This window comes from Granulicatella adiacens ATCC 49175, from assembly GCF_025150565.1.
In the GTDB taxonomy this organism is placed as follows: Bacteria; Bacillota; Bacilli; order Lactobacillales; family Aerococcaceae; genus Granulicatella; species Granulicatella adiacens.
Genome location: NZ_CP102283.1, coordinates 980,416 through 1,095,758, shown reverse-complemented (window position 1 = coordinate 1,095,758; position 115,343 = coordinate 980,416). Strand labels below are relative to the sequence as shown.

Annotated in this window: 106 protein-coding genes (2 of these 106 only partly in view); 76 read left to right on the top strand and 30 right to left on the bottom strand. The window is 36.1% G+C overall.

Annotated features, from left to right (window positions below; translation table 11 throughout):
- The 11 genes from era to NQ540_RS05355 all read left to right on the top strand — a co-directional run.
- Window positions 1-218 carry the 3' portion of a GTPase Era gene (gene era, locus NQ540_RS05405; RefSeq protein ID WP_005605640.1) on the top strand. Its footprint begins 691 nt before the window's first position, so the window shows 218 of its 909 coding nt (coding positions 692-909); the start codon falls outside the window, past its left edge; it ends in the stop codon at window positions 216-218.
- 11 nt (window positions 219-229) lie between these two features.
- Entirely contained in the window at window positions 230-1,012 is a 783-nt protein-coding gene (gene recO, locus NQ540_RS05400; RefSeq protein WP_005605639.1) for a DNA repair protein RecO, read from the top strand.
- A 286-nt stretch (window positions 1,013-1,298) separates the two neighbouring features.
- Window positions 1,299-1,541, top strand: coding sequence for a hypothetical protein (locus NQ540_RS05395; RefSeq protein ID WP_039848794.1), 243 nt, complete (start codon window positions 1,299-1,301; stop codon window positions 1,539-1,541).
- Between the two features lie 14 nt (window positions 1,542-1,555).
- Window positions 1,556-2,440 carry a glycine--tRNA ligase subunit alpha gene (gene glyQ / locus NQ540_RS05390; protein WP_005605637.1) on the top strand — a complete coding sequence of 295 codons (885 nt, stop codon included), beginning with the start codon at window positions 1,556-1,558 and terminating at the stop codon, window positions 2,438-2,440.
- A gap of 20 nt (window positions 2,441-2,460) precedes the next feature.
- A complete protein-coding gene (gene glyS, locus NQ540_RS05385; RefSeq protein WP_005605636.1) occupies window positions 2,461-4,530 on the top strand; it encodes a glycine--tRNA ligase subunit beta in 2,070 nt (689 codons plus the stop codon).
- A gap of 31 nt (window positions 4,531-4,561) precedes the next feature.
- Complete coding sequence (gene obgE / locus NQ540_RS05380) at window positions 4,562-5,869, top strand: GTPase ObgE (protein WP_039848793.1); 1,308 nt, start codon at window positions 4,562-4,564, stop codon at window positions 5,867-5,869.
- A gap of 12 nt (window positions 5,870-5,881) precedes the next feature.
- Window positions 5,882-7,705 (top strand): acyltransferase family protein, encoded by a 1,824-nt coding sequence (locus NQ540_RS05375; RefSeq protein ID WP_005605633.1) that lies wholly within the window; start codon window positions 5,882-5,884, stop codon window positions 7,703-7,705.
- A 1-nt stretch (window position 7,706) separates the two neighbouring features.
- Window positions 7,707-8,651: a ribonuclease Z gene (gene rnz / locus NQ540_RS05370; RefSeq protein WP_005605631.1), complete on the top strand. Its 945-nt coding sequence runs from the start codon at window positions 7,707-7,709 to the stop codon at window positions 8,649-8,651.
- A complete protein-coding gene (locus tag NQ540_RS05365; RefSeq protein ID WP_005605630.1) occupies window positions 8,638-9,435 on the top strand; it encodes an SDR family NAD(P)-dependent oxidoreductase in 798 nt (265 codons plus the stop codon). Before rnz ends, NQ540_RS05365 begins: the two co-directional genes overlap by 14 nt.
- Before the next feature lie 12 nt (window positions 9,436-9,447).
- On the top strand, window positions 9,448-11,763 hold the full coding sequence (recJ, locus tag NQ540_RS05360; protein ID WP_005605628.1) for a single-stranded-DNA-specific exonuclease RecJ: 2,316 nt from the start codon (window positions 9,448-9,450) through the stop codon (window positions 11,761-11,763).
- 24 nt (window positions 11,764-11,787) lie between these two features.
- Window positions 11,788-12,315: an adenine phosphoribosyltransferase gene (locus NQ540_RS05355; protein ID WP_005605626.1), complete on the top strand. Its 528-nt coding sequence runs from the start codon at window positions 11,788-11,790 to the stop codon at window positions 12,313-12,315.
- A 48-nt stretch (window positions 12,316-12,363) separates the two neighbouring features.
- On the opposite strand, the gene NQ540_RS05350 is transcribed toward NQ540_RS05355, so the two are convergent.
- Window positions 12,364-13,644 carry a hydroxymethylglutaryl-CoA reductase, degradative gene (locus NQ540_RS05350; RefSeq protein ID WP_005605624.1) on the bottom strand — a complete coding sequence of 427 codons (1,281 nt, stop codon included), beginning with the start codon at window positions 13,642-13,644 and terminating at the stop codon, window positions 12,364-12,366.
- A 116-nt stretch (window positions 13,645-13,760) separates the two neighbouring features.
- Here NQ540_RS05350 and NQ540_RS05345 point away from each other — a divergent pair, with 116 nt between their 5' ends.
- The 8 genes from NQ540_RS05345 to NQ540_RS05310 all read left to right on the top strand — a co-directional run bounded on the left by NQ540_RS05345 (window position 13,761) and on the right by NQ540_RS05310 (window position 18,752).
- Entirely contained in the window at window positions 13,761-14,351 is a 591-nt protein-coding gene (locus tag NQ540_RS05345; RefSeq protein WP_039848792.1) for an immunity protein Imm33 domain-containing protein, read from the top strand.
- 21 nt (window positions 14,352-14,372) lie between these two features.
- Window positions 14,373-15,116 carry an acyl-[acyl-carrier-protein] thioesterase gene (locus NQ540_RS05340; protein ID WP_156780415.1) on the top strand — a complete coding sequence of 248 codons (744 nt, stop codon included), beginning with the start codon at window positions 14,373-14,375 and terminating at the stop codon, window positions 15,114-15,116.
- A 206-nt stretch (window positions 15,117-15,322) separates the two neighbouring features.
- Complete coding sequence (rpsD, locus tag NQ540_RS05335) at window positions 15,323-15,934, top strand: 30S ribosomal protein S4 (protein WP_005605618.1); 612 nt, start codon at window positions 15,323-15,325, stop codon at window positions 15,932-15,934.
- Window positions 15,935-16,044: 110 nt separating this feature from the next.
- Entirely contained in the window at window positions 16,045-16,461 is a 417-nt protein-coding gene (locus NQ540_RS05330; protein ID WP_005605616.1) for a GNAT family N-acetyltransferase, read from the top strand.
- Window positions 16,462-16,531: 70 nt separating this feature from the next.
- Window positions 16,532-16,831: a HesB/YadR/YfhF family protein gene (locus NQ540_RS05325; RefSeq protein WP_005605614.1), complete on the top strand. Its 300-nt coding sequence runs from the start codon at window positions 16,532-16,534 to the stop codon at window positions 16,829-16,831.
- A gap of 111 nt (window positions 16,832-16,942) precedes the next feature.
- The gene (tgt, locus tag NQ540_RS05320; protein WP_005605612.1) at window positions 16,943-18,088 is read left to right on the top strand and encodes a tRNA guanosine(34) transglycosylase Tgt; all 1,146 of its coding nucleotides are present in this window, start codon (window positions 16,943-16,945) and stop codon (window positions 18,086-18,088) included.
- Between the two features lie 67 nt (window positions 18,089-18,155).
- Window positions 18,156-18,473, top strand: coding sequence for a preprotein translocase subunit YajC (gene yajC / locus NQ540_RS05315; RefSeq protein ID WP_005605610.1), 318 nt, complete (start codon window positions 18,156-18,158; stop codon window positions 18,471-18,473).
- 3 nt (window positions 18,474-18,476) lie between these two features.
- A complete protein-coding gene (locus tag NQ540_RS05310) occupies window positions 18,477-18,752 on the top strand; it encodes a post-transcriptional regulator (protein WP_005605609.1) in 276 nt (91 codons plus the stop codon).
- Window positions 18,753-18,807: 55 nt separating this feature from the next.
- On the opposite strand, the gene NQ540_RS05305 is transcribed toward NQ540_RS05310, so the two are convergent.
- A complete protein-coding gene (locus tag NQ540_RS05305) occupies window positions 18,808-19,659 on the bottom strand; it encodes an IS3 family transposase (protein WP_233420212.1) in 852 nt (283 codons plus the stop codon).
- Entirely contained in the window at window positions 19,638-20,192 is a 555-nt protein-coding gene (locus NQ540_RS05300) for a transposase (RefSeq protein ID WP_005608245.1), read from the bottom strand. Before NQ540_RS05300 ends, NQ540_RS05305 begins: the two co-directional genes overlap by 22 nt.
- A 295-nt stretch (window positions 20,193-20,487) precedes the next feature.
- Here NQ540_RS05300 and adhE point away from each other — a divergent pair, with 295 nt between their 5' ends.
- From adhE to rny, 6 genes are all read left to right on the top strand, one after another.
- Window positions 20,488-23,118 (top strand): bifunctional acetaldehyde-CoA/alcohol dehydrogenase, encoded by a 2,631-nt coding sequence (gene adhE, locus NQ540_RS05295; RefSeq protein WP_005605607.1) that lies wholly within the window; start codon window positions 20,488-20,490, stop codon window positions 23,116-23,118.
- Window positions 23,119-23,227: 109 nt separating this feature from the next.
- Window positions 23,228-23,632 carry a metal-dependent transcriptional regulator gene (locus tag NQ540_RS05290; protein ID WP_005605605.1) on the top strand — a complete coding sequence of 135 codons (405 nt, stop codon included), beginning with the start codon at window positions 23,228-23,230 and terminating at the stop codon, window positions 23,630-23,632.
- 129 nt (window positions 23,633-23,761) lie between these two features.
- Complete coding sequence (locus NQ540_RS05285) at window positions 23,762-25,078, top strand: DRTGG domain-containing protein (RefSeq protein ID WP_005605603.1); 1,317 nt, start codon at window positions 23,762-23,764, stop codon at window positions 25,076-25,078.
- Window positions 25,078-26,043: a DHH family phosphoesterase gene (locus tag NQ540_RS05280; RefSeq protein ID WP_005605602.1), complete on the top strand. Its 966-nt coding sequence runs from the start codon at window positions 25,078-25,080 to the stop codon at window positions 26,041-26,043. Before NQ540_RS05285 ends, NQ540_RS05280 begins: the two co-directional genes overlap by 1 nt.
- Before the next feature lie 84 nt (window positions 26,044-26,127).
- On the top strand, window positions 26,128-27,090 hold the full coding sequence (locus tag NQ540_RS05275; protein ID WP_005605599.1) for a DHH family phosphoesterase: 963 nt from the start codon (window positions 26,128-26,130) through the stop codon (window positions 27,088-27,090).
- A 186-nt stretch (window positions 27,091-27,276) separates the two neighbouring features.
- A complete protein-coding gene (rny, locus tag NQ540_RS05270) occupies window positions 27,277-28,839 on the top strand; it encodes a ribonuclease Y (protein ID WP_005605598.1) in 1,563 nt (520 codons plus the stop codon).
- A 125-nt stretch (window positions 28,840-28,964) separates the two neighbouring features.
- Here the strand turns inward: rny and NQ540_RS05265 are convergent, their stop codons facing one another.
- Both NQ540_RS05265 and recU read right to left on the bottom strand, forming a co-directional pair.
- Window positions 28,965-31,448, bottom strand: coding sequence for a transglycosylase domain-containing protein (locus NQ540_RS05265; RefSeq protein WP_005605597.1), 2,484 nt, complete (start codon window positions 31,446-31,448; stop codon window positions 28,965-28,967).
- 12 nt (window positions 31,449-31,460) lie between these two features.
- Window positions 31,461-32,045 (bottom strand): Holliday junction resolvase RecU, encoded by a 585-nt coding sequence (gene recU, locus NQ540_RS05260; protein WP_005605595.1) that lies wholly within the window; start codon window positions 32,043-32,045, stop codon window positions 31,461-31,463.
- A gap of 219 nt (window positions 32,046-32,264) precedes the next feature.
- Here recU and tig point away from each other — a divergent pair, with 219 nt between their 5' ends.
- The 10 genes from tig (at window position 32,265) to NQ540_RS05210 (ending at window position 43,858) form a co-directional block, all read left to right on the top strand.
- A complete protein-coding gene (gene tig, locus NQ540_RS05255) occupies window positions 32,265-33,545 on the top strand; it encodes a trigger factor (protein WP_039848789.1) in 1,281 nt (426 codons plus the stop codon).
- A gap of 131 nt (window positions 33,546-33,676) precedes the next feature.
- Window positions 33,677-34,918 (top strand): ATP-dependent Clp protease ATP-binding subunit ClpX, encoded by a 1,242-nt coding sequence (clpX, locus tag NQ540_RS05250; RefSeq protein WP_005605591.1) that lies wholly within the window; start codon window positions 33,677-33,679, stop codon window positions 34,916-34,918.
- A gap of 100 nt (window positions 34,919-35,018) precedes the next feature.
- Entirely contained in the window at window positions 35,019-36,296 is a 1,278-nt protein-coding gene (locus NQ540_RS05245) for an MFS transporter (RefSeq protein WP_005605590.1), read from the top strand.
- On the top strand, window positions 36,286-36,885 hold the full coding sequence (gene yihA / locus NQ540_RS05240) for a ribosome biogenesis GTP-binding protein YihA/YsxC (protein ID WP_005605589.1): 600 nt from the start codon (window positions 36,286-36,288) through the stop codon (window positions 36,883-36,885). The genes NQ540_RS05245 and yihA overlap by 11 nt, the downstream gene beginning before the upstream one ends.
- Window positions 36,886-37,072: 187 nt before the next feature.
- Entirely contained in the window at window positions 37,073-38,938 is a 1,866-nt protein-coding gene (dnaG, locus tag NQ540_RS05235) for a DNA primase (RefSeq protein WP_005605588.1), read from the top strand.
- Window positions 38,939-38,969: 31 nt separating this feature from the next.
- A complete protein-coding gene (gene rpoD, locus NQ540_RS05230; RefSeq protein WP_050755092.1) occupies window positions 38,970-40,043 on the top strand; it encodes an RNA polymerase sigma factor RpoD in 1,074 nt (357 codons plus the stop codon).
- A gap of 159 nt (window positions 40,044-40,202) precedes the next feature.
- Window positions 40,203-41,165 (top strand): ABC transporter permease, encoded by a 963-nt coding sequence (locus NQ540_RS05225; RefSeq protein ID WP_005605585.1) that lies wholly within the window; start codon window positions 40,203-40,205, stop codon window positions 41,163-41,165.
- Window positions 41,162-42,139, top strand: coding sequence for an iron chelate uptake ABC transporter family permease subunit (locus tag NQ540_RS05220; RefSeq protein ID WP_005605583.1), 978 nt, complete (start codon window positions 41,162-41,164; stop codon window positions 42,137-42,139). Before NQ540_RS05225 ends, NQ540_RS05220 begins: the two co-directional genes overlap by 4 nt.
- Window positions 42,126-42,893 carry an ATP-binding cassette domain-containing protein gene (locus tag NQ540_RS05215; protein WP_039848788.1) on the top strand — a complete coding sequence of 256 codons (768 nt, stop codon included), beginning with the start codon at window positions 42,126-42,128 and terminating at the stop codon, window positions 42,891-42,893. The genes NQ540_RS05220 and NQ540_RS05215 overlap by 14 nt, the downstream gene beginning before the upstream one ends.
- The gene (locus tag NQ540_RS05210) at window positions 42,890-43,858 is read left to right on the top strand and encodes a siderophore ABC transporter substrate-binding protein (RefSeq protein ID WP_005605577.1); all 969 of its coding nucleotides are present in this window, start codon (window positions 42,890-42,892) and stop codon (window positions 43,856-43,858) included. Before NQ540_RS05215 ends, NQ540_RS05210 begins: the two co-directional genes overlap by 4 nt.
- A 77-nt stretch (window positions 43,859-43,935) precedes the next feature.
- On the opposite strand, the gene rnjA is transcribed toward NQ540_RS05210, so the two are convergent.
- From rnjA to def, 4 genes are all read right to left on the bottom strand, one after another.
- Window positions 43,936-45,633 (bottom strand): ribonuclease J1, encoded by a 1,698-nt coding sequence (gene rnjA / locus NQ540_RS05205; protein ID WP_005605575.1) that lies wholly within the window; start codon window positions 45,631-45,633, stop codon window positions 43,936-43,938.
- A 1-nt stretch (window position 45,634) separates the two neighbouring features.
- Complete coding sequence (locus NQ540_RS05200; RefSeq protein ID WP_005605573.1) at window positions 45,635-45,850, bottom strand: DNA-directed RNA polymerase subunit epsilon; 216 nt, start codon at window positions 45,848-45,850, stop codon at window positions 45,635-45,637.
- Window positions 45,851-45,923: 73 nt separating this feature from the next.
- A complete protein-coding gene (locus NQ540_RS05195; RefSeq protein ID WP_005605572.1) occupies window positions 45,924-46,631 on the bottom strand; it encodes an HAD family hydrolase in 708 nt (235 codons plus the stop codon).
- The gene (gene def, locus NQ540_RS05190; protein ID WP_005605570.1) at window positions 46,621-47,181 is read right to left on the bottom strand and encodes a peptide deformylase; all 561 of its coding nucleotides are present in this window, start codon (window positions 47,179-47,181) and stop codon (window positions 46,621-46,623) included. The genes NQ540_RS05195 and def overlap by 11 nt, the downstream gene beginning before the upstream one ends.
- Window positions 47,182-47,345: 164 nt before the next feature.
- Here def and NQ540_RS05185 point away from each other — a divergent pair, with 164 nt between their 5' ends.
- The 11 genes from NQ540_RS05185 (at window position 47,346) to NQ540_RS05135 (ending at window position 61,284) form a co-directional block, all read left to right on the top strand.
- A complete protein-coding gene (locus tag NQ540_RS05185) occupies window positions 47,346-48,128 on the top strand; it encodes an isoprenyl transferase (protein WP_005605568.1) in 783 nt (260 codons plus the stop codon).
- Entirely contained in the window at window positions 48,129-48,929 is an 801-nt protein-coding gene (locus NQ540_RS05180) for a phosphatidate cytidylyltransferase (protein ID WP_005605566.1), read from the top strand. It abuts the gene before it with no gap.
- A gap of 14 nt (window positions 48,930-48,943) precedes the next feature.
- Entirely contained in the window at window positions 48,944-50,209 is a 1,266-nt protein-coding gene (rseP, locus tag NQ540_RS05175; protein ID WP_039848787.1) for an RIP metalloprotease RseP, read from the top strand.
- Window positions 50,210-50,268: 59 nt separating this feature from the next.
- Entirely contained in the window at window positions 50,269-54,603 is a 4,335-nt protein-coding gene (locus tag NQ540_RS05170) for a PolC-type DNA polymerase III (protein ID WP_005605563.1), read from the top strand.
- Between the two features lie 131 nt (window positions 54,604-54,734).
- Window positions 54,735-55,208 carry a ribosome maturation factor RimP gene (gene rimP / locus NQ540_RS05165; protein ID WP_039848786.1) on the top strand — a complete coding sequence of 158 codons (474 nt, stop codon included), beginning with the start codon at window positions 54,735-54,737 and terminating at the stop codon, window positions 55,206-55,208.
- Between the two features lie 19 nt (window positions 55,209-55,227).
- Window positions 55,228-56,328 carry a transcription termination factor NusA gene (nusA, locus tag NQ540_RS05160; protein WP_005605559.1) on the top strand — a complete coding sequence of 367 codons (1,101 nt, stop codon included), beginning with the start codon at window positions 55,228-55,230 and terminating at the stop codon, window positions 56,326-56,328.
- Window positions 56,329-56,345: 17 nt separating this feature from the next.
- Window positions 56,346-56,651 (top strand): RNase P modulator RnpM, encoded by a 306-nt coding sequence (rnpM, locus tag NQ540_RS05155; protein ID WP_005605557.1) that lies wholly within the window; start codon window positions 56,346-56,348, stop codon window positions 56,649-56,651.
- Complete coding sequence (locus NQ540_RS05150; protein WP_005605555.1) at window positions 56,635-56,961, top strand: L7Ae/L30e/S12e/Gadd45 family ribosomal protein; 327 nt, start codon at window positions 56,635-56,637, stop codon at window positions 56,959-56,961. The genes rnpM and NQ540_RS05150 overlap by 17 nt, the downstream gene beginning before the upstream one ends.
- Before the next feature lie 12 nt (window positions 56,962-56,973).
- Complete coding sequence (infB, locus tag NQ540_RS05145) at window positions 56,974-59,427, top strand: translation initiation factor IF-2 (protein WP_005605554.1); 2,454 nt, start codon at window positions 56,974-56,976, stop codon at window positions 59,425-59,427.
- Between the two features lie 229 nt (window positions 59,428-59,656).
- On the top strand, window positions 59,657-60,016 hold the full coding sequence (gene rbfA / locus NQ540_RS05140; RefSeq protein ID WP_005605552.1) for a 30S ribosome-binding factor RbfA: 360 nt from the start codon (window positions 59,657-59,659) through the stop codon (window positions 60,014-60,016).
- 113 nt (window positions 60,017-60,129) lie between these two features.
- A complete protein-coding gene (locus NQ540_RS05135; protein WP_005605550.1) occupies window positions 60,130-61,284 on the top strand; it encodes a DUF819 family protein in 1,155 nt (384 codons plus the stop codon).
- Between the two features lie 45 nt (window positions 61,285-61,329).
- Here the strand turns inward: NQ540_RS05135 and NQ540_RS05130 are convergent, their stop codons facing one another.
- The gene (locus NQ540_RS05130; protein ID WP_005605548.1) at window positions 61,330-62,178 is read right to left on the bottom strand and encodes a DegV family protein; all 849 of its coding nucleotides are present in this window, start codon (window positions 62,176-62,178) and stop codon (window positions 61,330-61,332) included.
- Window positions 62,179-62,316: 138 nt separating this feature from the next.
- Between NQ540_RS05130 and truB the strand changes: the two genes are divergently transcribed.
- From truB to NQ540_RS05095, 7 genes are all read left to right on the top strand, one after another.
- Window positions 62,317-63,219, top strand: a complete 903-nt coding sequence (gene truB / locus NQ540_RS05125; protein WP_039848783.1) for a tRNA pseudouridine(55) synthase TruB — start codon at window positions 62,317-62,319, stop codon at window positions 63,217-63,219.
- Between the two features lie 13 nt (window positions 63,220-63,232).
- Window positions 63,233-64,183 carry a riboflavin biosynthesis protein RibF gene (gene ribF / locus NQ540_RS05120; RefSeq protein WP_005605545.1) on the top strand — a complete coding sequence of 317 codons (951 nt, stop codon included), beginning with the start codon at window positions 63,233-63,235 and terminating at the stop codon, window positions 64,181-64,183.
- A gap of 6 nt (window positions 64,184-64,189) precedes the next feature.
- Window positions 64,190-64,621: a GNAT family N-acetyltransferase gene (locus tag NQ540_RS05115; RefSeq protein WP_005605543.1), complete on the top strand. Its 432-nt coding sequence runs from the start codon at window positions 64,190-64,192 to the stop codon at window positions 64,619-64,621.
- A gap of 9 nt (window positions 64,622-64,630) precedes the next feature.
- Window positions 64,631-65,926, top strand: a complete 1,296-nt coding sequence (gene purB / locus NQ540_RS05110; protein WP_039848782.1) for an adenylosuccinate lyase — start codon at window positions 64,631-64,633, stop codon at window positions 65,924-65,926.
- Between the two features lie 84 nt (window positions 65,927-66,010).
- Entirely contained in the window at window positions 66,011-66,574 is a 564-nt protein-coding gene (gene efp / locus NQ540_RS05105) for an elongation factor P (RefSeq protein ID WP_005605540.1), read from the top strand.
- Between the two features lie 64 nt (window positions 66,575-66,638).
- On the top strand, window positions 66,639-67,310 hold the full coding sequence (locus tag NQ540_RS05100) for a glutamate racemase (RefSeq protein WP_005605538.1): 672 nt from the start codon (window positions 66,639-66,641) through the stop codon (window positions 67,308-67,310).
- Window positions 67,297-67,938, top strand: a complete 642-nt coding sequence (locus NQ540_RS05095; RefSeq protein ID WP_204703012.1) for a ribonuclease P — start codon at window positions 67,297-67,299, stop codon at window positions 67,936-67,938. The genes NQ540_RS05100 and NQ540_RS05095 overlap by 14 nt, the downstream gene beginning before the upstream one ends.
- A 46-nt stretch (window positions 67,939-67,984) precedes the next feature.
- On the opposite strand, the gene NQ540_RS05090 is transcribed toward NQ540_RS05095, so the two are convergent.
- Both NQ540_RS05090 and NQ540_RS05085 read right to left on the bottom strand, forming a co-directional pair.
- Entirely contained in the window at window positions 67,985-68,356 is a 372-nt protein-coding gene (locus NQ540_RS05090) for a hypothetical protein (RefSeq protein WP_005605532.1), read from the bottom strand.
- A gap of 18 nt (window positions 68,357-68,374) precedes the next feature.
- Window positions 68,375-68,530 carry a hypothetical protein gene (locus NQ540_RS05085; RefSeq protein ID WP_156780413.1) on the bottom strand — a complete coding sequence of 52 codons (156 nt, stop codon included), beginning with the start codon at window positions 68,528-68,530 and terminating at the stop codon, window positions 68,375-68,377.
- 348 nt (window positions 68,531-68,878) lie between these two features.
- On the opposite strand from NQ540_RS05085, the gene hrcA reads away from it, so the two are divergent.
- The 4 genes from hrcA (at window position 68,879) to dnaJ (ending at window position 73,644) form a co-directional block, all read left to right on the top strand.
- Entirely contained in the window at window positions 68,879-69,922 is a 1,044-nt protein-coding gene (gene hrcA, locus NQ540_RS05080; protein ID WP_005605529.1) for a heat-inducible transcriptional repressor HrcA, read from the top strand.
- A gap of 17 nt (window positions 69,923-69,939) precedes the next feature.
- A complete protein-coding gene (grpE, locus tag NQ540_RS05075; RefSeq protein ID WP_005605527.1) occupies window positions 69,940-70,494 on the top strand; it encodes a nucleotide exchange factor GrpE in 555 nt (184 codons plus the stop codon).
- Window positions 70,495-70,547: 53 nt separating this feature from the next.
- Window positions 70,548-72,383, top strand: coding sequence for a molecular chaperone DnaK (gene dnaK, locus NQ540_RS05070; protein WP_005605525.1), 1,836 nt, complete (start codon window positions 70,548-70,550; stop codon window positions 72,381-72,383).
- Window positions 72,384-72,471: 88 nt separating this feature from the next.
- A complete protein-coding gene (dnaJ, locus tag NQ540_RS05065) occupies window positions 72,472-73,644 on the top strand; it encodes a molecular chaperone DnaJ (RefSeq protein ID WP_005605523.1) in 1,173 nt (390 codons plus the stop codon).
- Window positions 73,645-73,694: 50 nt separating this feature from the next.
- On the opposite strand, the gene NQ540_RS05060 is transcribed toward dnaJ, so the two are convergent.
- Window positions 73,695-74,183 carry a cupin domain-containing protein gene (locus NQ540_RS05060; RefSeq protein WP_005605522.1) on the bottom strand — a complete coding sequence of 163 codons (489 nt, stop codon included), beginning with the start codon at window positions 74,181-74,183 and terminating at the stop codon, window positions 73,695-73,697.
- 116 nt (window positions 74,184-74,299) lie between these two features.
- Between NQ540_RS05060 and mgtE the strand changes: the two genes are divergently transcribed.
- The 3 genes from mgtE to NQ540_RS05045 are packed head-to-tail and all read left to right on the top strand — an operon-like array spanning window position 74,300 to window position 78,925.
- Complete coding sequence (gene mgtE / locus NQ540_RS05055; protein ID WP_005605520.1) at window positions 74,300-75,631, top strand: magnesium transporter; 1,332 nt, start codon at window positions 74,300-74,302, stop codon at window positions 75,629-75,631.
- A gap of 49 nt (window positions 75,632-75,680) precedes the next feature.
- Window positions 75,681-77,510: a translation elongation factor 4 gene (gene lepA, locus NQ540_RS05050; protein ID WP_005605518.1), complete on the top strand. Its 1,830-nt coding sequence runs from the start codon at window positions 75,681-75,683 to the stop codon at window positions 77,508-77,510.
- Window positions 77,511-77,569: 59 nt separating this feature from the next.
- Complete coding sequence (locus tag NQ540_RS05045) at window positions 77,570-78,925, top strand: MATE family efflux transporter (RefSeq protein ID WP_005605516.1); 1,356 nt, start codon at window positions 77,570-77,572, stop codon at window positions 78,923-78,925.
- A 30-nt stretch (window positions 78,926-78,955) separates the two neighbouring features.
- Here the strand turns inward: NQ540_RS05045 and NQ540_RS05040 are convergent, their stop codons facing one another.
- Window positions 78,956-80,413, bottom strand: a complete 1,458-nt coding sequence (locus NQ540_RS05040) for a sucrose-6-phosphate hydrolase (protein ID WP_223429374.1) — start codon at window positions 80,411-80,413, stop codon at window positions 78,956-78,958.
- Between the two features lie 194 nt (window positions 80,414-80,607).
- Between NQ540_RS05040 and NQ540_RS05035 the strand changes: the two genes are divergently transcribed.
- From NQ540_RS05035 to NQ540_RS05025, 3 genes are all read left to right on the top strand, one after another.
- Window positions 80,608-82,503: a PTS beta-glucoside transporter subunit IIBCA gene (locus NQ540_RS05035; protein ID WP_005605512.1), complete on the top strand. Its 1,896-nt coding sequence runs from the start codon at window positions 80,608-80,610 to the stop codon at window positions 82,501-82,503.
- Window positions 82,504-82,600: 97 nt separating this feature from the next.
- Entirely contained in the window at window positions 82,601-83,488 is an 888-nt protein-coding gene (gene scrK, locus NQ540_RS05030) for a fructokinase ScrK (protein ID WP_005605510.1), read from the top strand.
- Window positions 83,489-83,610: 122 nt separating this feature from the next.
- On the top strand, window positions 83,611-83,844 hold the full coding sequence (locus NQ540_RS05025) for a YneF family protein (protein ID WP_005605509.1): 234 nt from the start codon (window positions 83,611-83,613) through the stop codon (window positions 83,842-83,844).
- A gap of 61 nt (window positions 83,845-83,905) precedes the next feature.
- Here the strand turns inward: NQ540_RS05025 and NQ540_RS05020 are convergent, their stop codons facing one another.
- Entirely contained in the window at window positions 83,906-84,529 is a 624-nt protein-coding gene (locus tag NQ540_RS05020) for a lysophospholipid acyltransferase family protein (protein WP_005605507.1), read from the bottom strand.
- Window positions 84,530-84,666: 137 nt separating this feature from the next.
- On the opposite strand from NQ540_RS05020, the gene NQ540_RS05015 reads away from it, so the two are divergent.
- The 10 genes from NQ540_RS05015 to NQ540_RS04970 all read left to right on the top strand — a co-directional run bounded on the left by NQ540_RS05015 (window position 84,667) and on the right by NQ540_RS04970 (window position 98,562).
- A complete protein-coding gene (locus NQ540_RS05015; protein WP_050755086.1) occupies window positions 84,667-85,959 on the top strand; it encodes a hypothetical protein in 1,293 nt (430 codons plus the stop codon).
- A 187-nt stretch (window positions 85,960-86,146) separates the two neighbouring features.
- Window positions 86,147-86,917: a 30S ribosomal protein S2 gene (rpsB, locus tag NQ540_RS05010; RefSeq protein ID WP_039848780.1), complete on the top strand. Its 771-nt coding sequence runs from the start codon at window positions 86,147-86,149 to the stop codon at window positions 86,915-86,917.
- 115 nt (window positions 86,918-87,032) lie between these two features.
- The gene (gene tsf, locus NQ540_RS05005; protein WP_005605501.1) at window positions 87,033-87,914 is read left to right on the top strand and encodes a translation elongation factor Ts; all 882 of its coding nucleotides are present in this window, start codon (window positions 87,033-87,035) and stop codon (window positions 87,912-87,914) included.
- Between the two features lie 77 nt (window positions 87,915-87,991).
- Window positions 87,992-88,714, top strand: a complete 723-nt coding sequence (gene pyrH / locus NQ540_RS05000) for a UMP kinase (protein WP_005605500.1) — start codon at window positions 87,992-87,994, stop codon at window positions 88,712-88,714.
- A 3-nt stretch (window positions 88,715-88,717) separates the two neighbouring features.
- Window positions 88,718-89,278, top strand: a complete 561-nt coding sequence (frr, locus tag NQ540_RS04995) for a ribosome recycling factor (protein ID WP_005605498.1) — start codon at window positions 88,718-88,720, stop codon at window positions 89,276-89,278.
- A gap of 53 nt (window positions 89,279-89,331) precedes the next feature.
- Entirely contained in the window at window positions 89,332-89,976 is a 645-nt protein-coding gene (locus tag NQ540_RS04990) for a thermonuclease family protein (protein ID WP_005605496.1), read from the top strand.
- Between the two features lie 126 nt (window positions 89,977-90,102).
- Window positions 90,103-90,339, top strand: a complete 237-nt coding sequence (nrdH, locus tag NQ540_RS04985) for a glutaredoxin-like protein NrdH (protein WP_039848779.1) — start codon at window positions 90,103-90,105, stop codon at window positions 90,337-90,339.
- A gap of 127 nt (window positions 90,340-90,466) precedes the next feature.
- Window positions 90,467-94,039, top strand: coding sequence for a PD-(D/E)XK nuclease family protein (locus NQ540_RS04980; RefSeq protein WP_005605492.1), 3,573 nt, complete (start codon window positions 90,467-90,469; stop codon window positions 94,037-94,039).
- Window positions 94,036-97,731: a helicase-exonuclease AddAB subunit AddA gene (addA, locus tag NQ540_RS04975; protein ID WP_005605490.1), complete on the top strand. Its 3,696-nt coding sequence runs from the start codon at window positions 94,036-94,038 to the stop codon at window positions 97,729-97,731. Before NQ540_RS04980 ends, addA begins: the two co-directional genes overlap by 4 nt.
- 204 nt (window positions 97,732-97,935) lie before the next feature.
- A complete protein-coding gene (locus NQ540_RS04970) occupies window positions 97,936-98,562 on the top strand; it encodes a DUF624 domain-containing protein (protein WP_005605489.1) in 627 nt (208 codons plus the stop codon).
- Between the two features lie 70 nt (window positions 98,563-98,632).
- On the opposite strand, the gene phnE (NQ540_RS04965) is transcribed toward NQ540_RS04970, so the two are convergent.
- The 11 genes from phnE (NQ540_RS04965) to NQ540_RS04915 form a co-directional block, all read right to left on the bottom strand.
- A complete protein-coding gene (phnE, locus tag NQ540_RS04965; protein WP_005605487.1) occupies window positions 98,633-99,442 on the bottom strand; it encodes a phosphonate ABC transporter, permease protein PhnE in 810 nt (269 codons plus the stop codon).
- Between the two features lie 12 nt (window positions 99,443-99,454).
- Window positions 99,455-100,273, bottom strand: coding sequence for a phosphonate ABC transporter, permease protein PhnE (gene phnE / locus NQ540_RS04960; protein WP_005605485.1), 819 nt, complete (start codon window positions 100,271-100,273; stop codon window positions 99,455-99,457).
- A complete protein-coding gene (gene phnC, locus NQ540_RS04955) occupies window positions 100,260-101,024 on the bottom strand; it encodes a phosphonate ABC transporter ATP-binding protein (RefSeq protein WP_005605483.1) in 765 nt (254 codons plus the stop codon). Before phnC ends, phnE (NQ540_RS04960) begins: the two co-directional genes overlap by 14 nt.
- 73 nt (window positions 101,025-101,097) lie before the next feature.
- On the bottom strand, window positions 101,098-102,162 hold the full coding sequence (locus tag NQ540_RS04950) for a PhnD/SsuA/transferrin family substrate-binding protein (RefSeq protein WP_005605481.1): 1,065 nt from the start codon (window positions 102,160-102,162) through the stop codon (window positions 101,098-101,100).
- A 250-nt stretch (window positions 102,163-102,412) separates the two neighbouring features.
- The gene (locus NQ540_RS04945) at window positions 102,413-103,264 is read right to left on the bottom strand and encodes an L-ribulose-5-phosphate 3-epimerase (RefSeq protein ID WP_039848776.1); all 852 of its coding nucleotides are present in this window, start codon (window positions 103,262-103,264) and stop codon (window positions 102,413-102,415) included.
- Complete coding sequence (locus NQ540_RS04940; RefSeq protein WP_005605477.1) at window positions 103,254-103,943, bottom strand: L-ribulose-5-phosphate 4-epimerase; 690 nt, start codon at window positions 103,941-103,943, stop codon at window positions 103,254-103,256. The genes NQ540_RS04945 and NQ540_RS04940 overlap by 11 nt, the downstream gene beginning before the upstream one ends.
- Window positions 103,944-103,957: 14 nt before the next feature.
- A complete protein-coding gene (locus NQ540_RS04935) occupies window positions 103,958-104,242 on the bottom strand; it encodes a PTS sugar transporter subunit IIB (protein ID WP_005605475.1) in 285 nt (94 codons plus the stop codon).
- Between the two features lie 87 nt (window positions 104,243-104,329).
- Complete coding sequence (locus NQ540_RS04930; RefSeq protein WP_005605473.1) at window positions 104,330-105,826, bottom strand: PTS ascorbate transporter subunit IIC; 1,497 nt, start codon at window positions 105,824-105,826, stop codon at window positions 104,330-104,332.
- 2 nt (window positions 105,827-105,828) lie between these two features.
- Entirely contained in the window at window positions 105,829-106,278 is a 450-nt protein-coding gene (locus NQ540_RS04925) for a PTS sugar transporter subunit IIA (RefSeq protein ID WP_005605471.1), read from the bottom strand.
- Window positions 106,279-106,376: 98 nt separating this feature from the next.
- On the bottom strand, window positions 106,377-107,438 hold the full coding sequence (gene ulaG / locus NQ540_RS04920) for an L-ascorbate 6-phosphate lactonase (RefSeq protein ID WP_005605469.1): 1,062 nt from the start codon (window positions 107,436-107,438) through the stop codon (window positions 106,377-106,379).
- Window positions 107,439-107,456: 18 nt separating this feature from the next.
- Window positions 107,457-108,095: a 3-keto-L-gulonate-6-phosphate decarboxylase UlaD gene (locus NQ540_RS04915; protein WP_005605468.1), complete on the bottom strand. Its 639-nt coding sequence runs from the start codon at window positions 108,093-108,095 to the stop codon at window positions 107,457-107,459.
- 365 nt (window positions 108,096-108,460) lie between these two features.
- Here NQ540_RS04915 and NQ540_RS04910 point away from each other — a divergent pair.
- Window positions 108,461-109,809, top strand: a protein-coding gene (locus NQ540_RS04910; RefSeq protein WP_156780411.1) for an IS3 family transposase whose coding sequence is annotated in 2 segments (ribosomal slippage) — window positions 108,461-108,911 and window positions 108,911-109,809 — 1,350 coding nt in all. Because the reading frame shifts where the segments join, the coding sequence is not laid out codon by codon here.
- 50 nt (window positions 109,810-109,859) lie between these two features.
- On the opposite strand, the gene pyrR is transcribed toward NQ540_RS04910, so the two are convergent.
- From pyrR to lspA, 3 genes are read right to left on the bottom strand one after another with little or no spacing between them, the layout of a single operon-like run.
- A complete protein-coding gene (gene pyrR, locus NQ540_RS04905) occupies window positions 109,860-110,399 on the bottom strand; it encodes a bifunctional pyr operon transcriptional regulator/uracil phosphoribosyltransferase PyrR (RefSeq protein ID WP_005605462.1) in 540 nt (179 codons plus the stop codon).
- An 11-nt stretch (window positions 110,400-110,410) separates the two neighbouring features.
- On the bottom strand, window positions 110,411-111,337 hold the full coding sequence (locus NQ540_RS04900; RefSeq protein ID WP_005605460.1) for an RluA family pseudouridine synthase: 927 nt from the start codon (window positions 111,335-111,337) through the stop codon (window positions 110,411-110,413).
- A gap of 9 nt (window positions 111,338-111,346) precedes the next feature.
- On the bottom strand, window positions 111,347-111,796 hold the full coding sequence (gene lspA / locus NQ540_RS04895) for a signal peptidase II (RefSeq protein WP_039848773.1): 450 nt from the start codon (window positions 111,794-111,796) through the stop codon (window positions 111,347-111,349).
- Window positions 111,797-112,028: 232 nt separating this feature from the next.
- On the opposite strand from lspA, the gene NQ540_RS04890 reads away from it, so the two are divergent.
- Together NQ540_RS04890 and NQ540_RS04885 are read left to right on the top strand one after the other, a co-directional pair.
- Window positions 112,029-112,667: a YkyA family protein gene (locus NQ540_RS04890; RefSeq protein ID WP_005605456.1), complete on the top strand. Its 639-nt coding sequence runs from the start codon at window positions 112,029-112,031 to the stop codon at window positions 112,665-112,667.
- The gene (locus NQ540_RS04885; RefSeq protein ID WP_005605454.1) at window positions 112,667-113,875 is read left to right on the top strand and encodes a putative glycoside hydrolase; all 1,209 of its coding nucleotides are present in this window, start codon (window positions 112,667-112,669) and stop codon (window positions 113,873-113,875) included. The genes NQ540_RS04890 and NQ540_RS04885 overlap by 1 nt, the downstream gene beginning before the upstream one ends.
- A 46-nt stretch (window positions 113,876-113,921) precedes the next feature.
- Here NQ540_RS04885 and parC read toward each other — a convergent pair whose 3' ends face one another.
- Window positions 113,922-115,343: the 3' portion of a DNA topoisomerase IV subunit A gene (parC, locus tag NQ540_RS04880; RefSeq protein ID WP_005605452.1), read on the bottom strand. It continues 1,047 nt past the right edge of the window; 1,422 of the gene's 2,469 nt are visible here — the last part of the coding sequence; its start codon lies beyond the right edge, outside the window; the stop codon is at window positions 113,922-113,924.

The window sequence follows — 115,343 nt, the reverse complement described above, 5'->3', positions numbered from 1 at the left end:
CAAATATTATCGTGGAGCGAAAATCACAAAAAGGTATTATTATCGGTAAAGGTGGACGTCTCTTGAAAGAAATTGGGACGAGAGCTAGACGAGATATTCAACAATTACTCGGAAATAAGGTTTATCTTGAATTGTGGGTAAAAGTCGAAAAAGATTGGCGTAAACGTAAAAGTAATCTACAAGAATACGGATATAAAGAGACAGACTATAGAGATTAGGATGAAATCAAATGGATTATTACCACTATTTTGATGGGATTGTCATAATGAGACAGACGTACCGAGAAAAAGATATGCTCGTAAAAATTTTGACGAGAGACCACGGAAAGTTGATGTTCTTTTTACGAAATGCACAGCAAAGCAATCATCCATTAACGGCTGCAACACAGGTGTTTACAAGAGCGACTTTCCTGGGGCATATTCATCAAAATGGGTTTAGTTTCCTAAAGGATAGTCACGATATTAAGCCTGCAACGATTGTCTTACAAGATGTAAAGGCACAAGCAGTTTTAGCGTATTTAACACAATTAACAGATGCGGTGATGGATGACCATATAGTGAATAAGACGGTATTTCAACTGCTGTGGGACTCTATTGAAGCCATTAATAATGGAATCGATGCAGAAGTAATTTTGAGGTTCTTTGAAATCAAGATTCTACGTTACTTTGGAGTCGAAGTGGAGTGGCAACATTGTGTTATTTGTAATAGGGATACGGACTTAGTTGATTTTTCGATTCAAAAGCATGGATGCCTGTGTAAGAATCATTTAGACGAAGATGAGTATCGCATGCAACTGTCTAGAAAGGCATTGTACGTAGCAAGGCAATTAGCGCTTGTGAATACTCCAAAACAAATAGGGTCTATTCAGTTATCGGGTGAGACTACAAGTGAATTAAGACGGTTGTTTGACACCATTATGGATGAGTATGTGGGCATACGTTTGAAGAGCAAAAAATTCTTAGATCAGATGGTCGAATGGGAAACGTTAATGCAGAAAAGAGGACAAGATTAAGAGTAGCGCAAAACGCTGTCTTTACTTGACTTTTTAAGCAATTATCGGTACTATAGTGGAAGATTAATAGGACGTTGACAGTGAGATTTTTAATGATAAAATGTCAAAGAGAGTATGGGCTGGTGGAATCCATATCATGGGTCATTAAAAGTGGCGCACTTGAGTCTATCAACAATGAAGCTTGGTTTTAAACCAAGAAATTAGGGTGGAACCGCGATTAGTCGTCCCTATGTATGCTTTTTGTGTACATAGGGACTTTTTTTATTTAGCCAAAGGAGGAAATAATATGGATTTTACAATGGTCATTCCAGCTTCAGAATTCAAAGATTTTCAATTGAAGGTGGTTTCTTTAGCACCAATTAAAGTCAGTGTGATTGGCCATGAAGATGAAGTGTTGGAAGAATTCCAAACAAGTGCAAACTATTCAATGTACGGCTTTAAAACAAAGAATGAAGCGATTAAAGAAGTTAAATGTGAAGTGATTCCTGGAGTGATTTATGAATTCTATCCAGTAGTGAATGCACAATAGAAAGGAGAACAATTATGGCAAAAAAATTAAGTGTTCAAGAAATTATTTTAACATTACAAAATTATTGGTCTAACCAAGGATGCTTGCTTCTTCAAGCATACGATACTGAAAAAGGGGCGGGGACAATGAGTCCTTATACATTCCTTCGTGCGATTGGACCAGAACCATGGAATGCCGCGTACGTGGAACCTTCACGTCGTCCAGCAGATGGTCGTTACGGGGAAAACCCAAACCGTTTATTCCAACACCACCAATTCCAAGTGGTGATGAAACCATCTCCTGAAAATATTCAAGAATTATATTTAGGAAGCTTAGAAGCTCTTGGAATTAACCCGTTAGAACACGATATTCGTTTCGTAGAAGATAACTGGGAAAATCCATCTCTAGGCTGCGCTGGTTTAGGATGGGAAGTATGGCTTGACGGAATGGAAGTGACTCAATTTACGTACTTCCAACAAGTAGGTGGACTAGAATGTCACCCTGTAACAAGTGAGATCACTTATGGTTTAGAACGTCTTGCTTCATACATTCAAGAAGTAGAGAGTGTTTATGATTTAGTATGGACTGGAGATGTTAAATATGGGGATATCTTCACTCAACCAGAATATGAACATTCTAAATACGCTTTTGAAGAAAGCAATGCAGAATTATTAATGCAATTATTTACAGACTTTGAAAAAGAAGCGACTGTATTAATGGAAAAAGGTTTAGTGCACCCAGCATATGATTATGTATTGAAATGCTCTCATGCATTTAACTTAATGGATGCTCGCGGAATTATTTCTGCAACTGACCGTGCTGGATTCCTTGGCCGTATTCGTAAGATGGCTCGTACCATCGCGAAAACTTTCGTGGCTGAACGTGAAGCATTAGGATTCCCATTATTAAAAGAGAAATAAGAGAGTTTGGAGGAGAAAGAATGACACAATCATTATTATTAGAAATCGGTTTAGAAGAATTACCTGCTCAATATGTTCGAACAAGCTCTGAACAATTAGCAAAACGTGTAGAAGACTTCTTCAAAGATGAAAACTTAGAATTTGAATCCTTTGAAGCATTTGCAACTCCTAGAAGATTAGCGGTTCGAGTAAATGGCTTAGTCGAAGAACAAGCTGACCGAGAAGAAATCTTTAAAGGACCATCTCTTGCAATCGCTCAAAAAGATGGAGCTTGGACAAAAGCAGCTGAAGGATTTGTTCGTGGAAAAGGGTTAACAACAGATGATATTTACGTTGAAGAAGTGAATGGCGTTGAATACATTCATGTGAAACAACATATCGCTGGTAAATCAACAAAAGAAGTGGTTAAAAACTTATCTTCTGTGATTACAGATATGAAATTCCCAGTGACCATGCGTTGGGCAGCTCATACATTTGAATACTTACGTCCAATTCACTGGATTGTTGCGTTATACGGCAATGAAGTGATCGAAGAAATCGGCGTATTAGACGTAAAAGCTGGACGTACTTCAAGAGGACATCGTTTCTTAGGAAAAGAAGCAACGATTGAAAACCCAGAAAGCTATGAAAAAGCATTGGCTGAACAATTCGTTATCGTGAACCAAGATGAACGTAAAGCATTAGTTCGCAAGCAAATTGAAGAATTAGCTGCAGATAATAACTGGATTATTCCAATCGATGAAGACTTATTAGAAGAAGTAAGTTCAATCCTTGAATACCCAACAGCATTTGCGGGTACTTTTGATGAAAAATACTTAGTCGTTCCAGAACCAGTATTAGTGACATCAATGAAAGAACACCAACGTTATTTTGTTGTGTATAACCAGGAAAAACAATTATTACCATTCTTCGTTTCAGTACGTAACGGTAATGACTACATGATTGAAAATGTAGCTAAAGGAAATCAAAAAGTGTTAACAGCTCGTCTAGAAGATGCATTATTCTTCTACGAAGAAGACTTAAAGATTCCGATGACAACTTTCTTGAAGAAATTAGAAACATTAAACTTCCATGCCAAGATTGGTTCAATGACAGAGAAAATGGACCGTGTGCAATTACTTGTGGGACGTATTGCAAAAGAATTGAACTTACCAAGTGATGTCGTTGTCACAGCGCAACGTGCCGCTTCTATTTACAAATTCGATTTAGTAACAAACATGGTTGGTGAGTTCCCTGAATTACAAGGAATCATGGGTGAAATCTATGCCTTGAAACAAGGAGAAACTCCTGAAGTGGCTCAAGCAATCCGTGAACACTATATGCCAACAAGTGCAGATGGTGAATTGCCTTCTTCAGTACCAGGCGCTTTACTTGCAGTTGCCGATAAATTGGATACCTTCTTAAGCTTTACAGCTGCTGGAATGCTTCCAACAGGATCAAATGACCCATATGCGCTTCGTCGTCAAGTTATGGGACTTGTACAAATTCTTGCAGCCTTTGATTGGAACATCGAAATTGAAGACTTTACAAAACTATTGTTAGGTCTTGACTATGCTGAATTCCTATCAGGTAAAGAGGAAGAAGTTGAAGAGTTTATCTTAAGCTTTATTCGTGAACGTGTGGCACAACGTATTGCAACAATTACAAAACGTCATGATATTATCGATGCGATTGTAAACAGTCATACTTCATCAGTTCCTGAACAATTGAAAGCTGCAAAAGTTCTTTCAGCTGTTTCTGAATCAGAAGAATTTAAAGGAATTACAGAGGCATTAAACCGTGTTATTAATATTAGTGCGAAAGCTCAGGATGATGCGAGTGGCGAAATTTTAGAAGATCGCCTTGAAACAGAAAGTGAACGAACTTTAGTAAAAGCTATTAAAGAACTTCATTCAAAAGTACAAACATTAACTCCTGAAGAACTTTATAGTCATTTAGAAGCAATGGCACCAAAAATCAATGATTTCTTCAATGAAAATATGGTAATGGTGGACGATGAAGCGACTCGTCGTAACCGTCTAAGATTCTTAGGATTGCTATCTGAAATCATTTTAGATTTAGCAGATTTCACATCATTAATTGTTAAATAAGACCCCTCATACAGAAAGGAGAGTGAATGAAATGGCAGTATTTTATGATCGTGCCACGATTCAAGTCAAAGCCGGAAAAGGTGGAGACGGAATGGTTGCGTTTCGTCGTGAAAAATACGTACCAGACGGAGGCCCAGCTGGTGGAGACGGCGGTAAAGGCGGAAGTGTCATTTTTAAAGTCGATTCAGGACTTAGAACCTTATTAGATTTCCGTCACAAACGTCATTTCAAAGCAAAACCTGGTGAAAACGGCATGAGTAAGAGTATGTATGGCCGTGGAGCAGAAGACTTAATCGTTAAAGTTCCACCAGGAACAATCGTTAGAAATGCTGAAACAAAAGCGTTGATTGCTGACTTAGTAGAAGATGGGCAAGAAGTAGTGGTTGCAAAAGGAGGCCGTGGTGGTCGAGGAAATATCCGTTTTGCAACGCATAAAAACCCTGCTCCAGATATTGCGGAGAATGGTGAACCTGGGGAAGAGTTTGAACTCGATTTAGAATTAAAAGTTTTAGCAGATGTTGGGTTAGTTGGATTCCCATCTGTAGGGAAGTCCACTTTACTATCCGTGATTTCAAGCGCAAAACCAAAAATTGCAGACTATCACTTTACAACATTGAATCCTCAATTAGGTATGGCGCAGTCTCCAAATGGCGAACAATTCGTTGTTGCAGATTTACCAGGTTTAATTGAAGGAGCTCACACAGGTGTGGGGCTTGGTATTCATTTCTTAAAACATATCGAACGTACAAAAGTATTACTTCATGTGATTGATATGGCCGCAATGGAAGGCCGTGATCCTTTTGAAGATTACAAGATTATTCAAGAGGAATTAGGAAGTTATCACCTACGCTTATTGGAACGTCCAATGCTAATCGTAGCTAACAAAATGGACCAACCACAAGCGGAAGAAAACTTAGAGAAGTTCAAGAAAGATTTAGCGGATAGCTTGGCTGAAGGTGAAGAAATGCCAGAAATTTTCCCAATTTCTGCATATCGTCGTGAAGGCCTTCAAGCATTGCTTGCTAGAACTGCTGAAGTGTTAGAAGAAACAGAATTCTTCCCATTAAACGAAGAAGTAGTGGAAACACATATCGTTTATGGATTAGAAGAAGAGGAAGCACCATTCAAAGTGACAAGAGATCCAGATGGAACTTGGGTACTCTATGGTGACAAGATTGAAAAACTATTCAAGATGACTAATATGGAACATGATGAGTCTGTTATGCGATTCTCACGTCAATTACGTGGAATGGGTGTAGATAGCACTTTACGTGAAAAAGGCGCTGAAAATGGCGATTTAGTACGCATTCTAAACTTCTCATTCGAGTTCGTAGATTAAGGAGTTTTGAATATGATTGATAGAAGTGAGATGGAAAAACGTTTTTACGTATCTTCCTTTGACGGCCTAAGAGCGATAGGAATTCTTAGTATTATTATTTATCACTTGTATTCTTATCGCTTACCGGGTGGATTTCTTGGATTGGACATCTTCCTCATTTTAGCGGGATACTTTATGACAAACCGCTTAATGACAAGTTTGATGAACGATGGAAAGATTCCTTTGAAGCAGTTTTTACTAAAACGATTAGCGCGTATTGCACTGCCTTTAATCGCAATGCTCGTTTTAGTGTTCATTTATATTACGTTGTTTCAAAATGAGATGTTGGTGAACTTAAGAGGTTCATTTACTTCCAGTTTAGTGTTTTTAAATAACTGGTGGCAGATTCTTAGGGCTCAAACGTTTATTCCAAACTTATTAACGGAAAATCCATTTGAACACTTATGGTATATCTCATTGGCCTTTCAATTTTACTTATTGTGGCCGATTGTGTTTGCAGTCTTAAGTTTATTCGTTAAGAAGCATAATACATTGTTTGTGGCTATCGTTGTGTTAGCTACAGCTTCATTTGGATTAATGCTCTTTAGTTATAAAGGAGCAGACTCATTAACGTATGTCACGATGAGCACTTGGACCCGATTGTTTTCAATGCTTATTGGTTCATGTACGGCATTGTTATATCCTTTAGATCGTTTCCAAAAGGAACATAAATCTAGGTTGCCGTATGAGCAATATTTACGCTTAATCCCAATTGTGTTAATGTTCATTTTATTATTTACACTCGGACGAAATGAAGATATTACTTATCGTGGTGGAATGTTGCTTTTTGATTTAACAGTTGCAGCTGTTATTTTGATGAGCCTACATCCAAAAGTAGGAACTGGAATTTTATTCCGTTTCAAACCATTAACAGTGATTGGTCGTAGGAGTTTATCGTATTATTTATGGTTCTTACCGATTATTGTCTTATACCAAGCAAAAATGGGCATTATTGGTTCAAGTAGTTTAATTCACGGCATCATCCAATTAGTACTGATTCTCTTCTTTGGAGAAGTTTGGTATCAAGTGTTTGAGAAAAGACGTTATCTTCAAATGGCCCGTAAAATAATGGGGCTGTTGAATGAAAAAACAGCTTTTGGAAAACAAATTTTCTTTGGAATCTGTGCGGTGCCACTCATCATTTTAGCAGTTGGTTTAGTACAGTCTACAAGTAAACTGTCTGAACAAGAGGCCACTCTTACAGAATTAATCCATACAAACCAAACAATTGTGGATAATACACAACAAACGGATAAAAAATTACTGAAAACCATTAATAACGTAGTTGGTTTAACTCGTGAAGAAACCGTCTTTAGTAGTAATAGTTCAATTACCTTTATCGGAGACCAATCCCTTCTTGCAATTGCCAATGAACTCACGACCATTTACCCTAATGCCGTGATGCATGCAACAACGATTGCACAAGTAACAGACTTATCTTCAACGATTAACGAATTAAAATCGAAGAATCAATTAAATGACATCGTTGTATTAATGTTTGGTGCTAATAGTGCTTTTACAAAAGGACAATTGGAACGTGAATTAAAACGAATTGGTATGGAAAAACAAATCTTCCTTGTTACGACAACAACGTCTAAAACATGGAGAGAGGATGTCAATAACGTGTACGCTTCTGTAAGTGAGAAGTATTCGAATGTCCATGTTCTTGACTGGAATGAGTATTCCAAAGACCAAGATTGGTTCTATTCACATAAATCGTATGTAACGGAAGTTGGTGCTCATGAAGAAGCGCTATTCTTTGCGAAAAAAATATATGAAACATTGAGAGGAAATTAAAATGGAATTGCAATTTCTAGGAACAGGTGCTGGCGTACCTTCTAAAATGAGAAACGTCACTTCAATTGCATTAAAGCTTCTCGATGAGATTAATGAAGTGTGGTTATTCGATTGCGGAGAAGCTACACAGCAACAGATTTTAAATACAAATATTCGTCCAGGAAAAATCAAGAAGATTTTCATCACACATATGCATGGGGATCATATCTTTGGTTTACCAGGACTACTGACTAGTCGTTCTTTCCAAGGCGGAGAAGATGATTTAACCCTCTATGGTCCTAAAGGGATTAAAAACTTTATCGATACAACGATTCAGGCTTCTTGTTCAAAATTAGGATATCCTTTAAGAGTTGTTGAATTTGAAAAAGAAGGTCTTCTTTTCGAAGATAAACACTTTAAAGTAGAAATGAAGCGACTCGAACATGGGATTCCATCTTATGGATTTCGTGTCACTGAAAAAGATCAACCAGGCGAACTGCAAGCAGACCGTTTAAAAGAGTTAGGAATTCCCTTTGGTCCGCTTTACGGTAAGTTGAAAAAAGGCGAAACCATTACTCTAGAAGACGGAACAATCGTGAATGGACAAGATTATATTTCTCCGGATATTAAAGGACGCGTTGTGACCATATGCGGAGATACCCGTAAATGTGAAGCTAGTGAAATCTTGGCCTATCGTTCGGATGTTCTCGTCCACGAGGCGACATACGAAGGCGATAAAGGCCAACAAGCTTATCGTCATTTCCATTCAACAAGTCTTCAAGCAGCTGAAGTGGCTAAAAACGCTGAGGTTAAACGACTATTGTTAACGCATATCAGTGCTCGCTATCTTGGGAAACAATCCCAAGAGTTAGAAGACGAGGCTAAAAAGATTTTTGAAAATGTTCAAGTTGTCAAAGACTTCGACATTGTGACTGTTGAAAGGATTAAACATCATGAAGGACGCTAAATGGTTTACAAATCAAGTGGCTCTTGTCACTGGAGCAAGCGGTGGGCTCGGCGCACAAATCGCACTGGAATTAGCTAAAAGAAATGTACAACTCATACTGGTGGCTCGAAACACTGCTAAACTAGAGCAAGTAGCCTCGGAATGCAGATTGAACACGTCTAAACCTGTCGATATTTATTCGTGTGATTTAACCGATGATGCGTCTGTTCAAGACTTATTATCAACTCTTGATGAAAAATACAAAATTACGATGGTCATCAACAATGCTGGCCTTGGCTACCTTAAATATGCTAAAGACTTAAGTGAATCTGAGATTAATCAAATGCTTCAGTTAAACTTGAATACATTAATTAAAATCACTCAGCATTTTGTACCTAGGTTTATTGAAGATAAGAGCGGAGTAATTGTGAATATCGCTTCTCAAGCTGGAAAATCGGCAACAGTAAAATCATCCGTGTATTCAGCGACTAAATTTGGAGTCTTAGGGTATTCAAATGCACTTCGTTTGGAATTAAAACCTTATGGCGTCCATGTGATGACTGTGAATCCTGGTCCGATTGCGACAGACTTCTTTGATAAAGCCGAGCCAACTGGAAAATACTTAGAGCAATTAGGCGCTGTAGTATTAGATCCAGTGAAGGTTGCAGGAGAAGTTGTTAAAGGAATTGAGAAAGAAAAACGTGAAGTGAATTTGCCAAAAACAATGAACTTTGCGAGTAAATTAAATGTGTTATTCCCGAAAATAGGAGACAAACTATTAGGGAGTATTTTCAATAAAAAGTAGAGGAGGTGTACGATGAGTTTTGCAAATTATGCATGGAAGTTAAAAGAGAATGTGGATGAAGAACTCGTAACATCTCTTTCGAGTGAAAGTGGTGTATCCAGAAATCTCGTCCGCTTATGTGTGGAACGTGGAATTCAAACAGCAGAAGAGTTGCAAGAATTTCTTTCGCCAACACCACATCTAATCCACGATCCATTCCTTTTACACGATATGGATAAAGCGGTAGGGCGTATTCAAGAAGCCATTGAAAATGGAGAATTGATTCATATTTATGGTGACTACGATGCAGACGGGATTACGAGTACAACGATTCTCTACGAAACGCTTGAAATGCTAGGAGCTCAAGTATCGTACTATTTACCGAATCGCTTTACTGATGGCTATGGTCCTAATACTCCGGCATTCCAACGTGTGATAGAAGAAGGGCATACGCTTATTATTACGGTAGACTGTGGGATTGCAGCGCATGAACCAATTCGCTATGCGATGGAGAATGGCTGTGATGTCATCTTAACGGACCACCATGAAATTCCAAGTGAAATTCCAGAAGCTTATGCAGTTGTCCATCCACGTCATCCAGAGGCAAACTACCCATGTGGAGACTTATCTGGTGCTGGAGTAGCATTTAAGCTTGCTCACGCGCTTCTAGGAGAGTTTCCAGAAGAAATGGTAGAATTAGCAGCGATTGGAACAATTGCGGACTTAGTCAGTCTTACAGATGAAAATAGAACGATTGCTAAACTAGGAATCGCTCAAATGAAACAAACGCAACGAATTGGACTTGTTTCATTATTAGAAAAACTATCAGTTAAAATGGATAAATTAGATGAAAAGACGATTGGTTTCCAAATTGGACCGCGCTTAAATGCGCTAGGTCGCCTTGGAGATGCTACTCCAGGTGTTCAGTTGTTGACAACGTTTGACGATGAAGAAGCACAGAGTATTGTTGATTTCATGCAATCAGAAAACGAAAGACGTCAAGCTATCGTAAATCAAATCGTCGAAGAAGCCACTCCGATCATTCAAGAACAGATGAATCAACCAATCCTTGTGTTAGCGCAACCAGGTTGGCATGAAGGTGTTCTTGGAATTGTAGCGAGTCGAATCGTTGAACAGACTGGTAAACCGACTCTTGTGTTAGGCATTAGTGATGACGGATTAACTGCTAAAGGTAGTGGACGTTCATTTGGAGAGTTCAATCTCTATGATGCGTTAACCAGTGTAAAAGATCATCTTTTAAAATTCGGTGGACATCATATGGCTGCTGGTTTGACAGTTGAAACAATTATGCTTCCAACGATTATTGATGGGCTAGAACAATATGCTAAAGACCATCAAGACTTATTAGATGCGAAGGCTACGTTAACGATTGATGAAGTTCTTCCATTAAAAGATATTACGGTTGAATGGATTGAATCATTAGCCAGCTTAAAACCATTTGGAACGGATAATCCAGAGCCTATTGTTTCATTAGAAGGAATCCAAGTGGCGTCTACTCAATTGCTAGGAGCGGATAAAAAACATTTGAAGCTTCATTTGAAAGAAGATAATTCTACATATACGCTACAAGCAATGGCCTTTAGTAAAGGGGAATGGGCAGCTTCTCTTCAACCAGATACCAAGATTAGCATTGCTGGTACTTTAGAGATAAATGAATGGCAAAATAATCGTCTTCCTCAATTAATGGTGAAAGATATCGCTGTGAAAGGTAGAATCGTTATTGACTGGCGGACTTCGAAGATTACTAAAGATCATCTTGATGTTGAAAATGCCCTTTATTTAGCTTCAAACGAAGTGTATTTAAAAGAACTACAAACAAGAATTCCAAGTAATTCAAGCGTGATGGATTTTTCATCTTTTGTTTCATCAAATGAGATTCCAACCGCAAATGCGATCGTGTTATTTGATTTGCCTGAAAAAGTGGAGGAAGTGGAAACTTTCTTTAAAATGGAATTTCCTCAAAAGCTATATATCATCGCGTATACGAAGAACTCAGTTGTGACCACAGGAATTCCAGATAAGTCCAAGTTTGGTAGTGTGTATAAATATATCCAATCCCATGGACAACTTCCTTACAATGAAAAGTTAGTTTCAGTCGCAAATTTTCTGAAAATTCCCGTTGAACAATTCCGAGTGATATTAAAAGTGTTTTTTGAGTTAGAATTTGTTAAAATAGAAAACGGATATTTGTTTATTCATACAAATCCTAAAACGAATGACTTGGAAGAGTCAGTTTTATTAAAGAAGTTAAAAGAACAATTATTGCTTGAAAAAAAATTCAATTATAGTCAGTTTCAAGAATTGAAAAATTGGATTGAATCGCAATAGGATAAATAAAAGGAGGAGTTCTTGATGAACTTGAAAGAATATATTGCTAGCGTTCCAAATTATCCTAAAGAGGGTATTATTTTTCGTGATATTTCTCCATTAATGGCAAACGGAAAAGCTTACCAATACGCAACTCAACAAATTGTTGACTATGCACGTAAAATTGGTGCTGATATGATTGTTGGTCCTGAAGCGCGTGGATTTATCGTTGGATGTCCTGTAGCGTATGAATTAGGAATCGGATTTGCACCAGCGCGTAAAAAAGGAAAATTACCTCGTGAAACAGTAGCTGTTGAATATGATTTAGAATACGGATCAGCAGAATTACACTTACACAAAGATGCTGTAAAACCTGGTCAAAAAGTTCTTATCTGTGATGACTTATTAGCAACAGGTGGAACAATGGCTGCCGCAGCAAAATTAGTTGAAAAACTTGGCGGTGAAGTAGTTGGTTTAGCTTTCTTAGTAGAGTTAACAGACTTAAAAGGTCGCGAAAAAATTAGCGATTATGACATCTTCACGTTAATGGAATATACTGAAGACGAAAGATAATGAAAATAAAGAAGACTTCCTTAGCATTAAGCTAGGGAAGTCTATTTTTTATTCTCTCAATTCTTCTAATAGAGCTTTTGCAGTTTCTTGATTTAAGTGAGGTGCTTTAGCGAGTAAATTCATAAGAAGCGGAAGTTCATCTTCTGTTGCTCCAACTGCTAGTCCTAAGGATTTCGCTTGTAGTCTCATATGTCCTTTTTGAATGCCATCTGTTACAAGAGCTCTTACAGCAGCAAGGTTTTGCGCTAAACCAATCGATGCGATGATTTCCGCTAGTTCAACAGCACTTGGATGACCGAGTAACTCGTGTGCAAATTGTGCACCTGGATGAATTGCAATTGAACCTCCGACCGTTCCAACAGGAAGAGGAAGAGTGATAGTCCCCACTAAGTTCCCTACCTCATCTTTTGTCCAATTTGTCAGTGGTTGATATTGTCCACTTAAACTTGCATAAGCGTGAGCACCAGCTTCGATTGCTCGCCAGTCATTTCCAGTAGCGATGACAACAGAGTCAATACCGTTCATAATTCCTTTGTTATGAGTAGTTGCACGGTAAGGGTCCGCTTTAGAAAATTCACTTGCTAAAACGATTCGATCTATCACATCTTCACCTTTAGTAGTTCTCGTATCCAAGATTCTTGGAGAGATCACGCATTTAGCAGTGACAACGGAGTTTGTTGCAAGGTTTGATAGAATGGCCATAATGCTTTCGCCCTCAGTCAAGGCTTCAATTGGTGATACGAGCGCTTCTAGGATGGTATTTAGCATATTTGCTCCCATCGCTTCCTTTGTATCCAAAGAAATGTAGAAAATGTAGAATTGTTCTTTCTCAGTAGATTTTTCTTCGACCCATATTTCTCGAATTCCACCGCCACGCTTTACAATGGAAGGGTGCGCGTTATTAGCAATTGTAAATAATGATTCTTTTTGCTCCTCAAGTTTGGCTTTTACTTCTTCTAGTGTAAGAGGAGAGTTTACAATGGCAATTTCTCCAATCATTTCACGTTTTTCTTGAATAGTCGTTGTCCCGCCAGCTAAATTAAGTAGTTTTGAAGCATAGCTCGCTGCAGCAATAACAGAAGGCTCTTCCGTTACCATTGGAACGATATAACTTTTTCCGTTTACGATTAATTCAGGAACAATTCCATAGGGTAGGCCGTATATTTCAATTTGGTTTTCGACCATTTGGTTTGCGATGGATTCAGGTAGCGCTAGACCTTTGTTTAGTTGCTTTTTAGCTTTACTAGTCAAAGTAGGATGATTGAATAATATTTCTTTTCTTTCGTCAAGAGATTTTTGATAAAACTTGTAAAAAGGGTTATTTTGCATTGATGTGCTCCTTTCATGCTTTCATTCAGTATAACAAATTTTTAGAGTTTGCGGGTATGATACAGGTAAAATTTTTAAAAATGAGGTACACTAGTAAACGTGGAAGGAGAGATTTTATGGAATTTATTCGTGAAGTGAATGGTCGACGTCTGACTTTAGTGGCGGATGAAGACTATCAAAAGGAAGCAGAAGATATGCTTACTTTCGTAGAAGAATATTTTGAGGAGAATTGGGACGAGGTCGACACTTTAATTCCAATTCATTATGGGCAAGTGAAAGTGATTCCAAAAGGGGAAGATTTCCAAGTGGTCGTTCAAAATTACGAACATAAACTATTAGATGAATGGGTGGAAGATTTCTCTTATTTCCTAGACATTATTCGAAAAACGATTCAAACAGGAAAACGTACGAAAACTTTAGGCCGTCTGATTCCATTTCGTTTCGATGGACCATTAGTGATTGCTAACCATACTTTTGAAGTGGATGAGTGGTATGCACACCGTTTTGATGATGAAACTTGGTATATTGCTCCAATCGACCAAACGATGGATCCGCAACCGCTAGAAGGAAATCAAGCGTATGAAATCTTTCCAGATTACCCAGAATTATATGAAGTGATGCATTTACCAACAGATTATATTATCTTGTTTAAAGGGCATGAAATTGTGTCAGTATTGAATACAGATAGTGTAGATGTGTGGAACTAGTCAAATACGAAAGGATGTACTATGGTAGAATCAATTTGTCGCATGAATCATGTTGTGAAGGCGTATGAATGTAATTGGAAAGGAGAGTTATCTCTTAGCCATGTTGTCGGGATTATGATGCTAGCTTCGCGTAAACAAGAACGAGGTCTTGCGCATCCTGACTTGATTTATCAAAAAGGTCTTTCATGGATTGTGATTCAAAACCAATTAACGGTTAATCGTCTTCCGAAATTAGAAGAAGAAATTATTGTCGAAACGGAGCCTATTGGATATAACAAGTTCTTTACGTTCCGTCGTTATACCATCTTATCTCAAGAGGAAGAAGTTTTAGTCGATGCATTAACAACATTTTCGATGATTAATATCAAAGAGAGAAAACTTATCTCACTCGATGAAGAAGTACTTAGCGAATATCCAATCGAGAATAAAAAAGATAATCGTCGTAATCCAAGAGTTCCTAAAATCGACTTGGATAATGCAAGTGTCCAAACGTATCGCGTTCGCTTGAATGATATTGATTATAATCACCATGTGAATAATGCAAAGTATTTCGATTGGGTGATGGATAGCCTTGGCATGGACTTTATTAAGACTCATTCTTTAAAATCAGTTCTAGTAAAATATGATAAGGAAATTTTACCTGAAGCTACAGTTAAGAGTTTTTATGAAATTCGTGAAACTGGAAATGGGGTTCAAACATTGCACCAATTGGAATCCGATGATCAAAAATGTTGCCACTTATCTCTTGAATGGGAAGTGAAGTAAAATCCTTGTATTTTCATAGGAAATAGGGTACAATACTTTTTGTGTAAAATATGCAGCAGAAATATAGAAGCTCGTCAACAGTCCTAGCCTTTAGGGTAAGGTAGTAACCACGGCTGCAAAGGTGAACCCTTGTAGCGACTGCACGAATCGAAGATTTCGCGATTATTTTACTCCAAAAAAATAAACAATTATTGGAGGAATGTTCAATGTCACGTTACACTGGACCAAGCTGGAAGTTATCTCGTCGTTTAGGCATTTCACTTTCAGGAACAGGAAAAGAAATCGCTCGTCGTCCATACGCACCAGGTCAACACGGACCAAATAGCCGTAAAAAATTATCTGAGTATGGTCAACAATTACAAGAAAAACAAAAATTACGTCATATGTATGGTATGAACGAACGTCAATTTGCTACTTTATTCAAAAAAGCTGGCAAAATTAAAGAAGGTAAACATGGTGAAAACTTCATGGTTCTTCTTGAACAACGTTTAGATAACGTAGTATACCGTTTAGGTTTAGCAACTACTCGTCGTCAAGCACGTCAATTAGTGAACCACGGTCACATCACTGTGAACGGTAAACGCGTAGATATCCCTTCATTCCAAGTACAAGTTGGCGATGTTGTGGGTGTTCGTGAAAAATCACGTAACTTAACAATCATTAAAGAAGCTTTAGAAGCTTTATATGGTCGTCCAGAGTTCGTTACTTTCGACGAAGAAAAATTAGAAGGTTCATTAAACCGTCTACCATTACGTGACGAGTTAACTTCTGAAGTTGACGAATCACTAGTCGTTGAGTACTACAACAAACTTGGCTAATCTTATTAGACAATTTCAGAACTGGAATTCACTATTGTGGATTCCAGTTTTTTTATTTATAATTTTTATGAGAGTAAATAAATGAAATAGATTTAAAGGGGTTGAATCATATGATCCGTTATGTTGATAATCCAGAAATCGCTTTAGTAGATGTATTGCCTATTTATGAAGCAGTAGGATGGACAAATTACACGCAAAATCCAGGAATGCTTGAAGTTGCTTATAAAAGTTCACTTCATGTATTAGCGGCCTTTACTGAAGAAGGAATACTCGTTGGTGTATTGCGCGCTGTTGGAGATGGAGCGTCTATTCTGTTTATTCAAGATATTTTGGTAACTCCTGAGTATCAACACCAGGGAATCGGAACAAAATTGTTACAACAGACTCTAGAAAAGTACAAGAATGTGTATCAAATTCAATTAACTACTGATAATTCAATGAAGACGATTTCTTTTTATGAATCTAATGGGTTCACAAGTTTAACATCGCTAAACTGTGTTTCTTTCATGTATACAGGTAATCAGTGAGCAAACTTTACTAACTTTTTATAGTTTTATGTTAGAATGAGATTGTAAATTAAAGGAAAGAGTGGATACAATGCAACTAACAATTGATAAAAAAGCACAAGCATGGTTCGAAGAAGAAATGGGTGTATCTAAAGAACGCGGTGTTCGTTTCCTAGGTAAAGTATACGGATGCAGTCCAATTCATGAAGGGTTCTCTTTAGCTGTTGAAGTTGATGCTCCAAGTAAACCTTATGTGAGTGTTGAGGAAAATGGAATTACATACTTTGTTGAAACTGGAGATGAATGGTTTTTCCAAGGACATAATTTAGAAGTAGGCTTTGATGAGAAGTTGAAAGAGCCAAGCTACAATTATACAAAAATTGCTGACTAAGGTTGGTAGTAGAAAGGGAGTCATTAAGTACGTGACTCCCGTTTTTATTGGACATTTTTGTCTATGTAGAGTACAGTTAGATAGTTATGAAATGAAGAAAGGATTTATGAAATGACAGAACCTGCAGTAAAATATAGATTAATAAAAACTGAAAAACATACAGGCGCTCGTCTTGGAGAAATCATTACACCTCATGGTACTTTCCCAACACCGATGTTTATGCCGGTTGGAACACTAGCCACCGTAAAATCAATGTCTCCAGAAGAATTAGATGAAATGGGCGCTAATATCATTTTGAGTAACACCTATCATTTATGGTTACGTCCTGGTGCGGATATTGTAGATGAGGCTGGAAAACTGCATAACTTCATGAACTGGAAGAAAGGGATTCTTACCGATTCTGGCGGGTTCCAAGTATTTTCGCTAAGTGATATGCGTCGTATTGAAGAAGAGGGGGTTCATTTTAGAAATCACCTAAATGGATCTAAACTATTCATATCGCCTGAAATTTCAATTGATGTTCAAAATAAATTAGGTGCGGACATTATTATGAGTTTTGACGAGTGTCCTGATTTTCATCATACACATGATTATGTGAAAGATTCGATTGCTCGTACCACTCGTTGGGCAGAGCGTGGATTAAAAGCTCATAAGTCACCAGATAGTCAAGCGTTATTTGGTATCTTACAAGGAGCGGGGTATAAAGATTTACGTATCGCACATGCTAAAGACATGATTTCGTTAGATTTCCCAGGATATTCTATTGGTGGATTATCTGTTGGCGAAACAAAGCAAGAGATGAATGAAGTGTTGGATTACTTAACTCCACTGATTCCTTCTAATAAACCTCGCTATTTAATGGGAGTAGGTTCACCTGACTCATTAATTGATGGTGTCATTCGTGGAGTAGATATGTTTGACTGCGTATTACCAACACGTATTGCGCGTAACGGTACATGTATGACTAGTAGCGGACGTCTTGTAGTCAAAAATGCAAAGTACGAACGTGATTTCCGACCTTTAGATGAGAAATGTAACTGTTACACATGTCGTAACTATACACGTGCGTATATTCGTCATTTATTTAAGACAGACGAAACATTCGGATTGCGCTTAACAAGTTATCATAACTTGTACTTCTTATTAAACTTAATGAAACAAGTTCGACAAGCGATTATGGATGATAACTTATTAGAGTTTAGAGAAGCGTTCTTTGAAGAATATGGTTTCAACAAGGAAAATGCTAGAAATTTCTAAAGAATATAGAAATAGATTAATTTTTTTGATAAAGTAAAGACATATACATTGGAAATGAGGAAAGATTATGGATCAAACAACATTATTAATTTTATACGTAGTAGTAGCGGGTGGAGCGTTCTGGTTCTTTGGACGTAAACAACGTCAAAGAGTTAAAGAGATGCAGGAAAGAATGGATGCCATTAAACCAGGTGATAGCGTTGTTACCATCGGAGGTTTACATGGTGTCATTGAAAAAGTGAATAGTGAAGATCAAACGGTTGAATTAAACTGTGAAGACGTTATTTTAGTATTCGAAAAACGTGCTATTCATCATGTTATTCCTACAGCAGCTCCAACAAATATTGAAGTTCGTACGGAAGAAGTAGCAACTGAAGAAGAGTAGTCTATGAACAAGGAAAGTTTAAAAGATAGACATAAAACATGGTTCCATTATAAAGTAATGGAATTTAACGAACTTGGCTATGAGACTATTTCCAAGGAAGATCTTTCACATTATTTTTTGGATTATAAATGGAAGAAGAAAATTCCTGAAAATCTTTTTGAACAAATTTTTCAAATCAATCAACTAAGTATTAATGAATATTTTGATTTTGAGTCACTAGAGGCGCAGACAAATAAAGAAATAACATTAGAAGATATCAATCTTAGTGAATTGTTTTAAAGAAAGAAGCTGGCAAAAATTGATATGTACCCAGAATCCTGGACACATTTTTAAATTAAGCTGAACACATGGATGTTTCCCTGTATAGAACAGGGGGCATCCATTTTGTTTTTTCTTGAATTCTTTTGTTATTGTAATAATCTATATATTCTTCCACAGCCGTTTGAAATTCCTTAAAGGTAGAATATTCCATTTCAAAACCGTAGAACATTTCGTTCTTCATTCTGGCGAAAAACGTTTCTATAATGCAATTATCATAACAATTTCCTTTTCGGGACATTGATTGAATAATCCCTCGTTCATTTAATGATCTTTGGTAAAATGCGTGTTGATATTGCCAACCTTGATCAGAATGGAGAATCAATCCATTAACATCAGGGAATTTTTTGAAAGCTCTATTTAGCATCCTTTGAATCTGTTCTAAGTCGGGGCTTAGAGAAAGATCATAGGAGATTATTTCATTAGTAGACATATCTAAGATTGGAGAAAAGAAACATTTTCCCCAAGAAAAAGTGAATTGAGATACATCTGTACTCCATTTTTGAAGAGGCCTTTTGGCCACAAAATCTCTGTTAATAATATTATCAGCAACTTTTCCAACACTACCACGATAAGAATGGTATTTTTGTTTAGGGCGTTTTCCAAACAAATCATTTATATGCATCAGACGTTGAATTCTTTTATGATTAACAACGTAACCTCTACGACGAAGTTCTTGGTAAATTCTTCTAACACCATATCTACCTTTATTTTCATGAAAGATTGTTTGGATTTCCAATAATAAATCCCCATTCTTTTCAGCCACAGCATCTACTTTATTTAATTCAAAATAATAAGTAGATTTAGCCATTTTCATCGCTTTAAGAAGATATTTTAGTTGGTATCCTACTTCTCGAAGTTCCTTGATGATCGCTGCTTTCGCGCCTTGAGAAGCGCAGCTTCCTGTTCTTTTCTCAAGGCTCTCAGTTTTTTTATAACAGCAATTTCAGCTTCTAAATATGCATTTCGCTCACGTAATCGAACTAATTCTTCTCGTTCGGATTCTGAAAGGTTACCAGTCACAGCCTTTTTATTCATAATAAGCTCCTTAGATAATGCTTGTCTACGTTTCTCATTCTTTAGACCATTATATCCATAAGTTAGGTACTTGTGAACCCAAGAACTTAATAATCCGCGACTAATTCCTGCTGGAAAAGAAACCTCTGAAAGAGTCTTCCCGTTTAAAACCTGTAGAATAAATGTCAATTTTTCTTCTGCTGTCCATTTTCTTTGCCTTTTAACGCGCTCTAATCCTTTAGGTCCGTGAATTTTTTCAATTTTATCCCAATCCAGTATTTTTCTTTGGAAACTCCTTTTCATAACTTTTTCAGGCGTTTCGGCCCATATTCCTTGTCGATATAATTCTACACATTTCATTTTGAATTCAAATGAGTAACGCATAATAAATACCCCCTTTACTGGTTTGTCCAGTAAAGGGGGTACATATCAAAATGTCAGCTTTTTTCTTTTATAATTAAATGTAAAGGTTTGCAAAATATTTTAGAAATAGTATTGATATTTTCGGAATTATAGATAGAATAAAAGTATAGGTTAGGACATTAAAATGAAAGGAAGATGAAAACAAATGAATATGTTTTCATAAGGAAAATTTTTCTATGAAAACTATTTACAAACAATGTGAAATAGTGTACGATATAAATGTGATAAAAATAACAAGCACTGGGGGAAATCACAAGTGAGTGAACAAAAAAACAACCAAGTACAACAAGAAATCGACTTATTAGTTGAGAAAGGATTAAAAGCTCTAGATGAATTTCGCTTGTTAAATCAAGAACAAGTGGACTACATTGTAGCCAAAGCATCAGTAGCTGCGTTAGACCAACACGGTGTATTAGCTCAACATGCAATCGAAGAAACAGGGCGCGGAGTTTTCGAAGATAAAGCAACGAAAAACTTATTTGCCTGTGAACACGTGGTGCATAACATGCGTCATACTAAAACAGTTGGTGTTATTTCAGATGATGAGGTAACTGGATTAACTTTAATCGCTGAACCTGTAGGGGTTATTTGTGGGATTACACCTACAACAAACCCAACTTCAACAGCAATTTTCAAAGCGTTAATCGCATTAAAAACACGTAACCCAATCGTGTTTGCATTCCATCCATCAGCTCAGCAAAGTTCTGCTCATGCCGCTCAAATCGTTCGTGATGCAGCAGTTGCAGCAGGAGCTCCTGAAAACTGTGTCCAATGGATCGAACATCCATCAATTGAAGCAACAAACGCTTTAATGAACCACGACGGAATTGCTACAATTTTAGCAACAGGTGGTAACGCGATGGTTAAAGCTGCTTACTCTTGCGGTAAACCAGCTCTTGGGGTAGGTGCTGGTAACGTACCAGCTTATGTTGAAAAATCTGCTAACATTCGTCAAGCAGCTCACGATATCGTAATGAGTAAATCATTCGATAATGGAATGGTGTGTGCTTCTGAACAAGCAGCAATCATTGATAAAGAAATTTACGATGATTTTGTTGAAGAATTAAAGAGCTACCACACTTACTTCGTAAACAAAAAGGAAAAAGCATTATTAGAAGAATTCTGCTTCGGCGTAAAGGCAAACAGCAAAAACTGTGCTGGTGCTAAACTAAATGCGAACATCGTTGGTAAACCAGCTGCATGGATTGCTGAACAAGCAGGTTTCTCAGTTCCAGAAGGAACAAACATTCTTGCTGCAGAATGTAAAGAAGTTGGCGAAAAAGAACCTTTAACTCGCGAAAAACTTTCTCCTGTCATTGCAGTACTTAAATCAGAATCACGTGAAGACGGTGTTGAAAAAGCACGTCAAATGGTTGAATTCCATGGTTTAGGACACTCAGCAGCAATTCATACTGAAGATGCTGAATTAGCAAAAGAATTTGGACGTGTTGTTCGTGCAATTCGTGTCATTTGGAATGCTCCTTCTACTTTTGGTGGTATTGGGGACGTTTATAACGCATTTATCCCATCATTAACACTCGGTTGCGGTTCTTACGGACGTAACTCAGTTGGAGATAACGTAAGTGTTGTAAATCTATTAAATATCAAAAAAGTAGGGAGACGTAGAAATAACATGCAATGGTTTAAAGTTCCATCAAAAATCTATTTCGAACGCGATTCAATTCAATACTTACAAAAAATGAAAAATGTAAGCCGTGTAATGATCGTAACTGACCAAGCAATGGTTAAATTAGGATTCTTACAACGTGTTATTGAACAATTAGAATTACGTCCAAACAAAGTAATTTATGAAGTATTCTCAGATGTAGAACCAGATCCAGACATCACAACAGTAAACCGTGGTGCAGAAATCATGAAGAGCTTCGAGCCAGATACAATCGTTGCACTTGGTGGTGGTTCTGTAATGGATGCTGCAAAAGTAATGTGGATGTTCTACGAACAACCACAAGTGGACTTCCGTGACTTAGTACAAAAATTCATGGATATCCGTAAACGTGCATTTAAATTCCCAGAATTAGGGGAACGTGCAAAATATGTTGGTATTCCAACTACATCTGGTACAGGTTCTGAAGTTACACCATTCGCGGTAATTTCAGATAAAGCAAACAACCGTAAATATCCATTAGCTGACTACTCACTAACACCAACAATTGCGATTGTTGATCCTGCATTAGTGATGACAGTTCCAGACTTTGTAACAGCTGATACTGGTATGGATGTATTAACTCACGCAATTGAAGCGTACACTTCAACACTTGCAAATGACTATACAGATGGTTTAGCATTGCAAGCAATTAAATTAGTATTTGAAAACTTAGTAAGCAGTGTGAAAAATGCTGATTTCGTATCACGCGAAAAAATGCATAACGCTTCTACAATGGCTGGTATGGCATTTGCCAATGCGTTCTTAGGTATGAGCCACTCAATGGCGCATAAGATTGGTGGATTCTTCCACACAGTTCACGGACGTACAAATGCAATTCTATTACCATACGTAATCCGTTACAATGGTACTCGTCCTGCTAAAGCTGCTACATGGCCAAAATACAACTACTACCGTGCAGATGAAAAATTCCAAGACATTGCTCGTATGTTAGGATTACCATCTTCAACACCTGAAGAAGCAGTTGACGCTTTAGCTAAAGCTGTATACGAATTAGGGGAAGCTGTAGGTATCGAAATGAACTTCAAAGCTCAAGGTGTTAACCACAAAGAATGGTTAGCTACAATCCATGAGATTGCAATGCTTGCTTATGAAGATCAATGCTCACCTGCAAACCCTCGTTTACCAATGGTAGCTGATATGGAAGAAATTCTTGCGGATGCATATTTTGGATACAAAGAACGTCCAGGTCGTATCAAATAATTGATTTTTAAATCTAAAGAGTCTTAGGAGTTTCCTAAGGCTCTTTCTTAGCTCTGTTTTTCAATCGCAAACTATGCTATACTGAAAGGGAAATGAAAGGAGATGGCTTATGACACCAAATAAGGAAGATTACATTAAAACAATCTATAAATTAGGTGGTAAAGATGAATTTGTAACGAATAAAGCCATCAATCAAATGTTGGACCTTTCAGCAGCTTCCACAACAGAAATGTTAAACAAGCTAGTACATGATGGCACGGTCGAATACATTCGTTATAAAGGTGCAAAATTAACGCAAAAAGGGATTAAAGTTGCAGAACGTTTGATTCGTTCGCATAAAATCTGGGAAGTCTTTCTTGTTAATTCTCTTGGATTTAGTGGAGAGTCTGTTCATGATCAAGCAGAAATTCTCGAACATGCTTCAAGTGTTGAAATGACAGAGCGATTAGCGGAGTTCTTAGGGAATCCAACGCATTGTCCTCATGGAGAAGAAATACCTCCATATTCAGAATGAAATTGTTATAAAACTGGTCTTTTTTGACCAGTTTTTTTATTTTGTCTCTAGTATTAAAGAAGAAAATTTAGTACAATAATAGTACAGTTTAAGTTAGGTGTTTCATTTTTTTAATACAGAGGAGATATTATGACATCAAAACATCAACAAATCATTCGTTATATTGAATCACTGCCAGTTGGAGAAAAAATTTCAGTACGTTCGATTGCAAAGAATATGGAAATGAGCGAAGGCACTGCTTATCGTGCCATTAAGGAAGCAGAAAATATCGGGATTGTTTCGACCATTGAACGAGTTGGAACAATTCGTATTGAACGTAAAACAAAGGATAATCTAGAAAAACTTTCTTTTGGAGAAATTATTAAGATAATTGAAGGGGAAGTATTCGGTGGTCGTGAAGGATTAGATAAAATCTTAAACCGTTTCGTTATAGGTGCGATGACACTAGACGCTATGACACGTTATATTCAACCGGAATCGCTTGTAATTATCGGGAACCGTGAAGATGCGCAATTACTCGCTTTGAATCAAGGAGCCGCTGTTTTAATTACTGGGGGATTCCAAGCAACACCTGAATTAATTCAAAAAGCGGATGAGCTTAAAATTCCGCTGATGGGAACAACGTACGATACATTTACGGTTGCCAGCCTCATCAACCGTGCGATGACCGATCAATTGATTAAGAAGAAAATCATGATTGTTGCCGATATTTATAATGATATCGAAAATACGAATTATTTAAGAATGGATCAAACCGTTAAAGAGTATCGCGAGTTGAGTGAAAAGACAGGAAATTCCCGTTTTCCAGTTGTGAATCACTCTAATCGCTTAGTAGGGGTTGTTTCCGCTAAAGATATATTAGGAAAATCTGATAGTTTAATTATTGAAAGAATCATGACTAAAAATCCTTCTGTATCTAAGTTACATGCGAGTGTGGCAAGCGTTGCGCATTCGATGATATGGAATGGGTTGGAGATGCTACCTGTTGTTCAAGATAACATGGAACTCATTGGAATCATCTCAAGACGTGACGTTATGAAAGCTATGCAATTAACACAAAGACAACCACAAGTAGGAAATACTTTCGAAGATGATGTGAGTGAAAATCTAGAAGTCATAGAAGTTAACCCAACAAATGCGAGATTTAGTTTTACAGTCACTCCTCAGATGACCAATAATTTAGGAATGCTATCTTTTGGGGTTCTTTGTGAGGTGGTTTCAGTTGCTTCGAAAGAATTTATTCATCGCAGCCAACGTCGCAATACGGTTATTGAACAATTGGAAATGCATTATTTGAGGATGATTCCAATTGAAAGTAAAATTGCGATTCAAATTCAGACTTTAGATATAGGCAGAAAAGTATCTAAAATTGATATTTCTGTACTGCTTGAAAACTCGGTGGTTGCAAAAGCAATTATGTCAAATCAATTAATGGAAAGAAACTAATGATGAATTACAAGGAATTATTAAAAGAAATCATCACTGAGATTGAAAAAGCCAATTCAATCGTGATCTTAAGGCATAGAAAACCAGACCCAGATGCTTTGGGTTCTCAAATAGGACTTAGTAAGCTGATAAAAGGGGCATATCCTGAAAAGTCAGTTTATGTTATTGGAGATATGCCCGAAAACTTGAAGTATATCGGTGATATGGATGAAATCACTCAAAAGGTGTTCAACAAATCGCTGGTTATCGTTGTGGACTGTTCCACACCTCAACTCATTAATTGTCCGTTTGAAGTGAAGGTAGATGAGGTGATTAAGATTGATCACCATCCAAATGTGACACCTTACGGAAAGGTTTGTTATGTGGATACAACGGCCGCAAGTGCTAGTGAAATCATGGCAGAATTTGCTTTTGATACAACGACACCATTTCAAATGAACAGAGAAGCCGCTAATGTTATTTACGCTGGAATTATCGGAGATACAGGACGATTCTTATATCCGTCGACTACTTCGAAAACTTTTGCGCTTGTATCAAAATTGATACAACACGATGTAGATTTGTCTGGGATTGCCGATAGGATGATTACGAAACCGCTGAATGTGAATCGAATGACAGGGTATATTTATGAGCATTTAGAAGTATCTCCTGAAGGGATGGCAAGTGTTGTTTTAACGAAAGAAGTACTTCGTCGTTTCCAATCTAATGACCAGTTAGCCTCTCTTGTAGTTTCAGTTCCTGGAACTGTTGAAGGGATTTTGGCTTGGAGTCTGTATGTGGAACAAGAGGATGCTACCTTTAGAGTTCATTTACGTTCAAAAGGACCAATAGTAAATCACATTGCGCAAGAGTTCGGCGGCGGAGGACATACGCTCGCGTGCGGTATTCCTTCTGTTACGCAAGCCCAAATTTTAGAAGTGGATGCTAAGTTGAAAGAGGTAGTAAGAAACTTTAAGAAAGATTGAAATAACACTCAAATAAGAGTATTATAAAGTGTTGTGTTTACAATAAAATTAGTCCAATAATTGGATGAAAGGAATTATAAAATAATGAATTATACTGAGTTTTTTAAAAAGATTGATGCAGAAATTAAAAAAGCGGATTCGATTGTAATCTTACGTCATGAATCACCAGACCCAGACGCAATTGGGTCACAAGTAGGGTTAAGAGAAATTATTCGCGCGACTTATCCAGAGAAAACAGTGTATTTACTTGGTGAAATGCCTAGCTCATTAAATTATATTGGAGAAATGGACGAGATAACACAAGAGCAATTTGACGCTTCACTTGTTATTGTATTGGACTGTGCGAATACACCACGTATTGACTGCCCATTTGAAGTAGATCCATCGAAAGTGATTAAAATTGACCACCATCCAGATAGAGATGTGTATGGTGCTATTTCATTTGTTGATACTGATTCAAGCAGTACAAGTGAGATGTTGTGCCGTTTTACTTTTGATGCAGAAAGTACTTGGGTAATGTCAAAAGAAGCAGCTAATGCACTTTATGCTGGTATTGTTGGCGATACAGGACGTTTCTTATATCCTTCGACGACAACCATTACATTTTCAATGGTTTCTAAATTATTAGAGTTCGATGTAGATATTTCAGGAATTGCGTATCAAATGATTACAAATCCTGTTTCAGTTAGTCGTTTAGCAGGATATATTTATCAAAATATGGAAATTTCTGACAATGGAGTTGCAGCAACTGTATTGACTCAGGAACATTTAAAAACTTATGGTATTGAAGAAGACCAAACACACGGAGTAATCTCATTACCAAGTACAGTAGAGGGCATTCATTGTTGGGGTCTTTTTGTGGAACAACCAGATGGAACGTATAGAGTAAATCTTCGTTCTAAAGGTCCAATCGTGAATACAATTGCTCAAAATCATGGAGGCGGTGGGCACCCGCTAGCTTCTGGGGCAGTAGTGAGTACATTAGATGAAGTGCAACAAATTGTCTCTGAACTGAATGATTCAGCAAAAGAATTTTTGAATAAATAGCATTTGCTTTAGTCTTTTAGTATTTTAAGTACTAAAAGACTTTTTTGTTTTAAAATTCTTCTTAAATGAATTGACTTATAACGATTTCAAGAATACAATGATATTATGTGTTAAATCACATTTAACCATAAATTATATCAATGCAATTTATTTTGATTAAAATTAAATAGAGACGGAGGTGACTCAATGGACTCAGTAGTAATAGGTGGCCTCGCGATCTTAGCTTTAATAATTGGAATTGTTGCTGGATATGTTGGTTTCAAATCAAATTATGAGAAAAAGTTAATAGCAGCTCGCGAATCGGCTGATATGATTATCAAAGATGCTGAAAAAGATGCGGATCGATTAAAGAAGGAAGTTCTTTTAGAAGCAAAAGAGGAAAATCATAAGTATCGTGCTGAAGTTGAAAATGAGTTAAAAGAAAGACGAAATGAAGTACTTCTTCAAGAAAAGAGAATGATTCAACGTGAAAAGAATTTGGATCGTAAGGATGAAATTTTAGAGAAACGTGAACAATCCATTGAATCAAAGGAAACTAAAATCCAAGAGAAACTTGAAAGAGTGACAGAAAAAGAGCAAGAAGCGGAAGCTCTAGTTGCAAAACAACAAGAAGAATTGGAACGTATTTCTACAATTAGTAAAGAAGAAGCGCAAGAAATAATTATGAAAGACATGACCGAACAGTTAAGTAAGGAACGTGCCATCATGATTAAAGAGTCTGAGCAACTTGCAAAAGATGAAGCAGATAAAAATGCTAAGAATATCATTCTTCAAGCGATTCAAAGATCTGCAGCAGATTTAGTTTCTGAAAATACAGTAACAGTTATGACTTTACCAAGTGATGAAATGAAAGGACGAATTATTGGACGAGAAGGTCGCAATATTCGTACGCTTGAATCGTTAACGGGGATTGATGTTATTATTGATGAAACTCCAGAAGCGGTAGTTTTAAGTGGTTTCGATCCAATTCGTCGAGAAATCGCTAAGATGACCTTAGAGAAATTAATTTCTGATGGTCGAATTCATCCCGCTCGTATTGAAGAAATGGTAGAAAAATCTCGTAAAGAGATGGATGAGCGTATTCGTTCGATTGGTGAACAAGCGACATTTGAAGTCGGAATTCACTCATTACATCCAGATTTGATTAAGATTTTAGGTCGTTTATACTTTAGAGCTAGTTACGGTCAAAACGTATTGAACCATAGTATTGAAGTTGCTAAATTAGCTGGCGTGATGGCCGGTGAACTAGGGGAAGATGTAAATCTTGCTAAACGAGCAGGTTTACTTCATGACTTAGGGAAAGCACTAGACCATGAAATTGAAGGTTCGCACGTTGAGATTGGTGCTGAAATCGCTCAAAAATATAAAGAAAACAAAGTAGTTGTAAATGCCATTGCTTCACACCATGGAGATGTTGAAGCGACTTCAACGATTGCCGTTCTTGTGGCAGCAGCCGATGCTTTATCAGCAGCTCGCCCAGGAGCAAGACGTGAATCAGTTGAGAATTATATTCGTCGTCTAGAAAGACTTGAGGCGATTGCAACAGAACACGAAGGTGTAGAAAGAAGCTTTGCAATTCAAGCAGGTCGTGAAGTACGTGTAATGGTACAACCAGACAAAATTAGTGATGAAAAGGCAATAATTTTAGCTCATGACATCAAAAATCAAATTGAAGAAGAACTCCAATATCCAGGACATATTAAAGTTACAGTTATTCGTGAGACAAGAGCAGTTGAGTTTGCTAAATAATTGGTGTACTTTAATTTTAAAAGGACATTAGAAGAAGGCTCCCTATGATTATTTATAGGGAGCTTTTTATAAATAAAGACGTTATCCATTTCATGGATAACGTCTTTATTTTTTACGTCTTAATTCTAACGGTTTCGTCGTTCTTGAGTTGTTTGTTCATTATTTGAATCATTACGACGATTATTTTCTGTCGTGGTTTCAGATTGACGAGTTGTTTGTTCTTGAGTCGTTGTAGGTTGTTCGATTTGGAATTCGTTAGTAATAGGGTCTGAACTATTACGTCCTACGGTTACTACAATGGAGACAGAAACACTTGGTCCTGTAATATTCTGGAATTTAACGGAATTTCCAGTTACAGTCTGTGATTGACCATTTGCAGTCACTTTGAATTGTGGAGTTCCTTGTCCTGTATTATTATAACGATCCCATGTCACCGTTAACTCTTTCTTTTCCTTATTGTATGTTGCTTTTAACCCTGTTGGGCCTTCTATTGTAACACCGTAATTTGAAGATTGTTGAGTTGGAGTACTTCCTTTAACAAATAGCTCTGTAGCAATCATATTTGCTGGTGTTCTAGGTCCAGGCAGACTTAGTGGGATTGATCCTACTTCAATTTGTTGTTGAACAACACTATCTGGTTGAACCCAATCTTCTCCACTAGAGTATTGAGCCATATATTTCATTAAGTGATAATAAATTAGCTTAGCATATCCTTGTTCAGTGGTATCTACGCCACCACCTTTTTCGTACGGATTATCATAACCAGTCCATACTGAGATTGTATAATCAGGTGAATATCCGATAAACCATGAATCTGGGATAATGTCTTCATAATCAGAAGCTCCCATTGCACGTTTTTGTTCAATAGTGTAGTTTGATGACCCGGTTTTAGCAGCAGTTGAAAGTCCAGGAATTGCTACTTCAGTGGCAAAACCATATGTGAACGAATCTTTTAAGACATTCGTAATCATGTATGCAGTAGAATCTTTCATTGCTTGTTTTTGTTCTGGTTTAAACTCATAAACTTGACCATCACGAGTAGTGATTTTAGTCACCGTATATGGTTTTGAGTAAGTTCCAGCGTTAGAGAAAGTTGCGTAAGCGGCAGCCATTTTAATTGGTGAAATTTCTGCACCAATAGCGTTACTTTCTACTAAATAGTCTTGTCCATCATTTTTAATTTGAATATCTAAATTTTTCAGGAATGATTTAATATTGGTTTCACCAACAGCCTTGAAAGCTTCTAATGCCGTTGTATTTCTTGAATACACAAGAGCTCTACGTAATGTCATTGGTCCATTATGTCTAAAGTCCCAGTTATTTAGTTCAACACCATTTGAATATGTTGTCTTTTGATCCAATAGCGTTTGACCAGTTGAATAGTTTAAATATTCAATAGCAGGGCCGTAGTCAATAATTGGTTTGATAGTAGATCCTGTACTTCTTTGATTATCAGTTGCTCGGTTGTAAGCGAATAGAGTTGTTTGTTTACGACCACCGCTGACAGCTCGAACGGCACCTGTTTTAGAATCTAACATTACAGAAGCACTTTGAATTTTATCGTTAACATAATTGATATAGTCATTTGTGTTAACAATATCATTCAGTTTTTGTTGTGCTTTAGAATCAATGGTGGTTTCGATCACTAGACCGTCATTATAAGGATCAAGACCTGTTTTATCTTGAACTTCTTTTAAGACCATCGTTACGAAAGAATCGTAGACTAAAGCTTTATCTGAACTATCAACATTATTGTCATGAGCAATTAGTCCATCATTAATTGGAGTCGCTAAAGCTTGCTCGTATTGTTCGTTAGTAATTTTTCCATTTGTTTTCATTGTATATAAAACTGTATCTCGGCGTTCTTTTGCCTCTTCAGGATGAGCATATGGATCATAGGAATTAGGTGCTTGAGGCATTCCGGCAAGTAAAGCTACTTGAGGAAGAGATAACTCCGATAATTCTTTGTTAAAATAATAGTGTGAAGCTGTACCAAATCCGTAGACACTATTCGCCATATATACTTTATTTAAATAGAAAGTAAGGATTTGCTCTTTAGAAAACTCACGTTCGAGTTTAAGTGCTAGAATCGCTTCTTGAATTTTACGTTGATACGTTTGATCTTCTTTCTTTGTAGAAAAGACAGAAAGCTTAATCAATTGTTGAGTAATCGTACTACCACCTTGAGTTATTTGACCAGCTTTGGCATTTCTAAAGAAGGAGCCTAAAATACGAATGGGGTCAATTCCCATATGAGAGTAAAATCGTTTATCTTCAATTGAAGTTACAGCATCTTTAAGTAATTGAGGAACTTGATCACTAGTAATGACATCTCTTTTTTCTCCACCCAGAGAAGAGATTAGTTCGCCATCTTTATCATATATTTTTGTTTCAGTCGCTCCTTGAAGGTCGCTTGCTTTAATTTCAGGAGCAGTGGAACCATAATATGCAAAAATTGCAATGATTGATATCAGTGCAACTCCTATAAATGCTCCTAAACCAATAAGAACTTTTTTTAATATTTTTTTCTTATTAGAAGGAGATGAAGCTTTCTTTTTTGGTTGGCGGTGCTGCGATGAACGCGACTGTCCAGTATTGTTTTCAGTCATTTATTGACCTCCTTATAATAAATCATCCACTACATCCAAATAATTTAGAGTCATTTGTAGTGAAAGTTGAATTTGATATCCATTTTCTTGAATATAGGATAAAGGGATTGATTGTCTTTTAGAATGAACATCCTTTATATACTCATCAATTTTTGGGTATTCGAGCAAATAGTATTTTTTTAAAGTTGAAAAGTAAAAAATTACAAAGGAAATTCCACCTTGCTCTGTGCATTCTTTCATATGTGTTAACTGATGCTCATGGATATTCTTTAAAGGAAATGAAGTTTTATTTTTAGTTTCTTTCGCTTCAAAATCGATATATCTTCCTTTATATACTCCGTTATAGTCAGTAGTAGAAGCATGACGATAATATGCTTCAGTTATTTTGGCAGCACTTCTGACAGGATAGTCTACTTTAACGACTTGAATTGGAGTAGGCTTCTTATGAATGACGGCTCTTTTTTGAATACGATAGAGTTCATTGGTTTGATTCAATATATTTTCTAAACCCATTCCACGACTACTATAGTTAGTTTGCTTTTCAGCTTTTTTAGCAGTTCGTATTAAGTGATTTTGACCTTTTGGATATTGAATCATTTTATCCCTCCTTTGGCGACTATTATAACATTTTAATTGTAAAATGAAAAAAACAATTACTTTTGTTACCTTTTTTTAACATTGTAGAAAAATACTTATAAAATAAACATTCTATTCAGGTCAATTATGTTTTACAAAAGATGAAGAGTATTGTAAAATGAATGAGTATGTAAATCCATTCGTCTTTTTAGATGAATAATGAATTTATGGAGGAATAATATGACAGCAAAATTCGAAAAAGTTGAAACTAATAAAGTTGTTTTAACATTTGAAATCTCTCAAGAAGATATTAAAAAAGGTTTGGACCAAGCGTTTAACCGCGTTAAAAAGAACGTGAACGTTCCTGGTTTCCGTAAAGGTAAAGTAAGCCGTCAAGTATTTGAAAAAATGTACGGTGAAGAAGCATTATACCAAGATGCGTTAAACATTCTTTTACCAGATGCATACGATAACGCAGTTGAAGAAACTGGAATCTTCCCAGTAACTCAACCAAAAATCGATATCGAATCTATCGAAAAAGGTAAACCATGGGTGATCAAAGCAGAAGTAATTGTTAAACCTGAAGTTAAATTAGGTGAATACAAAGGCTTAACTGTTGAAAAACAAGATCGTACAGTATCTGAACAAGATGTTGAAGATCGCCTATTACAAGAACAAGCTCGTGCAGCTGAATTAGTTGTTAAAGAAGAAGCGGCTGAATTAGGTGACACAGTAGTTATCGACTTCGAAGGTTTCTTAGGTGAAGAAGCTTTTGAAGGCGGAAAAGGTGAAAACCACTCATTAGAATTAGGTTCAGGTTCATTCATCCCAGGTTTTGAGGACCAATTAGTTGGCGCTAAAGAAGGCGATGAAGTTGAAGTAAAAGTGACTTTCCCTGAAGAATACCATGCAGAAAACTTAAAGGGTCAAGATGCAGTTTTCAAAGTTAAAGTTCACGAAGTAAAAACTAAAGAATTACCTGAATTAACTGATGAATTCGCTAAAGATGTGGATGACTCAGTTGAAACATTAGCTGAATTAAAAGAAAATTTCCGCAAAGAATTAGAAGAAGCTAAAGCAGCAGCAGCCGACGAGGCAGTAGCTGATGAAGCTTTACGTAAAGCAGTAGAAAATGCTGAAATCGTTGAATTGCCACATGAAATGGTTCATGACGAAGTTCACCGTCAAATGGAGCATTACTTAAACGATATGCGTCGTAACGGAATCTCTCCTGAAATGTACTACCAAATCACTGGTACAACAGAAGCAGATTTACACAAAATGATGGAAAAAGACGCAGACGTTCGTACTAAGACTAATTTAGTATTAGAACAAATCGTTAAAGAAGAAGGCATCGAAGCAACTGATGAAGATGTAGCTAACGAAGTAAAAGAATTAGCTGCTCAATATGGTATGGAAGAAGATGCAGTTCGTGCAGCAGTTTCAGTAGATATGTTGAAAAACGATATCGCTATGAAGAAAGCATTAGCTGTAATTACAGAGTCTGCGAAAGAAGCTTAATAGATGAAAGTTTATCGCGCTGGTTTCAATATGAAATCAGCGCTTTTTTTTGAAACAACTTTTCTTGTTGAAAATTAAGACTTATGGTACTCTTAATAGAAGAAATCAGGAAATAGAATGGGGGTTTCAGATTGTATAAAGATGAAACAAAGCAAGTAAGATGTTCTTTTTGTGGAAAATCGCAAGAACAAGTAAAAAAAATTATCGCTGGTCCTGATGTATTTATTTGTAATGAATGTGTTGATTTATGTAAAGAAATCATTGATGAAGAATTTTCATCTATAAGTATGGATGAAATGATTGATGTCTTGAAACCGCAAGAAATTCGTAAAGTGTTAGATGAATATGTTGTTGGTCAAGAACATGCAAAGAAATCATTAGCGGTAGCAGTGTATAATCACTATAAACGGATTAATCATTTATTAAATGAAGATGAGGACGAAGTAGAATTACAAAAAAGTAATATTTGTTTAATTGGACCAACTGGTTCTGGAAAAACATACTTAGCCCAGTCTCTTGCGCGGATTCTAAATGTTCCATTTGCTATTGCAGATGCGACTACTTTAACAGAAGCGGGTTATGTAGGGGAAGATGTGGAAAACATTCTTCTAAAATTACTGCAAGCAACTGATTATGATATCGATCGTGCTGAAAAGGGAATCATTTATATTGATGAGATTGATAAAATTGCTAAAAAAAGTGAGAATGTTTCTATTACACGTGATGTCAGCGGTGAAGGAGTTCAACAAGCTTTATTAAAAATTCTTGAAGGAACTATTGCCTCAGTCCCACCTCAAGGAGGAAGAAAACATCCTCATCAAGAGTTGATTCAAATTGATACATCTAACATTTTATTCATTGTGGGTGGAGCTTTTGATGGTATAGAAACCATTGTAAAAGAACGATTAGGTGCTAAAGTTATTGGATTCGGATCTTCTAATAAAAATTTATCAAGCCATGAAAGTCTAATGCAACTTATTATTCCAGAAGATCTGCAGAAATTTGGGTTGATTCCTGAATTTATCGGTCGTCTTCCGATTACTGCTGCATTAGAACCATTATCTAAAGAGGATTTGGTTAATATTTTAACGAAACCAAGAAATGCTTTGGTGAAACAGTATCAAAAACTCTTTGCAATGGATGATGTTGAATTGGAATTTGAACCTAAAGCACTTGATGCTATTGCCTCAAAAGCAATTGAAAGAAGAACTGGGGCTCGTGGATTAAGAAGTATTATCGAATCTGTTATGATGGATTTAATGTTCGAGATTCCAAGTCGAAATGATATTACTAAAGTTGTAGTAACTGAATCAATAGTTACAGGAACAGGACAACCTGATTTGTACGATGAAGATAATCGCCTGATATCCTAGGGAATTTCACAAATATATTGTAGGATAGAATGAGATGCGGTATTATAAGCAGTATTTCATTCTATTTTATTATTGAGTATATGAATTGAGGGAGAGATATATGAGAGGGTTAAAATCCTTTATTAAAAAAAGATATTCAAAAGAAGAATTTGCTTGGATTATGCAAGACTGGGCTAATTCTGTTTATTCGTTAATGATTACAACAGCGATATTTCCTTTATTTTTCAAAACAGTAACTTCTAACGCCGGTGTTTCGGCAGCGGATTCTACTGCTTATTTGGGATATGCAAACTCGATTGCCACATTCATTGTTTCTATCATGGCACCTGTACTAGGTGCTTTGGCTGATTATAAAGGATATAGAAATCCAATGTTTACATGGAGTACATTGATAGGAGTATTTTCGGTAGTTGGTATGATGTTTGTAGAAAGCGATCAATGGATGATTTTACTTGTTCTATATACATTGTCTGCAATCGGATATTCTGCTTCAAATATTTTCTACGATAGTTCTATCATGGATGTAACTTCCTACGATAGAATGGACAGTATTTCTGCTGCAGGTTATGGCTACGGATATATAGGTAGTGTTTTTCCATTTATCTTATTTATGATGGTCATGCAGTTTAGTGGATTAAATTCCACTGCAGTCGTAATGGTAGGGTTCTTTATTACAGCGGCTTGGTGGTTTGTGTTTACAATCCCTTATTGGAGATATGTAAAACAAAAATCATTTATTGAGAAACCAAAAAATCCTGTAAAAGATAGTTTTATCCGTTTGTGGAAGACCATTAAACATATTGGAGAACACAAACAAGTATTTCTTTTCTTATTAGCTTATTTCTTCTATATTGATGGAGTAGGAACAATTATTAAAATGGCTACTGCAATTGGTGCAGATATGGGACTTGATGGGAATAGTTTAATTGTAATTCTGTTAATCGTTCAAATTGTGGCCTTTCCGTTTAGTTTGTTTTATGGATTTTTATCCAAAAAAATTGGCAACAAAATGACTTTATTCATTGGAATTGGTACTTATGTAGCTATTTGTATTTTAGCTTTAGGTCTTAAAACGTATAATGATTTCCTATTTCTTGCTATCTTAATTGGTACTGCTCAAGGTGGGGTACAGTCTTTAAGTCGATCATTATTTGGCCAACTGATTCCAGCCAATCAGTCTAATGAATTTTTCGGATTTTATAACATTTTTGGTAAATTCTCGTCTATTCTTGGAACTACATTGTTAGGAATTACTGCTCAACTGACAGGGAAATCATTAGATGGAGTATTCTCATTAGTTATTTTATTCTTAATCGGTTCAGTATTGTTATTCTTTGTTAAAATACCAGAAAAGAAAGGGTTAGAAAATGAAGGTTAATAAAGCGGAATTTACAATTAGCGCGGTTTCTCCAGCACAATATCCTGCAGGTGACCTTCCTGAAATTGCTTTGTCTGGTCGTTCGAATGTTGGAAAATCTTCCTTTATCAACAAGTTGATTCAAAGAAAGAGTCTTGCTAGAACTTCAAGTAAACCTGGTAAAACACAAACGTTAAATTTTTATCATATCAATGAGCTGTTTTACTTTGTGGATGTACCAGGATATGGTTATGCAAAGGTTTCAAAGAAAGAACGTGAAAAATGGGGAAAAATGATTGAGGAATATATTACTACTCGTCAATCATTAAGACTAGTTCTTATTTTGGTAGACTTTAGACATGAGCCGAGTCAAGAAGATGTTCAAATGAGAGAGTTTCTTGAATACTACAATATTCCTTATCGAATTGTGATGACAAAATGTGATAAGATTCCTAGAGGAAAATGGAATAAACATGTAAGTGTAATCCGTAAAGCATTTGGAAAACCTCCAGAAGATTTATTCCTAACTTTTTCTTCAGAAACTGGAGAAGGAGTAGAGAAAGCTTGGAAATTCATTGAACAATTTATTTCAAAAGAGAGCATTGCTTAATGGCTTTGCTCTCTTCTTTTTATCAATATACTTTATAAGGTATATTGAAAGTTAAACGGATATAGTATAAAGATGATAATAACAATGTTTTGAGCGAAAAATAGAATTGATTACATTGCATTCATTTTAGAATTATGTTATATTATATGCTGTATCATTAGGCGTATTGTATGGAGGGTGTTTTTTTATGAGTCAAAGAATTTCAAAAGAAACGGTTCAAAGCATACAATCGCAAGTGAATATTCTTGATATTGTGGGTCAGTTTGTCCAGTTACGAAAACAAGGGAAAAGTCTATTTGGTCGCTGTCCATTTCACGATGAAAGGACACCATCTTTCACAGTGACGGAAGAAAAACAATTATTCCATTGTTTTAGCTGCGGGAGAGGTGGCAATGTTTTTAATTTCATGCAAGAACTTGAAAACTTGTCTTTTCCGGAATCCGTGGTTCGAGTTGCTGAACTCTCTAACATCGATATAGACGTAGAGCTACCAACAACGCAAACGATTATTCCGAGAAAAGAGAAGAAATTATATGAGGCTCATGAAAAAGCGGCTGAGTTTTATTCTCACGTTCTTTTAAACACTAAAGGCGGGAAAGAAGCGCTTGATTATTTAGAAAATCGTGGATATACCGTCGAAACCTTAAAAGAATTCGGATTTGGTTTTTCTTTAAAAGACAGAACACAATTAGAACAAGTCCTTCAAGAATTACAATTAACGGATGAGGAAAAAGAAGCTTCAGGTCTATTTTCTGAAAAACAAAATGGTTTCTTTGATCGTTTTAATCAACGAATAATGATTCCGCTTAGAAATGAACATGGCCAAATTATTGCTTTTTCCGGAAGAGTCTTACCAGGTTATTCTGATGATTTCGCATCTCAAGCAAAATATTTAAATAGTCCAGAGACAATCCTTTTTTCAAAAAGAAATTTTCTTTTCAACTTCGACTTGGCAAAGAAAAATATTCGAAAACAGAATAAAGTGATTTTGTTTGAAGGGTATATGGATGTTATTTCTGCTTGGCAAGCAGGTGTTCAAATTGGTGTTGCTTCGATGGGGACCTCATTGACTCCTGATCAAATACAAACTTTACAGAAGGTCACAGATACCATTCTGATTGCTTATGATGGGGATAAGGCGGGGTTAGAAGCCACGAATCGTGCGATAGAAATGATTCAAGACACTAACACTTTCAAAATAGGGATAATCCCTTTTGATAACGGCTTGGATCCTGATGAATTCATAAAAGAACGAGGGACTCAAGCATTTAAAGATTTAGTAGAATATTCTCAAGAGACGGTATACCAATTTAAGAAGAGATTTCTTTCTAAAAAATATTCTTTACAAATAGAAAGCCAAAAAATTCAGTATATCGAAGAAATGATTGTAGAGCTTTCAAAAATTAATAATGAAGTTGAGCTGAACTTGGCGATGAAATCTCTCGCTGATGAATTCGATTTAGATTTCTCAACCGTTTTAAACCAGGTAAAACAATTACGGTTACGATTAGGAAAACAAAAAAGGCAGTCTAACGCTGAGTCAGTTTCTTATAATCGCCAGGTTGAGATTAAACCTGCAACGAAGAATGAGCATATCCAAAAACAATTGATGTATCGATTGCTTCATAATGAACAGGCATGGACTTATCTAAATAGAATTGATTCTGAATTCGTTTTTCCTGATTCGCATTATGAACAGTTATATTTATTGTTACAATCTTTTAAGAATGAAGAGAATGAAGTTGATGTTCAACAATTTTTCCTCTTTTTAGATGATAAAGATGTTTTGAACCGAAATCTTGTTTCAGAAATTGAACTGTCTAACTTTCCACCGGAATGTACAGAACAAGAAATTCAAGATTTAGTTTATGTTTTATCGAAAAAAAATTCGCTAAAAGAGCAGCTTGCTAGTAAAAAAGAAGAGTTGAATCGTGCTGCTCTTATGAAAGATGATATTTTACGCCAGCAATTGATGCGTGAAATAATGGAGATTCAACGACAATTAAGAAATAAAATGAATGGAGGAATGGTGAATGACAGTTCAAAAAAATGAAAAAGGTCAAACACTGAATGAAGCAACTTCAATGCTTCTTGCAGAACGAAAATTATTCGGTCAAATTTTATACGATGATTTATCTGCACAAATCGCAATCCCATTTGAATTGGATGCGGAAGGAATGGATAAGTTAATTCAAAAATTTGAGGATGCAGGGGTTAGTGTTGTTGATGCAAATGGTGAACCAACAAGTCATCAGTTGTCCGTTGAGAGTCAACGAGAAGCTGAAGTTGGAACTGTTGAAGATGATACTGCTTTATCATCCAATACAAAAATTAATGACTCCGTTCGTATGTATTTAAAAGAAATCGGACGAGTTCCACTTCTTAGTGCGGACGAAGAGGTTGCATTAGCTCTTCGAATTCAAGAAGGAGATACAGAAGCCAAACAAGAACTAGCGGAAGCCAACCTTCGTTTAGTAGTATCCATTGCAAAACGTTATGTAGGGCGTGGAATGCAGTTCTTGGATTTAATCCAAGAAGGAAATATGGGCTTAATGAAAACTGTTGAGAAATTCGACCATACGAAAGGATTCAAGTTCTCAACTTACGCAACTTGGTGGATTCGTCAAGCGATCACACGTGCGATTGCAGACCAAGCACGTACAATTCGTATTCCAGTACATATGGTTGAAACAATCAATAAATTAGTACGTGTTCAAAGACAACTATTACAAGATTTAGGACGCGAACCTACACCGGAGGAAATCGGTGCAGAAATGGATTTACCAACTGAAAAAGTTCGTGAAATTTTAAAAATTGCTCAAGAACCAGTCTCTCTTGAAACGCCTATTGGGGAAGAGGACGATTCACATTTAGGGGATTTCATCGAAGACGATAACGCAACAAGCCCAGCTGATCATACAGCATACGCATTGTTGAAAGAGCAACTCGATGAAGTTCTTGAACAATTAACGGACCGTGAAGAAAACGTACTTCGCCTACGTTTTGGTCTTGATAAAAACGGTGAAATTCGTACATTAGAACAAGTAGGGCAAGTATTTGGGGTAACTCGTGAACGTATTCGTCAAATTGAAGCGAAAGCATTACGTAAATTACGCCACCCAAGTCGTTCTAAACAATTGAAAGACTTCTTAGATTAAAAAATAGATAAAAGAAGCAGTCCTTAGGGATTGCTTCTTTTTTTGCAATTTTTATGAAAACTACTTTTTTTCACAAAAAAGGGTTTAAATCTAGTGAATTATTTGCTAAACTAACAAATGTGGTAATTGAGAATGATTATCAATTAGAAAAGAGAGAACATGAAAAGAGTTAGTTATTTAATTTTATTATTACTTATATTAAGCATTATCTCACTCTCTGTTGGAGCATCTAGTTTCTATTGGATGGAATTTTTTAACGGAGGAGAGAGCGCAACACAACTGTTTTGGGAATCAAGATTTCCTAGACTATTAAGTATTTTATTGTCAGCTTCTGCAATGAGTGTATCGGGTTTATTGATGCAGACGATTACTCAAAATGAGTTTGCTTCTCCAAGTACAATAGGGACTGTCGATGCTGCAAAACTTGGACTGATGATGAGTTTATTATTATTCCCATCGCCTGGTCTGTTAGAAAAAATGGCAACATCTTTTGTTTTTGCGATTGGCTTCTCGGCCCTTTTTGTGGCCTTACAGCATCATCTGTCCATAAAACAAAAATGGATGATTCCTTTAATTGGATTGATTTTTGGCGGAGTCATTGGAGCATGTACACAGTTTATTGCGTATAAATTTCAATTAGTCCAAAGTCTATCGTCATGGATGCAAGGATCGTTTTCGATGATTCAAACAAATCAGTATGAATGGCTTTACTTATGTTTATTTGTTCTGGTCCTTAGTATTCTATTTGCCCATTATTATACAGTGGTCAGCATGGGGGAAGATATCAGTCGAAATCTTGGGGTTCCTGTTAAACGAATGGAGTCCTTAACATTAGTATTAATCGCATTAACAACGAGCGTAACAATGATTACAGTGGGCAGTTTACCGTTTATAGGTGTGATTGTTCCAAACATTGTACGCATGCGTTTTGGATCTCAGATGAAGGATTTAGTACCACTCACAATGTTGGTCGGAGCTTGCCTTGTATTGAGTTGTGACATTCTCGCGCGTATAGTGATTGCGCCTTACGAAATTTCCGTAAGTATCATCTTAAGTATTCTTGGGGCTGCACTCTTTATTTTCCAAGTGATTCGCCTGGAAAAGAGGGGAGGAGACCTATGAAAAAGAAAACACAAATCTTATTAGGAATCCTCTGTGTAATCATCGCCTTATTAATTGCGGCGTATTTACTAATTCCGACGAAGAATAGTACAAATGTTTCTAACTTTATTATGCAACGTCGTTTATTGAAACTACTTGTAATGGTGATTGTATCTTGTGCTATTCCGATTTCGACGATTAGCTTTCAAACCGTTGTGCAAAATCGATTTTTAACGCCGGGTGTGTTAGGAATTGAGAGCCTATTTGTCTTTATTCAAAGTGGTCTCTATTATTTCGAGAGTTTACTTGGAGTAAAAGTAGAACAATCCGTCATCATCTATGCAGTTACAATTGGAATTCAAATTATTTTACTGCTGCTCTTAATGAATGCGTCAAAAGGAATGATGCTATCGAACTTCAAAGTGTTATTGCTACTAACAATGGCGTTTTCGATGCTTTTTCGAAATGCAAGTACGTTCTTACAAGTATTAATGGATCCAAACGAGTTTGATAAATTACAAAGTTCGCTTTATCCATCTTTCCAAAAAATGAATTCACAACCAATGATGATTGGTGTAGCGATTGGATTATTCATCCTTTTAATGGTCATTTTCTATAAAATACGACATCAACTCGATGCTCTTCATTTAGGTGTTGATGGTGCAAAGATGTTAGGAATCGATACAAAACGACTCAGTAATATAGTGATTGTTATCGTGATTATTATGACAAGTTTATCAACGATTCTAGTAGGGCCACTTCAATTTTTGGGCTTTATGATTGCCAACTTAACCTACCAGTTAACAAAAGAATATAAGCATGGCATTTTATGGTTGTTTTCAGCTATTTTAGGCCTTGCGATTGTGATGGCTTCCCAGTTAATTGTTGAGCGCGTATTTCAACTTACGATTCCGATTAGCGTGTTTATTGAAGGGATTGGTGGAGTTTTATATTTAGTCTTATTAGTGAAAGGAGAGAATCCTGGTGCAGCTTAAAGGTGTTACAAAAAAATATCGTCATCCTGTTGTTGATCATGTGGATTTAGAAGTCTCAAAACATCGACTGACTTCTTTTATTGGACCAAACGGCGCCGGGAAATCAACACTTCTTGGGATGATGAGTCGACTTCTGCCGAAAGATGAAGGGTTTATATATATTAACGGACAAGAAGTTGAGGCGTGGAATTCAACAGAATTAGCAAAAGAACTTGCCGTTTTAAAACAAAATCAGCAGGTACATGTCAGTATGACAGTAGAAGAATTTGTTCGTTTTGGTCGTTTCCCTTATACGAAAGGAAAAATTACCAAAGAGGACGAGCGTATTGTAGAAGAGGCGTTAGTGAATACAAATCTTACCTCTTTTAGAACACAGGACATTCGAACTTTATCTGGAGGGCAGTACCAACGAGCGCTCATTGCGATGGTTTTAGCTCAGGATACAGAATGGATTTTACTCGACGAACCATTAAATCATCTCGATTTAAAGCAAGCGTATGAAGTAATGAATTTATTGCGATTCTTAGTCGACGAAAAAGAAAAATCGATTGTGATTGTGATGCATGATTTAAATATGGCAAGTAATTTTTCAGATGATATTGGTTGTTTTAAAAATGGAAAATGTATCATCCATGATACAGTCGATAAAGTTATGATAGATGATGTGTTATCAGCTTTATATGAAATTCCACTAGAAGTGGTTGAAATGAATGGCAAAAAAATATGTATTATTAAGAATGGAGAATTAGAATGAAAAAAATTTTAGCTTTAATTAGTTTAGTGGCTGTATTTATCCTTGCAGCTTGCGGACAAACAACAAAAACAGATGGAGCTACGACTCAAACTCAAGCTGCTGCTACAGAAGAAAAGAGTGAAGTGACTCTTACTAACGGGAAAGAAGACGTAACGGTTAAAACAAAACCAAAGAAAATTGTTGTATTTGATTTAGGAGTTGCCGATACAATTCGCGAACTTGGATTTGTCGATAATATTGCAGGGATGCCTTTAAAAACTTTGCCTGCGTACTTAAAAGATTTACCTTCAAGTATCCAACCAACAGGATCAATGGTGGAACCAGATATTGAGGCCATTGCTGCATTAGAACCAGATTTAATCATCGCTTCAGGCCGTACGATAAAATATTTAGACCAATTAAAAGAAATCGCACCAACTGTTATTTTCTCAGTGGACCAAAAAGACTACTGGAATTCAGTGTCTAAAAACATCCGCTTGGTAGCATCACTATTTGGTAAAGAGGCAGAGACGAAAGCAGAGGAAGAAATTAAATCACTAGAAGCTTCGATTAAGAAAGTGTCTGATGTGAATGAAAAATCAACTAATAAAACATTAACTTTAATGCTTAATGAAGGAAAAATGTCCGCATTTGGCGCAGATTCACGTTTTGCATTTCTTTATCAATCACTCAAATTCAAAGCAACTGATGCTAAGATTGAAGATAGTCGTCATGGACAAGAAATGAGTTTTGAAGGGATTAAAGAAATCAATCCTGATACTATTATTTTATTAAACAGAACTTTAGCAATTGGAGGAGATAACTCAAATGCAGACACAGTTCTAAATAATGCATTATTCAAAGAAACAAACGCTGTAAAGAATAACCGTGTCATCCAATTAACTTCTGACTTATGGTATCTCAGCGGTGGTGGATTACAATCTACTAAACTAATGATTGAAGATGTTCAAAAAGTACTCCAATAATGAAATAAACTATAACAGCTAGTTTAAGTTCAATAGAAAAGAGGTGTACCGCGATTGCGGTACACCTCTTAATTTATTTATTCTAAAGTATCTGCTTCAGTAACACCTAAAATTACTGGAAGAATCATTGGATGACGTTCCGTTTTCTTAAATAAGAAAGGACCTAAAACGTCTGTGATTTTGTTTCTGAGAGAACGTTCGTTTAGTACTTCTTCAGTGTCCAAAAGCAATTCTTCAATTTCATCACGAAGGATAGCTTGTGCTTCATTTAGAAGTTGTCCAGACTCTTTCATGTAGATAAACCCACGAGAGAGCATATCTGGGCCAGCCACTAGTTCACGGTTTTCGTAGTCAACAGTAGCTACACAGATAACTAAACCATCTTGAGAAAGTGTCTTACGATCTCGTAAAACAATGTTTCCGATATCACCAATTCCGTTACCATCAACGTAAACATCTCCGGCAAAGAAGTGGCCAGCTCGGCGCGCTGAGTCAGCTGTTACTGCAAGAACATCACCATTGCTTAAGATAAATGAGTTTTCTTTTGGAATACCCACTTGAGTCGCAAGATTTGCTTGAATCTTCTGCATACGATATTCACCATGAACTGGAACAAAGTATTTAGGTTTCATTAAGCGAAGCATTAACTTTTGTTCTTCTTGAGAACCATGTCCAGAAGTGTGAATATTGTTTACTTTACCATGAATGACTTCAGCACCAGCTTCAGATAGAAGGTTGATAACTCGGTTAACGCTAGAAGTGTTACCTGGGATTGGTGAACTTGAGAAGATGACTGTATCACCTGGTTGAATAGAAATTTGGCGGTGAGTTCCATTTGCTATACGGCTAAGGGCCGCCATTGGTTCCCCTTGAGAGCCTGTACATAAAATAATAACTTTCTCAGAAGGGTATTGATTGATTTCTCGTCCATCAATAAAAGTATCATCTGGCGCTTGAATATAGCCTAATTCTCTAGCTGTTCGGAAACTAGCTTCCATACTACGTCCGAATACAGCTAATTTACGTCCAGTTGCAACAGCAACATCTGTTACTTGTTTTAGACGAGAAACGTTTGAAGCGAATGTCGCAAAAATGATTCGTCCATCCACACGTTGGATAATTTCTTTAATTGATTTTCCAACAACTTGTTCAGATTGAGTAAATCCAGGGACTTCAGAGTTTGTACTGTCTCCTAAGAGAACAAGAACACCTTCTGAACCGATTTGTGCCATGCGGTGAAGGTTCGCTGGTTCTCCAACTGGAGTGAAGTCGAATTTATAGTCACCTGTAAACACGATATTTCCTGGAGGAGTCTTAATCACAATCCCAAATGCATCTGGAATTGAGTGGGTCGTGCGATAGAAACTCACTTGTGTTTTACGGAATTTAATCACGCTGTCTTCATCAATTTCGTGAAGAATCGCATCTCTTAAAAGACCGTGTTCTTCTAATTTATTTCGAATTAAAGACATCGCAAGTTTCGTCGCATAAATAGGGATGTTCGCTTGCTTAATTAAGAAAGGAATCCCACCAATATGGTCTTCGTGTCCATGTGAAATAAATAGCCCTTTTACTTTATTAATATTTTGAACGATATAACTATAATCGGGTATCACGTAGTCGATTCCGAGTAAATCATCTTCAGGGAATTTAATACCGGCATCCAAAATGATAAGTTCATCTTGGAATTGAACGCCATAAGTGTTTTTACCGATTTCGCCTAAACCGCCAAAAGCAAATACGCCCGTTTCGTTGTTTTTAATATTTGGTTTCATTTTATTTGAACACCGTTAATTTAAATTCTGGGTTTTGTTTTTCGTAAGCTAGGTGTTTCTCATCTAGCTCTTGGATGAACTCTACGTTGTATTCAGTATTTTCATCAACAAGGCGGCGGGCTTCTACCTTGTCACTTGCTTCGATATACAAAGCTTCTGTGTTTTCACGACGTGGAGCCTCTGTTTTTGTTGGTTGGTAAGTAATTTTAAAAATCATGTATGTACTCCTTTAAATTTTTTCATAATGTTTCTATCATATTTTAGCATAGAATGCTTCTATTTTCATAGTTTTATAAGTCGAAAGAACATTCGTCTAGCAATTTTTCTAATAATTGATTGGGAGTTGAGAGAGGAGAGCTCGTTAGAGACTGTATGGTTTCTTCATACTTGAAATAAACCGTATTCCAATTTCTTTGTTTAGCACCAAAAATATCGTTTTTCAAATCATCGCCAATCATCCAAAATTTTGATGGAGAATTATTAGGAAATAATCTTTCAACATTTATAAAAGCTTCTGGTTCCGGTTTTTTAACCCCTGTATCTTCAGAAATAAAAATTCTATCTGAAGTAAACCATTTATATAAGTTTAGTGAATGAATTTTCTTTAATTGGTGGTCTGTTGGTCCATTGGTTAGAAGAACTAAACTGGCTCTTGGTGATAGGTAATCGAAAAATGAGAACCAATCTTTATCTAATTGGATATGATCCATCATAAACTGGTATTGTTTTTTAAAAGTCATCGTTTCTTGTAAGGAAGAGGGCAACCCTAAAGCTGTTAACGTATTTTGAACACGTGAGAAATGGTTCTCTTCTAACGAAATTTTTCCCTTAGAGAATAATTCAAAAGCTTCATCACTTTTCTCTTGATAAACTTTATATAAACTCTCGTCAAATGAAGTATTTGGGTAGATTTCTTTTAAGGTATCCAAAAAAACTTTCTTTTTAGAATATAAAGTATCATCTAAATCAAATACCAGAATGGGTTTCTTATTCTCCAATGACAACGGCTCCTTTAGGGATATACATTGGTTGTGTTTGATTAATATGGTCGTAGAACATAACGCCATTTAAATGATCAATTTCATGTTGAACTACGATGGCTTCATAATCATTTAAAGTACGAACAAATTCATCACCGTTAACATCTTGATACTTAACTGTAATCCGTTCTGGGCGAAGTACTATACCTGGAACTTCACGATTAACAGATAAGCATCCTTCTCCGTCTTTCAAACAAGCTTTTTTAACGGATTCTCTCATGATACGGGGATTAATCCAGACTTCATCTAAAATCGCTTCTTCTTCCTCAAAACCTGGAACGAGTAGAGCAATCATTTGAATGCTTTTTCCAAGTTGAGGTGCTGCTAAGCCGACACCTGCGCGTAATCCGTATTTTTCAGCAATCTCTGGATTTTGGCTGTTATGTAAAAATTCAAGCATCTCTTTAGCTAATTCTTGATGCTCAGGTGAAAGAGGAAAGGTAAGTTTTTCTGCACGTTTCCTTAGAGCAGGATGTCCCTCTAGCACGATATCCTTCATAGTAATCATGGCATGACTCCTTTATTTGTTTCATAAATCTGTCTATAAGTATAACATTTTTCCCTTTATAAACCAATGTATTCAGTAGGTTATATTTTTTTTAATCTTGAAAATAGAATACTATAAAAGAACTGCAACATCTGTTACAATAGAAAGCAAATACATGAAAAGGAATGGATGCCATGGTTTTTTGGAAGAAACAATCAAAGAAAGAAGAAGTGACGGAAATTATTTCTTTAGATTCAAAAAATATCCCAAAACACATTGCCGTTATTATGGATGGAAATGGGCGTTGGGCGAAAAAACGTAATCTTCCTAGAATTGCAGGACATAAAGAGGGAATGAGCACTGTTAAAAGAATTGCTATTGCTGCTGACGATTTGGGCGTGAAAGCAATGACTTTATATGCTTTTAGTACTGAAAATTGGAAAAGACCAACTGAAGAAGTTAGTTTTTTAATGAAATTGCCCGGAGATTTTTTTGGAACATTCATGCCTGAACTCCAAGAGAGAAATATGAAGATTCAATTAATTGGGTTTATTGATGAATTACCTGAATCAACAAAAAACATTGTTTTAAAGGCTGTAGAAGATACAAAAAATAATACTGGAATGGTTTTGACATTCGCTTTGAATTATGGTTCGCGTGCTGAAATTATTGAGGCAACGAAGGCAATATCTACGCTTGTAAAACAAGGTGAATTAGAAATCGAAAATATTGATGATGCTGTTTTTGAATCGCATTTACAAACTCATTTTTTAGGAGACTTACAAAATCCTGACTTAATGATACGTACGAGTGGGGAAGTTAGATTGAGTAATTTTTTACTATGGCAATTGGCTTATAGTGAATATTATTTTACGGATATTTTTTGGCCTGAGTTCTCCGAGAAAGATTTGCATAAAGCTATTCAAACATATCAGAATAGACATCGACGTTATGGAGGACTTGCTTAGATGGAGAAAAGAGTTATTACTGCTTTAATCGCTTTGGGAATCTTCCTTCCTTTATTATATGAAGGTGGAATAGGACTTCGAACACTATTTCTTTTATTATCTACCGTCGGGATTTATGAATTTTTCCAAATGAAAAAAATGAACATATTTTCTGTTGAAGGTGTATTAACAATATTAGCAACTTTGTCATTTTTATTTTCACAAAGACCATTGGTAGCTTTACCTAGAGGAATAGATTATTTTTTCATTTATTTCCTTATAGTCATGCTATTAATGGCATTAACAGTATATAAAAGTGATCAATTCTCATTTGAAGATGCTGCTTTTTGCTCCCTTATTTCTCTTTACGTCGGTGGAGGTTTTTCAGGGATTTTATTTGTCAGAAGCATTAGTTTCGGGATGGCAATATTTGTATTCCTAATTATTTGGGGGACAGACTCCTTTGCTTATATTTTTGGCCGAAAATTTGGAAAACATAAATTGGCACCTGAGATCAGTCCAAATAAAACAATTGAAGGTTCTATTGGAGGGGTGATTGGGTCTCTAGGATTAGGATTACTAGTTGTACCATTCTATAATCCTGTTAATTTCTCTGTTTTAGAATTTGTTTTTTTAATTGTTAGCTTATCAGTTTTTGGACAATTAGGAGATTTAGTAGAATCTGCATATAAGAGACAGTTTAATGTTAAGGATTCTGGGAAACTATTTCCTGGACATGGTGGAGTTTTAGATCGATTTGATTCTACATTTTTTGCAATGTTTATGTTCCAAATTCTTTATAAATTTTTTGGGAATAATTAAGAGAGGTGAAAGAGTTGCAAGCAGTTATTGCATTCTTATTTGTTTTTAGTGTCATTGTTATAATTCATGAATTTGGTCACTATTATTTTGCTAAGAAAGCTGGAATTTTAGTTAGAGAATTTGCAATCGGAATGGGACCAAAAATTTTCCAGGTACGAAAAGGTGAAACTGTTTATACATTAAGATTATTGCCAATTGGTGGTTATGTTAGAATGGCGGGTCATGATGAGGATGAACAAGAAATTAAACCTGGAATGATGATTACTATTGAATTGGATAAAGAGAATGTTGTTCAAAAATTAAATTTTGATGAACAATTAATCATTGAAAATTCAGTACCATTTCAAATAGAGGAAGCGGATTTGCATCGTACGATGACCTTAAGCGGGTACTTTGTAAATTCAGAAGAAAAAGTAAATTTAATGGTTTCTAAGCAAGCAACAATTATTGAGAGTGACGGTACGGAAGTTGTTGTTGCTCCGATTGAACGTCAATTTAACTCTGCCAGCTTGTGGAATCGAATTAAAACGAATGCTGCTGGGCCAATGAATAATTTTATTTTATCCATCATCATTTTTATTATCGTAGGATTTATGCAAGGTGGAGTACCTTCTAATGACCCTGTAATAGGCCAAGTTAGTGATCAATCAGCCGCTCAAGAAGCTGGACTTCAAAAATCGGATAAAATTATCTCGATTGACGGAGTAGATATTCACTCATGGGACGATATGACTTCAATTGTTCGTTCAAGCGCAGATAAGACTCTTTCGGTGACGATTCAAAGAAATGGTGATACCAAAAATGTTAGTATCACTCCAAAATCAGTTGAAGGGCAAAACGGAAGTAAAATAGGCCAACTAGGTGTGACTAGAACTTTAGATAATAGTATTTTATCGATTCTTGGATATGGATTTTCACAAACAATCAGTGTAATTGTGTTGGTATTGTCTGCATTAGGATCAATTTTTACTAAAGGTTTTAATTTAAATCAACTAGGTGGACCAGTGGCTATTTACAGTTTGACCTCACAGGTTGCTAAGAATGGTTTAATAGACTTACTTTCATTTATGGGAATGATTAGTGCTAATCTTGGAGTAATGAATCTTTTACCAATTCCTGCTTTAGACGGAGGAAAACTTGTTTTAAACTTTATCGAAGGAATAAGAAAGAAACCATTAGATCCTGAAAAAGAAGGGTATTTAACGATTGCAGGAGCTATCTTCCTTTTTGCATTAATGCTTCTTGTTACTTGGAATGATATTATGAAATTATTTAATTAACCTAAGAGTGTTCCTACATCTGTAGAACACTCTTCTTATGTAAAAAAGAGGAGGAAACAATGAGCCAATCACATAAGGATTTAATGAAAAAAGTAATTGAACAATTTGATATTGCTGATGTTAATGTTTTCTCACCGGATTTTGATGACGCTAAGTTATTACGAATTGACATTTCAAAATCAAATCAAAATTGGATTTTTCATATTCATAATCCAAATATATTTCACTTTGAAAAATTTCAATTGTTTACTGAATTGTTGAGCAGAAATTACGAGCGCTTTGGTGGGGCAAAAACAATCATAACAACTGAAGAAAACGTGATTGTAAATGAAACTTTAATTCAGGATTACTGGGCTTATATACTTGATGCTATAAAGGATGAATCATCCGTTTCTCATCAAATATTGTTAGGACAAACACCTAAGTTCGTAAATAATCAAATTCAAATTCATTGTCCGAATGAATTAACGAAAACGCACTTAGTAAAAAATTGTATTCCAAAGATTCAGCAAGCGTATATAGAAGTTGGGTTCCCAAAAATAGGAATTCACATCCAATTAGATGATGAAATGCATGAAAAAATGACGGAGCTTTTTGAGCAAAAGGAACAACAAATACAGGATGATTTTAATGAAGCTCAAAAGAACGCTCAAATGATGGCAAGTTCCACTCAAAAGAACAAACCTATGCCTACTAACTCCAAGCAGGAGGGAGTCATTTATGGAAAAATCATCAAATCTAATTCTGAAACTAGGGCCATTGCTGATATTTTTGAAGAAGAACGAAATGTAGTTATTGAAGGCAAAATTTTTGATATTGAACTTCGCAGAGGCAAAGCAAAAGGAAAGCTTTTCGGAAATATTAAACTAACAGATTACACTTCATCAATCAGCGCTACTTTATTTCCTTCAACTCCTGAAGATGAAGCTGCGTTAGAAGGATTAAAAAAAGGAACCTGGGTGAAGGCGTTTGGTAGTATTGAGGTTAATAAATATTCTCAAGAACTGGGAATGATCATTCGTGATATGAATTTAGTTAAACACGAAGGAAGAAAGGATACATTTGAAGGAGAAAAACGTGTTGAATTACATATGCATACGAATATGTCTGTAATGGATGCAACGAATTCTCCAAGTGATTTAATAAGTCAAGCTGCTAAATGGGGACATAAGGCGATTGCGATTACAGATCATGCGAATTTACAAGCTTATCCTGAAGCTCATGGTGCTGGAAAGAAAAACGGAATTAAGATTCTTTATGGTTTAGAAGGAAACATTGTCGATGACCATGTGAATGTAGCATACAATCCTCAACATATTTTATTAGAAGATGCGACTTATGTAGTTTTTGACGTTGAAACAACAGGGCTTTCTGCAATTTATGATAGCATTATCGAATTAGCAGCTGTCAAAATGAAGAATGGTGTTGTAATTGACAAGTTCGAAGAATTTATTGATCCTGGTCATCCATTATCTGCAACGACGATTCAACTAACGGGGATTACCGACGATATGGTCAGAGGTTCTAAATCTGTTGAACAAGTGTTAAAAGAATTCCATGAATTTTCTAAAGATTGTATCTTAGTTGCGCATAATGCTAGCTTTGATATGGGCTTTTTAAATACAGGCTATGAAAATGTTGGAATTGAGCGAACTGAACAGCCAGTTATCGATACTTTAGAATTATCTCGTATGCTTCATCCACAATTGAAATCACACCGTTTAAATACACTTGCAAAACGTTATAATGTTGCTTTAGAACAACACCACCGTGCCGTATATGATTCTGAAACAACGGGCTATTTATGTCACATTTTCTTGAAAGAAGCAGCAAATGACCATCAACTTTTATATCATGATGAATTAAATACAAATATTCATCCTGAAGAAGTATTTAAGAATGGCCGTCCTTTTCATGCGACGATTTTTGCAAAAGATCAAGCTGGATTAAAAGAGTTATTCAAGGTGGTTTCTCAATCGAACATTCAGTACTATTACCGAGTTCCTCGTATTTTAAGGAGCATGCTCTCTAGTCGAAGAGATTCATTCTTGCTAGGTTCGGGATGTTCTGAAGGTGAAGTTTTTGAAGCGATGATGCAAAAAGGGTATAACGAAGCCAAAGAAAAAGCGAAGTTTTATGATTACATCGAGATTATGCCAAAAGCTATTTATCGTCCTCTTATAAAAAAAGAATTAATTCGAAATGAACACCACTTAGAAGAAATTATCCAAAACTTAGTGAGATTAGGGGATGAACTTGGAAAACCAGTTGTGGCAACTGGGAATGTTCATTATTTAAATCCTGAAGATAAGATTTATAGAGAAATACTGTTAACTTCAGTCAACAATGGAGTTCCACAAGAGTATCCTGATGCTCATTTAAGAACAACAGATGAAATGTTGAAAGAATTCGCATTTCTTGGAGAAGAAAAAGCTTATGAGGTAGTCGTTACAAATTCTAATTGGGTTAGCGAACAATTAGAGGAAATTACACCTGTAAAGGATGATTTATATACTCCAAAAATTGAAGGAGCAGAGGATGAGATAACTAAACTTAGTTATGATAAAGCCCATGAATGGTATGGAAACCCTCTTCCTAAAATTGTGGATGATCGTATTAAAAAAGAGCTAAAGAGTATTATTGGAAATGGTTTTTCGGTAATTTATTTAATTGCTCAAAAACTTGTATTAAAGAGTAATCAAGACGGTTATTTAGTCGGTTCACGTGGATCGGTAGGTTCATCCTTAGTAGCTACTTTAACTGGAATTACCGAAGTGAATCCGTTAGCACCTCACTATAGATGTCCACAGTGCCAATTATCAGAATTCTTTGATGATGGATCAGTTGGGTCTGGTTTTGACTTACCTGAAAAAAACTGTCCAAGATGTAATACGAGGATGGTGAAAGATGGACACGACATTCCGTTTGAAACCTTCCTAGGATTCTACGGAGATAAAGTTCCCGATATTGATTTAAACTTTAGTGGGGAATATCAGCCACAAGCCCATAACTATACAAAAGTATTATTCGGGGAAGATTACGTATATCGTGCAGGAACTATTAGTACCGTTGCTGATAAGACCGCATTTGGGTATGTGAAAGGATACGAAAGAGATTTAGGATTAGAGTTCAGACAAGCTGAAATTGAAAGACTTGCTAATGGTTGTACTGGCGTGAAAAGAAGTACAGGCCAACATCCTGGAGGGATTATTGTTATTCCGGATTACATGGATGTGTACGACTTTACACCAATTCAATATCCAGCTGATGATTTAAGTGCTGAATGGAGAACAACACACTTTGACTTCCACTCGATTCACGATAATGTATTAAAACTAGATATTCTTGGACACGATGATCCAACCGTGATTCGTATGTTGCAAGACTTATCAGGAATGGATCCAAAATCAATTCCACCAGATGATCCAGAAGTAATGAAAATTTTCGGTGGTACTGAAGTTTTAGGTGTTACACCCGAACAAATTGACTCGAATACAGGAACTCTTGGGATTCCAGAATTTGGTACAAAATTCGTTCGAGGGATGCTTGAACAGACAAAACCAAACACTTTTACGGAGCTCCTTCAAATCTCTGGTCTATCCCATGGTACGGACGTGTATCTTGGAAATGCCGAAGAATTAATTCGACTTCATAATATTCCACTTTCTGAAGTTATTGGATGTCGTGACGATATTATGGTGTACTTAATCCATAAAGGCGTTGAAGAAGGTGTAGCTTTCAAAATTATGGAAGGTGTTCGTAAAGGAAAAGGGATTCCTGATGACTTCCAGGCTATCATGAGAGAAAATAATGTACCTGAATGGTATATTCAATCTTGTTTAAAAATTAAGTATATGTTCCCGAAAGCCCATGCCGCGGCCTACGTTTTAATGGCATTACGTGTAGCTTGGTTTAAGGTTCATAAACCATTGTTATACTATTGCGCTTATTTCTCAGTGCGTGCACAAGATTTTGATATCGTTGCAATGTCTCAAGGAAAAGAGATGATTAAGAAACGAATTAAAGAAATTAGGGAAAAAGGAATGGAAGCTAGTGCGAAGGAACAAAACTTGTTAACGGTTCTTGAACTTGCTAACGAGATGGTAGAACGTGGATTCCACTTTAAGATGGTGGATGTTGATAAGTCTGAGGCAAGTAATTTTGTGATAGAAGGCGACTCTTTGATTGCTCCATTTAGAGCAATTCAAGGATTAGGACTGAACGTTGCGAATAAAATCGTTGAGGCTAGACAAGAACAACCTTTCTTATCTAAGAAAGATTTAGCTACTCGAGGTAAAGTTTCTAAGACTTTAATTGATTATATGACAGAAAATAAAGTCTTAGACCATCTGCCGGATGAAAACCAATTATCCTTATTTGATGATTTGTTCTAATATCAGAATAGTTGCGAAATTCGCAAATAATATGATATACTGAAACAGTAGAATAGTAGTTGAGAGGAGAGTGAGCGGAAACGCTCACTCTTTTTATCGACATGGACTCGATTAATAAGGAGGTTGAGGCTATGAGTAAAGTAACTGAGACGGTAACAGAGCTTACTAGAGATGTGATCCAAAAAGAAGGCTTTGAGTTATTCGACTTAGAATTTGTTAAAGAAGGAAAAAATTGGTTTCTACGTTTTTACTTGGATAAACCAGGTGGAATCGATTTAGACGATTGTGCATTTATGAGTGAAAAATTTAGTGAGATTCTTGACGCTCAAAATCCAGATCCAATTCCACAGGCGTACTTCCTAGAAGTTTCTTCACCTGGTGCAGAACGCCCATTAAGAAACGAGGAAGAATTAAAAGCAGCCATTGGTTCATACGTACATTTATCGTTTTATCAAAATATTGAAGGTGAGAAATTCCTTGAAGGAACACTTCTTTCCGTTGACGAAGAAACCGTTACATTGAACGTACAAATCAAAACTAGAACAAAAGAATTTACCATTGAACGAAAAAACATTGCGAAAGCTCGTCTTGCAATCAAATTCTAAGAAGTAAAGGAGTAAACAAATGAGTAAAGAAATGCTTAGAGCATTAACAGTTCTCGAAGAAGAAAAAGGAATTTCTAAAGATGTCGTGATTACAGCTTTAGAAGCAGCATTAGTATCTGCATACAAGAAAAATTATGGACAAGCACAAAATGTAGAAGTTGAGTTTGACCAAAAGAAAGGAAATATGCACGTTTATGCTGTAAAAGAAGTAGTTGAATATGTATTCGATTCAACACTAGAAGTTAGTCTTGAGGAAGCGCACGAAAAGCATAAAGCCTATGAAGTTGGAGATAAGATTCGTTTTGAAGTAACTCCAAAAGACTTCGGACGTATTGCTGCTCAAACAGCGAAGCAAGTCATTATGCAACGTCTTCGTGATGCTGAACGTACAAACATTTACAATGAATTTATTCAATACGAAAATGAAATCATGACGGGTGTTGTAGATCGTCAAGATTTCCGTTATGTCTATGTAAACCTTGGACGTATCGTTGCTGGAATGGCCAAACAAGACCAAATCCCAACAGAAGAGTACTTACCAGATCAACGAATCAAAGTATTAGTTTCTAAGGTAGATAACACTACTAAAGGGCCACAAATTTTTGTAAGTCGTACGCATCCAGATTTATTAAAACGTCTATTTGAACAAGAAGTTCCTGAAATTTATGATGGTGTAGTAGAAATTGTATCTATTGCACGTGAAGCAGGAGATCGTGCTAAAGTTGCAGTCCGTACTAACGATGCTAACTTAGATCCAGTCGGCACATGTGTAGGGCCACGTGGGCAACGAGTTCATAACATTGTTGAAGAATTAAATGGTGAAAATATGGATATTGTTGAATGGAATGAAGATCCAGCAATCTATATTAAAAATGCTTTAAATCCAGCTCAAGTGCTGAAAGTTGAATTTAATTCGGATAATAACGGTTGTATCGTCGTGGTTCCAGACCACCAACTTTCTTTAGCAATCGGAAAACGCGGGCAAAATGCGCGCCTAGCAGCAAAATTAACAGGATACCGTATTGATATTAAATCTGAAACTGCTTATGAAGAGTATTTAGAAAACTTAGCAAATCCAGTCGTTGAAGAAACAGAAGAAGCTTCTTCTGAAGAAGAATAAAATACAGGAGGTGCACGATGAAAAAGAAAAAGATTCCGATGCGCCGTTGTATCGCTTCTGGTGAAATGATGCCGAAGAAAGAGTTGGTACGTATTGTTCGTAACGCTGAAGCTGTTGCACAAATCGACCCAACTGGTAAAGTAAACGGCCGTGGCGCTTATATTACTCTTGAACCTACATTAGTAGAGAAAGCTTGGAAAAACCGTCTATTTGAAAAACAATTAGAAATTGAAATTCCAGATGCATTTTATGAAGAACTTCTCGCTTATGTAGAACATCAAAAAGCAAGAAAAGAGTTGTTTAGTGATGGAAGAGCTCGTTAAACAAAGAGCTTTGAATCTACTTGGAATGGCAACAGCTGCTCGTAAACTCATTAGTGGTGAGGAGCAAGTTATCCAAAGTATTCAAAGACAAAAAGGTAATTTAGTGATTTGTACCAAAGATTGTAGTGCAAACACGGTTAAAAAAATCAAAAACAAATGTGAATATTATGAAATTCCTTTTGTTCAGCAATTTGAAACGGATGAATTGTCTCTAGCGATTGGCAAAAGACGTTCCATCGTTTTAATTGATGATCGAGGGTTTACAAAGAGTCTACTGAAGATGAAGGGATTTAACGATATGAACGAATAGGAAGGTGAGACTATGTCGAAAACTCGCGTATACGAATTAGCGAAAGAATTGAATGTGGCTAGTAAAGAAATTATTGAAAAAGCAAAAGAAGTAGGTATTTCATATAATAGCCATATGTCTACAATGGAAGAATCTGAAATCTCAAAAATTAAAGGAGCTTGGAATTCTAAGCCTGCTACTAAACCAGCAGCTAAAGAGCCAAAGAAAGAAGTAAAATCTGCTCCAAAACAAGAAGCGAATAAAGCTGAGCCTAAAAAAGAAGCTTCTAAGCAAGAATTCACGAAGAAAGAAGATCGCGCTCCAAAACAAGGCCATCAAAAACAAAATCAAGAACGAAACCATTCTCACAACCAAAGTCGTCATGACCAAAATGATAAGAGAAATCAAGAACGTCCAAATCAAAAACAAAAAAATGCGAATGGAAACCGTCCTTCATTTAAGAAAGAACCAGCACGTACTGAAGCTCGTTCAAACCAACAAGGACAAGTAGAACGTCCACGTAACAACCAAAAACAAAACAATAACAACGATCGTTTCGAATCACCAAAAAACAATCGTAATAACGACAGAAGAAACCAACAACGTTATAATGATTTTAACAATGATGGTTTCAGTAAGAAAAACCGTAACCAAAAAGGTAAAAAAGGAAACCGTCGTGAAGAACAAAAAGCTAAACCAGCTGTTCCAGCACGTAAATTCCATGAATTACCAGAAGTATTAGTTTATACAGACGGTATGACAGTTGCTGAATTAGCGAAGAAAATCAAACGTGAACCAGCAGAAATCATCAAAAAATTATTCCTATTAGGAGTAATGGCGACATTAAACCAAGGTCTTTCTAAAGACGCGATTGAATTATTAGCAGCAGACTACGGTATGGATGCTGAAGAAAAAATCGAAAAAGATATTTCTGATTTAGATGTATACTTTGAAGAAGCAGCTGCTGAAAGCGCTGAAAGCACAGTACGTCCCCCTGTTGTAACGATCATGGGACATGTTGACCACGGTAAAACAACATTGCTTGACCAATTACGTAACTCTTCAGTTGTTGAAGGTGAAGCAGGTGGTATCACTCAACATATCGGTGCGTACCAAATCAAAATTGATGGAAAACCAATTACGTTCTTAGATACTCCAGGTCACGCGGCCTTCACAACAATGCGTGCGCGTGGTGCGGACATCACTGATATTACAGTTATCGTAGTAGCAGCCGATGACGGTGTAATGCCACAAACAATCGAAGCAATTAACCATGCAAAAGCTGCTGATGTTCCAATCATCGTGGCTGTAAACAAAATCGATAAACCAGCTGCAAACCCAGGACGTGTGATGCAAGAACTTTCAGATTTAGGTCTTGTTCCAGAAGCATGGGGTGGGGACACAATTTTCGTTGAGATTTCAGCGAAATTCAACCAAAACATTGAAGAATTACTAGAAATGATTCTATTAGTTGCTGAAGTTCAAGAATTGAAAGCAAATCCTAACCGATTAGCTTTAGGTACTGTAATTGAAGCGCGTTTAGACAAATCAAAAGGACCTATCGCAACATTATTGGTTCAAGAAGGAACTCTTAAAGTTGGGGATCCAATCGTTGTGGGGAACACATTTGGACGTGTACGTGTAATGGTGAATGACCAAGGACGCCGTGTGAAAACTGCTTTACCTGCGACTCCAGTTGAGATTACTGGTCTTAACGCTTCACCTCAAGCCGGTGATCGCTTCGTAGTATTCGAAGATGAAAAGACTGCTCGTGCAGCCGGCGAAGAACGTGCTAAACGCGCCTTAATCGAGCAACGTAACGCTTCAAGCCGTATTACTTTAGACAACTTATTCTCTACATTAAAAGAAGGAGAATTGAAAGAAGTTAACGTTATTATCAAAGCTGACGTACAAGGTTCAGTTGAAGCATTAGCATCAAGCTTACAAAAGATTGAAGTTGAAGGCGTACGCGTGAAGATTATTCATACAGCTGTAGGGGCAATCAACGAGAGCGATATTACTCTTGCAACAGCAAGTAACGCGATTATCATCGGATTTAACGTGAGACCTACGCCACAAGCGAAAATACAAGCGGAATCTGATCAAGTAGATATTCGCTTACACCGCATCATTTATAATGTAATTGATGAAATTGAAACAGCGATGAAAGGTATGTTAGATCCAGAGTTTGAAGAAAAAATTACTGGTCAAGCGATTGTTCGTGAAACATACACTGTTTCGAAACTTGGAACAATTGCTGGTTCTTACGTATTAGAAGGTGTTGTTAAACGCTCAAGCTCAGTTCGTTTAATCCGTGATAACATTGTTATTTACGAAGGAGAATTAGCAAGCTTAAAAAGATTCAAAGATGACGCTAAAGAAGTTAAACTTGGATTCGAGTGCGGTATCATGATTGACGGCTACAACGACATCAAGGTAGACGATATCATTGAGGCGTACGAAATGGTCGAAATTAAAAGAAAATAGTGCGAGACCGACTGCTCAGCTTTGGAACACTGGAGTTAAGGAAAGGAAAATCGCGAAGATTTTACGAAGCTTAACGAAGTGGACGCCAAAGCTAGGAGGTCAAGCCGTTATAAAAAATAGTGCGAGAAAATTCGATATGAATTGACTGCAAATACTAAATTAATATTATGATTTAAGTAGAACGAAGAGGGACTGATTGCAGTGCCTCTTTCGTTGGAAAGGAGACAAAATGGCAAACTTTAGAGTTGGACGTGTTTCACAAGAAATTTTACGTGAAGTAAATGATATCTTATCTAAAAAAGTGCGTGATCCACGTGTACAAGAAATTACAATTACTGAAGTTGAAGTAACTGGTGACCTTCAAATTGCTACCATTTACTACACAACACTTCATAAATTAGCAAGTGAGCGTCAAGCGACAGAACGTGGCTTAGAAAAATCAAAAGGCCTAATCCGTCGTGAATTAGGTAAACGTCTATCATTGTACAAAACTCCAGAATTAATTTTTAAACGCGATGAATCAGTTGATTACGGAAATCATATTGATGAGCTTTTAAAATCTATTCAAGAACAAGACGAACAAAGATAATATTTTTGAAGGCAAAAGAACATTAATCAGAAACAACTCTTTTGCCTTTTTAGTAAAAAATTACCATATATGGTAATTTTCGTGTGTATTAAAAAAGCCAGAAGAGGTGTTTTATGATTGATGCAAATAATACATGGGTATTGTGGTCTATTATCGTTGGGATTGCGACTATTAGTATCTTTTTAGAAAATCGATATAAATGGGCTGCAAAAATCAGCGGAGCGATTATCGGTCTATTAATGGCAGCAACATTAAGTAATTTAGGCGTTATTCCTACAGATTCACCTGTATATGATCAAGTTTGGGGAGTCGTTGTTCCATTAGCAATTCCGACGCTTTTATTCCAATGTGATTTAAAACAGATTTGGAAAGAAAGCGGAAGATTATTAGCTATCTTCTTAATCAGTTCTGTTGGGACTGTACTTGGGGCAGTATTAGGTTATTTAGCCTTGTCTAAAGCTATCCCTGTACTAAACCATATCGCTGGAATGATGGTCGGAAGTTATATTGGTGGAGGAGTTAACTTTGTAGCTGTTTCATCCGCTTTTGAAATTCCAAAAGAACTCATTTCAGCTGCAACAGTGGCGGATAACTTGTTAATGGTATTCTACTTCTTAATTTTACTGATGATTCCTTCGATTGGATTCTTCAAGAAACATTTCAAATTTGCGTATACTGAAGGTGTGAAAGAGGAAGAAGAAAAAGCTTATGGAAAAGATACTGTGATTACGGTTCAAGATGTTGCATTTGTTTTCGCAATTTCTGTGATAATCGTAACCATTAGCTTTACATTATCTGAAATTATTTCAGGTCTAGGTGATAACAGTCTTATTCAATTAGTTTCGAATAAATATTTAATCCTAACGACTTTAACGGTTGCGTGTTCAACAATTTTTGCAAAACACTTCAAGAAGATTAGTGGGGCAAACGAAATTGGAACATTCTTGATTTACTTATTCTTTGTAGTCATCGGAATTCCTGCTTCAATCGGAGCAATCATTGAAAAGTCTCCATTGTTATTAGTGTTCTGTGCAATCATGGTTTTTGTGAACATGGCAGTAACTTTTGCGGGTGCAAAAATCTTCGGTTTCACAGTAGAAGAAGCGATTCTTGCTTCAAACGCGAATATCGGTGGACCAACAACAGCTGCTGCGATGGCTATTTCTAAAGGATGGCATCGTTTCGTAGCTCCTACAATGCTTGTAGGGACGCTAGGATACATTATTGGTACTTATGTGGGTATCTTTATTGGACAACTATTAAACTAACAAAAAAGCAACTAATTCTGAAAACCAGAGTTAGTTGCTTTATTTTTATTTATTTTCTAAGTAAGTAATCGCCATTGCATCAACGCCAGTGTGGCTCATGATGATTGGTGAAGTTGTTACAATTGTGAGAGGAACATTAGGGAATAGTTCACGTACACGAGCGATATTTCCTTCGTTAAATTCACTTAAACCAGCATGCATAATTCCGATTTCTTGAATACCGCTTGGTACAGCCTTCATTTCTTCAAAGATTTCATCATATTTTTTTTGAAGGGATTTTAAACCTCGACCTTTTTGAATAATCTCAATTTTTCCGTGGATGACTTGTAGGAATAATTTAATATTAAGTAAATTTGAAAACATCCCCATTAATTGGCTAATTCGTCCACCTTTAATTAAGTTATCTAAGTTAACGACTGTTAAGTAAAGGGTAGTGCGTTTCTTGGCATCTTCAACAATTTCTAGAATTTCTTCTACTGTTTTTCCTTCTTGAGCGGCTTTTGCGGCCTCTTTAACAATCATACCCATAGATCTGGAAGTGAAGTCTGAATCAACTACTTTGACGTTTGTCTCAGTAATATCAGCTGCTTGGCGAGCGGCATCCACGGTACCACTAATCGAACGCATCATTTGAATGGAAATAACAGAGTCCGCATTTTTACCAAGTTCGTCATACACTTCAACGAAACGACCAATAGAAGGTTGAGCAGTTTTGGGAAGCTCGCTGCTTGCAATCATTTTTTGTTTAAATTCATCTTTTGTAATCGTTACACCATCGATATAGTTTTCATCATCGATTGAAATATTCATTGGGACGATGGAGATTTCAAATTGTTTTACTTCCTCTTCAGTTAAATCTGCTGTCGAGTCCGTTACAATATATACTCTAGACATAAAGTCACTCCTATCAAATTAGTTTACATCTTATAATAGCATATTTTTCAAATAAAAACCTATATTCAATATCAATGAGGAAAAGGTTGAATTATGTTACAATAAGTAAGCAAATGTAAGCTTGAAAGGATGAAACGAATGGATGGAATCCTTCCATTATGGAAAGAAAAAGGCATGACGTCATTTGACTGTGTCTATAAAGTCAGAAAAATATTAAAAACAAAAAAAGTAGGCCATTCTGGAACACTGGATCCTGAAGTAGATGGAGTGTTACCGATTTGTATTGGTAAAGCGACTAAGGTTGTTGAGAATCTTCATGAAGCCAATAAAGTTTACCAAGGAGAAATCACATTAGGATTTTCGACTGAGACGGAAGATGCACATGGAAATCTTGTATCTACAACGCCTATTGAAACACCTTTTTTAAATCAAGAAATTGACGAAAGAATGCAGGAGTTTATTGGAGAAATTACTCAAATTCCGCCAATGTATTCTGCGGTTAAAGTAAATGGGAAACGTCTGTATGAATACGCAAGAGCCGGAGAAGAAGTGGAACGACCTTCTCGTAAAGCAACAATTTTCGACTTCAGACGGATTTCAGAGCCAGTGTATAATGAAGATAAGAAGACGCAATCATGGAAGTTTGAAGTGAGCTGTAGCAAAGGGACTTACGTTCGAACACTTTCTGTTGATTTAGGAAAATCATTGGGTGTTAAGGCGCATATGTCGCAATTAACCCGTGTAAAAAGTGGACCTTTCCATGCAGATGATTGCATTACATTAGAGCAGCTAAATGAACGTGTACTAAACGATAATGTTCAAGAAGCACTAAAACCGGTAGATGTTGTATTCGATGAATATCCTCGAATAATTTTAACAAAGGATGAATTTATCCGTTTTAAAAATGGTGCCCTTTTAACACAAGATGAGTTTCCACAAATTGTTTCACCGACTGCTTGTTATTATGGAGACCAACTTATAGCAATTTATGGTCCTCATCCAGTCAAAAAAGGCTTATTAAAACCAATAAAAATGTTTTAGAAAGGAGAGAAGAATGCAAACAATTGAGTTATCACACCCTTATGCTAAAGAGTGTATTATTCAGGAACCAATTGTCCTCGCTTTAGGATTCTTTGATGGAATTCATCTAGGACATAAAGAAGTGATTACAACAGCAAAAAAGGTCGCAGAGGAACGTGGTTATAAAGTAGCAGTGATGTCTTTTAATCAGCATCCATCTGTTATTTTCCAAAATGTAGATCCTGATAGCATTCAATATGTATCTCCTATAGAACGTAAGAAAGAACTATTAAAAGAACTTGGTGTCGATATTTTCTATTTGGTTGATTTTACAAAGGAATTTGGAGCTCTTTCACCACAAGAATTTGTAGATCAATATATTGTCGGTTTAAACGCAAAAGTTGTTGTTGCGGGATTTGACTATACTTATGGTAAACGAGATGTTGCAAATATGGAATTGTTACCAAAGTATGCTTCTAATCGTTTTGAGATTATTTCGATTCCTGAACAAAAGAGTGATAATGGAAAGATTAGTTCTACCGCTGTTCGTGATTTACTGCTCCAAGGTGAGATTGAAAAAGCTAATGAGTTGTTAGGTTACGACTACATTATGGATGGTGTTGTTGTTCACGGTTTTGGTCGCGGTAGTAAGATGTTGGGGTTCCCAACTGCGAACATTGAAGTTTCCAATGATACATTCCTTTTAAAAAATGGAGTTTATATTGTTGAAATGTTTGTGGAAGGTAAATGGATTCCTGGTATGGCTTCTATTGGAATCAATCCAACCTTTGATGATGTTCATAAAGTAACGATTGAAGTGAACTTGCTCGATTTTGATAAAGATATTTATCACCTTCCAGTTCGCGTGAAATGGTTAAAATACTTAAGACCAGAATTGAAATTTGAAGGAATCGATGCGTTAATCGCTCAATTAAAGAAAGATGAACAAGATACAAGAAATTATTTCAAGACAAAGAGAGGTTGATTCTCGATGTGGTATTTAAAAAACTATGACGAACTAACGAAGGAAGAGATTGTTGCGATTTACAAAGCCAGAATCGAAATCTTTATTGTCGGACAAGATTTGAATTATCAAGAAATTGACGATACGGATAAAAAATCAAGGCATTTATTTGAAATGAATGATGTTCATGAAGTGATTTCTTATTTACGCATTATCCCTGAAAAGGATAAAGTTCGTCTTGGTAGAGTGTTAATAGACAAGCGATACCAAGGGCAAGGAAAAGGTCGTGCGTTGTTAGAGCGCGCAAAAGAAGTTTGTAAAGAGTGGTTTATCGATACTATAATTGAGGTTCATGCACAAGCACACTTAGTAAAATTATATGAATCACTCGGGTTTGAAGTTGTTTCAGAACCATACGATATTGTTGGTGTTTCACACGTTACAATGGAGTTGTATTAGGAGGAAATCATGATTACACGTTATACACGTCCAGAAATGGCAAAAATTTGGTCTGATGAAAATCGTTATAATTGTTGGCTAGAAGTTGAAATCTTAGCAGATGAAGCTTGGGCAGAATTAGGAGAAATCCCTAAAGAAGACGTAGAGAAGATTCGTAAAAATGCGAAATTCACAGTTGAACGTATTTTAGAAATCGAAGAAGAGACAAGACATGATGTCGTTGCTTTTACAAGATGTGTCTCTGAAAGTCTTGGAGAAGAAAAGAAATGGGTTCACTATGGCCTAACAAGTACCGACGTAGTGGATACAGCTTATGGTTATCAATTAAAACAAGCCAACGACATTTTACGAAAGGACTTAGCGGACTTCCTAGAAATTATTAAAGAAAAAGCACTGGCGTATAAAGATACAGTTTGCATGGGAAGAACGCATGGAGTTCATGCAGAACCGACCACATTTGGCTTGAAATTAGCCTTATGGTATTCAGAAATGAAGCGTAATATCGAACGCTTCGAGCATGCTGCAAAAGGGGTTGAAGCGGGTAAAATTAGTGGGGCGGTTGGAACTTTTGCCAATATTTCTCCAGAAGTAGAAGCCTATGTGTGTGGAAAGCTAGGAATTCGTCCTCAAGAAATCTCGACACAGATCTTGGCTCGTGATTTGCATGCGGATTACATTTCTACTATTGCATTAATTGCGACAAGTATTGAAAAATTCGCGACAGAAATCCGTGGACTACAAAAATCTGAAACACGTGAAGTAGAAGAGTTCTTTGCAAAAGGGCAAAAGGGATCTTCAGCAATGCCACATAAACGTAATCCAATCGGATCTGAAAATATGGCGGGACTTTCTCGTGTCATTAGAGGGCATATGGTTACAGCCTATGAGAACGTGAACTTATGGCACGAACGTGATATCTCACATTCTTCAGCTGAACGTATTATTATTCCAGATAGCACAATTCTACTCAACTATATGCTTCGTCGTTTCGGTAATATTATTAAAAACTTGACGGTGTTCCCAGAAAACATGTTACGCAATATGGATGCAACTTTCGGACTTATTTACAGTCAACGTGTGTTATTGAAACTTATCGACAAAGGAATGAGCCGCGAAAAAGCGTATGATTTAGTGCAGCCATGCACTGCTAAAGCATGGGATGAAAAGTTAGCTTTCCGTTCTGTTTTAGAAAACCAACCAGAAATTATGTCGACACTTTCAAAAGAAGAGATAGATGATGCATTCGATTATCATTACCATATTAAAAATGTAGATTTAATCTTTAAACGAGTTGGTATTTTATAAAATTCAAATTATACTGAATATAGTGCATTTTCAACAAAAATGTGGTATAAATAGAAGGTAAAATTTAACAAAAGGAGTCATAAAATGATTAACGTAAGTGATTTAAAAGCTGGAATGACATTCATTCTTGATGGAAAATTAATTAAAGTGTTGGAAATCAGCCACCACAAACCAGGTAAAGGGAACACAGTAATGCGTATGAAAATCCGTGACGTTCGTAACGGTTCAACAGTAGATACAACAATGCGTCCTGATGAAAAAGTTGAACGTGCACACATCGATACAAAAGATGTTCAATACTTATACAGCCAAGATGGCGTTGGAGTATTCATGGACTTAGAAACATACGAACAATACGAAATTCCTGAAGAAACAATCGAACAAGAATTGAAATACATTCTTGAAAACATGGAAGTTAAAATCCAATTCTACGGTTCAGAAGTAATTGGGGTTTCATTACCATCAACAGTTGTACTGCAAGTTACTGAAACTCAACCATCAATTAAAGGTGCTACAGTTACAGGTTCTGGTAAACCAGCAACAATGGAAACAGGTTTAGTAGTTAACGTTCCAGACTTCATTGAAGCAGGAGAATACTTAGAAGTTAACACTGCAGAAGGTACATACGTACGTCGTGCAACTAAATAATGATTTATTGAAACAAGGATGAGCCTAGCGTTCATCCTTGTTTTTTTATAAAGGAGAAATGTGTATGCGGATTGCTGTGATGGCAGGAACACCTATGGACACGAAGTTAGGCGTTGATTTATTGATGGAAAATGGCTTTACTCAAACGATTTCTGTTCCGATTTCTAAAAATCCAGTCGAACAAACGACTTTTCAAGCGTTAGAAGACGAAGAAAGAGAACAATATATTAGAAATGTGATTAACGGGCTGAAAAACGATATTGACGCCGTTTTTGTATACTGTAACTCACTAAGTTCAGTTGTGAATTTCGATTCATTGCAAGAAGAATATAGACTTCCTATGATTACTCCGATGCAAATGTATCGCACACTAGGCGTCGAACATGATTATTTAGCAGTAATGGCCGCGAATTCTCATGGATTAACAGGAGTAGAAAACAATCTATATATTGCAAATCCTAATCTTAAGGTGTTTGGTGTGACGATGCTAGAACTGGTTAAAGCGATCGAAACTGGAAAACCAGAAGAGGAGATTATTAAACAATTCGATTTTCAAAGTTTATTCCACTATTTTGAAAGTACAGAGATTGAAGCAGTCGTACTAGGATGTACGCATTTCCCATATGTAAAGTCAGAATTAGAGCAACTCTCAAATATTCCAATTATTGATGTGGGTGTCTATATGATTGACCGATTGAAGAGCCATATTCAGGAGGAAAATCATGATTTCAATTGAAAAGATGAGTTATTTCTTTCGGTATGACAAAGTTAAATATAAAAATCCAGTAAAATTTCCAGAAATTGCAGAAGAAATGGAACTGTTGAAGAAGGCTGGCCAAGATGCAAGACAGGAATTCACGAAGTTAACAGAAGCGTTTCAGAAGAACTTTAAGTCATTTCGCATGGACCGAGTTAGTCAATGGATGAATCAAGCCCAAATGGCAAGACCCGCTTTTTGGAGATACTTTATCGAAGAGGGGCAAGATGAAGGAAATCCATCTTTTGCATTACGGTTGTTTTATAATGACGATAAATTGGGCGTATATGTAGAATTGAGTTTTATTGAACGTAAAATGAACGAACGCTCTCTGATGTTACAAAACAAAGTGTTGGAATGTGAACCTAATCGTAACATTTTATACGTAGCATCTGATTTTCAAAAGAATGCGACAGCTTATGAAGGAAACGTATCTAATAGAGATGAATTAATAAGAGCTGTTAAAGAAGAAGAGGTCCGTAAAGTTATTTTAAGAAGACCGGTGTTTCTTGAAAAGAACAAAGACGAAATTGAAGAAGAACTTGCGGACGCATTGAAGGAATTAATTCCGTTTTATGAAACCATTTATATGAATGAAGTAAATTAAAAGAGGTAGATTTGAAATCTACCTCTTATTGTATTTATAGAGTTCTTTAAGCTGGAGCAGGAGTACCTGGCTTTATAGTTACTACTTCTTCAGATTCAGTTTGCTCTGTAGTTGTTTCTTCTGTAGTTTCCTCTTGTGAAATAGAGACTACTTTAGTTTCACCGTTTAAGATTACTTGAGAAGCGTCTACAGATCCAACAAGGATGCTACCAGCTCCAATTACAAATAAAATAGTAACTAACTTTTTTCCTTTATTTGATTTTAATAAAGCATAGGCTGCGCCTAACACTAGGATTCCAGCACCAAGTGTCACTAAACCTGTTGATGTCCTAGTGTTTGGAAGAGAAGGTTTATTAACAAAGCATCCTACTTTTTTGTAAATTAATTTTACAGAAGTAGTAGAATTAACATCTCCCAAAAGTTTCCCAGAAATAATTTATTCTTTTTCAGAATTAGAAAGTGAATCAACATCAATATTCGTGATATTAACTTCAGTCGTACCATCTGCATATGCAGAAGTAAAATTAGAAGCGATAATTGCTGTTAAAAAAGCTAAAGAAATTAGGGCTACTAATTTTTTGAATAATTTCATAATAAATCCTTTCCTTTTATTTATGAAAATATAATGGAAATGCTGAAAATTTGCAAAGAAATATGAAATTATTGTTTTTCCTTTCAAAGGAAATTATGACGTCATATTTTTGTTTGACGTTTGACGTTCATATTGACAAAAATTTTTTCGAAAGAATCTTAATTACAAGTCACATAAGGTGCTAGAATCGTTGATGTTATAAGCGTTATACATCTGCGGAACTAGAAAATATTAAACTGAAAATCAGTCTAAAGTCCTAGTGTTTTCATGTTGACTTAATTTGACCAATGTGTTAAATTATAAATATGGTTAGCACTCGTCTTAGTCAAGTGCTAAAGAGAGGTGACTATGATGTTAACCAATAGACAATTGCTAATCTTACAATTAATCATACAATTATATACGGAAACTTTGGAGCCGGTCGGGTCGAAGAAGTTGATGGAAGTTGCAGAATTACCATTTAGTTCAGCGACGATTCGTAACGAGATGATGAAGCTTGAAGAGTTGGGATATCTTGAAAAGAACCATACTTCTTCTGGGCGAGTTCCTTCTAATAAAGGATATCGTTACTACATCGACAATATTCTACCTAGACAAAAGCAACCTGTTGCTTTAAGCGTTCGAAATCAAATTCGTGAAGTTTTCCAACAGTCAACATTAGAGATTCAAGATGTATTTCGTTTATCTGCTGACATACTAGCAACATTAACGAACTACACCGCAATTTCTTTTGGACCGGAAGTGAAAACTGCCACGTTATCGGGATTTAGACTTGTTCGCCTAAACCCAAATCAAGTGATGGCAATCGTTGTTATCAGTAATGGTTTGGTAGAAAATAAAGTCTATACAATTCCGGGAGCTATTGACGATAGTGATTTAGAAAAAGTGGTTCGCATCATAAATGATGAATTAATTGGAGTGCCGCTAGATATCGTTGCTAAACGATTAAAGACGGATCTTCCAATCCTTATGAATCGCTACATGAATTCACAAATTCAAATCGTAAAAGTAATTCAAGAAATGATGAATCGTTTCGAGAATGATCGAATGCATGTTGCAGGAAGAAGATATTTGTTAAATTACTTTGATCATCACGCTAATGTGGATCAACTCAAAGGAATTTATCAATTGATGGATGATCAGTCTAAGTTACATCAACTAGTAACCAATGATCATCAAGATATTCAAATTAGGCTCGGCTCAGAAATGGATCATCCGTTACTTGGGGACTTTAGTTTGGTAACTGCTAGTTACGAAACTCCAAACCAAGATACAGGAATGATTGCACTTCTTGGACCAAAGAATATGCCGTATTCGAATGTATTATCAATTGTAAAAGGACTCAGGGAAGAGTTAGCAACCACGATAGAAGATTATTATCGTAACTTATAGAGTAAGGAGATGAAATCTTGGAAACAAATGAACATAATACTAAAGAAGAATTAATTAAAGAAAATGTAGTGACAGATGAAACTCCTCAAGAAGAAGTTACTGAAGAAACCACAACAGAACTTTCGAATGAAGAGAAATTACAACAAGAAGTTGAAAGATTAAACGATCAAGTGTATCGACTTTCTGCTGAAATCTCAAACATTCAAAAAAGAAATGCTAAAGAAAGACAAGATGCTGCAAAATATCGTAGCCAAAGTCTAGCGCAAAACTTATTAAATGTGATTGATAATCTTGAGAGAGCTATTGCTTCTCCAAGTGAATCAGAAGATGCTCAAAACCTTAAAAAAGGAATTGAGATGGTGTATGAAAGTTTTCTTTATGCACTAAAAGAAGAAGGTATTGAAGAAATTGATGCATTAGATCAACCTTTTGATCCAACATTGCATCACGCTGTTCAGACTGTTCCTGTTGAAGAAGGTCAAGAAGCAGATAAAGTAGTGCAAGTGTTTCAAAAAGGTTATAAATTAAAAGATCGAGTATTACGACCAGCGATGGTCATCGTCTCACAATAAGAAGACGAATCTTAAAATAAATAATAAATTTCATTAATAGGAGTGAATTAAATATGAGTAAAATTATTGGTATTGACTTAGGAACAACAAACTCAGCAGTAGCTGTTTTAGAAGGTAACGAAGCAAAAATTATTGCTAACCCAGAAGGAAACCGTACAACACCATCTGTTGTAGCGTTCAAAAATGGAGAAATTCAAGTAGGTGAAGTTGCAAAACGTCAAGCAGTAACAAACCCAAATACAATTTCATCAATTAAACGTCACATGGGTGAAGCTGGTTATAAAGTAGAAATTGAAGGTAAATCTTATACGCCTCAAGAAATCTCAGCGATGATTCTACAATACTTAAAAGGATATGCTGAAGAATATCTTGGAGAAAAAGTTGAAAAAGCGGTTATTACTGTACCTGCATACTTCAACGACGCTCAACGTCAAGCAACAAAAGACGCTGGTCGTATCGCTGGTTTAGAAGTGGAACGTATCGTTAACGAACCAACTGCAGCGGCTCTTGCATATGGTTTAGATAAAGTAGACCACGAAGAAAAAATCTTAGTATTTGACCTTGGTGGTGGTACATTCGACGTATCAATCCTTGAATTAGGGGACGGCGTATTCGACGTATTATCAACAGCTGGTGACAACCATCTAGGTGGGGATGACTTCGACCAAAAAATCATTGATTTCTTAGTGGAAGAATTCCAACGTGATAACGGTATTGATCTATCAAGCGATAAAATGGCAATGCAACGTTTGAAAGATGCTGCTGAAAAAGCTAAAAAAGACTTATCAGGTGTCTCTCAAACACAAATCAGCTTACCATTTATCTCTGCTGGTGCAGCTGGCCCATTACACTTAGAAGTAACATTAACTCGTGCTAAATTTGATCAGTTAACTCAAGATTTAGTAGAACGTACAAAAGAACCAGTACGTCGTGCTTTATCTGACGCAGGTTTATCAGCTTCTGATATCGACCAAGTATTATTAGTTGGTGGATCAACTCGTATTCCAGCAGTTGTAGAAGCTGTACGTAAAGAAACTGGTAAAGAACCTAACAAATCAGTAAACCCAGACGAAGTAGTAGCGATGGGTGCTGCAATCCAAGGTGGGGTTATCTCTGGTGATGTGAAAGATATCGTATTATTAGACGTAACACCATTATCACTTGGTATTGAAACAATGGGTGGAGTGTTCACTAAATTAATCGATCGTAACACTACAATCCCAACAAGTAAATCACAAGTATTCTCAACTGCAGCGGATAACCAACCGGCAGTAGACGTACACGTATTACAAGGTGAACGTCCAATGGCAGCGGACAACAAAACTTTAGGCCGCTTCCAATTAACAGACATTCCTGCTGCTCCTCGTGGTGTGCCACAAATCGAAGTAACATTCGATATCGATAAAAACGGTATTGTAAATGTACGTGCAAAAGATTTAGGAACTGGTAAAGAACAAGCAATTACAATTAAATCTTCTTCAGGTTTATCAGATGAAGAAATCGAACGTATGGTAAAAGATGCAGAAGCAAATGCTGAAGCAGATAAAAAACGTAAAGAAGAAGTAGATTTACGTAACGAAGTTGACCAATTAATCTTCACTGTTGATAAAACATTGAAAGAATTAGATGGTAAAGTAGATGCTAGCGACGTTCAAAAAGCTGAAGCAGCTCGTGATGAATTAAAAGCAGCTGTTGAAGCAAATGACTTAGACGCTATGAAAGTGAAACGTGATGCTTTAAATGAAGTGGTACAAAACTTAACTGTTAAACTTTATGAACAAGCAGCTGCAGCTCAACAAGCTTCTGGTGCTTCTCCAGAAGGAGCAACTGAACAATCATCTTCAAATAACGATGGCGTTGTGGATGCTGACTTCGAAGAAGTAGACTAATATTTGCTAAAATGATAGGGTGTAAGACTACTTAGTGGTCTTACGCCCATATCCTTTGTAAACTAAGAAAGAAAAGGAGGGGCAATTAGTGGCCAAAAGAGATTTATATGAAATTTTAGGCGTATCCAAAGATGCCTCTGAAGCAGATATTAAGAAAGCTTATCGGAAATTATCTAAAAAATACCATCCAGATATTAATAAAGAACCTGGAGCGGATGAGAAATTCAAAGAAATCGCTGAAGCTTACGAGATTTTAGGAGACGCACAAAAACGTGCAGCTTATGATCAATACGGACACGCTTCTTATGATCCAAACTCTGGATTCAGTGGTGGCGGATTCGGTGGTGGATTTGATGGGTTCGGAGGATTTGGCGGTAATGGAAACTTTACTGGCGGATTCGAAGATATCTTTAGTAGTTTCTTCGGTGGCGGAGGCAGTCGTGCAGATCGTGCTAACATGCCACGTCAAGGGGCTGACCTTCAGTATGTCATGGATTTAACATTTGAAGAAGCTATCTTTGGTAAGGAAGAAACGATTCATTACCACCGCAGTGACGAATGTCAAACGTGTCATGGCACTGGTGCAAAACCTGGAACGCATCCAACGACTTGTTCTAAATGTCATGGTTCAGGTGTGATTAATGTTGAAAGAAATACACCATTCGGTCGTATGATGAGTCAAACAACCTGTGATGTGTGTCATGGTACAGGACAAGAAATCAAAGAAAAATGTCCAACCTGTCACGGTCATGGTCAAGTAGATGAAACACATAAAGTCAAAGTGAAAGTTCCTGCAGGTGTTGAAGATGGAAACCAAATGCGCCTTCAAGGACAAGGGGAAGTAGGTTTCAATGGCGGTCCTTATGGTGACCTTTATGTCATTTTCCGAGTTGCTCAAAGTAAGACATTCAAACGTCAAGGAGCGGATATTTATTACCAACTTCATGTAAATTTTGCTCAAGCGGCTCTTGGAGATGAAGTAGACGTACCAACTGTACACGGTAAAGTGAAATTAAAAGTTCCTGCTGGGACACAATCAGGTACGATTTTACGACTACGTGGTAAAGGGGCTCCTAAACTACGTGGTACAGGAAACGGTGACCAACATGTAGAAGTTATCGTAGACACTCCTAAGAAACTGACAGATAAGCAAAGACAAGCTTTACAAGTATTTGCTAATGAGGAAGGAACGCAACTTCATAATGGTGAGGAGAATTTCTTCGACAAGATGAAGAACGCATTTAAAGATACATTTGAATAATAGAAAAAGAACTTAGCAACGAATATGCTAAGTTCTTTTTTTGGCTTATTTTAAACGACAGCAAGACGGCGAATGATCTCTTCGTGTTCCGGATACTTTTCTAATAATTCATCTTGAGTATAGAGTATAAAATCTTCGTATTCAAAACCAGGTGTAACGCTACAACTGACAATCGCAAAATTTTCTTCGTTGTCCGATTCAATGGTAGATCCAAAGACGACTCCTGCAGGAACGGTGAATTGAAGTTTTTGACCTTCTCCTGGACCAATTTCGACTGCTTCGTAAGTACCATCAGGATGAATCATATGTACGGTAAGAGCGTGTCCAAAATGATAGTACCAAATTTCATCAGATGAGAGGAGATGGAAGTGGGATGGGTTTTGGTTCGTTAATAAAAATAAGATAGAGGTAGAAAGAGACCGGATGCGTCCCTCAGGCAGTTCTACAGTTTCAATAGCTTTATACGTTTGTCTAAAATAGCCACCTTCTACATGTGGTTCTAAGGCTAATTCTTCAATCCATTCTTCTTTCGTTTTCATAAGAGACCTCCTAAGTTATTTTCTTATATTATAGCGTAACTTTTTCTGCTTGTGAATTGTTGATAGAATGGTAATTATGCTATACTGGTACTATTGGAAAAGGAAGGAGAAGAGTCATGAAAGATAATATTGCACTTATTGTTTCGAATAAAGATGTTAAGAAAATAAGAGAGCTTTTTAATGAGAATTATCCGATTGATATCGCTTTAGCGTTAGAAGAAGTTGACGATGACGTTCTAAAGAATTTCATGTTCTCTATCTCGAATACAAGACTTGCTTCTATTTTAGAAGTTGCTGAACCTGAATTCCAATTACGAATGCTTGAGAAATTACCATTTAGACGTGTAATTTTACTGTTCCAGCAAATGTCAAACGATGATGTCGTGGATATTTTAGGGAATTTACCAGTGGGAATACGTAAGCGTTACATCAAAATGATGAAGCAAAGTTCTCAAGATGATATTCAAACGATGTTAAATTACGCTCCGGATACTGCCGGGGGGATTATGACAACGGAGTACATTACGGTAAAAGAACACTTAACTGTAGAAGAAACTCTTTCTAAACTAAGAGAGATTTCTCCAAACTCAGAAATTATTAACATTATTTTCGTAACGAGTTTACAACGGAAATTAATTGGTTGGATTGATATACGTGATTTATTCACGCATGATTTAGATGAGAGTTTACACGATGTGATGCACACGAATATTATTTCCGTCTTACCAGAAGAAGACCAAGAAGAAGTGGCCCGTATTTCTACTAAGTATGACTTATCTGTAGTGCCAGTAGTCAATAAGCAAAATGTGTTACTTGGGATCATCACAATCGATGATATCGTTCACGTCTTACAAGAAGAGCACCACGAAGATATGTTATTAATTAGTGGGGTTGAAGGAACAGAACGAATCGGTGGACCTTTTAAAGAATCGATTCAAAAACGGACCCCTTGGCTATTAATCAACTTAATTACAGCCTTTATGGCAAGTGCGGTTGTCGGATTATTCCAAGACACGATTGAACAAGTTGTTGTTTTAGCGGTTGCCATGCCAATTATTACAGGGATGGGTGGGAATTCAGCTTCTCAAACATTAGCACTGGTTATTCAAGAAGTTGCAATTGGTCAAATAACTTGGGAAAAAGATAAAAAGTATGTATTAAATGAAATCTGGCTTGGATTAGTGAATGGGATTATTACAGGGATTTTTGCAGCGATTGCACTCTACATCCCATATCAAAACTTTTTCTTATCGATTATTGTCATTTTAGCAATGGCGATGAACTTGATGGTAGGTGCGTTCTTCGGCTTCTTTGTACCTTTATTCTTAAAGAAACTGAATTTAGACCCAGCCATTTCATCAACGATTTTTGTAACAACAGCTACAGACGTATTAGGATTTTTTATCTTCTTATACTTAGCTGAATTGTTCTTGCCATTATTAATTTAGTTTGATAGAATTATTTGAATTTTATTGTAGTAGTTTTAAGGAGTTATTCATGAATTTAGAACAAATGAAAGAAAGACAAAAGCGTATTCGAAACTTTTCGATCATCGCTCATATTGACCACGGAAAGTCTACATTGGCCGATCGTATCTTACAAGCAACTGATACTGTTGCTGACCGTGAGATGCAAGACCAATTATTAGACTCGATGGATCTTGAAAGAGAACGTGGTATTACCATTAAATTAAATGCTGTAGAATTAACTTATGATGCTAAAGATGGCACAGAGTATATCTTCCATTTAATTGATACACCAGGGCATGTGGATTTCACCTATGAAGTTTCACGTAGTTTAGCAGCTTGTGAAGGGGCCATTCTAGTAGTAGATGCTGCTCAAGGAATTGAAGCACAAACTTTGGCGAATGTGTATTTAGCAATTGATAATGATTTAGAAATCATTCCTGTTATTAATAAAATCGATCTTCCTGCAGCGGATCCAGAAAGAGTGCGAACTGAAATTGAAGATGTCATTGGCATTGATGCTAGTGAGGCAGTTCTGGCTAGTGCTAAAGTTGGAATTGGTATTCCAGAAATTTTGGAACAGATTGTAGAAAAAGTACCTGCGCCTACTGGTGATATTGAAGCACCATTACAAGCGTTAATTTTCGACTCTGTCTATGATGCGTATCGCGGGGTTGTGCTAAATGTCCGTATTCAAAACGGGATTGTAAAACCTGGCGATAAAATTCAATTGATGAGTAATGGAAAAACTTTTGATGTAGTGGATGTTGGTATTTTCTCACCAAAACCAATCAGCCGTGATTACTTAATGGTTGGAGATGTTGGCTATATCACTGCATCTATTAAAACGATTCAAGATACTCGTGTAGGGGATACGGTTACTTTAGCGAATAATCCTGCTAGTGAACCTTTAGATGGATATCGTAAAATGAATCCAATGGTATACTGTGGTTTATATCCAATCGATTCATCAAAATATAATGACTTACGTGATGCTTTAGAAAAATTACAATTAAATGATGCGGCGCTTCAATTTGAGGCAGAAACTTCTCAAGCGCTTGGATTTGGTTTCCGTTGTGGATTCCTAGGATTACTTCATATGGATGTTATTCAAGAACGCTTAGAGCGCGAATTCGATTTAGATTTAATTACAACAGCACCTTCTGTTATTTATCATGTACAAAAGACTGATGGTACAGAGGTGGTTGTATCAAACCCAGCTGAGATGCCGGATCAATCCAGTGTTCAATCGATTGAAGAGCCATACGTAAAAGCATCTATTATGGTTCCAAACGAATATGTAGGAAGCGTAATGGATATTTGTCAACGCAAACGTGGTGTTTTTGTAACGATGGATTACTTAGACGAATACCGTGTGAATGTGATATACGAAATGCCACTTTCTGAAATTATCTTTGATTTCTTTGATTCGTTAAAATCAAGTACTAAAGGATACGCATCATTGGATTATGATTTAATTGGTTACAGACCAAGTAATTTAGTGAAGATGGACATCATGTTAAATGGTGAAGTAGTGGATGCTTTAAGTATTATTGTTCATAAAGACTTTGCTTATGGACGTGGTAAAGCTATTACAGAAAAATTAAGAACTTTAATTCCACGTCAGCAATTTGAAGTTCCTATTCAAGCGGCTATTGGAAATAAGATTCTCTCTCGTACCAATATTAAAGCTCTCCGTAAAAACGTGCTTGCAAAATGTTATGGAGGAGACGTTTCTCGTAAACGTAAATTATTAGAGAAACAAAAAGAAGGGAAGAAACGTATGAAACAAGTCGGGTCTGTTGAAGTTCCACAAGAAGCTTTCATGTCGGTTCTAAACTTAAACGAAGAAGAAAAATAATGAGTTGTAAAAAGGCGTTCAGTGCGCCTTTTTACTTTGAATTTGAAAGGAGATTATGAATGGCTAAAGAACGTCAACATTTTTATCGGCAAATGCTTGCCATTGCAATTCCTGTATCTCTTCAAAACTTATTAACGTCTTTCTTAAATACATTAGATACAATAATGATTTCATCTCTAGGTGATGCGAGTATTGCGGGTGTAGGGCTTGCAAATCAGGTATTTTTCCTATTTACGTTAATCTGTTTTGGGATTCATACAGGGTCTGCAGTTCTCTTCTCTCAATATTGGGGAATTCGAGATACAAAGAAAGTTCAAGCGGTTAATCAGATGAGTTTACTGCTATCCACCGCTGTCAGTGTTGTATTTATGCTTCTTGGTATCCTATTTCCTCAAGAAATCTTGCGTTTATTTACTCAGGATCCGCTTGTTGTTCAAGCTGGAGGAGATTACTTACGAGTAGCTGCTTTAAGTTATGTATTTACAGCTTGGAGCTTTGCGATGACAAATGCACTTCGTACAACAGGAAGCCCCAAAATTCCTCTAGTTGCCACCATTTGTAGTTTTATCACGAATGCTTTCTTTAACTATGTCTTTATCTTTGGTAAATTCGGAGCACCTGCACTTGGAGTCGTTGGAGCTGCTGTTGCTACTTTAATTGCTCGTATCGTTGAAGTGGGTGTCCTCTTTGGGGTAGTGAGTTTTTATAGCGGTCCAATTCATCTACCAATTGGTCGCTATTGGTCTAAAATTTCAAAAGGTTTTTGGATGAGTTTTTGGGTAACAACTTTCCCGGTAATTGTTAATGAAACTTTCTGGGCATTAGGACAAGTATTTTATAGTGCCGCCTACGCAATGGTTGGAACTCAAGCAACTGCTGCTGTTCAAGTTGCTGTTGCTGTACAAAATTTATCATTTATCCTAGTACGTGGAGTGGGTAGTAGTTGTAGCATTATGTTAGGAAACCGTGTAGGACGAAATGAACTGGAAAAAGCTCAACAAGAAGCGAAACGCTTTTTAATGATTTCTCTTGTTATTGGAGTAGTCATTGGAGCTATTCAAAGTTTAACACCCCAATGGACTTTATTAATGTTTGCCCATTTAAGCCCAGAAGTATTTGAACTTGGAATGCAATTACTTCAAATTATGGGAATTATTTTTGTATTTAAAACCTTAAATTCAATTATTCTTGTTGGTATTTTACGTGGTGGAGGCGATACACAATACGGCATGAAACTTGAAATGGCTTGTGTATGGCTAGTGGGCGTTCCGTTAGCATTAGTTGCAGCTGCAATTTGGCATTTTCCAGTACAACTGGTCGTTATCTGTGCTGGAGCTGAAGAACTATGTAAAGCGGTGATTGGTTTGAAACGAGTTTTCTCAGGAAGATGGATTCACCGATTGGTTGAAGCATAAAAAAAGAAGATCCTATTGGATCTTCTTTTTTTAGTTTGGATTTGTAAATGAAAGCAGTGGATAATAGACCCCAGTTGGATCTCCTTGTAAAATTGAAATATGTGTTTGATCCGCGCGAGGGAAGACACGGCCAGAAAAGACCATTTCTCCATCATTAACAAAGATTTCAAAGACAGAATTATCAATAAAGATACGCGCAGTAGTGTCTGCTGGAGCAATTGGTGCTGTACGAACGCTACTGTATTCTGTAGCAAAGGCTTCTCCAACATTGCTTCGGTCAACTACAATCTCACCATCTACAAGATTAAAGATGAGGGATAGTCCATTGCCATCCTTGTCTGAGAATAGAACAAGTTCATGAATCATATCGCCTTCTAATTTAAGGTTTAACTCGTAGCAATTCGATGTGTTTTTAATATATTTATTAAACGGAAGTGAAGATTGGCGAAGTTTTTCAATTCCTTTTACAGGAGTTTGATATAATTTACCATTTTTAATGGAAAGTTCTTTCACTAAAGATAAGATTCCTTGGTGTTCGTAAATATCGCTAGGATAAGAAACATCTGGTAATCCAAGCCAGCTGATGCAAAGCGCACGCCCGTCTGGTGCGTTAAACGCTTGAGTAGCATAGACGTCAAAACCGTAATCTAATTGATGGGGCTTAGAAACTGGTGTGATCGTCGCATTTTCTGGGTCGAATGTTTCACCGATTTTATATAAGTTTGGATAAATATTATCGTAGTGGAATACGTCTTTATCTAATCCTTGAGGGCAGTAAATGAGTACTGGTTTGTCATCTACGAATACTAAGTTCGGACATTCCATCATATAAGCGGTATTGTCATTCTTAAAATCTAAATCTCCAATTTCTTCCCAATTTGTATAATCGTTATTAACAGAGCGGTAGAGGCGAACAAACCCTTTTTTATCTAGGTTTTGACCTCCTACAATCGCGTAATAATGATCTTTATATTGAAAAATTTGAGGGTCTCTAAAGTGATCTGTAGCATCACTTGGTTTTGGAATCAAATCTTTTCCAAGTTTTTCAATATGACCGTCTTTATCCATAAGTGCCCCTAATTGGTAAGGGTGACGAACCCAATTTTCATCTCTAACATTTCCTGTATAAAATAGAAACAATTGATCACCAAATTGCATTGCACTACCTGAATACGCACCATGACTATCGAGTGGAGTATCTGGTAGTACCTTGACTCCAGTTTCTTTAAAGGTCACAAGATTATCACTTTCCAGTTGTACCCATGATTTTAAACCATGAGCCGCTCCGAAAGGAAAGTTTTGGTAGAATAAAATCCATTTGCCATCAAAATAAGAAAATCCGTTTGGGTCATTTAATAATCCGCTAGATGGTTCTACGTGATATTTCGCTCTCCAAGGAGATTTTTCCATTGTAGACTTTAATTGTTCTTTTTCAGCCTCTGACCAATCTTCATACCTTTTATATCTCTTTTCAGTTGTCCATTTCATGATGGATTCCTCCTCTAAAATTGTATCTTTACAGTACGTGTTTTTGCGCGTAAATGCAAGCTTTTTTGGGGGAAGTGTTCTTTTAGTGATTCAATATCAGATGTAACTTGACTTATAACGGTATAATGATACAATTCGAAATGAAATAAATGTGCTATTATTAGTAACAATTTTTATAAAGGAGAGTGTAATGGATGAATAATATTGAAATTGCTAAAAGTGTTATCGAAGCCATTGGTGGCAAAGACAACGTTAGTAGTGTAGCGCACTGTGCAACGCGTCTTCGTATCATGGTAAAAGATAAGGAAAAAATCGATACGAATAGAGTCGAGAATATTGAAAAAGTTCAAGGTGCGTTCTTCAACGCAGGACAATTCCAAATCATTTTCGGTACAGGAACTGTAAACCGTATTTATGATGAAGTGGTATCTCTTGGATTACCAACTTCAACAACTAGCGAAATGAAAGCTGAAGCAGCCAAACAAGGAAACTGGTTCCAACGTTCTGTTCGTACATTCGGGGATGTATTTGTACCAATCATTCCAGCCATTGTTGCAACAGGTCTTTTTATGGGGCTTCGTGGATTGTTAGAGGCTTTTGGTGTTGTATTACCATCTGACTTTTTAATTTATTCTAAAATCTTAACAGATACGGCTTTTATCGCATTACCAGCCTTAGTAGTTTGGTCTACGTTTAAAGTGTTTGGTGGGAATCAAACAATCGGAATTGTACTTGGTCTGATGTTAATTTCTGGTTCTCTTCCTAACGCTTGGGAGGTTGCTCAAGGTGGGGAAATTGTTCCAATTAAATTCTTCGGTCTTGTGGATGTCGTTGGATTACAAGGTTCTGTTTTACCAGCGTTTATCATCGGGGTTGTAGGTGCTAATTTTGAAAAATGGGTCAGAAAATATGTACCGGAAGTATTGGACTTATTAGTAACACCTTTTATTACATTATTTGTAATGTCAATTTTAGGACTTTTTGTATTAGGACCAATCTTCCATCAAGTAGAGAAAGTGATTCTTTCACTTACAACAACTGTATTGTATTTACCATTTGGTCTTGGTGGACTAATCATTGGTGGTACACATCAATTAATCGTTGTTTCTGGAGTTCACCATATCTTCAATTTATTAGAAATTAACTTATTATCAGCGACTGGACAAAACCCATTTAATGCTATTATTACAGCTGCGATGACGGCTCAAGGGGCTGCGGCGGTTGCGATTGGTGTTAAAACGAAGAGTCCAAAATTAAAAGCATTAACATTCCCAGCGGCTTTATCTGCTTTCCTTGGAATTACAGAGCCTGTTATTTTCGGGGTAAACTTACGATTCCGTAAACCATTCGTTCTTTCATTGTTAGCAGGTGCGTTAGGTGGAGCTCTTTCAGCTTTACTAGGATTAGCGGGTACAAGTAACGGAATTACAATCATTCCTGGTTCAATGCTTTATGTCGGAAATCAACAATTACCACAATACTTATTCATGGTTGCAGTATCATTTGCATTAGGATTTACGTTTACTTATTTATTCGGTTACGATGATTCCATGTTAGATACTCCTGTTGAAGCAGAAGGACCTTCTTCACAAGAAACTCAAGAGGAAGAAGTAGGTGCGACGGCGACTGAACGTACTGATGAAAAATTACATTCACCAATTGTTGGCGAAGTTGTGGCTTTAAGCGAGGTAAATGATCCTGTATTCTCTAGCGGAGTTATGGGACAAGGGATTGCAGTGAAGCCATCTAAAGGAGTTGTATATGCTCCAGCAGATGCCGAAATCGCGATTGCGTTCCCAACAGGTCATGCATATGGTTTAAAAACAGATAATGGTGCTGAAATTCTCATTCACGTCGGAATCGATACTGTTTCGTTGAATGGTAAAGGATTTGAAGCAAAAGTATCTCAAGGAGACCGTGTAAGAGCAGGGGATATCATCGGAACATTTGATTCTGAAGTGATTGCTGCAAATGGGTTAGATGACACAACAATGGTCATTATCACTAACACCATGGATTATGCAGAAGTGACTCCAATCGCAACTGGTTCTGTTACGAATAAAACTCGAGTATTAGAGTTACATGTATAATTTTTCTGGAAGACGAATTCTATTACAGGATTCGTCTTCTTTTTTTAGGTAAAAATATGATACAATAATTAAAAATAACTAAGGGAGCTTAAGGCCTATGACAAACTTATATGGAAGTTTAGAAGCTGGAGGCACAAAGTTTATTTGTGCAGTTGCTGATGAAGATTTTAATACTGTTGAAGAACTTCAATTTCCTACAACGACTCCAAAAGAAACGTTAAAAAAGACAGCGGACTTTTTTGCAAAATTTAAAAATCTAGCTGCAATTGGAATCGGGTCATTTGGACCGATTGATGTGGATCCTAAATCTAAAACATATGGATACATCACGACAACACCAAAACCAAATTGGGCAAATGTGGATGTTGTTGGTGCGTTGAAAAAGAGAGTAGATGTGCCCATTTACTTCACAACAGATGTAAATAGTTCTGCTTACGGAGAAGTTTATGCGCGTAACAATCGTGGAGAAAATATCGAAACGCTTGTTTATTATACAATCGGTACCGGAATTGGTGCGGGTGTGATTCAACGTGGTGAATTTATCGGAGGAACTAGCCATCCTGAAATGGGACATGTTTATGTAAGTAAGCACCCAATTGATGTGGCAAATAATTTTGATGGCGTTTGTCCTTTCCATAAAGGCTGTCTTGAAGGTTTAGCTGCTGGACCAAGTTTAGAAGCACGTACTGGAGTTCGTGGAGAACATATAGATATTGCTAGTGATGTTTGGGATGTTCAGGCGAGTTATATTGCTCAAGCAGCCATTCAAGCAACTCTAACTTTCCGCCCTGAAAAGATTGTTTTTGGAGGAGGAGTTATGGCTCAAAATCATATGTTAGAACGCGTTCATCGTATGTTTGAGGAATTACTAAACGGATATGTACCAACTCCGCCAGTAAAAGACTTTATTGTTACTCCAGCCGTTGATAATAACGGTTCAGCTACTTTAGGAAACTATGTGTTAGCGAAAGGTTTAGTTAAGTAATTTTTCAATGTGTTCCTGATTTGCGAAATTAACAAATGAAAACTTTACCGCAAGGCTTTTCATTTTCTTCATAATTTAGTACAATAGTTAAGGATACACATATTGAAGGGAGAGAAAGCCAAATGTCAACAGGAGCATGGATTTTAATCGTGATTCTTGCTGCAATCGCAGGTGCGATCGGTGGTTTCTTTATCGCACGTCGTACAATGATGAATTACTTCGCAGAAAACCCACCATTTGATGAAGATATGATTCGTAGCATGATGACTCAAATGGGTCAAAAACCATCAGAACAAAAAGTTCGTCAAATTGCTGCTTCAATGAAAGCACAAGCTAAAAAAAGAGCTAAAAAATAAAGTCAAAAAACCATCGGAGTATTCCGATGGTTTTTTTCGTTATACCGTATACGGTATAACGTTATTCTTTTACAGGTAATTCATATACATAATTTGGATCGATTTCCTTATCGAGTTCATCGAATTTTTGAATTAGTACTTGATCGTAATTTGCAATTTCTTCTTTTGTTAGTTTTTGGTCTGCAATATAGATTGGGTCACCAATTCTTACATGCATTTTTTTACGTTTAATAATATCCTTGAATGTTAACGGTCCTTGATACACCATTGGAACGATAGGGGCTTTTGCTAGACGAGCAATGGTTACTGCGCCGCCTTTCATTTCGTTTGAATAACGAGTCCCAGTAGGAAAGATAACAAGGGCTTTTTGATTTTCCTTAATTTGTTGGACAGGATACTTAATCGCGCTTGGGCCTGGCTTTTCTCGGTTCACAGGGAATGCTCCAAGTTTTTTTATAAACCAAGCGAATGGTTTTGGCTTAAACAGTTCTTGCTTAGCCATTAAAACAAGTGGTTGAGGATAAACAGCAATCGCCATCATAACCGGATCTAACCAAGAACGATGGGGCGCCACAAGTACATATCCAGTATGCTTTGGTAATTTTTCTCTACCTTTATAATCAGCGAATCCGTTTAATAGGACTAATAATCCACGAACAATCCAAATCGTGATTTTATAAATCATAATCTTCTCCTTTTATATTTCTGTATGATTAGTATGAAATAATTCACGTGTTTTTGCAAGTTGAATCTATTAATGATTTTGTAAGGTTTTCTTTACAGTATGATATAATCCTTATAGGAAGTTTTGGAGGTCTGCGTATGAAAGAGGACAAGATTAGTTTTATTAAGCTTTCTTTAGTACTGTTAGGGTACTTTATTTATAATATTTTGTATCATATGGTTTACTATTCGTCTGGTCTCGCACTATTTGTGTTGTTACCTTTCTTTCTTATAGATTTTCTTATTTTCTTTTTCGGTAATTTCTTTTTACTACGTGACCAAATGAAGATTCATTCTGATTTTAACCAGAGTAAGGAAATGCGATTTTTTAGCACGATCCAATTAAGTTTGACTTTGATTGGTTTATTGTTACAGTTATCGGGTATTTTTACCGGCGAGTTATTTCTAGTCAACTATATTTCTCATTTTGAGATTACGGCTGGTATCTGCCTTATTTATTCTGTCATATTCATCATTGGTCTAGTACAAAAAGTAAAAATAAGTAGATCTTATAAGTCTATTGTAAAACTAAGTGTATTTTTTGGGATTCTTTTAATTCTTTTCTCTAATGTAACTCTTCTTCAAAATAGATTTGCCTCGGTTTCTTATGCAAAGGTAAGTCTACAACAATCATTTAAAGAAATAGGTCTAAAAGGATCACTTACTATTAAAGGGAAAAAGCATGTAGTTGAGCCAAATGGAGTTACTTTGACAGATATCACATACGAGGAGCAATTATCCGATGGTACTAACTTAACTAAGAATCTTACTGCTGTTGAAAAAGATTCAAACAATTATGAAAATGAATACAAAGAGGATAAGCTTGATTTCATTCAAAATTACCTATCCGACGAGGAGAAGACTCTCTTCAATCAAATAAATTACAGACATTTTCATTTTTTATTAAATTTGTATCGCGAGAATGGAAAAACAAAAAACTTAGTAATGAATTTTAAGGAAACCGTTCATGAAGCTTTAGGAGTTAATCTTTTTGAGAAAAGACTATCAGAGTTAGTGCCTACTAATAAAGGAAAATTATATAGCGCTCTTTTATCTAAAGCAATTTTAAATCGTGAGAATGGAGATACGGATGCTGCAGGTTTCTATAATATAGACCCCGTAGAATTAATGAACTCTAAACTTGTTTATATGGATACAGAGTTAATCTTTTATTCAGATTTAAATTCAAAATTAGATGATCATAAGAGTAGTCCATTAGATTATTTTAAAGAAAAACTAACCTCAATGCCTAAAGGAAGCTTTGTAGACGGGATTTATAAATTCAGTGGAAGTCTATTGGTAAACGGAAAGACACAGGATATTATTAGTACTTTCGTGGTAGAAGATGGGATTGGACATTTTGAAAAAGATGCTATTAAAGGAAAAGAGTGATATTATATATACAAAAACAATAGAATTTTCTTGCATTTAAACGGTTTATCATGTACAATCATTGATGGTGTAAAAACCAACAAAAATTCACACCTAATTGGATGTTAAGATTGGTGCTTCTTTTAGAAGAGGTCTTATCGCTGAAAATTGGGGAGGAAAATAAAAACCAAATTGGAGGAAAACAAAAATGGCAGTTATTTCAATGAAACAATTGTTAGAAGCTGGTGTACATTTCGGTCACCAAACACGTCGCTGGAACCCTAAGATGAAGAGATACATCTTCACAGAAAGAAATGGTATCTATATCATCGACCTACAAAAAACTGTTAAATTAGTGGACGATGCATACAACTACATGCATGAAGTTGCTGAAAACGGTGGTATTGCATTATTCGTTGGTACTAAAAAACAAGCACAAGATGCTGTTAAAGACGAAGCAATCCGTTCAGGTCAATACTACGTTAACCATCGTTGGTTAGGTGGTACTTTAACGAACTGGGATACAATCCAAACACGTATCAAACGTTTGAAAAAAATCAAAGAAATGCAAGAAGACGGCACTTTCGAAGTATTACCTAAAAAAGAAGTTGGTATTCTATTAAAAGAATTAGACAAACTTGAAAAATACTTAGGTGGTATTAAAGATATGCCACGCATTCCTGATGTAATGTTTATCGTTGACCCTCGTAAAGAACGCATTGCTGTTCAAGAAGCTCACAAATTAAACATTCCAATCGTTGCTATGGTTGACACAAACTGTGATCCAGATGAAATTGATGTTGTTATTCCATCAAATGATGATGCTATCCGCGCGGTTAAATTAATCGTTGCTAAAATGGCTGATGCATTCATCGAAGGTAACCAAGGTGAAGACGTAGCAGTAGACGTTGAAGACTTAGATAAAGATACTTCATTAGAAGATATCGAAAAATTAGTTGAAGGCGACAACGCTGAATAATCACTAACTGTTAAGCTGTTTGAATCAGAAAGAGGCGAAATAGACTTTTCAATTCAAACAGCTTTTTTTAAAAAGTTCATAAAAATTTTAAAGCAATTTATAGGAGGAATTGAGAATGGCTCAAGTTACAGCTCAATTAGTAAAACAATTACGCGATATGACTGGCGTAGGTATGATGGATGCTAAAAAAGCATTAGTTCAAGTTGAAGGAGATATCGACAAAGCAGTTGATTTCTTACGTGAAGCAGGATTGGCAAAAGCTGCTAAAAAAGCAGACCGTATCGCTGCTGAAGGGATTACTAATGTATTAGTAGAAGGAAACCGCGCAGTTATCTTAGAAGTGAATGCTGAAACTGACTTCGTTGCTAAAAACGACAAATTCCAAGCATTAGTTAGAGAAGTTTCTGAAGCAATCTTAAAAGCAAACCCTGCTACATTAGAGGAAGCTCTTGAAGTTGAAACTCCAAACGGAAAAATTTCTGATGTGATTGCTGAAGCTACTACAGTTATCGGTGAAAAAATCACTTTACGTCGTTTTGAAATCGTTGAAAAATCTGATGCAGATGCTTTCGGTGCATACTTACACATGGGCGGACGTATTGGTGTGTTAACAGTTGTGGAAGGTACAACTGATGAAACAGCAGCTAAAGATGTTTCAATGCATATCGCTGCAATCAACCCTAAATATATTGACCGTTCACAAGTTTCTGAAGAAGAATTAGAACATGAAAAGAAAGTTCTTACTGAACAAGCATTAAACGAAGGTAAACCAGCTAACATCGTAGAAAAAATGATCGCTGGACGTTTAAACAAATTCTTAGCTGAAATCAGCTTAAACGATCAACCATTTGTTAAAGATCCAGATCAAACAGTTTCTAAATTCGTTGCTTCTAAAGGCGGAAAAGTTAAATTATTCCACCGTTATGAAGTTGGTGAAGGTTTAGAAAAACGTGTTGATAACTTCGCTGAAGAAGTAATGGGACAAGTTAGAAAATAATTATTGTTGAAGATAGGGAATATGGTAGTCCACTACCCGCTATTCCCTTTTTTTATAAAGATTAAGGAGACAAAGCAATGGTTGAACCAAAATATAAACGTGTGGTTTTAAAATTAAGTGGTGAGGCTTTAGCTGGCCAAGCAGGCTTCGGGATTAATCCACCAACGATTAAAGAAGTTGTTAAAGAATTAAAAGAGGTTCATGATCTTGGTGTTGAAATCGCAATTGTTGTCGGTGGTGGTAACATCTGGCGTGGAATTACTGGCGAAGAAGTTGGTATGGAGCGTGCTCAAGCAGACTATATGGGAATGTTAGCTACTGTAATGAACGCTCTTGCGCTTCAAGATGCGTTAGAAAACGTAGGTGTTCCAACTCGTGTTCAAACTTCAATTGACATGCGCCAAATTGCTGAGCCTTATATTCGTCGTAGAGCGGTACGTCACCTAGAAAAAGAACGTGTTGTGATCTTTGCTGGTGGTACTGGGAATCCTTACTTCTCAACTGATACAGCTGCTGCTTTACGAGCTGCAGAAATTGAAGCAGATGCAATCTTAATGGCGAAAAACAATGTGGATGGTGTTTACAGTGCTGACCCACGTATTGACGTAAATGCGAAAAAATATAATGAATTAACACACTTGGACGTTATTCAAAAGGGATTAAAAGTGATGGATACCACTGCAAGTTCACTTTCGATGGATAATGATATTCCATTAGTGGTGTTCAATTTAAATGAACCGGGAAATATCAGACGCGTTGTATTAGGTGAAAACATTGGTACAACTGTTAGGGGGAAATAGGATATGTCAACTAGCGAAATTTTAGCTCATACAAAAGAGCGTATGAAAAAATCTGAAGACGCACTTCAACGTGAATTGGGCTCTATTCGTGCTGGACGTGCGAACGCAAGTCTTTTAGATCGTCTTGAAGTGGAATATTACGGTGCTTTAACTCCTGTAAACCAATTAGCTTCAATTACGGTTCCTGAAGCTCGCATGCTTTTAATTACTCCTTATGACAAATCTTCATTAAATGACATTGAACGTGCGATTTTAATGAGCGATATTGGAATTACGCCAACAAGTGATGGTTCCGTAATTCGTTTAATTATTCCGCAATTAACAGAAGAACGTCGTAAAGAATTAGCTAAACAAGTAGGTAAAGAAGCTGAGAATGCAAAAGTAAGCGTACGTAATATTCGTCGTGATGCAATTGATCAAGCAAAAAAAGCTGAAAAAGCAAAAGAAATTACAGAAGATGAATTACATACATTAGAAAAGGACATTCAAAAAGTTACGGATGACAGTGTTAAAAACATTGACAAATTAGCTGCAACTAAAGAGAAAGAACTTTTAGAAGTATAATTTGAATAAATAAGGGGCTTTTGCCTCTTTTTTATTTATAAAGGAGTAGGGTAATGACACAAAAACAATGGAAAATGATTAGTACTATTATTTCAATTATTATCTTAATCGTATTTGCTCTTTATAAAGCTTTTGGAGAGCAAAAAGCTACCAATAAATCAAATGCTCATTCTTCTTCCAAAACCTCTCAAAATACGTCTAATTCTTCTTTTACGGGAAAAAACTTTGATTTTTTTGAAAGTATGAAAAAGTATCCTTTTAAATATGTGTACGGAGCTGATGGAGATACATTCCACCTCAGTTATGAAGGAAAGGAATTTAAGGTTCGCTTACTTATTGTAGATGCCCCAGAAACAGCTAAAGAAGGAAAAGAGGCTCAACCATTTGCGGATGAGGCGAAGAAACGTACTGAAGAATTGTTGAAGAATGCAAAGAAAATTGAAGGAAGTTTCGATGTAGGAGATCATGCAGATAAGTATGACCGTGCATTAATGTACGTATACGTGGATGGTAAGTTACTTCAAGATATTCTAATTGAAGAAGGGCTTGCGAGAGTTGGTTATGCATATGAACCCAATACAAGTTTATTAAAGCAATTCCAAGAAATTGAAAAGAAAGCAAAAAAACAAAAGAAAAATATATGGGAAAAAGAGGGATATGTAACGAATAAAGGTTATGATATCAGCGTTTATAAGTAATTTGTGAAAAACTATATATTGTGTTGAAAATGAATATTGTATTTTCATAAGAACTATATATTGTATTTTGAAACAAAATGATGTATGATAACTTCTGTCAGAAAAAATAAAAGGGGGAGAAGTAATATGTCAAATCGCAATATTATTCTTTATTCTAAACCAAATTGTATGCAATGTAATTTTACAAAACAATTTTTTGAAAATAACAATGTGGAATTCACTGTAAAAGATGTTTTCGAGTCAGAAGAGGCTTTAGCAGAAGTGAAGGAATTAGGGTTCCAATCATTACCTGTAATTGTTGCTGATGGCGTTGAACCATTCTTTGGATTCCGTCCCGATCTTTTAGAAAAATTGGTAGGATAATTTATTTATCGTAGAATGAAATATACACTTTTAGTGGGAAACTACTAAAGGTGTTTTTTTATTGAAATAAATAGCCGTATTTGTTTGATTTCATGATATACTAAAGAAGACTTTAAGTGGAGGGATAATGATGGGATTTAAAGCTGTAATTTCAAAAAAATCAACCAATAAATCAAAGATGATTGCTGAACGTTTTTCAAATTGGTTGAAAGAAAAAGAAACACACCAAGTGTTCTATATCGTTCCAGATCATATTAAATTTACTGCTGAAATGGAAATGATTCGAAATGTCGGGGAGTTGTTATCGAATTCAACCAACCGAAGTTATGCTTCTACGAGACTACAAGTTTATAGTTTTAAACGTTTATTATGGTATCTCCTTCGTAATGAAGCTATTACAGAAAAGATTTCCATTTCAAAAGTAGGAATTGCAATGCTTTTGAAATCTATTTTGGAGGAACATTCTGACGAACTATTACTCTTTAAAAACGAAGCTCGTCATAAAGGTTTTCTTGAACAACTAAGCAAAGTAATGAATGAATTTCAATCAGGAGGAATTGAAATTGAGGATTTCTCAAGCTTTTTTGAAGCAACCAACCCTACTGAAAACGAGAAACGATTAAAAGAATTTGGAATTATTTATCGTTACTATACGAATGCACTAAAACAAGATTTTGTTCACCAAGAAGAAAGTTATGCCCAGTTATGTAGTGTCATTGCTTCTAAAGATTTATCCAATACCTTTATTGCGATTGATGAAATGGTGACGTTATCGAAGGCTGAAATGGAAGTAATTGAAGCTTTAGTGGGAAGTGGTGCCACTGTTGAATTTCATGCTACATTAACAACTTATGGTGTACATACTGCCAAGAATGAAATAGGAGATTCACTGTTTACTTCAAATAGAATTCTCCTGGAGAGACTCTCAAGATGGATCAATAGAGGAGATGACTTAGCGCGCATCATCGAATGGGAAAATACTGAATCTATCTTTGATGAAGAATTTAAAGAGGTGGAACAGTTCTGGCTGGAAACAAATGGTGGACTTCCAAAGGTGAAAAGAACACCAGAACAAAAAATTCCATTACAAAAGATTACTTTTACTAAATATACGGACGAAAGAGAAGAGTACCAAGAAACTTTTGCCCAAATTAAAAGAATGGTGCAAACTGGAAATGTTCGCTACAAAGATATCCAAATTTTAGGACGTAATTTAGAAGAGAATCATTTATTCTTAGAATCGCTTTTAAAGCAATACGCTATTCCTGGATTTATCGATTTATCAGATTCTATGGAACATCATCCAATCATTCAAGTACTAGACGCGCTTTTTGCTATTTGGCAATATGATTGGCGTTATGCCGATATTATGAGTCTTCTTCGTAGTGAATATGTCTTATGGCATAAAGACGATGAAACTTCACTTAAGGACCAATTACAAGCGTTTAGACAACAATTAGACGAAACAGAAACGGTTATTCTTGCCAATGGTTACGAAGGGTATCAATGGACAAATGGGAAACCTTGGTCGTATGTGGAAGATTCCATTGACGAAGATTCGAAAGTGGAACAGACTGATAAAAATACACGAGTTCTACTAAAAGCAGAGCAACTTCGGAATGAATTAACAAGTATATTATTACCTGCATTCAAAAAAATAGAACAATCAACTACAACGAAAGAAGCTGTTTCTGTACTATATCAATTACTATTAACTTTAGGCGTTGATCAATCCTTTATTTATTGGAGAGACGTTGCTGCTGAAGAAGGAGATGTCGAAACAGCTAGACGTCAAGAACAAGTTTGGACTGAATTTATCCGTTTGCTTGATGAATACATTTATATTTTTGGTGAAAAATCCTTTGATTGGGAAACCTTTATGATGTTACTTCATACTGGTTTTGAACAAACGCACTATAATTTAGCACCATCTACATTAGATGAATTAACCATCACTGGGATGGATTCCGTTCGTTATACGCCGAAGAAAATCACTTTTGCAGTAGGGCTCTCGCAAGGTGTAATGCCACGTAATATTGATGAAACAGGGTTATTAACAGACGATGAACGTGAACTATTCTCAAATCATTTAGATAGTGGCCGTTTCCTAGCTCCTACAACAGGACAATTACAATCTGTTGAACCGTTTGTGTTCTATCAGTTACTCATGAGTGCAACGGAACATCTCTATTTATCTTGTGCTATTTCTAAAGATGGTAAGGAGCAACTAGTTTCAAATTTCATACAACGTTTATTAAAACACTATGAATTAGAAGAAATTGATGGGTCATTTAACCGACAAAACCGCTTAGAACAAGGTGATTTCGTTGTTCCATATGAACTCTTTACAACGCTTCTATTGAAGATGAGAGAGAACAAGTTCAAAGAAAAAGAAGAGATTGATTTCTTGTGGAAATTAATTCCTCATTTACTAAAAGTTGACGCCACATTCAGTGCTAACTATCACGCATTACTAGCGTCTGTCTTTAGATTGAATGTAGCGAGTAAATTGCCACTTTCTCTTGCGCAAGAGCTTTATGGAAATCAATTAAATTTATCAACTTCTCAAATTGAAACTTACTATAAAGATCCATTTAGTCATTTCTTACAATACGGATTAAGACTGAAAGAACGTCAAGAATTTGAGCTTTCACCAGCCAATACTGGTGAATACTTCCATGAATTCTTTGATCAGTTTATTAAAGAGTTAAATGCACGTGGGATATCTCTAAGAGACTTAACGTTAGAGCAAAAGTTGGCTATTGAAAAAGATATCTTCAATCGAATGAAAGACAATCCGAAATTTGCGATTTTAGCCTCTTCTAGACGTTTAAACTTTGTCCAAGGATTGTTACACCAAACTCTAATGCAAACGACAAATGCGCTTCAAAAACAAGCCTTAGCGCTAGAGACAAAACCTTGGATGACCGAAGTGGTATTCGGGACTTCTGGAAACTATCCAATTCATATTCCAATTGGACATAATCAATCTATTCATTTACGTGGGAAGATTGACCGTATCGACTTACTACAAGCAGATAATGGAATTTTTAACGGAATTATTGACTATAAATCTTCTGAACAAAAATTCGAAATCGCTAAACTCATTGCAGGGGTTCAAATCCAATTATTAACGTATTTGAAAGTTTCAGAAGAAATCATTCGCAGTGAAAAAGGCGTAATTCCAACGCCTCTAGAAGCAAGCTATATCCATGTGCATAATCCTAAATTCAGCATTAAAGAAGTGCCAACGGAAGATAAGTTTATGCAAGAATGGACAAAAGCGTTTAAACACCGTGGATTAATCAATTCTGATGAGATTGCTAGACTCAATCCGGAATTAGTTGAGACGAGTAAGTCGAATGTCTTGAATGTTGCTCTTAAGAAAGACGGAGGCATTAGTGCAACTTATAAAAATGGTGTTTATACGACAGAAGAATTGAAGTTATTCAAAGATTTCGTATGGGAAAAGATTCAAGAAGCAGGAAAAGGAATCCTATCTGGGGATATCACACTAGCTCCTTACGAGGACTTTAAACAATATGCAGATTCTGTATCCGGTAAATTTAGTAGTATAGCACAGTTCGATGCTACAAACCCAGAAAACAGATATCGTACTCTTCCTAAATTTGAAAAAGAAGAGGGGATTACATTTATTCAAGATGAATTACAAGAGAAGAAAGGAGAGACAGAAGCATGATTCCAGAGAAACCAAAAGGCTTACAAGCAACACCTGATCAATGGAAAGCGATAGCTACTCGTGGGAACAATCTTCTTGTTTCTGCCTCAGCTGGTTCTGGGAAAACAAAAGTTCTTGTAGAACGGATTCTCATGCATATTCAAGAGGGTATCGACATTAATGAGTTGCTAGTTGTAACCTTTACAGAACTTGCAGCAAAAGAAATGAAGGAGCGTCTTCGTTCTAAACTAGAAGAAGCGATTGAAAAATCAACGGATGAAGTCCTTCAGCAACGTTTCGCGAAACAATTACAACTGATTCCGTCTGCTATGATTTCAACGATTCATAGTTTCTGTATGAAAGTGATTCGTCGTTATTTCTATTTAGCAGGGATTGACCCCGTATTTACGATGATGGATGAAATTGAAGGACAACTTCTGCAAGAAAAGGTCTGGAGAGCGTTGGAAGAAGAGCTTCTTGAACAACCAGAATATGAAGAAGTATTTGCAACGTTCTCAAGCGACCGTTCAGACGATGGTATTACGAATACTGTTTACCGTCTATATCAATATTCGCGTTCTAAAAGAGAACCTAAAACATGGTTATCTCATTTAACGCAGAACTATTCTGTAGGAACTGATTATGCTTCAACACCTTTCGTAAAAAAGTATGTGAAACCAGCATTAATCGAAGAGTTAAGCTACCTTGTTACTCAATATGATCAACTTCTTAAAGAAATTGAACTCCTTGGAGCACCGAAGCATCAAGCAGTTTTAGAAGATGATTTAGATTTTGTTAAAGCTGTTCTGGTACATATCCAAGAGGAATCCTATGTTTTTGCGTATCAAACATTCGAAGATAGAAAATTTAAGAACTGGTCTACAGCTAAAGTGGATGAAACCGTTAAAGAAAGCCTAGATGAGATTAAAGCGATTCGTGAAGATTTGAAAAAAGACTTCCAAAAAATCAAAGAGGATTACTTTGTGATTTCGCCAGAAGTTCAGCTTCAACAAATGACGAAAGTGAATCGAATTCTATCGAAGCTATCAGATATTGCAGTGATGTTCTATGACCGTTTCCAGGATGAAAAGCATCAGTTAAACAAGCTCGATTTCTCAGATTTAGAGCATGATACTTTGAGAATTTTGACGAAATTGGATCAAAATGGGTTAAAGATTGCCTCAGAATACTATCAAAATCACTTTAAAGAAGTCATGGTAGATGAGTATCAAGACGTTAACCGTGTCCAAGAAGCGGTTTTAGAGCTCGTAAATAAGCCTGATAACCGTTTTATGGTAGGAGACGTAAAACAATCTATCTACGGGTTCCGTCTTGCAGATCCGTCTCTATTCCGCGAAAAATACGAAGCGTATGCCGAAGGAAAGTGTGGGGAGAGAATCGTACTAGCAGAGAATTTCCGTTCTAGAGATGAAGTTCTTTCCTTTACGAATAAGGTATTCCAACAAATTATGAATAAAGAGTTGGGACAAGTGGAATATGACGATGTCGCTGCACTAAAAACAGGGAATCTTTCATATTCTCAAGATGATGATAAATCCAGCGAAATTATTTTAATTGAAGATGTGGATTTAGATGAAAGTACGGACGATTTAGAGGATGCTGAAGGGTTCGAAAAGGTAGAAAATGAGATTCATTATGTCGCTCAACGCATTCAAGAGATGATTCATACTCCTTTTGAAGTGATGAATGATAAAGCAGATGCCAAACGTTCCGTAAATTATGGAGATTTCGCCATCCTTTCATCTACAAAGAGTAACAATGATAAGATTGAATCGATTTTTGCAGCATATGGTATTCCAGTGAACGTTCAAAAGGCGCAATCGTACTTTAAACGTACTGAAATTACGACAATGGTTTCTTTACTAAAAGTGATTGATAATCCATTACAAGATATTCCATTAGTTGCTGTATTGCGTTCTGGACTTGTTGGATTAGACGAAATCGCATTAGCTCATATTCGTACATCATCCAAAAATACAAGTTACTATGAAGCTGTTTGTCAATTTATTTCTGATTTTAAACTCAAGGACGTAGACTATTATGATTCTAAGCAACAATTAGCGATTAAAGAACGTCTAGAAAGCTTTTTAACCTTATTAAATAAATGGAGAGACAGCGCTAATAACGAATCCATCGCACAGTTAATCTGGGAAATTTATATGGATACTCATTATTTGGAATATGTTCATGGACAGTCCAATGGTACGCAAAGAGCTGTAAACTTGCATGCATTATATGAACATGCCCATCAATACGAATCAAGTAGCTTTAAAGGAGTTCGTAACTTTATTCGTTTCATTGAAGCTCTGCAAAAGAAAGAAAAAGACTTAGATGAAGCGCCAATAGCAACGGATTCAAATGCTGTGCAAGTGATGACGATTCACGCAAGTAAAGGGTTGGAATTCCCAGTCGTCTTTTTAATCGATACCAATCGTAAATTCAATATGCAAGATTTAAAAGCGTCCATCATGTGCTCTGATGAGATTGGTGTAGGTACAAATTACTTTGATTTAAGCACTCGTATTACGTATCCAACCGTTCAAGCAGTAGCTACAAGAAACTTCGAGAAGAAGAAATTATTATCCGAAGAAATGCGTAAATTGTATGTAGCAATGACGCGTGCACGTGAAAAACTAATTATTGTAGGTACTATTAAAAACTACGAGTCATTTAAGAAGAAATATGCCTTTTTAATGAATGAATCTAGTGAAATTTTACCGTATCAAGCACGATTCAAAAGCAGTACATTCCTTAACTGGATGCTACTGAGTGCGATTCGCGAACAATACAAGATTACTCCTGAAATTGTTGCTAAGGCGGATATTGTATCTAATAGCAAACACTATATCCATGAAATCAGTGATAAGGAAGTCTTCCAAGAAGATTGGCATGAATATTATAATGAAGCCAATTCTCCGGGTGAATTGAAGGTTCGAGTTCAAAGTATGCTAAAAACCATTCAACAAGATTACCAGTTTTACGTTGAAAGCAAGACAACAAGCTATCAAAGTGTGTCTGAATTAAAACGTGTACTTGAAGATCCAATCATCGAAGAATTATCGCAAAATAGCTTGATAGAAGAGGGGAGAAGAGCCATTTATCTCTCTCCTTCATTGGAACAACCACGCTTTATGGAAACTAGTTCAACAACTGTTTCTGGAGCTCAAAGAGGTAGCGCTCTTCACTTATTAATGCAGAAAGTGGACTTTACAAGTACCATTACATTAGATTCGTTAGAACAATTACTGGAAAGTTTAGTGGAATCCAATGAAATTACACCAGAAGTTGCTGCAAAAGTTCCAGTGACACAAGCGTTCGAATTCTTCCAATCAACATTTGGTCAATGGATTGTTCAAAATTCACATGCATTAGTCCGTGAGCAAGCATTTTCATATGTACTTGAAGCTAGCAAATTCTTCAAATCGATTCAAACAGATGATTTGATGATGATTCACGGGATTATCGATGGATATGTCGAGTTAGACGATGAGATTATTGTATTTGACTATAAGACAGATTATGTCGTAGATTCTATAGAAGGAATTCAAAGCATTGTCCGTAAATATAAGGACCAATTGAATATATATGCCGATGCATTAAGCATTAGTTGTAACAAAAAAGTTACAAAAAAGGTCCTATGTTTATTATCAATTAATAAGAATATAGATATCGATACATTAAAAGCTATATAACGTTATGCGCTCAGTGTTACTTATAAATGCTGGGCGTATTCATTTATGATAGAGGATATAGAAACTTTTCGACATATAACTTAGTATAATATATATTATGTAAACCTGATTATGTATTTAAAATAGAAAAAAAGAAACATCATTGCATTTTAACGCACCTCAACGTATACTATTAAAGTAATTAATTATTAAGGATGGTCTCTCATGCAATATAATCAAGACAGCAAGTTTTGGCATTTTGCTACATTAGTTGCTGATTTTATTTTATTAAATCTATTATTTATCGTTCTATGTATACCTGTTGTTACGATTGGTCCAGCAATTTCTGCCTTAATTCATACAACACTTAAGCTTTCTGAGGATGAGAATCGTACACTGATAAAGCCGTTTTGGAATGAATTTAAGCGTGATATCACTAAAAAGATACTCTTATGGATCGTGTATTTAATTCTACTTGCTGCTATGGTTTATATGGCACAATTTTACTGGAAATTTGCGAATAATAACGTTGATTTATTGAGAATTATCGGTTTTATGTTATTTGTCTTATCAGCGTTGATTTTAGTTGTAACTATTGTAGCTTCAATTATTGGTCTTGCAATGACGACAAGGTATTTCAGTCCGATTAAACGATTAGTAAAGAATAGTTACTTATTAATTATTGTATTGCCGATTCAGGCTTTTATTATGGCTGCAGTTTTAGTAGCTTCAACCTTATTCTTTATCTATCAAACGGTGCCTGTCTTATCATTTTTCCTTGTAATTGGTTTTGCTGCTTTAGCTTATAGCTTTGCACCTTTAGTTCGTGAATTTTTCACAAAAGTAAAATAGATATCATTATAAAAGAAAACGACCTACAGAAATGCTCTGTAAGTCGTTTTTGTTGTTTAATTGATGAAATTTAACCACGTGCTAAACGTGTACGAATTTTAGTTGATACAAATTCAATGAATAATACTAAAATGATTAATCCGCAAAGAATGGCCCCTACTTCATTCCATTTATAAGCGCTCATCGCAAACATTAAAGGAGAACCGATACCGCCGGCACCAACCATCCCTAGAACTGTCGCATCTCTTAAGTTCATATCAAAACGATAAATAACCGTTGAAATGAAAGACGGAATTAATTGAGGCAAGATGCCAAATCGAATTTTTTGATATAAATTACATCCGCTAGCATCTAATGACTCTAGAATCTTGTAGTCTAAGTCTTCAATTGCTTCGATATACAATTTTGAAATCATCCCAATGGATGCTACAGACATTGTTAAAAGCCCTGTAAATGCTCCAGGACCCGTTACACGTATGAACATTAATCCGTAAATTAATGTTGGAACTGTTCGGATTGCCATAATTAAAGTACGGAAAACTAATGCTACCGGCTTTGGAACGATATTTGTTGAAGACAAGAAAGCAAACGGAATTGCTAAAATTGATCCTACTAAAGTTCCTAGAAACGCAATACAGATGGTTTCTAACAGAAGGTACGCCACACCTTTGTTGGAAGTGTCAAATAAGAGTGTTGTATCAGGAGAGAAAATCCCTTTAATAATATTCTTTGAAATTTCAGCGCCATTCTCAGGAATTTTGCTTAATTCAATAGTTGTACCCGACCATGCAACAAGCGTTACAAGAATTAAAACAACCATTAATTTTATAATCCAAGTACGAGGAGCTTTTTGATATTGATTTAAAACTGCTTCATTCATTTAAGTCCCCTCCTACGCTAATTTAGTACGTAAATAATAACTAACGCTTTCGATTATGACTACAGTTAAGAATAGAATCACTAAAATCATCCCGACGTTGCTATATTCACGCCAACCTAAGTTTTCATTTAAAATAATACCGATACCACCAGCACCTACATAACCAAGAATAGAAGCGTATCTCACATTCCCTTCAAAACAATATAAAGAAGAAGCTAAATAACCTGGTAAGATTTGCGGAATGATAGCACTTGAGAAGGCTTTCCCTTTAGTAGCACCCAAAGCTTCAGCAGCTTCGAAAGCTCCCATATCAACCGTTTCGATTTGCTCGTATAGTTGTTTTCCACAATAAGCGAAAGTATAGGTTGCAATCGCAAACGTACCAGCGAGTGTTCCTAAACCGAATATATATGTAGCAATTAATGCGGTTACTAGTGTTGGTAATGTTCGAACAACACTTAAAAATAAACGGCTTAAACTAATTACAAACTTATTTTTTACAATGTTGCTAGATGCAATAATCGCAAAAGGAATTACTAAAATCGATCCTAATAAAGACCCCAATAAGGACATTTTAATCGTATCGATTAATGGTGACCAAATTGAACTAGAGTATTCCCAGTTTGGTGGGAACATTCTACCAATCATTACAAAGAATTGTCCACCACGTTGCATAAGTGTTTTGAAGTTAAAACCAGTGACCTTCCCTGCGTAATACATTGCCACAAGAAGCAAAATCGTAATAATAATTGCTTTCGATCGTGGTTCTCTAACGGTAGTTCCGTTTTCTAGTGTATATTCTTTTGGTGCGAAGAGTTTACTTAGCTTCATTCAACCCCTCCACCTTTCCTTTGTAGATTAAATCTAAAACTTCAGGAGTCACTTCAGAACTTGGACCATCATACACAATTTCACCATCTCTAATTCCTAAGATACGATCAGCATACTCAAGCGCTAACTCTACATGGTGAATGTTTAAAAGAATAGAAATATTCATGTCTTTGTTAATACGTTTGAAGTCTTCCATCACTCGTTTTGCTGTTACTGGGTCCAGTGCCGCAACTGGTTCATCCGCAAGAATAATTTCTGGATTTTGTGCTAATGTACGAGCTAAAGCCACACGTTGTTGTTGCCCACCGGATAATTGGTCCGCACGAATAAAGGCTTTATCAACAATTCCAACTTTATCTAAGGCTTCTAATGCATGTAATTTTTCTTTTTTGGTATAAATTCCAAATAATGAACGGAAGAATGGAATATCTGGTACGATAGACGTCAATACGTTTTTAATAACCGTTGTTCTAGTGACTAAGTTAAAAGATTGGAAAATCATCCCTACTTTATTTCTACGGAATTTACGCAAAGATTTCCCTTTTAATTTACTTACATCAGTACCATCAACTGTTAATTTTCCTTCACTGATGTCCAACATTCTATTAATCGTACGGATAAGCGTAGACTTCCCAGCACCTGAAAGACCAATAATAGAAACAAACTCCCCTTGTTCAATTTCTAAGTTAATATTTTTAAGACCCTTAACCCCATTTGGATAAGTTTTAGATACGTTTTCGAATTTAATCATTTTTCTTGCCTCTCTCTCAAAAAAGGGTCAGGAGAAATTTCCTAACCCTCATTTGATCTTCAACTCAAATTTATTAGTTACCTGATTTTAATTTTTTAAGTAATTTTTGTGCTTCACGTTCTTTATCGTAGTCGCTAGCATTTGCTTTCTTATAGCCTTTATGAGAGTAAATTTTGATAATTTCTTTACCTTCATCTGTTTTAGCAATATTCATCATTGCATTAGCGAACGCTTCTTTAAATGCGTCATCTACAATTGGAGAAGATTTACTTACTGAAATTGTGTCATTGTAAATGTCTGGAGTAACACCGATAACATTCGTCTCTTTGAAAATATCTTCTGAACGGCCATAATCACTTGTCCATTTTTTAGCATAATCATTTCGAACATCAGCATAACCAACCATGATATCAATTTGACCAGAGGCTAAACGTGCTGCAGAACTTGCATAAGAATCTGATTGTACAACATTTTGTAAATCAGAAATTCCTTTCCCATACTTTTCTTGTAACCATAATGTTGGGTAGATATAACCTGATGATGATGAAGTTCCTAATACTCCCCATTTAGCAGAATTTAACTCTTCCCAAGTCAATTCTTGACCACTATTGATTTTCGCAGCTAATTCCTTCCCTTTTTCAGTAGGGCCAGCAATAACTAATCCTTTATAGGATGTAGCTTGTTCAGTTCCACGACCTGTTTCTTTTCCATCATTCCAATCTTTTGGATTAGTAGAGTCTTTTAATAAATTATCACGAGTAGCCGTTAATAATACATCAACTTCTTTGTCATACAATACATAAGTCCCACCAGGTAAGAAACCAATATCTGCACTACCTGATGCTAATGCTTCACCTACAGCGTCAAAACTTGTACCTACAGAGATATCAACATTTTTAACATCGTAGCCTTCTTTCGCTAGTTCTTTCTTTAGTAGTTCTTTTAATGGTTCTGTTGTTGTCACAATTGTTTCAGGATCACGAGATGGTACAAAAGCGATTTTTAAAGTTTCGATTGTTTTCGAAGCATTTTGGCTTTGACTTTGATTTGTGTCTGAACCTGAATTACTAGAACATCCTGCTAATAAAGCTAATGATGATAAACCAATTGCTAATTTAGACCAAAAAGACTTTTTCATAAAAATATATCCTCCTAAGATACGTTTTGTTATTAGAAATTAAGAATTCCTTAACCCCTCTTACTATATTACAAGACATATCCGTAAATTACAACAGAAATATTATTAAAAATAAAGTTTTTCATACTAAATTCACAATAATAGTCAAATAAAATTGATGAAACGCATAAGTTACGAACATTAAAACACGAACGTTCGTTGATTAAGGTAAAAAAAGAAACCTCCCAAATTTTGGAAGGTTTCAATCTATTTATTTGTTTGGAAAATGAGATCTTAAGAATTGGTTTGCAAACTTAATATCTTCTAACCAGTTTTCTTGACCTACATACCAGAATTCACCGGTGAAACGATTTACTCCGATTGATAAGAATGTATCGACCATACGTTTGAAATCGATTTGACCAGTACCAAATGGAATTTCACGGTAATGTCCAGGAATCGTTTCTTTTAAGTGAGCTGCAACAATATGCCCTCTTCCTAATTCGATATCTTCGTAGACATTTTTTGCTCCAGGTTCTAATGATGCGTTCATTAAGTTACCTGAGTCTGGATATACTTGTAAGTATGGAGATTTCACTAATTCAACGAAACGCATTGATTTCTCAACAGTGTTCATGAATGGAGTTTCCATTGTTTCAAAACCAAGAAGAATACCTTTTTGTGAAGCCATTTCAGTAGCTTTCTTAAGGTTTTGGATGAAGTAATCAAGTGTTACCGCATCTCCTTCTTCATAGTAAACATCGTATCCAGCTAATTGGATCACTCGGACACCTAAATCATCTGCTAATTGAATTGCTTTATCCATGATTTCTAGACTACGTGTGCGAGTAGCTTCGTCGTGGGAACCAAATGGATATTTACGATGGCCGCTTAAGCACATTGAACGGATTGGAACTCCAGTTTCGAACATGTCGTTCACTAACTGTTGGCGTTCTTCCTTTGTCCATTCTAGACGACTTAATTTTTCATCAGTTTCATCGATACTGATTTCTAAAAAGTCAAATCCAGTTGCTTTCACTGTTTCTAACTTTTCTCTAAAACTAAGTGTGTTTGGCATTGATTTTTCATACAAACCAAGTTCATAAAACTTTTTATTGTCCATAGTAAGCATTCGCTCCATGTTTTCTTAAATAGTGTTTATCTAAAATTGTTTGTGACATTGGCTTCATATTTGGGTTTAAAGCAAAGTTATGCCAAGCCATGTTTGCAACGTATTCTAATACAGTGATGTTGTGTACCGCATCCATTGCGTCTTTACCCCATGCAAATGGTCCATGGTTAAATACTAAAACAGCTGGAATCGCATTTGGATCTTTATCTTTGAAAGTTTCAACGATTACTTTACCTGTTTCTAACTCATAAGCACCTTTAATTTCTGCTTCTGTCATTTCTCTAGTACAAGGGATTGTTCCGTAGAAGTAGTCTCCTTGTGTTGTTCCGAATGCAGGAATTTCTTGTCCTTGTTGAGCCATTGTAGTTGCCCATAGAGAGTGAGTATGCACTACCCCATTTACATCTTTAAAATTACGATAAATTTCTAAGTGAGTATCTAAGTCAGAAGAAGGTTTTAGTGCTCCTTCTACTTTATTACCGTCGATATCCACAATTACGATATCATCAGCAGTTAGTTTATCATAGTCAACGCCTGAAGGTTTGATTGCGATAACCCCTGCTTCACGGTCGTACTCTGAAACGTTACCCCATGTAAAAATAACTAATCCATGTTTTGGTAACTCTAAGTTTGCTTTTAATACACGTTCTTTTAATTGTTCGTATGCCATTGTAGAATCCCTTCTTATAGGCCTAAAGCTTCAGAAATTTTTTCAGTCATTTCTTTTTCAGATAATAAGTTTTGTAAGCCTACGATTTTTGTGTTTGGTAAGTCTAAGCCATCAAATACTTCTAATAAAGCTGATGAAATAACAACTAAATCATAGTTTTTTGCTGAAGATTTTGCTTCAGAAACTGCACAGTGATGAACTTCTAAAGGAATATTTAATTTTCTAAATACATTTGTTAATTTCATTTTGATAATTTGGCTTGAACCCATTCCGCTTCCGCATGCTGCTAATACTTTCATATTTTACATCTCCTTATATTGCTAGAGTATCGGATAGAAAACACTACCCGATACCCTAATTTTACTATATTCTTTTACTTATTTAAATTAGTTTTGCTTAGACTCTAAGTATGTTTCATAGTCTTCAGCAATAGTGAAGTAATGTTCTTTGTTTTTGCTGTATTGTAATTGAGGGATTGCTAAAAGAATAATTAACACAATTCCTAAACCAATGTATTGGAAGTTTTGCATTAAGAATCCGAATCCAACCCAAATTGTATCCCAGTCAAAGTTACCATGCCATCCACCGTATGCAGCTAAACCAAATGCCCCTGCTGCTACAGCTCCACCTAATACTTGGATTAAACCTGATAAGAATGAAAGGATAGAAGCAGCACGTAAACCACCTTTATGGTTAGCGTATACTGCGAATGTAGCGTTATCGAAGAATACTGGTACGAATCCAGTGATGATTAATACTGGAGATTTGAATACGATTAATCCTAAGATTGCTACGATTTGTCCTAATACCCCGAATAAGAAACCAACTGTTACAGCGTTTGGAGAACCAAATCCGTAAACTGCAGCACAGTCAACCGCTGGCATAGAACCTGGTAATAATTTGTTAGAGATACCTTGGAACGCTTCTGATAATTCAGCAACGAATAAACGAACCCCTAATTGTAAGATTTGAACATAAACAGTGAATGTTAATGCTGTTTGTAAAATGTAGAAGAAGAAGTCGTCAGTTGCTTTTAATGTAGTCATTTTGAATTTAGAAGCAGCAACTGTTAACTCTTGTCCATTTACGCCTACTAAGTAGTCTTTACCTAATACTAATAAGATTGCACCGAAGAACACGATCATTAAGATTGATGTTGCAACGATTGATTCTTTGAAGATTGATAAGAAACCTGGTAATTCAAGATTTTCAATCTTCTTGTCGTTTTTACCTGAGAATTTAGGAGCTAATTTGTCAACTAACCAAACCCCAAACATTTGTTGGTGACCAATTGCAAATCCGCCGCCTTCTGTTAATTCTTGAGTAGCTTCTACAGTTAAGTTTGCAGCTACTGCCCAATATACACCTAATACAATACCTAATAAGATTACAAATTGTAATTGGTTAACGTTATCACCTAAAGCTAAAGCCATTAACCAAGTTGCTGTAGCAGATTGTTGCACCATGATGTGACCAGTGATGAATACTGTACGAACTTTAGTTAATTTACGGAAGATAACTAATACTAAGTTCGTTAAGAAAGCTACTAATAATACTTGTACTGTTAAACCTGTTGCATGACCAGCTGATTTTAATGCAGCTTCAGCAGCAGCTTGACCAAAGTATGGGTCAATAACGGCAGCTTGTAATCCAAAACGATCCCCTAATGCTGCTAATACTGGACGGAAGTTTGAAACCAATCCACCAGCAGCTACGTTTAAAATCATGTAACCTACAACTGCTTTAATAAAACCTGCTAATGCATCGTACCATTTACGACCCAATAGTAAATAACCAACTAAAACGATTAAACCCACAAAGTATTGTGGTTTAGTAAAAATGTTAGCATAGAAGAATTGCCAAAAACTGAATAAAAATTCCATTATTATTCACCTATTCCTTTTAAGATATTTTCTAAATCCTCTTTTGAGCGCGCTTCAACAAACGCATTAATAATTGATTCATCGTCTAATAAAGTCACTAACTCAGATAAGTTGTTTAAGTGTTTTTCATTATCAGTTGATGCTAAAACGAAGAATAAATGTGGTTGGTAGTCAGCACCTGGTCCAAAATCCACAGCTTCTTCAATGTTCATAAATGCTACAGCAGTATCATTTACCCCTTTTCCTTCTTGTGCGTGAGGGATACAAATCTCTGGCGCAATTACGATGTAAGGTCCAAATTCATGAACATTACTAATAATGTAACCTGGGTATTCAGGTTCAATGATCTTTTGTTCTAATAAAGGTTGGCAAGCTTTTTTTATGGCTTCTTCCCATGATAGAGAACCTTTTTGGAACGAAAAGCGTCCATTTTCGATAATTTCTCTTAACATATGTTCCTCCTTGTGTTATTAAGAAATCGTATTCATTATTACGCTTGGATAAAGCCTAGAGTGGGTTAGCTCTAGGCTTTCCAAATTTAATGACAATATTATAAGAATGATGGGAATGGTACATCATTGTCGATTGAGAATACATCGTCAAATCCACGGTAGAAGTTAAATTCTAATTTATCTTTGTCAGTTGGGTAAGTATACTTACCACCTACTTGCCAAATGAATGGTTTGAATTTGTATTCTAGGCGATCTTTCTTGAATTTCCAGATTTCTGTAATTTCTTTTGGATCTGCTTGGAAGTTCGCCCAAATGTCATAGTGAACTGGGATAACAACTTTAGCGTTTAATGATTCAGCCATACGTAACATATCAACTGAAGTCACTTTATCAGTGATACCACGAGGGTTTTCACCGTAAGCACCTAAACACACATCGATTTCATGTTCGTTCCCATGTTTAGCAAACATATTTGAGTAGTGAGAGTCTCCTGCGTGATATAAGTTACCACCACTTGTTTTGAATAAGTAGTTAACAGCGATTTCGTCCATGTCCTGAGGCATTTTGCCTTTAAGAACTTCACCGTCTTTAGCTGTAACTAAAGCTGTACGGTCAAATGCTTCTAAAGCAACGATTTCGATGTCTTTGATTTTAACTGAGTCTCCTGGGTGTACAACGATTGTACGTTCAGCAGGAACTCCCCAACCTAACCAAGTGTTTACTACTTCTTGAGGTCCTACGAATTTAGCTTCTGGACAGTTGTTAGCAACTGCTGCAGCTGTATTAATGTCTAAGTGATCTGAGTGAATATGAGTTACTACTAAAGCATCAACATTTTTCACTTCGAATGGATCGATTACAAATGGTTGTGTACGTAAGTTTGGTTGTAAGTTCTGGCAACCACTCATACGTTGCATTTGGTGACCAGTTTTCATTTTTCCGTTACCGTGGCTACGTTTACCAGTTCCACACCATAAGTCACATAAGATGTTTGTATTTTTTTCTGATTTTAACCAGATACCTGTACATCCTAACCACCACATAGCGAATGTTCCTGGTTTCACTTCTTCGCGTTCGATTTCTTCATTTAACCAAGTTCCCCATTCTGGGAAAGTAGATAAAATCCAAGATTCTTTTGTTACATCTTTGATATTTGCCATTATTATTCCTCCTTGGGATTATCCCCAAATACGTTTGATTTCTTCTTTAAATTCACGAGCAGATTGCGCTGGATTTTCAGTAGCGTAAATTCCGCGGCCTGCGATGAATGTATAAATTGGAATTCCTTCAAACACTTTTAATGTGTCTTTTGTTAATCCACCTGTAGCTGAAACTTTGAATCCCATTTCGATTAAACGACGGATTTTGTTTAAATCAGATTCAGTCCAAGTAGCTCCTGCAAATAGAGCATCACGGCTTTGGTGGAAGATTGCTTGGTCAATACCAGCGTCTCTCCATTGTTGTGCTTGTTCGAAAGTCCAATCTCCGTATAATTCAACTTGTAAAGACTTCACTTCTTTGTTTGCGGCTTCCATAGTTGGAATTGTTGCGCAGCAAATTACTGTCATCCAGTCTGCTCCAGCGAGGGCAACATTTTTAGCAACAGTTGTACCAGCGTCAGCACATTTTGTATCAGCAATGATTACTTTATCTGGGAAAGCACTACGTAAGCATTTAATCGCTTTGTCCCCTTCGTTTAAAAGTAAAATCGTTCCTGCTTCAATAATGTCTACTTCGTTTCCAACAGCAAGAGCATCTTTTAATGCATCTTCAATACGGTTGTGGTCTAAAGCAACTTGTAAATTAGGAATTGCCATATTGTCATTCTCCTTTTCTGTCTTGCTTTAAACAATCATAAAATCATAACGTCTTACGAAAATGATCATTTAAAAAGTTACGGTACCAATTCATGGTATTAGTATAGTATAAACATTTTTTTGTTACAACCGTTTACAAACAAGTAATCGAATAATCAGTTTTATGATTGTTTGCGTTTACTTTACGAACGTTTGGAAATAAGCAATATGGTTATGTATATAGGAAGAATTCATAAAATTATATTATTAATACTACTAAAATATCTGTTTTGATCGTTTACGATTATAAAATAAAAATACCCTCTCAATAATGAAGTGCACCCTAAAAGTTAGACAGAAAATCTAACTTTTGGGGTGCTTTTATTATGAAATTAACTTATGAAGATAAAGTTCAAATCTATGAACTCAAAAAACAAGGATTTAGCTACTCACAACTTTCAGAGATGTTTGGTATAGATAAGTCAAATCTTAAATACATGATTAAGTTGATTAATCGATATGGTTTAGAAATAGTAAAAAAGGGGAAAAATAATTCTTACTCTATAGCATTAAAACAGGAAATAATTGATAAAGTCTTACTCGAAGGATGGTCTCATAAGAGAGTTTCTCTTGAATATGCTCTTCCAAATTATTCTATGATTTCTAGCTGGCTCGCACAATACAAGAAAAATAAGTATACTATTGTTGAGAAAACAAGAGGGAGAGTACCTAAAATGGGACGTAAGCCAAAGAAAAAACCAGAAGAGATGACAGAACTAGAACGCCTTCAGGCTGAAAATGAGTATTTAAGAGCGGAGAATGCCATTCTAAAAAAGTTGAGAGAACTCCGCTTGAAGGAGGAAAAAGAGAAAGAAGAAAGACGCAGATTGTCAGAGAATTAGTACCAGAATTCCCTTTAGATATTCTTCTAAAGATTATCAAACTTGCCCGTTCAACATACTATTATCACTTAAAACAGTTAAACCAAGAAGATAAGAATCAGGCCGTAAAAAACGAAATAGAAGCCATTTATACCGAACATAAAGCTAATTATGGATATCGCCGTATTACTCTTGAGCTTAGAAACCGTGGGTTCATCGTAAACCATAAAAAGGTACAACGTTTGATGAAAATGTTGGGGCTAAGTGCTCGTATTCGTCGAAAACGTAAGTATTCTTCTTATCATGGAGAAGTTGGAAAGAAAGCTGCGAACATTATTCAACGCCAATTTGAAGCTGAAAAACCGATGGAAAAGTGCTATACAGATATTACGGAATTTTCTATCCCAACAAGCAACCAAAAACTATATTTATCACCAATTTTAGATGGTTATAACAGTGAAATTATAGCTTATTCTCTATCGTCTTCACCGAATTTAAACAAAGTAAAAGATATGTTAGAAAAAGCTTTTAGAGAAGAACAATACGAGAATACTATTCTCCACAGTGATCAGGGATGGCAATACCAGCATGAGTTTTATCATAATTTTTTAGAAGATAAGGGCATTCAGCCCTCTATGTCCGGCAAAGGTAATAGTACTGACAATGGCATGATGGAATCGTTCTTTGGCATTCTTAAATCAGAGATGTTTTATGGCTATGAAAAGACATTTAAATCTATAAAGGAACTTGAGGGGGCAATCATCGATTATATTGATTATTACAACAACAAACGAATCAAAGTAAAATTAAAAGGACTTAGTCCTGTACAATACAGAACTAAATCCTTTGCTTAAATTAATTGTCTAACTTTTTGGGGTCAGTACATAATGAGAAGGTAATAATATTACTCATTTTCAATAATGACCTCATCAGAAGCGTCATCCTCCAGTAAATGAACATGGATAACTTCCTCTAAAGAAGTGGGTACATTTTTCCCGATAAAATCTGGACGAATTGGAAGTTCTCTATGACCTCGATCGATAAGAATTGCTAAACTAATTCGCTTAGGTCTGTCGATATCCATAATTGCATCTAAGGCAGCTCTTACCGTTCTTCCTGTAAACAAAACATCATCCACTAAGACCACTTGCTTTCCTTTGATATTAAAAGGTATAGACGTTCCATTTAATACAGGCGCCTCTTCATTCTCGATATCATGCCGATCATCTCGGTATAATGTAATATCTATTTCGCCAACTGGTACTTTAATCTTTTCTAAAGAAGAGATTTTCTCAGCGATGCGTTTTGCTAAAGTGATTCCTCTTGTTTTAATACCAATCATCACTAAATTCGAAACGTCCTTTTGTTGCTCGATTATTTCATATGAAATTCTGGTTAATGCTCTTCTAATAGCACCCTCATCCATAATTCTGACTTGTTTCATTAATTTCACCTCTAGTCTTCAAAGTGTCCTTTATTCAATTGAATAAACTCCGCGAATTCTTTTGGTGGTTCCACTTGGAAGTTTAGCGTTTCTCCTGTTAATGGGTGAGTGAAGCTAAGTGTTCTTGCGTGTAGAAATTGACCAAATTCTGTTGCGTTTTTCCCTTTTGGATGATACAACGGATCATTTACAATCGGATGTTTAATAAATTCCATATGTGCTCTGATTTGATGAGTTCTTCCAGTTTCTAGGCGACAAGACACGAGTGAATAGTCTGAAAAAGAATCTAAAACTTCAAAATGAGTAATAGCATTCTTTCCCCCTTTTTCCACGACTCTTTTTAAGCGATTCGTTTGATGACGAGATAAAGGTGCATCAACAACACCCGTTTCGTGTGCAAAGTGCCCATCTACAATGGCAATATACTCACGGTTCATTTTATTTTCTGCAATCTGTTCAGCCAATTTTTGATGCACATCATTATTTTTAGCAATGACTAATAAGCCACTTGTATCTTTATCAATGCGATGGACTAATCCTGGACGATAGATTTCTTCGCTCGTGCTATCTGACAAGCTATTTGAATGATATAACAATGCGTTTACTAACGTACCACTATAATGTCCTTTAGACGGATGAACAACCATACCACTTGGTTTATTGACTACAATTAATGAGTCATCTTCAAAAACGATATCTAGTGGAATATTTTCTGGTTGAATCGTAATAACATCTTCCTCTTTTTGAAGAATTGTAACTTCATCCCCAGACTGTGCTTTGTAATTTGATTTCACGACTTCTCCATTAACTGAAATAAGTCCAGCTTTTAGCCAACTTTGAATGGTAGTTCTACTTAGACCAAGCTCGCCAGTTAACACTTTGTCTAATCGTTGAGTCTTTTCTAATTCAAGTTTTAATTTTTTAAATACTGATGTCATAGTGCTCTCCTATTTTGATTGTTCTTTAAAAATAACATAATAGAATAAGAAGATTACTCCGAAGGTTAAACAAATGTCTGCAACATTAAAGATTGGAAAATCGATAAATTCAAACTTAAACATATCGACAACATACCCTAATCGGATACGATCGATAAAGTTTCCTACAGCCCCAGCTAAAATGAAAGAGTAAGCTGTTAATAACCATTTGGATTTTCCTTTTTCTTTAAACATCAAATATAAAAGTGTTCCAACTGCTACTGCAGTGATTGCATAAAAGAAAACCATCTTCCCTTCGAACATTCCCCAAGCTGCTCCAGTATTTCGAACGTATAATAAGCTCACAATTCCATTAATAAACTGCATTCCATCATGCAAGTTAAAGTTATTTACAATCCATAATTTCACTAGTTGATCTGCAATAATTAGTACAGCGCTTAATATTAAATATAAAAACATATCGACTCTCCATTTCTTTTCAATAATAGTATTGTACAAAGAAGTCAAAGGTTAGTCAACGAACTGAAAATGATGTTAAATTGAAATACTTTTTCCACTCTAGGGGTAAAAACGGGTGAAATTTAACTGAAAATGGGGATAAAGTCCTAAAAATCAGTCAAAAGATTGAAAAAACAACAAAATACACGTATAATATCAACAAGAAAACGCATTACTGTTAAAGGAGTGTAATATGAAAAAAATCGCAGCCAAGGTATTCTTGATTAGCGCGGGTTTCTTATTTTTAGGAGCATGCGGTAATACAAAGAAAAGTGCCGAATCTACTGTTCAAGAAGTACAAGATACCTTACCTGTTGTCGTTCAACAATTAAATGACATTCAAGCGTTAGAAAATTCATTACAATCTGATTGGGAAGCGGATATCCATGAAGATTACACGATGACGTCTTACGCTAAGAAAACGGGTAAAGTATTCTCCAACATTCAAGAACGTCAGCAATTGTTGAAGTCTATGCAAAAATCGCTCAAAGTATTATTAGATGATGCGACTAGATTAAGTAACTTGAAGGATAAAAATCTTCCATCTGCAGAAATTCAAATTGTAGTTTCTAATCTGCAATCAATTGTTTCTCAATTAAAGAACTACTCCGAAATGTCTCAAAAACAATTGGAAAAAGAAGCTGAGTTTTTCGTTAGCATATCAGGTGGAAAACAAACAAGCGATGAATTAAAAGCGCTCATTATTGAAGTAAATAATTCTGCTAACGAGCGTCAACAAATTATTGAAGCAATAAATTCTCCAATCAGTGAGCTAGATAGACCAATTCGCATTCTAAAAGCTCGCTTGGCAAATAGCGGAAAGGGTGAGTAATGATGTTGAAGAAAAAATCTTTAGTAACGAGTATGCTCACTGTTGCGTCTGTTAGTTCCCTACTCGCTTTCTATTCTGTGGCAAATGCGCAAGATACTGCTGATAGTAAGTTGAATGTAAGAACGAATAGTTTACTCCGAGTTCCAGCGAATATACCACAGGAACATATTTATGATTCAGGCATTTCTATTCCATATCCTGAAGATGGCGTTAAGGGGGTTTATTTACAGGCGTTTCGTGCCAAAGGACAAGACTTGGAAAATATGATTCAGTTCGTTAAGTCTACTCCCATTAACTCTCTTGTAATTGATGTCCGTGATGGATATGGACAAATTACAATGCCTCTGGAGACTGATAATCAACAAGTGAAGAAGCATACTGTCAATGAAGTACCAGATACTACTGCTCTTCTTAAGCGACTCGAAAAAGAACAAATTTATCCAATTGCTCGTATTGTATGTTTCGGAGACCGATTTGTTCCAAAAGAGAATCCAGAACGTTCTTTTAGAAATGCTTTAGGCCAGCTATGGTATACAGATGACGGAGAAACGTTCCTGAATCCTTTTCTTAAAGAAAACTGGGAATACATTTCAGAAATTGCAATTGGTGCTGCTAAAGCAGGATTTAAAGATATTCAATTAGATTACGTTCGCTTCCCACTTGGGTTCGAAACTATTTCGGAAGACTTAGTCTATGATAAAGGCGATTATGCTCATATTAAAGATGATGATGAAGCCCGTATTGCTGCGATTACAGACTTTGTTGCATTTATTCGAGAAAAACTTCAACCATATGGTGTACATCTTTCAGCTGACATCTTAGCACACGCGATTACTGAATCAAAAATTGGTGGTATTGGACAAAAATTTGTCAATATTGCTGATAAAGTAGATATCATCTCTCCTATGATTTTTCCAAGCCATTGGGTGAATTATGCTTTAGATGTAAAGGATCCTGATAAAAATCCATATGAAATCGTTAAACGCTATATGGTGATTGAAAAAGGATATATAAAAACATTAAACCCTTCTCCAATTTCAAGGCCTTGGATTCAAGCGTTCACTGCAGATTTTCTTGGTGAAGGAAATTATCAACTCTACACCGCGGATATTATCAGCAAAGAAATTCAAGCTCTAAAAGAAGCTGGCGTAACGGAATACCTACTTTGGAACGCAGCTTCTCAGTATTCATCAGAAATAAACTTCTAAACCAAAAGGACTTCCACATTAATGGAAGTCCTTTTCTTTATAATCTCTATTGTTCTTTCAATGAACTGTAGTCAAAGTTTGCCAATACAGCTTTTACTTCCTGGTCGTTATCCCCTAGAAGCATTGAACCATTACTTGTACGATCTACAAGTGTTAAGTCCATTGGTCTAACCACTTTTGTTTCGCCGTTTCCAGCAATGATTGTGTATTCACTGCTTGAAGTGATTTCTCCATCTAAGAATACGACACGATGAGGTTTTGTTTTCAATTCACGTAAAACCATAAGTCCACGTTTTGCACGTGTAAGCATCGAAATTTCTAATACATTGAATCGTTTTACAGCCCCACGCTGTGTTGTAAGGAATGCAGAAACAACTTTATGTTCTAATGAATAAACCATCGCCCCAGCAACAAAATCTTCTTTACGAAGGTTGATTGCTTTCACACCGCTGGCTACAGTACCAACTACTGGAATTTCGCTTAATTCATAACGTAAACCAAATCCACAGTGCGTCACGATAAATACTTCTAAACTTTCTGGGTTTGTGACAACCACTTTGACTACTTCATCCGTTGTAGTCTTCAATTTCATCGCATTACTTGTACGAGTCTTGTATCCTCGGTACGTTGTAAACTCATTGAATAATGTTTGTTTCACTAAGCCCTCTTTTGTAAAGAAGACAACCGTCCAATCTTTATAAGAGTCATCACTATCTTTAGCCTTGACAAATCCAGTCAGAATGACTTCGTTGCTACCTAAAGAAATAGACTGGCTTAAGTGGTTTCCGACATCTTTCCATTTCGCTTCTGGAATTTCATGTACTGGTAAGTGTAAGTAATTTCCTTTTGAAGTAAATAGAATTAAGTTATCTAATGTAGAAGCTTTTTGGCAAAGAACTACTTCATCCCCTTCACGCATTCCGTTTTCTTCTGGAGCGCTTGAAGCAAATGAACGTGGGCTAACACGTTTGTAGTATCCTTGTTTTGTAGCAACCACATATACTTCTTCTTCGGTGACTAACACTTCAGTTTCAATCTTAATCTCTTCAATTTCAGCTTGAATTTGCGTTAAACGAGGCGTTGCATACTTCTTCTTCAAATCACGTAGTTCACTCTTCATGACTTGAAGAAGTGTTTTTTCAGATTTTAAGATACTTAAGAAAGTTGCGATTTGCTCATTTAAATCAAGCTTCTCATTTTGAAGGATTGTAATATCCGTATTTGTTAAACGATACAATTGTAAGTTTACAATCGCTTCTGCTTGAATCATTGTGAAGTCATATGTTTCCACTAAACGTTCTTTCGCATGTTTCTTGTCTTTACTGTTACGAATTAATGCGATGACTTCATCTAAAATCGATAAAGCCTTCATCAAACCATCAACGATATGAAGACGATCTTGAGCCTTCTTCAAATCATATTGCGTACGTCTCGTAATCACTTCTTTTTGGAAGTTGATATAAGAAGT

Coding starts and splice junctions, on each gene's coding strand:
- recO (WP_005605639.1), top strand. CDS start 230: ATGGATTATTACCACTATTTTGATGGGATTGTCATAATGAGACAGACG.
- NQ540_RS05395 (WP_039848794.1), top strand. CDS start 1,299: ATGGATTTTACAATGGTCATTCCAGCTTCAGAATTCAAAGATTTTCAA.
- glyQ (WP_005605637.1), top strand. CDS start 1,556: ATGGCAAAAAAATTAAGTGTTCAAGAAATTATTTTAACATTACAAAAT.
- glyS (WP_005605636.1), top strand. CDS start 2,461: ATGACACAATCATTATTATTAGAAATCGGTTTAGAAGAATTACCTGCT.
- obgE (WP_039848793.1), top strand. CDS start 4,562: ATGGCAGTATTTTATGATCGTGCCACGATTCAAGTCAAAGCCGGAAAA.
- NQ540_RS05375 (WP_005605633.1), top strand. CDS start 5,882: ATGATTGATAGAAGTGAGATGGAAAAACGTTTTTACGTATCTTCCTTT.
- rnz (WP_005605631.1), top strand. CDS start 7,707: ATGGAATTGCAATTTCTAGGAACAGGTGCTGGCGTACCTTCTAAAATG.
- NQ540_RS05365 (WP_005605630.1), top strand. CDS start 8,638: ATGAAGGACGCTAAATGGTTTACAAATCAAGTGGCTCTTGTCACTGGA.
- recJ (WP_005605628.1), top strand. CDS start 9,448: ATGAGTTTTGCAAATTATGCATGGAAGTTAAAAGAGAATGTGGATGAA.
- NQ540_RS05355 (WP_005605626.1), top strand. CDS start 11,788: ATGAACTTGAAAGAATATATTGCTAGCGTTCCAAATTATCCTAAAGAG.
- NQ540_RS05350 (WP_005605624.1), bottom strand. CDS start 13,644: ATGCAAAATAACCCTTTTTACAAGTTTTATCAAAAATCTCTTGACGAA.
- NQ540_RS05345 (WP_039848792.1), top strand. CDS start 13,761: ATGGAATTTATTCGTGAAGTGAATGGTCGACGTCTGACTTTAGTGGCG.
- NQ540_RS05340 (WP_156780415.1), top strand. CDS start 14,373: ATGGTAGAATCAATTTGTCGCATGAATCATGTTGTGAAGGCGTATGAA.
- rpsD (WP_005605618.1), top strand. CDS start 15,323: ATGTCACGTTACACTGGACCAAGCTGGAAGTTATCTCGTCGTTTAGGC.
- NQ540_RS05330 (WP_005605616.1), top strand. CDS start 16,045: ATGATCCGTTATGTTGATAATCCAGAAATCGCTTTAGTAGATGTATTG.
- NQ540_RS05325 (WP_005605614.1), top strand. CDS start 16,532: ATGCAACTAACAATTGATAAAAAAGCACAAGCATGGTTCGAAGAAGAA.
- tgt (WP_005605612.1), top strand. CDS start 16,943: ATGACAGAACCTGCAGTAAAATATAGATTAATAAAAACTGAAAAACAT.
- yajC (WP_005605610.1), top strand. CDS start 18,156: ATGGATCAAACAACATTATTAATTTTATACGTAGTAGTAGCGGGTGGA.
- NQ540_RS05310 (WP_005605609.1), top strand. CDS start 18,477: ATGAACAAGGAAAGTTTAAAAGATAGACATAAAACATGGTTCCATTAT.
- NQ540_RS05300 (WP_005608245.1), bottom strand. CDS start 20,192: ATGCGTTACTCATTTGAATTCAAAATGAAATGTGTAGAATTATATCGA.
- NQ540_RS05290 (WP_005605605.1), top strand. CDS start 23,228: ATGACACCAAATAAGGAAGATTACATTAAAACAATCTATAAATTAGGT.
- NQ540_RS05285 (WP_005605603.1), top strand. CDS start 23,762: ATGACATCAAAACATCAACAAATCATTCGTTATATTGAATCACTGCCA.
- NQ540_RS05280 (WP_005605602.1), top strand. CDS start 25,078: ATGATGAATTACAAGGAATTATTAAAAGAAATCATCACTGAGATTGAA.
- NQ540_RS05275 (WP_005605599.1), top strand. CDS start 26,128: ATGAATTATACTGAGTTTTTTAAAAAGATTGATGCAGAAATTAAAAAA.
- rny (WP_005605598.1), top strand. CDS start 27,277: ATGGACTCAGTAGTAATAGGTGGCCTCGCGATCTTAGCTTTAATAATT.
- NQ540_RS05265 (WP_005605597.1), bottom strand. CDS start 31,448: ATGACTGAAAACAATACTGGACAGTCGCGTTCATCGCAGCACCGCCAA.
- recU (WP_005605595.1), bottom strand. CDS start 32,045: ATGATTCAATATCCAAAAGGTCAAAATCACTTAATACGAACTGCTAAA.
- tig (WP_039848789.1), top strand. CDS start 32,265: ATGACAGCAAAATTCGAAAAAGTTGAAACTAATAAAGTTGTTTTAACA.
- NQ540_RS05245 (WP_005605590.1), top strand. CDS start 35,019: ATGAGAGGGTTAAAATCCTTTATTAAAAAAAGATATTCAAAAGAAGAA.
- yihA (WP_005605589.1), top strand. CDS start 36,286: ATGAAGGTTAATAAAGCGGAATTTACAATTAGCGCGGTTTCTCCAGCA.
- dnaG (WP_005605588.1), top strand. CDS start 37,073: ATGAGTCAAAGAATTTCAAAAGAAACGGTTCAAAGCATACAATCGCAA.
- rpoD (WP_050755092.1), top strand. CDS start 38,970: ATGCTTCTTGCAGAACGAAAATTATTCGGTCAAATTTTATACGATGAT.
- NQ540_RS05225 (WP_005605585.1), top strand. CDS start 40,203: ATGAAAAGAGTTAGTTATTTAATTTTATTATTACTTATATTAAGCATT.
- NQ540_RS05220 (WP_005605583.1), top strand. CDS start 41,162: ATGAAAAAGAAAACACAAATCTTATTAGGAATCCTCTGTGTAATCATC.
- NQ540_RS05210 (WP_005605577.1), top strand. CDS start 42,890: ATGAAAAAAATTTTAGCTTTAATTAGTTTAGTGGCTGTATTTATCCTT.
- rnjA (WP_005605575.1), bottom strand. CDS start 45,633: ATGAAACCAAATATTAAAAACAACGAAACGGGCGTATTTGCTTTTGGC.
- NQ540_RS05200 (WP_005605573.1), bottom strand. CDS start 45,850: ATGATTTTTAAAATTACTTACCAACCAACAAAAACAGAGGCTCCACGT.
- def (WP_005605570.1), bottom strand. CDS start 47,181: ATGATTACTATGAAGGATATCGTGCTAGAGGGACATCCTGCTCTAAGG.
- NQ540_RS05185 (WP_005605568.1), top strand. CDS start 47,346: ATGGATGCCATGGTTTTTTGGAAGAAACAATCAAAGAAAGAAGAAGTG.
- NQ540_RS05180 (WP_005605566.1), top strand. CDS start 48,129: ATGGAGAAAAGAGTTATTACTGCTTTAATCGCTTTGGGAATCTTCCTT.
- NQ540_RS05170 (WP_005605563.1), top strand. CDS start 50,269: ATGAGCCAATCACATAAGGATTTAATGAAAAAAGTAATTGAACAATTT.
- rimP (WP_039848786.1), top strand. CDS start 54,735: ATGAGTAAAGTAACTGAGACGGTAACAGAGCTTACTAGAGATGTGATC.
- nusA (WP_005605559.1), top strand. CDS start 55,228: ATGAGTAAAGAAATGCTTAGAGCATTAACAGTTCTCGAAGAAGAAAAA.
- rnpM (WP_005605557.1), top strand. CDS start 56,346: ATGAAAAAGAAAAAGATTCCGATGCGCCGTTGTATCGCTTCTGGTGAA.
- NQ540_RS05150 (WP_005605555.1), top strand. CDS start 56,635: ATGGAAGAGCTCGTTAAACAAAGAGCTTTGAATCTACTTGGAATGGCA.
- infB (WP_005605554.1), top strand. CDS start 56,974: ATGTCGAAAACTCGCGTATACGAATTAGCGAAAGAATTGAATGTGGCT.
- rbfA (WP_005605552.1), top strand. CDS start 59,657: ATGGCAAACTTTAGAGTTGGACGTGTTTCACAAGAAATTTTACGTGAA.
- NQ540_RS05135 (WP_005605550.1), top strand. CDS start 60,130: ATGATTGATGCAAATAATACATGGGTATTGTGGTCTATTATCGTTGGG.
- NQ540_RS05130 (WP_005605548.1), bottom strand. CDS start 62,178: ATGTCTAGAGTATATATTGTAACGGACTCGACAGCAGATTTAACTGAA.
- truB (WP_039848783.1), top strand. CDS start 62,317: ATGGATGGAATCCTTCCATTATGGAAAGAAAAAGGCATGACGTCATTT.
- ribF (WP_005605545.1), top strand. CDS start 63,233: ATGCAAACAATTGAGTTATCACACCCTTATGCTAAAGAGTGTATTATT.
- NQ540_RS05115 (WP_005605543.1), top strand. CDS start 64,190: ATGTGGTATTTAAAAAACTATGACGAACTAACGAAGGAAGAGATTGTT.
- purB (WP_039848782.1), top strand. CDS start 64,631: ATGATTACACGTTATACACGTCCAGAAATGGCAAAAATTTGGTCTGAT.
- efp (WP_005605540.1), top strand. CDS start 66,011: ATGATTAACGTAAGTGATTTAAAAGCTGGAATGACATTCATTCTTGAT.
- NQ540_RS05100 (WP_005605538.1), top strand. CDS start 66,639: ATGCGGATTGCTGTGATGGCAGGAACACCTATGGACACGAAGTTAGGC.
- NQ540_RS05095 (WP_204703012.1), top strand. CDS start 67,297: ATGATTTCAATTGAAAAGATGAGTTATTTCTTTCGGTATGACAAAGTT.
- NQ540_RS05085 (WP_156780413.1), bottom strand. CDS start 68,530: ATGAAATTATTCAAAAAATTAGTAGCCCTAATTTCTTTAGCTTTTTTA.
- hrcA (WP_005605529.1), top strand. CDS start 68,879: ATGATGTTAACCAATAGACAATTGCTAATCTTACAATTAATCATACAA.
- dnaK (WP_005605525.1), top strand. CDS start 70,548: ATGAGTAAAATTATTGGTATTGACTTAGGAACAACAAACTCAGCAGTA.
- NQ540_RS05060 (WP_005605522.1), bottom strand. CDS start 74,183: ATGAAAACGAAAGAAGAATGGATTGAAGAATTAGCCTTAGAACCACAT.
- mgtE (WP_005605520.1), top strand. CDS start 74,300: ATGAAAGATAATATTGCACTTATTGTTTCGAATAAAGATGTTAAGAAA.
- lepA (WP_005605518.1), top strand. CDS start 75,681: ATGAATTTAGAACAAATGAAAGAAAGACAAAAGCGTATTCGAAACTTT.
- NQ540_RS05045 (WP_005605516.1), top strand. CDS start 77,570: ATGGCTAAAGAACGTCAACATTTTTATCGGCAAATGCTTGCCATTGCA.
- NQ540_RS05040 (WP_223429374.1), bottom strand. CDS start 80,413: ATGAAATGGACAACTGAAAAGAGATATAAAAGGTATGAAGATTGGTCA.
- NQ540_RS05035 (WP_005605512.1), top strand. CDS start 80,608: ATGAATAATATTGAAATTGCTAAAAGTGTTATCGAAGCCATTGGTGGC.
- scrK (WP_005605510.1), top strand. CDS start 82,601: ATGACAAACTTATATGGAAGTTTAGAAGCTGGAGGCACAAAGTTTATT.
- NQ540_RS05025 (WP_005605509.1), top strand. CDS start 83,611: ATGTCAACAGGAGCATGGATTTTAATCGTGATTCTTGCTGCAATCGCA.
- NQ540_RS05020 (WP_005605507.1), bottom strand. CDS start 84,529: ATGATTTATAAAATCACGATTTGGATTGTTCGTGGATTATTAGTCCTA.
- NQ540_RS05015 (WP_050755086.1), top strand. CDS start 84,667: ATGAAAGAGGACAAGATTAGTTTTATTAAGCTTTCTTTAGTACTGTTA.
- rpsB (WP_039848780.1), top strand. CDS start 86,147: ATGGCAGTTATTTCAATGAAACAATTGTTAGAAGCTGGTGTACATTTC.
- tsf (WP_005605501.1), top strand. CDS start 87,033: ATGGCTCAAGTTACAGCTCAATTAGTAAAACAATTACGCGATATGACT.
- pyrH (WP_005605500.1), top strand. CDS start 87,992: ATGGTTGAACCAAAATATAAACGTGTGGTTTTAAAATTAAGTGGTGAG.
- frr (WP_005605498.1), top strand. CDS start 88,718: ATGTCAACTAGCGAAATTTTAGCTCATACAAAAGAGCGTATGAAAAAA.
- NQ540_RS04990 (WP_005605496.1), top strand. CDS start 89,332: ATGACACAAAAACAATGGAAAATGATTAGTACTATTATTTCAATTATT.
- nrdH (WP_039848779.1), top strand. CDS start 90,103: ATGTCAAATCGCAATATTATTCTTTATTCTAAACCAAATTGTATGCAA.
- NQ540_RS04980 (WP_005605492.1), top strand. CDS start 90,467: ATGATGGGATTTAAAGCTGTAATTTCAAAAAAATCAACCAATAAATCA.
- addA (WP_005605490.1), top strand. CDS start 94,036: ATGATTCCAGAGAAACCAAAAGGCTTACAAGCAACACCTGATCAATGG.
- NQ540_RS04970 (WP_005605489.1), top strand. CDS start 97,936: ATGCAATATAATCAAGACAGCAAGTTTTGGCATTTTGCTACATTAGTT.
- phnE (WP_005605487.1), bottom strand. CDS start 99,442: ATGAATGAAGCAGTTTTAAATCAATATCAAAAAGCTCCTCGTACTTGG.
- phnE (WP_005605485.1), bottom strand. CDS start 100,273: ATGAAGCTAAGTAAACTCTTCGCACCAAAAGAATATACACTAGAAAAC.
- phnC (WP_005605483.1), bottom strand. CDS start 101,024: ATGATTAAATTCGAAAACGTATCTAAAACTTATCCAAATGGGGTTAAG.
- NQ540_RS04950 (WP_005605481.1), bottom strand. CDS start 102,162: ATGAAAAAGTCTTTTTGGTCTAAATTAGCAATTGGTTTATCATCATTA.
- NQ540_RS04945 (WP_039848776.1), bottom strand. CDS start 103,264: ATGGACAATAAAAAGTTTTATGAACTTGGTTTGTATGAAAAATCAATG.
- NQ540_RS04940 (WP_005605477.1), bottom strand. CDS start 103,943: ATGGCATACGAACAATTAAAAGAACGTGTATTAAAAGCAAACTTAGAG.
- NQ540_RS04935 (WP_005605475.1), bottom strand. CDS start 104,242: ATGAAAGTATTAGCAGCATGCGGAAGCGGAATGGGTTCAAGCCAAATT.
- NQ540_RS04930 (WP_005605473.1), bottom strand. CDS start 105,826: ATGGAATTTTTATTCAGTTTTTGGCAATTCTTCTATGCTAACATTTTT.
- NQ540_RS04925 (WP_005605471.1), bottom strand. CDS start 106,278: ATGTTAAGAGAAATTATCGAAAATGGACGCTTTTCGTTCCAAAAAGGT.
- ulaG (WP_005605469.1), bottom strand. CDS start 107,438: ATGGCAAATATCAAAGATGTAACAAAAGAATCTTGGATTTTATCTACT.
- NQ540_RS04915 (WP_005605468.1), bottom strand. CDS start 108,095: ATGGCAATTCCTAATTTACAAGTTGCTTTAGACCACAACCGTATTGAA.
- pyrR (WP_005605462.1), bottom strand. CDS start 110,399: ATGAAACAAGTCAGAATTATGGATGAGGGTGCTATTAGAAGAGCATTA.
- NQ540_RS04900 (WP_005605460.1), bottom strand. CDS start 111,337: ATGACATCAGTATTTAAAAAATTAAAACTTGAATTAGAAAAGACTCAA.
- lspA (WP_039848773.1), bottom strand. CDS start 111,796: ATGTTTTTATATTTAATATTAAGCGCTGTACTAATTATTGCAGATCAA.
- NQ540_RS04890 (WP_005605456.1), top strand. CDS start 112,029: ATGAAAAAAATCGCAGCCAAGGTATTCTTGATTAGCGCGGGTTTCTTA.
- NQ540_RS04885 (WP_005605454.1), top strand. CDS start 112,667: ATGATGTTGAAGAAAAAATCTTTAGTAACGAGTATGCTCACTGTTGCG.